General features: G+C 38.5%; 92 protein-coding genes (1 of these 92 only partly in view). 32 read left to right on the top strand and 60 right to left on the bottom strand.

Going from position 1 to position 115,343, the window contains the following annotated elements:
• A protein-coding gene (locus BM141_RS05695; protein WP_091541519.1) for a S41 family peptidase crosses the window boundary here: on the bottom strand, positions 1–1,120 show its 5' end (the start). Its footprint begins 2,102 nt before the window's first position; 1,120 of the gene's 3,222 nt are visible here — the first part of the coding sequence; the start codon lies at positions 1,118–1,120; the stop codon falls past the left edge of the window.
• A gap of 545 nt (positions 1,121–1,665) precedes the next feature.
• Here BM141_RS05695 and BM141_RS05690 point away from each other — a divergent pair.
• From BM141_RS05690 to BM141_RS05675, 4 genes are all read left to right on the top strand, one after another.
• Positions 1,666–2,667, top strand: a complete 1,002-nt coding sequence (locus tag BM141_RS05690) for a DUF3103 family protein (protein ID WP_091541515.1) — start codon at positions 1,666–1,668, stop codon at positions 2,665–2,667.
• 84 nt (positions 2,668–2,751) lie between these two features.
• Entirely contained in the window at positions 2,752–3,321 is a 570-nt protein-coding gene (locus tag BM141_RS05685; protein WP_091541512.1) for a hypothetical protein, read from the top strand.
• Between the two features lie 146 nt (positions 3,322–3,467).
• A complete protein-coding gene (locus BM141_RS05680) occupies positions 3,468–3,695 on the top strand; it encodes a helix-turn-helix domain-containing protein (RefSeq protein ID WP_091541508.1) in 228 nt (75 codons plus the stop codon).
• 346 nt (positions 3,696–4,041) lie between these two features.
• The gene (locus BM141_RS05675) at positions 4,042–4,320 is read left to right on the top strand and encodes a M48 family metalloprotease (RefSeq protein WP_091541505.1); all 279 of its coding nucleotides are present in this window, start codon (positions 4,042–4,044) and stop codon (positions 4,318–4,320) included.
• Here the strand turns inward: BM141_RS05675 and BM141_RS23760 are convergent.
• The 4 genes from BM141_RS23760 to mrdA all read right to left on the bottom strand — a co-directional run bounded on the left by BM141_RS23760 (position 4,298) and on the right by mrdA (position 7,530).
• Positions 4,298–4,630, bottom strand: a complete 333-nt coding sequence (locus BM141_RS23760; RefSeq protein ID WP_394331673.1) for a hypothetical protein — start codon at positions 4,628–4,630, stop codon at positions 4,298–4,300. The genes BM141_RS05675 and BM141_RS23760 overlap by 23 nt on opposite strands.
• Positions 4,631–4,674: 44 nt before the next feature.
• Complete coding sequence (locus tag BM141_RS05665) at positions 4,675–4,971, bottom strand: hypothetical protein (RefSeq protein ID WP_143090816.1); 297 nt, start codon at positions 4,969–4,971, stop codon at positions 4,675–4,677.
• A gap of 68 nt (positions 4,972–5,039) precedes the next feature.
• On the bottom strand, positions 5,040–5,414 hold the full coding sequence (locus tag BM141_RS05660; RefSeq protein ID WP_091541494.1) for a hypothetical protein: 375 nt from the start codon (positions 5,412–5,414) through the stop codon (positions 5,040–5,042).
• Between the two features lie 133 nt (positions 5,415–5,547).
• Positions 5,548–7,530 (bottom strand): penicillin-binding protein 2, encoded by a 1,983-nt coding sequence (gene mrdA, locus BM141_RS05655; RefSeq protein WP_091541489.1) that lies wholly within the window; start codon positions 7,528–7,530, stop codon positions 5,548–5,550.
• A 222-nt stretch (positions 7,531–7,752) separates the two neighbouring features.
• Between mrdA and BM141_RS05650 the strand changes: the two genes are divergently transcribed.
• Together BM141_RS05650 and BM141_RS05645 are read left to right on the top strand one after the other, a co-directional pair.
• Positions 7,753–8,004: a hypothetical protein gene (locus BM141_RS05650; RefSeq protein ID WP_143090815.1), complete on the top strand. Its 252-nt coding sequence runs from the start codon at positions 7,753–7,755 to the stop codon at positions 8,002–8,004.
• Positions 8,005–8,039: 35 nt separating this feature from the next.
• Complete coding sequence (locus tag BM141_RS05645; RefSeq protein ID WP_091541483.1) at positions 8,040–8,612, top strand: hypothetical protein; 573 nt, start codon at positions 8,040–8,042, stop codon at positions 8,610–8,612.
• A gap of 6 nt (positions 8,613–8,618) precedes the next feature.
• On the opposite strand, the gene BM141_RS05640 is transcribed toward BM141_RS05645, so the two are convergent.
• The 3 genes from BM141_RS05640 to BM141_RS05630 all read right to left on the bottom strand — a co-directional run bounded on the left by BM141_RS05640 (position 8,619) and on the right by BM141_RS05630 (position 11,708).
• Positions 8,619–9,728 carry an NAD(P)/FAD-dependent oxidoreductase gene (locus BM141_RS05640; protein ID WP_091541480.1) on the bottom strand — a complete coding sequence of 370 codons (1,110 nt, stop codon included), beginning with the start codon at positions 9,726–9,728 and terminating at the stop codon, positions 8,619–8,621.
• Positions 9,729–9,749: 21 nt separating this feature from the next.
• A complete protein-coding gene (locus BM141_RS05635; protein WP_091541476.1) occupies positions 9,750–10,202 on the bottom strand; it encodes a DUF2214 family protein in 453 nt (150 codons plus the stop codon).
• Positions 10,203–10,376: 174 nt separating this feature from the next.
• A complete protein-coding gene (locus BM141_RS05630; RefSeq protein ID WP_245763994.1) occupies positions 10,377–11,708 on the bottom strand; it encodes a Gfo/Idh/MocA family protein in 1,332 nt (443 codons plus the stop codon).
• A 340-nt stretch (positions 11,709–12,048) separates the two neighbouring features.
• On the opposite strand from BM141_RS05630, the gene BM141_RS05625 reads away from it, so the two are divergent.
• Positions 12,049–12,261: a hypothetical protein gene (locus BM141_RS05625; RefSeq protein ID WP_091541474.1), complete on the top strand. Its 213-nt coding sequence runs from the start codon at positions 12,049–12,051 to the stop codon at positions 12,259–12,261.
• Between the two features lie 90 nt (positions 12,262–12,351).
• Positions 12,352–13,881 (top strand): S8 family serine peptidase, encoded by a 1,530-nt coding sequence (locus tag BM141_RS05620; protein ID WP_091541471.1) that lies wholly within the window; start codon positions 12,352–12,354, stop codon positions 13,879–13,881.
• Positions 13,882–14,058: 177 nt separating this feature from the next.
• Here BM141_RS05620 and BM141_RS05615 read toward each other — a convergent pair whose 3' ends face one another.
• The 3 genes from BM141_RS05615 to BM141_RS05605 form a co-directional block, all read right to left on the bottom strand.
• Complete coding sequence (locus BM141_RS05615; protein WP_143090814.1) at positions 14,059–15,111, bottom strand: DUF4421 family protein; 1,053 nt, start codon at positions 15,109–15,111, stop codon at positions 14,059–14,061.
• Positions 15,112–15,199: 88 nt separating this feature from the next.
• Positions 15,200–15,973 carry a 2OG-Fe(II) oxygenase gene (locus tag BM141_RS05610; protein ID WP_091541467.1) on the bottom strand — a complete coding sequence of 258 codons (774 nt, stop codon included), beginning with the start codon at positions 15,971–15,973 and terminating at the stop codon, positions 15,200–15,202.
• 93 nt (positions 15,974–16,066) lie between these two features.
• Positions 16,067–21,412, bottom strand: coding sequence for a beta strand repeat-containing protein (locus tag BM141_RS05605; protein WP_091541464.1), 5,346 nt, complete (start codon positions 21,410–21,412; stop codon positions 16,067–16,069).
• Positions 21,413–21,685: 273 nt separating this feature from the next.
• Between BM141_RS05605 and mgtA the strand changes: the two genes are divergently transcribed.
• The 4 genes from mgtA (at position 21,686) to gldF (ending at position 27,695) form a co-directional block, all read left to right on the top strand.
• The gene (gene mgtA, locus BM141_RS05600; protein WP_091541462.1) at positions 21,686–24,199 is read left to right on the top strand and encodes a magnesium-translocating P-type ATPase; all 2,514 of its coding nucleotides are present in this window, start codon (positions 21,686–21,688) and stop codon (positions 24,197–24,199) included.
• Positions 24,200–24,295: 96 nt separating this feature from the next.
• Positions 24,296–26,083: a translation elongation factor 4 gene (gene lepA / locus BM141_RS05595; RefSeq protein ID WP_091541458.1), complete on the top strand. Its 1,788-nt coding sequence runs from the start codon at positions 24,296–24,298 to the stop codon at positions 26,081–26,083.
• A gap of 249 nt (positions 26,084–26,332) precedes the next feature.
• Entirely contained in the window at positions 26,333–26,944 is a 612-nt protein-coding gene (locus BM141_RS05590) for a tetratricopeptide repeat protein (RefSeq protein ID WP_143090813.1), read from the top strand.
• A 22-nt stretch (positions 26,945–26,966) separates the two neighbouring features.
• The gene (gene gldF, locus BM141_RS05585; RefSeq protein WP_091541454.1) at positions 26,967–27,695 is read left to right on the top strand and encodes a gliding motility-associated ABC transporter permease subunit GldF; all 729 of its coding nucleotides are present in this window, start codon (positions 26,967–26,969) and stop codon (positions 27,693–27,695) included.
• Between the two features lies 1 nt (position 27,696).
• Here the strand turns inward: gldF and BM141_RS05580 are convergent, their stop codons facing one another.
• Positions 27,697–28,992, bottom strand: coding sequence for an HlyD family secretion protein (locus BM141_RS05580; protein WP_091541451.1), 1,296 nt, complete (start codon positions 28,990–28,992; stop codon positions 27,697–27,699).
• A 204-nt stretch (positions 28,993–29,196) separates the two neighbouring features.
• Here BM141_RS05580 and BM141_RS05575 point away from each other — a divergent pair, with 204 nt between their 5' ends.
• The 3 genes from BM141_RS05575 to BM141_RS05565 all read left to right on the top strand — a co-directional run bounded on the left by BM141_RS05575 (position 29,197) and on the right by BM141_RS05565 (position 34,308).
• The gene (locus tag BM141_RS05575; RefSeq protein WP_091541449.1) at positions 29,197–30,870 is read left to right on the top strand and encodes a hypothetical protein; all 1,674 of its coding nucleotides are present in this window, start codon (positions 29,197–29,199) and stop codon (positions 30,868–30,870) included.
• Positions 30,871–30,971: 101 nt separating this feature from the next.
• Complete coding sequence (locus tag BM141_RS05570; RefSeq protein ID WP_091541446.1) at positions 30,972–32,069, top strand: lysylphosphatidylglycerol synthase transmembrane domain-containing protein; 1,098 nt, start codon at positions 30,972–30,974, stop codon at positions 32,067–32,069.
• A gap of 61 nt (positions 32,070–32,130) precedes the next feature.
• Complete coding sequence (locus BM141_RS05565) at positions 32,131–34,308, top strand: S9 family peptidase (RefSeq protein WP_091541445.1); 2,178 nt, start codon at positions 32,131–32,133, stop codon at positions 34,306–34,308.
• Positions 34,309–34,391: 83 nt separating this feature from the next.
• Here the strand turns inward: BM141_RS05565 and BM141_RS05560 are convergent, their stop codons facing one another.
• From BM141_RS05560 to BM141_RS05510, 11 genes are all read right to left on the bottom strand, one after another.
• Positions 34,392–35,015 (bottom strand): hypothetical protein, encoded by a 624-nt coding sequence (locus BM141_RS05560; protein ID WP_143090812.1) that lies wholly within the window; start codon positions 35,013–35,015, stop codon positions 34,392–34,394.
• Positions 35,016–35,106: 91 nt separating this feature from the next.
• Positions 35,107–36,075, bottom strand: a complete 969-nt coding sequence (gene xerD / locus BM141_RS05555; protein WP_091541436.1) for a site-specific tyrosine recombinase XerD — start codon at positions 36,073–36,075, stop codon at positions 35,107–35,109.
• A gap of 405 nt (positions 36,076–36,480) precedes the next feature.
• Entirely contained in the window at positions 36,481–38,682 is a 2,202-nt protein-coding gene (locus tag BM141_RS05550) for a right-handed parallel beta-helix repeat-containing protein (RefSeq protein ID WP_091541434.1), read from the bottom strand.
• Positions 38,683–38,791: 109 nt separating this feature from the next.
• Positions 38,792–39,142, bottom strand: a complete 351-nt coding sequence (locus BM141_RS05545; RefSeq protein ID WP_143090811.1) for a hypothetical protein — start codon at positions 39,140–39,142, stop codon at positions 38,792–38,794.
• 93 nt (positions 39,143–39,235) lie between these two features.
• On the bottom strand, positions 39,236–39,532 hold the full coding sequence (locus BM141_RS05540) for a DoxX family protein (protein ID WP_317039432.1): 297 nt from the start codon (positions 39,530–39,532) through the stop codon (positions 39,236–39,238).
• Between the two features lie 140 nt (positions 39,533–39,672).
• The gene (locus tag BM141_RS05535) at positions 39,673–40,086 is read right to left on the bottom strand and encodes a DM13 domain-containing protein (protein WP_091541423.1); all 414 of its coding nucleotides are present in this window, start codon (positions 40,084–40,086) and stop codon (positions 39,673–39,675) included.
• A gap of 21 nt (positions 40,087–40,107) precedes the next feature.
• Positions 40,108–40,578 carry a YHS domain-containing (seleno)protein gene (locus BM141_RS05530; protein ID WP_091541420.1) on the bottom strand — a complete coding sequence of 157 codons (471 nt, stop codon included), beginning with the start codon at positions 40,576–40,578 and terminating at the stop codon, positions 40,108–40,110.
• Between the two features lie 518 nt (positions 40,579–41,096).
• Positions 41,097–41,351, bottom strand: coding sequence for a hypothetical protein (locus BM141_RS05525; protein WP_245763993.1), 255 nt, complete (start codon positions 41,349–41,351; stop codon positions 41,097–41,099).
• Positions 41,352–41,436: 85 nt separating this feature from the next.
• Complete coding sequence (locus tag BM141_RS05520) at positions 41,437–42,675, bottom strand: cation:proton antiporter (RefSeq protein WP_091541417.1); 1,239 nt, start codon at positions 42,673–42,675, stop codon at positions 41,437–41,439.
• 118 nt (positions 42,676–42,793) lie between these two features.
• Positions 42,794–43,933: a molybdopterin-synthase adenylyltransferase MoeB gene (gene moeB / locus BM141_RS05515; RefSeq protein ID WP_091541412.1), complete on the bottom strand. Its 1,140-nt coding sequence runs from the start codon at positions 43,931–43,933 to the stop codon at positions 42,794–42,796.
• Between the two features lie 49 nt (positions 43,934–43,982).
• Entirely contained in the window at positions 43,983–44,291 is a 309-nt protein-coding gene (locus BM141_RS05510) for a DUF6787 family protein (protein ID WP_091541408.1), read from the bottom strand.
• 148 nt (positions 44,292–44,439) lie between these two features.
• Between BM141_RS05510 and BM141_RS05505 the strand changes: the two genes are divergently transcribed.
• The 3 genes from BM141_RS05505 (at position 44,440) to BM141_RS05495 (ending at position 47,750) form a co-directional block, all read left to right on the top strand.
• Complete coding sequence (locus BM141_RS05505; protein WP_091541404.1) at positions 44,440–45,726, top strand: sensor histidine kinase; 1,287 nt, start codon at positions 44,440–44,442, stop codon at positions 45,724–45,726.
• A gap of 6 nt (positions 45,727–45,732) precedes the next feature.
• The gene (locus BM141_RS05500; protein ID WP_143090810.1) at positions 45,733–46,920 is read left to right on the top strand and encodes an acyltransferase family protein; all 1,188 of its coding nucleotides are present in this window, start codon (positions 45,733–45,735) and stop codon (positions 46,918–46,920) included.
• A gap of 62 nt (positions 46,921–46,982) precedes the next feature.
• Positions 46,983–47,750, top strand: coding sequence for a hypothetical protein (locus BM141_RS05495; protein ID WP_091541401.1), 768 nt, complete (start codon positions 46,983–46,985; stop codon positions 47,748–47,750).
• A gap of 37 nt (positions 47,751–47,787) precedes the next feature.
• On the opposite strand, the gene BM141_RS05490 is transcribed toward BM141_RS05495, so the two are convergent.
• The 4 genes from BM141_RS05490 to BM141_RS05475 form a co-directional block, all read right to left on the bottom strand.
• Positions 47,788–48,798 carry a hypothetical protein gene (locus tag BM141_RS05490; protein WP_245763992.1) on the bottom strand — a complete coding sequence of 337 codons (1,011 nt, stop codon included), beginning with the start codon at positions 48,796–48,798 and terminating at the stop codon, positions 47,788–47,790.
• A gap of 30 nt (positions 48,799–48,828) precedes the next feature.
• On the bottom strand, positions 48,829–50,169 hold the full coding sequence (locus tag BM141_RS05485; RefSeq protein WP_091541397.1) for a Gfo/Idh/MocA family protein: 1,341 nt from the start codon (positions 50,167–50,169) through the stop codon (positions 48,829–48,831).
• Between the two features lie 122 nt (positions 50,170–50,291).
• Positions 50,292–51,929, bottom strand: a complete 1,638-nt coding sequence (locus BM141_RS05480; protein WP_091541665.1) for a RagB/SusD family nutrient uptake outer membrane protein — start codon at positions 51,927–51,929, stop codon at positions 50,292–50,294.
• Between the two features lie 63 nt (positions 51,930–51,992).
• Complete coding sequence (locus tag BM141_RS05475) at positions 51,993–55,010, bottom strand: SusC/RagA family TonB-linked outer membrane protein (RefSeq protein ID WP_245763991.1); 3,018 nt, start codon at positions 55,008–55,010, stop codon at positions 51,993–51,995.
• Between the two features lie 301 nt (positions 55,011–55,311).
• Here BM141_RS05475 and BM141_RS05470 point away from each other — a divergent pair, with 301 nt between their 5' ends.
• Positions 55,312–56,340, top strand: coding sequence for a LacI family DNA-binding transcriptional regulator (locus BM141_RS05470; protein ID WP_091541389.1), 1,029 nt, complete (start codon positions 55,312–55,314; stop codon positions 56,338–56,340).
• 7 nt (positions 56,341–56,347) lie between these two features.
• Here BM141_RS05470 and BM141_RS05465 read toward each other — a convergent pair whose 3' ends face one another.
• The 3 genes from BM141_RS05465 to BM141_RS05455 form a co-directional block, all read right to left on the bottom strand.
• A complete protein-coding gene (locus BM141_RS05465; RefSeq protein ID WP_091541385.1) occupies positions 56,348–59,404 on the bottom strand; it encodes an FAD-binding and (Fe-S)-binding domain-containing protein in 3,057 nt (1,018 codons plus the stop codon).
• Positions 59,405–59,492: 88 nt separating this feature from the next.
• Complete coding sequence (dut, locus tag BM141_RS05460; RefSeq protein ID WP_091541381.1) at positions 59,493–59,927, bottom strand: dUTP diphosphatase; 435 nt, start codon at positions 59,925–59,927, stop codon at positions 59,493–59,495.
• Positions 59,928–59,988: 61 nt separating this feature from the next.
• Entirely contained in the window at positions 59,989–62,274 is a 2,286-nt protein-coding gene (locus BM141_RS05455; protein ID WP_177217273.1) for a GAF domain-containing SpoIIE family protein phosphatase, read from the bottom strand.
• Here BM141_RS05455 and BM141_RS22795 point away from each other — a divergent pair.
• Positions 62,273–62,452: a hypothetical protein gene (locus BM141_RS22795; protein WP_177217272.1), complete on the top strand. Its 180-nt coding sequence runs from the start codon at positions 62,273–62,275 to the stop codon at positions 62,450–62,452. The two genes, BM141_RS05455 and BM141_RS22795, sit on opposite strands and share 2 nt — an antisense overlap.
• 113 nt (positions 62,453–62,565) lie before the next feature.
• On the opposite strand, the gene BM141_RS05450 is transcribed toward BM141_RS22795, so the two are convergent.
• The 3 genes from BM141_RS05450 to BM141_RS05440 form a co-directional block, all read right to left on the bottom strand.
• Positions 62,566–63,078, bottom strand: a complete 513-nt coding sequence (locus BM141_RS05450) for a gamma carbonic anhydrase family protein (protein WP_091541661.1) — start codon at positions 63,076–63,078, stop codon at positions 62,566–62,568.
• 154 nt (positions 63,079–63,232) lie between these two features.
• A complete protein-coding gene (locus tag BM141_RS05445; RefSeq protein WP_245763990.1) occupies positions 63,233–63,994 on the bottom strand; it encodes an NIPSNAP family protein in 762 nt (253 codons plus the stop codon).
• 100 nt (positions 63,995–64,094) lie between these two features.
• A complete protein-coding gene (locus BM141_RS05440) occupies positions 64,095–64,751 on the bottom strand; it encodes a hypothetical protein (RefSeq protein WP_143090809.1) in 657 nt (218 codons plus the stop codon).
• A gap of 322 nt (positions 64,752–65,073) precedes the next feature.
• Between BM141_RS05440 and BM141_RS05435 the strand changes: the two genes are divergently transcribed.
• Positions 65,074–67,476 (top strand): PAS domain-containing sensor histidine kinase, encoded by a 2,403-nt coding sequence (locus tag BM141_RS05435; protein ID WP_091541372.1) that lies wholly within the window; start codon positions 65,074–65,076, stop codon positions 67,474–67,476.
• Between the two features lie 30 nt (positions 67,477–67,506).
• On the opposite strand, the gene BM141_RS05430 is transcribed toward BM141_RS05435, so the two are convergent.
• The 5 genes from BM141_RS05430 to BM141_RS05410 form a co-directional block, all read right to left on the bottom strand.
• Positions 67,507–68,682: an AIR synthase related protein gene (locus tag BM141_RS05430; RefSeq protein WP_091541368.1), complete on the bottom strand. Its 1,176-nt coding sequence runs from the start codon at positions 68,680–68,682 to the stop codon at positions 67,507–67,509.
• Positions 68,664–69,302 (bottom strand): hypothetical protein, encoded by a 639-nt coding sequence (locus BM141_RS05425; RefSeq protein WP_091541366.1) that lies wholly within the window; start codon positions 69,300–69,302, stop codon positions 68,664–68,666. Before BM141_RS05425 ends, BM141_RS05430 begins: the two co-directional genes overlap by 19 nt.
• Before the next feature lie 43 nt (positions 69,303–69,345).
• Positions 69,346–70,059: a YebC/PmpR family DNA-binding transcriptional regulator gene (locus BM141_RS05420; protein WP_091541363.1), complete on the bottom strand. Its 714-nt coding sequence runs from the start codon at positions 70,057–70,059 to the stop codon at positions 69,346–69,348.
• Positions 70,060–70,172: 113 nt separating this feature from the next.
• Positions 70,173–70,457, bottom strand: a complete 285-nt coding sequence (locus BM141_RS05415) for a muconolactone Delta-isomerase family protein (RefSeq protein ID WP_091541654.1) — start codon at positions 70,455–70,457, stop codon at positions 70,173–70,175.
• A gap of 174 nt (positions 70,458–70,631) precedes the next feature.
• A complete protein-coding gene (locus tag BM141_RS05410; protein ID WP_177217270.1) occupies positions 70,632–71,630 on the bottom strand; it encodes an NYN domain-containing protein in 999 nt (332 codons plus the stop codon).
• Positions 71,631–71,981: 351 nt separating this feature from the next.
• Here BM141_RS05410 and fmt point away from each other — a divergent pair, with 351 nt between their 5' ends.
• A complete protein-coding gene (fmt, locus tag BM141_RS05405) occupies positions 71,982–72,905 on the top strand; it encodes a methionyl-tRNA formyltransferase (protein ID WP_245763989.1) in 924 nt (307 codons plus the stop codon).
• Between the two features lie 98 nt (positions 72,906–73,003).
• Positions 73,004–75,946: a tetratricopeptide repeat protein gene (locus BM141_RS05400; RefSeq protein ID WP_091541360.1), complete on the top strand. Its 2,943-nt coding sequence runs from the start codon at positions 73,004–73,006 to the stop codon at positions 75,944–75,946.
• 9 nt (positions 75,947–75,955) lie between these two features.
• On the opposite strand, the gene BM141_RS05395 is transcribed toward BM141_RS05400, so the two are convergent.
• From BM141_RS05395 to BM141_RS05375, 6 genes are all read right to left on the bottom strand, one after another.
• On the bottom strand, positions 75,956–76,417 hold the full coding sequence (locus BM141_RS05395) for a hypothetical protein (RefSeq protein ID WP_091541356.1): 462 nt from the start codon (positions 76,415–76,417) through the stop codon (positions 75,956–75,958).
• A 3-nt stretch (positions 76,418–76,420) separates the two neighbouring features.
• Positions 76,421–76,627 (bottom strand): hypothetical protein, encoded by a 207-nt coding sequence (locus BM141_RS22540; protein WP_143090808.1) that lies wholly within the window; start codon positions 76,625–76,627, stop codon positions 76,421–76,423.
• 139 nt (positions 76,628–76,766) lie between these two features.
• Complete coding sequence (locus BM141_RS05390) at positions 76,767–81,098, bottom strand: Ser-Thr-rich GPI-anchored membrane family protein (RefSeq protein WP_091541353.1); 4,332 nt, start codon at positions 81,096–81,098, stop codon at positions 76,767–76,769.
• Positions 81,099–81,163: 65 nt separating this feature from the next.
• The gene (locus BM141_RS05385) at positions 81,164–81,703 is read right to left on the bottom strand and encodes a GPI anchored serine-threonine rich family protein (protein ID WP_091541350.1); all 540 of its coding nucleotides are present in this window, start codon (positions 81,701–81,703) and stop codon (positions 81,164–81,166) included.
• Between the two features lie 76 nt (positions 81,704–81,779).
• Positions 81,780–82,739, bottom strand: coding sequence for a transketolase family protein (locus BM141_RS05380; RefSeq protein WP_091541346.1), 960 nt, complete (start codon positions 82,737–82,739; stop codon positions 81,780–81,782).
• A 130-nt stretch (positions 82,740–82,869) separates the two neighbouring features.
• Positions 82,870–83,361: a GNAT family N-acetyltransferase gene (locus BM141_RS05375; protein WP_091541343.1), complete on the bottom strand. Its 492-nt coding sequence runs from the start codon at positions 83,359–83,361 to the stop codon at positions 82,870–82,872.
• A gap of 178 nt (positions 83,362–83,539) precedes the next feature.
• Here BM141_RS05375 and BM141_RS05370 point away from each other — a divergent pair, with 178 nt between their 5' ends.
• Positions 83,540–83,809 carry a DUF433 domain-containing protein gene (locus tag BM141_RS05370; RefSeq protein ID WP_091541340.1) on the top strand — a complete coding sequence of 90 codons (270 nt, stop codon included), beginning with the start codon at positions 83,540–83,542 and terminating at the stop codon, positions 83,807–83,809.
• Positions 83,766–84,092, top strand: a complete 327-nt coding sequence (locus tag BM141_RS05365; RefSeq protein WP_091541336.1) for a DUF5615 family PIN-like protein — start codon at positions 83,766–83,768, stop codon at positions 84,090–84,092. Before BM141_RS05370 ends, BM141_RS05365 begins: the two co-directional genes overlap by 44 nt.
• 98 nt (positions 84,093–84,190) lie before the next feature.
• On the opposite strand, the gene BM141_RS05360 is transcribed toward BM141_RS05365, so the two are convergent.
• Genes BM141_RS05360 through BM141_RS05335 form a run of 6 tightly spaced genes read right to left on the bottom strand, consistent with a single transcriptional unit; the run spans position 84,191 to position 89,418 of the window.
• Entirely contained in the window at positions 84,191–85,075 is an 885-nt protein-coding gene (locus BM141_RS05360; RefSeq protein WP_091541332.1) for a 1-aminocyclopropane-1-carboxylate deaminase/D-cysteine desulfhydrase, read from the bottom strand.
• A gap of 5 nt (positions 85,076–85,080) precedes the next feature.
• Positions 85,081–85,389 carry a DUF4286 family protein gene (locus tag BM141_RS05355; protein WP_091541329.1) on the bottom strand — a complete coding sequence of 103 codons (309 nt, stop codon included), beginning with the start codon at positions 85,387–85,389 and terminating at the stop codon, positions 85,081–85,083.
• Positions 85,386–86,303 carry a metal ABC transporter permease gene (locus BM141_RS05350; RefSeq protein WP_091541325.1) on the bottom strand — a complete coding sequence of 306 codons (918 nt, stop codon included), beginning with the start codon at positions 86,301–86,303 and terminating at the stop codon, positions 85,386–85,388. Before BM141_RS05350 ends, BM141_RS05355 begins: the two co-directional genes overlap by 4 nt.
• Before the next feature lie 44 nt (positions 86,304–86,347).
• Positions 86,348–87,586 (bottom strand): KGGVGR-motif variant AAA ATPase, encoded by a 1,239-nt coding sequence (locus BM141_RS05345; protein ID WP_091541322.1) that lies wholly within the window; start codon positions 87,584–87,586, stop codon positions 86,348–86,350.
• Positions 87,587–87,597: 11 nt separating this feature from the next.
• The gene (locus BM141_RS05340) at positions 87,598–88,374 is read right to left on the bottom strand and encodes a hypothetical protein (RefSeq protein ID WP_091541318.1); all 777 of its coding nucleotides are present in this window, start codon (positions 88,372–88,374) and stop codon (positions 87,598–87,600) included.
• 12 nt (positions 88,375–88,386) lie between these two features.
• On the bottom strand, positions 88,387–89,418 hold the full coding sequence (locus BM141_RS05335; RefSeq protein WP_091541315.1) for a CHAT domain-containing protein: 1,032 nt from the start codon (positions 89,416–89,418) through the stop codon (positions 88,387–88,389).
• 244 nt (positions 89,419–89,662) lie between these two features.
• Here BM141_RS05335 and BM141_RS05330 point away from each other — a divergent pair, with 244 nt between their 5' ends.
• Positions 89,663–90,250 carry a hypothetical protein gene (locus BM141_RS05330; protein WP_091541312.1) on the top strand — a complete coding sequence of 196 codons (588 nt, stop codon included), beginning with the start codon at positions 89,663–89,665 and terminating at the stop codon, positions 90,248–90,250.
• A gap of 66 nt (positions 90,251–90,316) precedes the next feature.
• Here the strand turns inward: BM141_RS05330 and aroA are convergent, their stop codons facing one another.
• Both aroA and BM141_RS05320 read right to left on the bottom strand, forming a co-directional pair.
• The gene (gene aroA / locus BM141_RS05325; RefSeq protein WP_091541309.1) at positions 90,317–91,555 is read right to left on the bottom strand and encodes a 3-phosphoshikimate 1-carboxyvinyltransferase; all 1,239 of its coding nucleotides are present in this window, start codon (positions 91,553–91,555) and stop codon (positions 90,317–90,319) included.
• Positions 91,556–91,645: 90 nt separating this feature from the next.
• On the bottom strand, positions 91,646–93,838 hold the full coding sequence (locus BM141_RS05320; RefSeq protein ID WP_091541306.1) for a penicillin acylase family protein: 2,193 nt from the start codon (positions 93,836–93,838) through the stop codon (positions 91,646–91,648).
• Between the two features lie 147 nt (positions 93,839–93,985).
• Between BM141_RS05320 and BM141_RS05315 the strand changes: the two genes are divergently transcribed.
• Positions 93,986–95,215 (top strand): nucleoside recognition domain-containing protein, encoded by a 1,230-nt coding sequence (locus BM141_RS05315; RefSeq protein WP_091541303.1) that lies wholly within the window; start codon positions 93,986–93,988, stop codon positions 95,213–95,215.
• 3 nt (positions 95,216–95,218) lie between these two features.
• Here the strand turns inward: BM141_RS05315 and BM141_RS05310 are convergent, their stop codons facing one another.
• Both BM141_RS05310 and BM141_RS05305 read right to left on the bottom strand, forming a co-directional pair.
• Positions 95,219–96,631, bottom strand: a complete 1,413-nt coding sequence (locus BM141_RS05310; protein WP_091541299.1) for a DUF4403 family protein — start codon at positions 96,629–96,631, stop codon at positions 95,219–95,221.
• An 86-nt stretch (positions 96,632–96,717) separates the two neighbouring features.
• Positions 96,718–97,353, bottom strand: coding sequence for a gluconate 2-dehydrogenase subunit 3 family protein (locus BM141_RS05305; protein WP_317039431.1), 636 nt, complete (start codon positions 97,351–97,353; stop codon positions 96,718–96,720).
• A 186-nt stretch (positions 97,354–97,539) separates the two neighbouring features.
• Here BM141_RS05305 and gldG point away from each other — a divergent pair, with 186 nt between their 5' ends.
• From gldG to BM141_RS05290, 3 genes are read left to right on the top strand one after another with little or no spacing between them, the layout of a single operon-like run.
• A complete protein-coding gene (gene gldG, locus BM141_RS05300) occupies positions 97,540–99,225 on the top strand; it encodes a gliding motility-associated ABC transporter substrate-binding protein GldG (protein WP_091541296.1) in 1,686 nt (561 codons plus the stop codon).
• Positions 99,226–99,258: 33 nt separating this feature from the next.
• Positions 99,259–101,403: a hypothetical protein gene (locus BM141_RS05295; protein ID WP_091541291.1), complete on the top strand. Its 2,145-nt coding sequence runs from the start codon at positions 99,259–99,261 to the stop codon at positions 101,401–101,403.
• Between the two features lie 33 nt (positions 101,404–101,436).
• The gene (locus tag BM141_RS05290) at positions 101,437–102,261 is read left to right on the top strand and encodes a DUF4846 domain-containing protein (protein WP_091541287.1); all 825 of its coding nucleotides are present in this window, start codon (positions 101,437–101,439) and stop codon (positions 102,259–102,261) included.
• Positions 102,262–102,273: 12 nt separating this feature from the next.
• Here the strand turns inward: BM141_RS05290 and BM141_RS05285 are convergent, their stop codons facing one another.
• The 6 genes from BM141_RS05285 to BM141_RS05260 form a co-directional block, all read right to left on the bottom strand.
• Positions 102,274–103,218 carry a DUF4350 domain-containing protein gene (locus tag BM141_RS05285; RefSeq protein ID WP_143090807.1) on the bottom strand — a complete coding sequence of 315 codons (945 nt, stop codon included), beginning with the start codon at positions 103,216–103,218 and terminating at the stop codon, positions 102,274–102,276.
• Positions 103,219–103,243: 25 nt separating this feature from the next.
• On the bottom strand, positions 103,244–103,591 hold the full coding sequence (panD, locus tag BM141_RS05280) for an aspartate 1-decarboxylase (protein WP_091541280.1): 348 nt from the start codon (positions 103,589–103,591) through the stop codon (positions 103,244–103,246).
• A gap of 11 nt (positions 103,592–103,602) precedes the next feature.
• Positions 103,603–104,457 (bottom strand): pantoate--beta-alanine ligase, encoded by an 855-nt coding sequence (panC, locus tag BM141_RS05275; RefSeq protein WP_091541277.1) that lies wholly within the window; start codon positions 104,455–104,457, stop codon positions 103,603–103,605.
• A gap of 58 nt (positions 104,458–104,515) precedes the next feature.
• Complete coding sequence (pheA, locus tag BM141_RS05270; RefSeq protein ID WP_091541275.1) at positions 104,516–105,595, bottom strand: prephenate dehydratase; 1,080 nt, start codon at positions 105,593–105,595, stop codon at positions 104,516–104,518.
• A gap of 85 nt (positions 105,596–105,680) precedes the next feature.
• Positions 105,681–107,096: a dihydrolipoyl dehydrogenase gene (gene lpdA, locus BM141_RS05265; protein ID WP_091541272.1), complete on the bottom strand. Its 1,416-nt coding sequence runs from the start codon at positions 107,094–107,096 to the stop codon at positions 105,681–105,683.
• 147 nt (positions 107,097–107,243) lie between these two features.
• Positions 107,244–110,129, bottom strand: coding sequence for a triple tyrosine motif-containing protein (locus BM141_RS05260; RefSeq protein WP_143090806.1), 2,886 nt, complete (start codon positions 110,127–110,129; stop codon positions 107,244–107,246).
• A 259-nt stretch (positions 110,130–110,388) separates the two neighbouring features.
• Here BM141_RS05260 and BM141_RS05255 point away from each other — a divergent pair, with 259 nt between their 5' ends.
• Together BM141_RS05255 and rpoB are read left to right on the top strand one after the other, a co-directional pair.
• A complete protein-coding gene (locus BM141_RS05255) occupies positions 110,389–111,015 on the top strand; it encodes a M949_RS01915 family surface polysaccharide biosynthesis protein (RefSeq protein ID WP_091541263.1) in 627 nt (208 codons plus the stop codon).
• Between the two features lie 131 nt (positions 111,016–111,146).
• The gene (rpoB, locus tag BM141_RS05250) at positions 111,147–115,022 is read left to right on the top strand and encodes a DNA-directed RNA polymerase subunit beta (protein WP_091541259.1); all 3,876 of its coding nucleotides are present in this window, start codon (positions 111,147–111,149) and stop codon (positions 115,020–115,022) included.
• Positions 115,023–115,343: the final 321 nt, after the last annotated feature.

The raw sequence follows: 115,343 nt of genomic DNA, 5'->3' as shown, positions 1-115,343 counted from the left end.
CGCTGGCATACATAATGGCATTGCCATCAGGAGAAAAACTCACAAAGCGTTCTTGCTCAGGCGTATTGGTAATGCGTTTGGTTACTCCTCCTTCTACTGAAGAGGCAAAAACCTCCCCCCTGACGATATAGGCTATTTCTTTTCCATTAGGAGAAACGGACATCTCGCTGATATTCCCACTGATAGGGATGATTTGCTGATTGTTTTTTTTCCCTTCGGTACGAATCGTGATATTTACTTTTGTAGGTTTTCCCCCTGCTTTGAGGGTGTAAATTTCTCCATCGTAGGTAAAGCAAAGTGTACCCTCATTAGCTATGCTCAAAAAGCGAACAGGGTGCGGTTTAAAAGAAGTAATTTGCTGTTTTTGAGAAGGATTCTGAATATTCAATGAATGAACATTGAAGTTTCCACTCTCCTCGCTGAGGTAATAAATGCTTTTCCCATCGGGAGAAAAAACGGGGTTGCGGTCTTCTCCTGCAAAAGAAGTCAGCATTTGATGCTTGCCCGTATTTTTGTCAAAAATCCAAATGTCTCGGGCAATAGCAGAGAGGTGATGCTTTCGCCAAGCATTTTCTCCCCCTTTCTTGTCGTGGTAAATGTAAAATTGCCCATTCTTGCTCACCTGTACGTCCTCGGCTGGTACAGTCCAAACCTGTTGCACCCTGCTCCCATTAACAGCTACTTGATAAAGCTCTGGTTGAGAGGCAGTAGGGTACTGACGATGACTAACCGCATCTAATCGCTGTCCTCCCAAAAGTACAAATTTGTCATCAGCACTAAAAGTATAAGGATACTCAGAATTGGAATGATAGGTGAGGCGAGTAGGTTCTCCGCCTAAAGCATCTATCACAAAGACATCAAAATTGCCAAAGCGGTCAGAGGCAAAGGCTATCTTCGTGCCGTCCTTGCTCCAAACAGGCATAAAGTCATGCGCCTCATGAAAAGTCAGTGGCTGTGCTGTTCCCCCTGCCGTAGGCACTACATACAAGTCCCCCTTGAAAGTGAAAGCGATTTTAGTGCCGTCAGGCGAAATAGCCGCATACCTAAACCAATTGGGGTTAGTTTGGGCAAAAAGACAGTGGCAACAAAGCCAAGTAATGAAAAATAACGTTTTTCTCATAAGTTTAAGTTAAAGAATAAGATGAAATTAGAAAAACAAAGTAAGCGAATTATCAGTGAGAAGTAGGGAAGTTTGGTATTTTTTTGTAGGGGGGTAAAAATTAGATTTAAAATTTGTTTTGGGAAAAGATTAAATTGGAAATGTAGTAGGGTAGAAGGAGAAATTAATATCAAATTTTCTAAACAATATTTAACATTTTTTAACTACCGATGCAAGTTTTTTGCATCCTCTTTATTTTCCTTTGCGTGAAATCAGACATATAAGTAATAATTATTGCTTGTTTGCCTAATATAATCATGTAGCTACATTAATACTCATTTGACTTATTTATTAATCTAAAACTTGAAATTTTATGTTGAATGAATTAAAAGGAAAATTTCCAAATTTCCAAATTTCCAAATTTCCAAATTTCCAAATTTTCTGGCAAAGTTTTTTTGCGAAAGTTGCAAATTTTTGTATCAATATTTTGCATTGCTTTTTTCTCTGCGTGTAATAAAGGGGTAAATATTTCTCCTGAAAGTGATAATAGTCTAATAAATACTAATATGAGGCTTGAGTACAAAAGTTTTGATTATGATGAAATTAATCAGAATCTTGAAAAGGTAGCTTTCTCGCTTGCGGCACAAATGAATGACCCTGAGATTCGTAAAATTATTAAAGATGAAGCATTAAAGCAATTTGATGGAGATTATGATATTCTTTACAATCATTTAAAAAACATAAAAACCAAAGATGGAAAATCAATAGGAGAAAAATTGATGCTTAAGAACAAAAATATTCATGCACAAGCTACTAAAATACCTAAATTTCAACTTTCTGTACCTATAAACTGCGAAAGTTGGGATACAGAAAATCATATCCCACTTGTAGTCATCATACCACAAGGAAAAAGTGATAAAGAAATATCACGACTAAAAGCAATTGACTATAAAGGTAATATACATTTTTTAGATGCTAAAAAAGTACCTAATGAGCCTGTAGTTGTATTGAATGAAAGTGAACGTACTGATGAAAACGGAAATTTACTTGAAAACTTAGTTTTATCAACAAATAGGAATCTATCAAACGGACGTTTAGAAAATAGTGCAGAGTATCTTGGCAGAATATATGCACCCAATCCAAGCGCACTTGAGGCATGGTGGGATAGTAATCTGGAAATGAGACTTGTAGTTTCTGTACGTCCTAATGGAGGTACTCCTACAAGTGTGATTGATGCCATATACAACGCATCAAGAACTTGTATCTCAGAACAACACTCTAATGGGCAACATGGTTGTTATTTTGGAAACTTTTTGTTTACATGGCTTCCAAGCTATGGGCAAACAATTACCTATACTTGGATAGAATATGATGGAGGAGGATTAGATACATTAACTTTTTCCGTATCATATGCGCCTCCTAATAGTGGGATTACCTCGACTATATCAAGAACAATAAATAGAAGTACTTGGGACGAACACGCAAATCAAAGTACAGTTTGGAGAGGCGAAGCCTCAAATACAGAATATGGAGGCGGTTCTATCTTTTCTTTTAGAATATTCTTTTAATACTCAAAGTACATATATAGAAAATGTAATCTCTATGTATGTACTTTAACCTCATATCTTGATTACTACTTTTTTTTTAACACCATGAAAAAATTATTTATTTTATATTTGTTGCTATTAAGCAATTTTGCTTTTGCCCAAGAAAAAGTCTTAACGACTGACCTCAAATTAGGGGTAGGGCGTGCTGTCTTAGGAACTGGAGATTACCAGATGTATCGCTTTGAAAGTGAGCTTACTAAAAAGATAACTCAGTGGGTAAGTGCATCTGTAGCCATTTATATAGGAGTAGGCTATGACAATACACTTTTTTTGCGACAGGTCAATGCGGTAGGAACAGATTTGAACGTGTTTTTGTCGCCTTTTGGAAATCATCGTACACACAACTTTAAAATAGGTACAGGGCTAACAGGTATTTATGCCAATATCACCGCCTCACAAGGAAGACGCTCCATCTATGACAGTGATTTAAACACTTTTACTGTTATAGAAAATATCACAACTGAAGTTCGTAGAACTACGGGATTTAGTATCATCGTTGAGCATGAAATCAGCGTAGGAACTCGATATTTATTGGGTATGAAAGCTATTATGCAACCATATAGTAATACAGATATTTTGGTTGGTTTTAATTTAAAGTTTGGAGTAAAATTATAAGTTTTCTCTCACAAGAAACCATCATTTTTTTTATTTATATCAGCAAGCTTTGCTATATTTGTCTTAAATGCTAAAAGGAGAGTAATTCTTTTCATAAAGATTTATTACCCCTTATTAGCATTAGCCTGCTTTAAACTACCAAACCTATGAAAGCTAACGATAAATTAAAAACTTTATCTTATTTGCATTACCTTATCAAGCACAAAAGCACAGGGAGCCCTGAACAATTAGCAGAAAAATTAGGTGTATGTAAACGCACCGCTCAAAACTATATTGAATATTTGAAAGAATTAGGTGCGCCAATTAAATACTGTCATTTTTCCATTTCTTACTGCTATACAGACATGTGGGACATTAGACTGCCTGAAGGCTAATAAAACTCCTTATTCTTTTTATTTTTAATATTGCAAGTTAAAAAACATCTAACAATGAATATGCTTTTAAAAACTATATGACTAAGTTTTTTATTTGCTGCTTTAATCAAGATAATAATTCCATGGAGTATTAATACCATACTTGCAGGCAAAAAACGTAAAGAAGCCATTAACTTATTTCGCTGGAGTGAGTTTTTAAAAGAAATATTATTTTATTGGGTTATATTTTTTGTAGTTTTTTATGTTGGCTCTTTGATATATGAAATTGGTACAGCTGCTGAAATTAAAGCTATAGTTGCAGTTTTATCTCTTTCTTTACTTCCTTCCAGATTTTATCATAAAACCTATGTTCTATCGCTATATCAGTAGTGATTATAAAGTAGATACTGAACTTACTCACTGGCTACGAACCTACTCAGGACTAAATAATATTGAGGCGGGCATCTTGAACAAAGACCTTAAAAATGCTTTTGCTATGGGAATTAAGCCTTTCAAGCAAGTCATAGAGATAGGAAAGCCTTTGATAGAACAGATGAAAGAAGAGGAGCAGAAGACAATCATTCTCCACGAGTTAGGTCATATCAAGTATAATCATTTAAATATTAATGGACAAAAATTAAATTGATAGGTTGATAACAATAAATAGAGTTTTCTAAAAATAGTACTAAACAAAGAAACCCTTTTAAGGAAATAAACCTTTGTTTGCATAAAGATTGCCCTTGTCTGAAGACCGATTCCATATCAAAATATCTTTGGTCAGCATATTTGTTTTGCTTCATTGGCTTATTCTTTCGCTCATTAAGAGCAGTCAAGATAGCAAAAATATACGCAAGGGTAAGCATTGCAAAAATCAACCTAATTTTATTTAAATCCTTGATTCTCAAATCTTCCAAATTGTACTCATTCGTTTTTAAATGTTTGAAAAGTAATTCTATTTTCCATCTTAAACGATATAGATTAGGGATTTGACGTTTATCAACTACATTAGTAATGTAAATACATTCTTCATTGCTTGTATTGTCTTGTTTGTTAGTCTAAACTGTCTTCCTTCACTGTGAACTAAGGCAGAGGCTTTTTTCTTTTTACGCGCTCTTGCTTGCAATTTTTCATAGCTACGCCCTGCTATCAACTGGTTTGTGAACATACCCCGCCTGACCCGACAAATAAAATGAAGCCCTAATTCTTCTATTTCTGCAAACCAAGCTTTGCCTATCAATTCTCGGTCTGCAATAATGATAGTTTTTTGTAAAGGGAAGTAAGCACAAGCTACTTTCAAAAATTTAATTCGTTCTTTTTCAGAAAGCACCCCTTTATGCTCATAAATCTGAAAATAAATAGGAATAGCTACGCTTGATAGTCCACAGCCAAAGTAAGAATGTGTAGTCGGGCGGCGATCCGCTTAAAGCTCCCTATTTCCCACTCTGTAGCGTCCAAATAACAGAAACGGATATTTTTCTGGAGCAAAGAAATCCCATACTGTAATACATAATACCAAAGTTTACTGCTGGAATTAGCTTGTAAAAAGCGACTTAATCTTTTGTAATGACCACCAGATGTAGTTTTGTACTTTTCCGTGATTTTCCCCACCTCATCTCTGAGTGTATAAAGGCTTACTGTTTTACCTTGAATAAGGCAGGCTATGAAAACAAATAAATTTTTAACTACAATAGGGCGAATTTCTTTATATTGTGTACTAAATTTGTTTATATAAGGAGTCATAAAGGTTACTTTTATGTTGTGGAAAACTCAAAAGTCTATCTTTAGCTCCTCATTTTCAAAAACTTGCTACAATTTGTCTATTAATATTAAGCGAATTATCAGTGAGAAGTAGGGAAGTTTGGTATTTTTATAGCTAATGTCCTCCATCTCCTTTGTTAGCCGAGGAGATAACAGGCTCGCTGGATTTGCTTTCTTTTTCTTTGCCTTTGTCTGCATTATTGGTACGACGAGTAGCGGTGGCTGCGGCTTCTTTGCTTGCTTCTATCTTTCTAATTTTATTTTCTATAGGCGTAATAAAATCTTTTTGACTAATCTGCTCTATCAGTTGCTGTCTTGCGGGGTCGTCTATAGAGCCTTTCAAATATTTTTCTATCATCAAACCTGCAATAGGTGCTGCCCATGAGCCACCCCAACCTGCATTTTCTACGTAAACAGCAATCGCGATTTTGGGGTTATCTTTGGGGGCAAAAGCCACAAATACAGAGTGGTCTTCACCATGCGGGTTTTGTGCAGTTCCTGTTTTTCCGCAGACAGTAATGCCTTGTACTTGCGCTCTACGTGCCGTACCTGCCCTTACCACATCAGCCATGGCATTGACTATCAAATTAAAGTACTCTTTTTTGATGCCCGTTTCGTGCTTTTCTCTGAACTTGGGCAAAGCTCCTTGCCCATTGATGTCTTTGATAATGTGTGGGATATAATAATATCCTCTGTTAGCAATAATAGCTGCCATATTTGCCATTTGTAAGGGAGTAACGCCCATTTCCCCTTGCCCGATGCTCAAAGAGTAGATATTCCCAAATTTCCATTTCCTACCTTTAAAACGCTTGTCATAGTAAGCTACGGAAGGCATATTCCCTGCTTTTTCTTCTAATATATCAGAACCTAATTTATGCCCAAAACCAAATTTGGTAACGTAGTCATGCCACTTTGCCAAGCCAATTTTGGTATCTTCGTAGTAGTCCTTAGACTTGTCTTGGATAATAATGCGGTTGAAAACTTTGAGATAAAAGGGATTGCACGAGTACTGAATAGAACTTTTTACATCTAAGGGGGAAGGGTGACCGTGGCACTTTACTACATCTTGGACACAAGCAATGCGGGTAGTAGCAGAGTCTATCACGCCTTCTTGCAAACCTATCAATGCTTGGACGATTTTAAAAATAGACCCCGGTGGATAGAAAGCCATAGCAGGACGGTTATATAGCGGTTTTAGTCTATTACTCGCTAATTTGAAGTACTCCTTTGTAAATTCTTTCTCGCTGCCAATCAGTGCATTAGGGTCATAAGAAGGTGCAGAAACCATAGCTAAAATCTCGCCCGTGGCAGGTTCTATCGCTACGATACTTCCAATCTTATGACTCATGAGTTTTTCGCCAAACTGTTGCAAATCCAAATCAATAGAGGAAATCAGGCTATCGCCTACTTCGGAGTCTATATCATGTCTGCCTTCCTCGAAACGGTCTTTGATAATATGTCTTGCATTGACCATTACATGCTTTATGCCTCTTACGCCTCTTAATTCCTGCTCGTAGCTAAGTTCTATGCCTGTTCTTCCTATCATATCTCCCTGTTTGTAATATTGGGAAGTATCTCTTTTTAGCATAGCCTCGTCTATCTCACTTACATAGCCTAAGGCATTTGCCAAACTCTGATGGGGATATTGCCTCAAAGTACGTACTCTTGCTTCCAAACCTGCAAACTCATCTAATTTATCCGCTATTTTAAGATATTGGCTTTCAGGAAGGTGCTTAATAAAAAGCATGGGGCTGTAATAAGAATAGTCTTTACTTTTCCTTAGTTTTTGGTATCTACTAATGAGTTCTTCCTTGGTCAAATCAAATAATTCGCAAAAGCGAAGAGTATCCTCTATCTTAAAATCTTTGGGAATAATGTAAATGTCATGCACAGGCATATTCGCAACGATTAGCTTGCCTGTACGGTCTTTGATAAGTCCTCTGTCAGGGTGTTCTATGATTTTTCGTATAGCATTACCTGCCGCCTCCAACTTGTAGTTTTCATCAAGAACTTGGAGGAAAAACAATTTAGTTAGGAATACTACAGCTACTAAAACAGTAACTACCTGAATGATATATCGTCTGTAGGAAGAGTCCAAGGTTAAAAGATTTTAAATATCTAACGTACAAGTAAAAAAATTATTTTATTCCTTTTTCGGGCTTGCTTCTTTGTTTTGTGCAAAACTAAAAAAAATACCTATTTGTAAAACAACTTTTTATCAAATTTAACAGCAAATTCATGCCCAAAAAATCAAAATTAGGTGAAAAATATTTAGTACCTTTACCCTAAAATTAATTTTTTATATAAAAATAAGATGATTATGGGCATTCTTATTCCAATTTTAGGCATTATGACGGGGATTATTGCAATTATTTGCGGTACTTACGTGAAAATTCAAAAGATGAAAATAGAGAACTTAGGTGCAGGAGAAAAACAGATGCTCTTGGAAAAAATTAATAAGTTAGAAGCGGAAAATCAAGAACTTAAAGAAAGAGTAGGAAATGTAGAAACAATTGTGGGGGGAATCGATTTGGACTTGTTGAAAATAGGGAGCAGTACCTATACTAAGTAAACTTTTGTTTGGATTATTTTTAGAAAAAAGTACCTATGCACGATATAGAGCCATTTTATCGGTGGGAAAGTATTTACTCTGCTGCTGATGACAAGCGTTCCCCTTTCTATGGAAAGCATTACGACTTTACAGAGTACAAAAATGATATTTATGGATATTATATTCACCCTTACTGGGACGAGATAGGCTCAGAAACACTGTATCTGAAGGTTCTTTACACCGATTACAGGCATAACGTGGCTATCATCGAACTGATGGGTGAGTGGAACGATACCCTGCACAATGACATCATGCACCTCAAACGCAATGTGATAGATTACCTTACCAAGCAAGGAATTAAGTATTTTATCATCATTGGAGAAAATATCCTGAACTTTCACGGCTCTGACGATTGCTACTACGAAGAATGGTTTGACGATGTAGAAGATGGGTGGATTACGGCGATTGGGTTCAGGGATTTTGTCTTGGAGGAGTGGAAAAAATACAACATAGATTATTACATCAACTTTGGAGGGGCTTTGGAAACGGTCAATTGGCGAACTATGCACCCGCTCAAACTTTTCCAAAAAATCAATGATGAAATTTCCAGACGCATTTCGCTTACCTAAAAAACTTTAAAAAACCTCTCCATGCGTTTGTTTTACCAATTGCCTTGCTAAAAAGCTACTATTTTTAAAAAATCTGACCATTGCTTCGGTAAGTAAAGGGCTACCAAAAAAACGTTGCACGGTTCTGCCCAAAGCTAAGCGAAACTTAAAATGTGTATTCCACTCAGATTGATACTTTGCAAACAAAGTAAGTTTATCTACTTGCTTATCAAAGTATTGAATCAATAAGTTTGATAAAATTTTTGCTGAGTGAATCGCCATCGCCATGCCGTTTCCGCAAAGAGGAGCTATCATGCCTGCGGAATCCCCGCACATGAGTAAGTCATTTTCTATCAAAGTTTTAGGAGCAAAGGAAATTTCATTAATTACTTTGGGAGCGTCGTATAAAAATGTGGCTTTTTCTAAGATTTCTTTCAAAAAGTGGTTTTGCTTCAGAATTTTATCCTGCATTTCCTCTATCGTTCCGCACTCCTTCAAGTTCTCTCTCGTAGTCAGGTAGCAAAGGCAATATTTCCCGTTTTCTATTCGCGAGATGCCACAATAACCATCTTTGAAGTTATGCAAGGCAATCCAATCTTCTGGAAAATCGGTCTGAAGGTGGTATTTCACCCCAATATAGGGAGAACGCTGTTTGAAAAAAGCTCTTTCTTTGTCCAAGTTTGCTCGTTTTCCATGAGCGGCAATAAGCATTTTTGCCTTGATTTCACCTTTGGTGCTGGTTTGACAAATAAAAATTTCATTTTCTTTTCTAATATTTAGCACATTGGTTTTCAACAAAAAATGAGTGCCTTTTTGCAATGCCAATTGATACAAGGCTTCATCAAACACATATCGGCTTAGCCCAAAACCGCCCATGTCTAAGCTCATTTTCAATTCACTCCCTCTGGGCGAAGTCAGCCAAAAGTATTTGATGGCTACCGCCCCATAGTCAAAGGGATTAAAACCAATGCTTTGCAAAAAAGGGAGGGTTTCATTGGAAACATACTCCCCGCAAACCCTGTGGAAAGGATACTCGTTTTTTTCTACTAAGCCAACTTTTAAACCTGCTTGGGCAAGTAAATTAGCATTGACTAAACCTGCCAAACCTCCACCTACAATCAGCACATCGTATTCCATAACTATTTTATTTTGAATAATTTAAGGAGTGTAACCTACTCCCTTTGCCATCAAAGAAGCGCAGATAGGAATAAGCAATAAAAGCAAAAGTTCTATCAAAACCAACTGGCGGACAAGTGGGGGAATCGGGATAGGCGTATTAGGCAAAGTCTTTCTCCCATTTTTGATAAAAAATACAGTAGGATAAATGGAAAGTATGCCTATGGTAGAAAACAAGCCTATTTTAATCCAAAAAATCCAATTTTGGCTGTAAAAATCAGCAGGTTTGCCTATCCAAAACCAAAGTGTCAGCCCTGCGGCTAAAAGTGTAATGGCACTTAGCCCATAGAGCGCATCTATTTTCCCTATACGAGCAATCTCTTGGGGCAGCATTTCCTTTTTTAGCAATACCCACTCTGCGGCAAGCGTACCTACAATGGTAAATACGCTGATAAAGTGAATGTAACGGACTGTAATTTCGAGGTATAACTGCATAAAATAACTGAAAAATTAGTTCAATCGGTATATCTTAGAAGTTGTTTGAGTTAATTTTCAATTCAGTTAGAAAAATAGTAGTAGAAATTTCTAAAATAACTTATGGTGAAATAACTCCGCAAGAAGTAGCCTATTTCTCCTTACAGAGTTATTTTAAAAAGGTTAAAAAAACTTCTAAATCACCTTACTTTTACCTGGTACGGCTATTGGATAGAATCCATTTTCATCAGGGAGTACCAAAGGTTTAGCATTCCAAGAGAGTTCTTTGGGCATCAGGCTGATTTCTGATTTCATAGCCTCTTCCCAAACAATAACTTGCCCTGAATAAGTGGCTAATCTTCCCATAATAGCTGTCATAGTACTTTTTGCTCCGTTTTCCGCATCTTGGAACAGGAACTCGCCTTTGGCGATAGCCGCAAAAAGCTCGTCATGTTCTTGTTGGTAAGGGTCAGGGTCGCTTTTGCCTCTGTGTTCCCAAAGTTTATTTCCCTTCAAGTCCATGATAATTGTACCACCGTTGGTAGTAGCTTTACCTTTTGTTCCTTGTAAAAATTCTGATACTCTGGACATTGTACCCGGAATATGTCGGCATTGGCTATTCATAATAGTCCCGTCAGCATACTCGAACTCTACGTAGTGGTGGTCATAAATTTCCCCATGGTCTTTTCCGTTGCGAACTTGCCTTCCCCCCATACCTTGTGCTTTGATAGGGTAAGCATTTTTTGCCCAGTTTACAACATCTATGTTATGAATGTGTTGCTCTACGATGTGGTCGCCACACAGCCAGTTGAAATAGTACCAATTACGCATTTGGTATTCCATTTCGGTTTGTCCCGCTTGTCGTTCTTTTACCCACACGCCATCATTGTTCCAATATACCTGAGCAGAGGTAATTTCCCCTATCATTCCGTCTTGGATACGCTTCATCATTTCGCGATAGTTGGTTTGATAATGCCTTTGCAAGCCGACTACTACGTTTAGTTTTTTCTGCTTGGCTATCTCAGCCATTTCCAATACTTTACGTACTCCCGGCACATCAGTAGCTACGGGTTTCTCCATAAAAACGTGCTTCCCTGCGTTGATAGCCTCCTCAAAATGAGCAGGTCTAAAGCCCGGAGGCGTTGCCAAAATCACCACATCTGCCAAAGGAATTGCCTTTTTGTAAGCATCAAAACCTACAAATTTATTAGCATCGGGGACATCTACTCTGTTCTTATCGCCTCCGAAAGACTTTTGAATATTGGCAAAACTTTCGTCTAAACGGTCTTTGAAGGCATCAGCCATAGCTACTAACTTTACGTTTTGCTTGCTACGCAACGCCTGCACTGCCGCCCCTGTGCCTCTACCACCGCAACCTATCAGGGCTACTTTAATAACATCATTACCAGCCGCATACGCACTTTTTTCTACCCCTAAGGTCAAGATTCCACCTGCTACCAAAGCAGAAGTTTTTACAAAATCCCTGCGCGTATAGTTTTCTACATTCATTTTCAATTTTTCCTTCATATTTTACTAACTTTTAGTTGAGATAAATCTTTGAACTATCTGTATTACGTCAATCGTTTGCAAGATACAATTTTAGGCTTAGAAATAGGAATCAACAAGTTATTTTTTTATGTAAGCTATTCACTACAAGCCGGCATGCCTACCGCACTGAATAAAAGCACGTTTCAATTTGCTCATATAATTGCTTAAATTATTAAGCCTTATGCCTAATTTTGAAAAAGTTAGTGAATAAATTGGATTTTTTTAAATCATTTTTCAATAAATTGCGTTAAATCATTATGACTATTGGACTTACTTTTACAAGTTTTAAAAATTAACTAATATTCATACTTAAAACTATATGGAAATCAAGGGAAAAGTAGTTTATCAAAATATTGCCACTGGTTGTTGGGGAATTATAGATGGAAATAATGGCAAGTGGCGCGTTACCAATATGCCCGCCCAGTTGCAAAAAGAAGGTTTACAAGTCAAAGTTATTGCTGAGAAAGTAGAAGAAGGATTTTCAATTTTTATGTGGGGAAAACCAATAAGAGTGGTGAGTTATGAGTTATGAGTTAATTTTTTTTACCATTTAATAAGAATAGTCATTTTTAATACGTTAGTTATTCAGCTAAGATTCAAAAAATATTAAACATAAAATAACATGATATTTCATTTTATCACTTTCTCCGCTCTTGTTCTTTTCACAGGACTTTGGTTCTTGTTTAAGGAAAGGAACATTTCTACCTCTTTTGTGGGCAAGGGTTTCTGGCTTGCCTTAATTTCTTACCTTATTTCCTTAGTTTTCGGTAAATGGGGGTTACTGTTCGAACTACTTTTCTTAGTACCCTTAGATGTAGCGATTTTTGTGATATTGGTGATTTTGTTCAACAATTTTGTTACTAAATCTAAGGTGTTGTTCACGCTTTTCGGGATTGTACTTTTGATAATTAAGTTTTTTGTCTTTGATATTTCACTTAAAATGTATCATTCTATCAACTCGTCTGTCAAACTTGATTCAGACGGCGAACTACTTATGGATTTAGGAGATGATAGAAAAATTTATGAACTTAAAGCATTTTTTGACGAGTATCAAATTTCCTATCGCAAAGCCTTCCCTCACCTTCGCCATAACGAATATTCTACCTTAGATGATTACTATGTATTGGACGTTCCTGAAAAATATGAAGACAAACTCCAAGAAATTTCACAAAGATTGATGACAAGTGGCTATGCAGATTGGGTAGAGCAGAATGAAGTAATACAAACTTCCCCAATTAAAGGATATGAAGCAAAAAGAAACAACAATGACTATGGTATCAATGACCCCGCTCTTTCAAATCTTTGGAGTTTTAAGGCAATGCAGATGGACGCTCTTTACAAAGTACTGAAAGATAACGATTTAAAGCCAAAGAAGGTAGCAAAAATTGCTATTTTGGATACAGGGGTAGATAGCGAACACGAAGACCTAAATGCCAATTTTGTTTCTACTGATAATAGCTATAATGAGGACGTAGTAGGTCATGGCACGCACTGCGCAGGTATTGCCAACGCTGTTTCTAACAATGCCAAAGGGATAGCTTCTTTCTCCCCTACCAATGAGTTTGTCAAAGTTACAAGTATCAAAGTACTGAATGACTGGGGTGGAGGAACACAAGAAAGCGTAATTGGTGGTATCATAGAGGCGGCTGACAAAGGGGCAGACGTAATTTCTATGTCTTTGGGCGGACCTTCAGACGATAGAAGCCAAAAAGCCTACAATGAAGCTATCAAATACGCAAATAAAGCTGGAGCAGTCGTAGTAGTAGCAGCGGGAAATTCAGATGAGAACGCCATAGAGTTTTCTCCTGCTAATGCTGAAGGGGTGATTGCTGTGTCAGCAGTAGAAGACGGATTGAAAAAAGCAGAATTTTCTAATTATATTACAGACTTGAAAATGGGAATCGCTGCACCCGGAGTAAATATCTACTCTACTTTCCCTAAAAATGAGTACAAGTTTTTGAGTGGAACCTCTATGGCTACGCCTTATGTGGCTGGCTTATTAGGTTTGATGAAGGCTATCTATCCTGACTTAGATACTTCTACTGCTTACCAGATACTCAAAGAAACTGGTATAGCTACGCAAGATACAGAGAAAACAGGAAACTTTATCCAACCTGCTAAGGCTGTAGAAAGAGTTTTGCAGGTAAAGTAGGTAAAATATCACCATATTAGTAAGATAGTTTGTTGGCTGAGGATTTTTATAAAAAGCACACAGACCTCAACAGAGGCAATATTGTAACCTCATGTCGTTACTAAGCCTAAAGTTGTAAATTCTATTAAGATGAACACTCTAAGCATCTTTGACCTTACAAAAAAGGAATCATAGTTGCTATCTATCCAAAATAGGTGTTTTAAACAAAGGCTTGAAGCGAAAACCAATAAACCATCTAAAAAAGTTATAAGTAAGCACTGCTCCTGCTCCTTTGACGGGGCTATTTTCCGTAAAGGAGTAATTGGTGAGGGCAAAGCCTCCATACCATTTTTCCCCATTATATCCTATAATAAAGCGGGCTTCTGTAGAAAGTGATAAGCCTTTGGCTATGAGGTCTTCGCTTTTCACTAAATCATATCGCCTATATTGGTAGGCTATAGAAGGGATAAAACTCAAATGAATAAAAAACTGCTCTCGAATAATAAAATTATGAGCATAACCTATATTTATACCTATCTTTTTAGTAACAGACTTCACTACTTGCGACTCTCGGTTAAAATACCGATTGAGTTTGGTAGGGACTAAAGTAGAATCTGCCTTGATGTGATAAATAAAACTCGATAACCCGGCTATTACCGTGCCTGCACTTTTTAGTTGTCTATCTATCTGCCAAAGTGCCGCCATTTGCGAATATTTGCGGTGATTGAATCCATAATTGAGCGAAAGGTGCAGAGAATAGGTAAAAATATCATTCCGAGAGGTAGGTAGATTGGCTATACTAACTTTATCCAAAGAATCACCTACAAAGTTTACATTCATTCCCTTATACTGTTGGTAAAATGAATTGAACCATATTTTTTGGCGAGTTAGCCCTAAGCGAATCCCAAAATTGTTTTTCCAAAGATAGTTTTGAGCAGGCGAAGTATTCAGGTTTACTCTTTTTACAAACTCTAAGGTAAACCATTTATAGTCAAGCCCTATGCCCCAGCCATAATGATTTTTAGGAGAATAGGTCAAGGTTTGCTTAGAAGAAAGTGGATTGGTAATATTTATAAAAAAATCTCTTTTACTGCCAATAAACGTAATGCACCACTTGTTACGATATTGGCGAATATAGGTTGTGTCGTAGTAAGTAGGTTTCTTTGTTGTAGCAGATTCTTGAGCTTTTAATTCCAAGAAAAAAACTAAAAAAAGCACAAGAAAACCCATGAACTTTATCAATCTAAACAAAAAAGTTTAAGCGTAATACGGATACAAAATCGGGTTTTCATACAACTTACTTGCACGCAACCCAATAAGGTGGACACAAATCTATTATTTATTTTTTAGGTGTTACTCTTTCTACCAAAGCTTTTAATCCCGATTTCAGGTTTTTCAATAGCCCACCTGTGCCTTCTGTATTTACATAAATGGTATTGTGGTCGTTAGCAACCTCATTCTCAGGACGCTCTTTGGTATAATAATAAGCTGCTAAGGATTTTCTACTGATACCTGCTGGTGTATTCAGTGGTTTAGGGTGTCCGTGAAACGAAATCTCATTGGTTTCAAAAATAACACAACGGTTGAAATTTGGGGCTACATAAGCTAACTGTTTTTTGGCTTCCATGTCCCAAAGTTCTAAGTAGCCGTTGTATTCTGTTTTCCAATCTTTGTTCATATAGACCAAGATATTCATACGGCGATGGTACTTAGTTTCGGGGTGATAGTTAAAATCCACGTGAACATCTAAAAATGCGCCATTGATAGATTGGTGCAAACCGCCTCCAAAGAGTTTCTCATCAGGCACTAAGTTTTGAATACCTGTAATGTACTCCACTATTTGCAGAAGTTTCGCTGAATTTAACTCGTTGAATGCTTGCTGTATAACAGAGTTAGTGAACTTAGTCATGCTAAATTTGTTGCGCTGATTGATATAGGTCGTATTATCCCAGCCGTCTTGCTCGGTAGTAGGGTAGTTTTGTAAAATGAGTTCTGCGGCTTCGGGAGTAAAAAAATCCTCGAATACAATATAGTGAAAAGGTTGAGCATTATGCCATTCCTTGTGTAGTTGTTCTTTTTTGCTTTCTAATAATGAATAGTTTATAAAATCCATTGGTTAAAAATTTAGAAATTTGCTTGATAAACCTTTCCCAAAATTAATACCTACTTTTCCAAAAATAGTGAATTTAGTTAAAGTTTTTTAGTCTTACTCCACTATTAGCTTTTTGCTTTGTATGCTACCCGTCGTAATATTCTGAACCACTACCAAATAAATGCCTTTGGCAATCTGCCTATCTGATTGCAAGGATATTTTATCTCCCATATAGACCTGATTTTCTGCAAATATATTTTTTCCATTAGCGTCTATTACTTTGATATGAAGCAAGTTACCTGCTTTTGCTGAGAGCAAAATAGCAATATCTAAGTCGGTGGAAGGATTAGGGAAAATATTAAATATCTCCTCACCGCCACTAAAATACAAGCTAATAATTTTTGAGTAATTGACTTTGCCGTCTAAGTCCACTTGTTTCAATCGGTAATAGTTGATTCCTTTAAAAGGTTCATTGTCTATGAGTTGGTAAAAGTTTTTGTTTTGTGATGTGCCTTTTCCTTGCACTCTGCCAATGCCAAAGAAGTTTTTGCCATTTGTACTTTTTTGTACCTCGAAGTAATCATTACCTCTTTCCCAAACGGTTTCCCAAGTGAGCAAAGCAGCGTTTTCTTGGGCAAGGGCTTGGAAAGAAATCAACTCCACAGGCAGAATTACAGAAGGCGAAATAAGTGTAATATCCGAGAAATTAGTAAATCCACTTCGCCTAATAGGAGTAACAGGCAAACTCCCTCCAAAACTGTACGTTCCCGCTCCTGACGGACTTTTCGCAAAGTTTATGGGCGCGCCTATACAAGTAATATTCACTGGGAAAAGATTGATATTGAAACTCCCGCTACTGGGCTGTATGTTAGGCGTCATTTCCCAAAAGCCGTTGGTACAGAGGCTATTGTAGGTAATACCACCTTCGGTGAGGTTTACGCTTCCCGGCGCATCATTGGGGTTAAAGTAGCCTAAGATATTGGAGGTAGTCCCCAAAGCCATAGTAATATCAATATCAATGAGTTGGTAGCGAGTGCCATCGCCAATAGGGTATTTATAGCTTGCCGTTCCTAAGATAGAACGCCTTAGTCTGCCCCAAACCCAACCGCTATTGTTGTATCCCAAAGGGTTGTAATTGATTACGGAACTTCCTGCATTGGTATTGGTTACATTTACCTCAAAGGTTGTAGGTACTACTCCTGTTTTTAGCCTTCCCGCAGTTAGGTCTAAAAAACCTATATTGCTGATTCGCACACTTTTATTTCCTAAAACTGCCAAGCCGTTGTTAGTACGGTTCATCACCACCTCCTCAAAATCCTCAAATCCGTCAGTGTCTATGTCAGTGAACTTCAATGTACCTGTCAGATTTCCTTTGCCAAAGATATGCAATTTTGAAGTAGTTGAACCTGTGATAGTTCCATTGTTTTCTGTCAAATCTCCTTCTAAGGTGAGTTTATTTCCATTGAGGTTAAGCCAGCCTCCTGAGCCTAAGTTTACCCCTTGAATATCCAAATAGCCCAAGTCGCTGGTAGCATCGCCCACAAAGACATTTTTTGAGCCTACAATGGTGGTATTTCCACTAAAAGCATCGTCTTTGGTGGTGTTATTACTTGCCAAACTTTCATTGGAGTAAATCACTAAGTTATAAAAGTTAGTATGAGCTGTACCTCTAATGTTGCTTACTTTGGAGTCGTCATTTCTTGCATGAATATATTTTTCTAAACACTCTAAATTGAGCGTAGGTCGGTCTTTGTTCATGACTACTGTACTTGTACCTTTTTGGAAATTACCATTGTCAGTAAATCTACCTGCGATGTTAAGCGTTCCTCCATTGGCTATGAAAACCCCGTTGTTTTGAAATTCTCCTTTATGCACCTGATTCATAGCAAGCTCATCGTTATACCAACAGCTATTCATTACTGTACCATTTTGCAGTTCTATTGTTGCTCCATTTTGAATAGTCAAGGTATAAAACAAAGCGGGTTCGTTGGTAGGGTTTTGCGTTCCGCCGTTATATACCCTTACTGTTTTCCCACTTGGAACTATCACGTTGTCAGCGCAGTTAGGGACGATATTTCTCTCAGGCATAGAACCCACTACCAACCAATTGTTAGGGTCGTGCCAATTGTCGTTAGGTGAAGTACCTATGAAAGTCATGGTCTGCTCCAACTCATCTGCTCCCGCATCGGTAGAGCGGCGAAACTCTCCATCTATGTCAAAATCAATTGTCAAAGGGAAGCCTAATTCAGTAGCTATGGGCAGTGCCTTCCCATCAGGACGTTGGTCATTGACCGTCAAGTGCATATCGGCAATACCTACATCTACAAAGGCAATAGGTACACCCGAAGGCGAGGCATCAAAAGAATGTGTATCTATGTTAGGAGTAAAACTTGTCTGCCAGCTGGCGAAGTTTTTGGCTACTCCCCCTGCTTCGCCTAAGTTAGTAGCGGTGGAAGCATAGTAAACATTGTAATCAGGAGAGTAATCGGTGGTAAAAGTAGGGCAAGGAGCTTGGTCAGGAGCAGTAATATCTTGGATACCGATGGCATAGTGTGAACCAGTCCCTCCTGTTCGAGCATTTTGGAAAATGTTGTTATACACTTGCAGAGGAGTAGTAACCAAAGAAGCATCAGGCATAGCGTCCCAAGGATTATTTCCTCTGAAAAAACCAAAAGTCTTGTAAACCCCGCCACTTGCTGCTCCTCCAATATTGACGGAGTTGAAAATGACATATAACCTGTTGGCACTGCTAAAGTTATTCCAAATACCTATGTACATGGCAGGGTCAGGGTTGGAAGTGCCACTTCCTACTACGGGTTGTAAGCCCAAAGAAATACGGTTGTTGTAAATGTATAAGCCTGTACCTATGTTTCTTGCGATGATGCCTGCGGCGATGGGTGCAGTACCTGTCGCTTTGTTAATGATATTATAAATTTTATTGTTATAGATATGTCCATTAACTCCACCTGAAAGAAAAATACCTGTTGCTGTTGAACTTGTATTAGTGGAATTATTTGCGGCGAGCGAATAAATTGTATTATCATTTGCCGTAAAATTTGGATTTGTGGTAGCTACTAAGTATAAACCACTAACGGCACAAGTATTATCACTTACACCTGTCGCTGTGCTTTCACTTGATAATTGATAAATTAGGTTGTTAGAAATTACAGCATTACTATTATTCACTTGCTCAATCCCATTGACGAAAGCAGTTGAATTAGTAGAATGATTCGTTAAATTCACAATTTGATTTCCTTGAATAAATACTATCCCATTGGTAGAGTTGTTAATAATACCACGAATAAAACAGGCAGAGATAGTAGCAGGTACTTGAATACTATTGATTGTAGTCTGAGAGCCTATGACATTGTTATTGATATTAACTATATCTGTCCCTGAGTAAGCTACCCGAATAGCCATTACGTCTATACTTCCGTTAGCTGTATTATTGGCAGTGATTCCTCCTATAGCATTGTTGTTAATAGCTACACCTTGACTCGTTGTCGTCAAATCAATAACTCTAATGCTTATATTTGTACGAGAAGCGGTATTATTGAAAGTAATAGAGCCTGTTGAGTTTTGTATGCCAAATGTATTGTTTAAGATGCTTAGTCTGCCTCCTCCTGTAATACCTACCCAACTTACATCATTGATGTTATCTACTGTTTGGCTTGTCATTGAAAAATTCTGAATTACATTATTTTGTATAGTAGTAATGGCAGAGTTGCTTACAGCTAATCTGATTGCTTGGATTCTAAAATAAACCGTTGTACTACCACCACTATTAAACGTCCAAGGCGTACCACCACAATAGGGCTGACTCCCTCCCAAATAATTACCTGTAATGCTATGCGCTCCGCTATTAATGAAGAAAATCGTTGTATAGCTACTTGGAGAACCAGCAGTGCCTGTAATTAAAGTAGTTTCTTGATAAACGTGATTATTAGATATTGTCCAATTGTCTGCATTACTGATATTGATGGCACTACTCGTTACATTAGCTGTTGTTGTATTTCCAAAAAAGTTATAGATGTAATTGTTATCTATTAGATTATCTTTATTGATGACTGCTCCGCCGTTATTAGAAGAGGTAATACACTGCATTGGTAGATTGCTTGGAGCGTTTTTTATTCTATTGAATTGGATTGTATTGTAGCTATTGCCCTCAGTACCACTGCTACTGCCTTTGAATCCAATAATTCCTGCATTGTTGCTACTTGACTGAGTTGCTCCCTCTATAATGCAGTTCCTGATAATGTTATAAGTAGCTTCGTTCCTAAATGAAAAAACAGCATTGTTAGTAGAGTTTGAATTGTTAGTATTTCTAAAAGTAAGGTATTCAGTACATCTACTCGTGCTATTACTTACACAATTAAAACTTCCATCAAAGATTACATAATCAGCCCCGTTTAGTCTTATCAAGCCATCGTTAGCATTTACATTTCCAGAGATTAGTCTATTATCAGCAGAGTTTGGCACTATCTTCACCTCATTCCCCGATACCATACCACTAATCTGAAGCAAAGGATTTAACCCTGTTTCAGCAATAAGATTTTCTGTAACTTGAAAAGTGTAGCCACCTGTAGGGATACTGCCCAGATTGTTTAGCACATTAAAAATACCGCCAGGGTTAGTTATGCTTGTGAAGTTACCAGTATTTTCCCCTATAGAAAAAGTCCCTGAGGGTAAGCTACCTGTACCATTAAGGCTATTGATGTAGATATTATCTATTCTCAGAGAGGTATTATTGATAGTAGAACGAAAGTTAAATTTGAAGTTAGCCAAATCAACCGTAGGAGTCAGTGCCGCTGCTGCATTGATAAATAAAGTTGTCCCTATGTAAACATCATAAGCATTATTGGCTAAAGTTCGGTTAGTTCCTGTCGGGGCAACATAGGTCAGATTTGCTCCAGACTTATTCATGACAAAAGTAATGGTTTGCTTTCCTGTAAAGTTGCCGCTATTCATTCCTGCGTCAATGTTTCTAAGGGAAAACTGTCCTGCCGTGGCTGTAAAATTAATGCCAAAACGTGCAAAAATAGTCGTATTGGCATCTAAGGGAGTGCCTATATCGTTTAAGCCGTCGCCTACTTTTACTAAGCAGGCGGTTGTCTGCGTCCCTCCTGTAGTCATTGCCTCCATGTTGAACTGTACCATGAGCGTAGTGGGTACGGTAGAAAAACTTACAGAACGAGAAAACCACCCTTCGCCACCTGATGTCCTCGCAAATTCTAATCTTTCTCCTACTATACTTACGGTAGAGCCTGTGGTCGCATTGATGCTTGTAAATTGGGTATTGTTGGGGGTAGTACTTACGTAATCACTGACCGTTGCAGAACTGCTAAAATTTTGCATGAGTAACTGTCCATAGCTTTTATCACTAATGCTAAATAATAGCCCAATAAAAATCAATACGTATATGTTTTTGAAATCTATCTTTTCGTAAAACTTTATATTCATTTTTTTTAAATATTTTCAAAACATGAAACTGTGTAAAAACTCTACCTTTTGCAACTCTGAGTGAATACTACCTTAACGAAAAACAAAGATAATACGTTTTTTTCACATATTATCTTGGATTTATACCAAACACTATTGTACTCGCATTAAATTCCTTCAGTGATTTTATAACCATAAGTTCACAAGATTCACAAGGGTAAATAATAAAACTTGTGGCATTTGTGTTCTTGTGGTAAATAATTATGCTATTTTTATGTTTTATCTTCATCTCTTATGCCAATCAATCATTTACCCTTTTGGAGTTTTTCGTTAGAAGAAGCCTTTACCCAAGTACAAAGTAAAGCTGAGGGACTTAGCTCCGCAGAAGCAAAGAATCGCCTCAGACAGTTTGGGAAAAATAGCATCAAAGAAAGCCAAAGAGCAAGCACTTTTCTGCTCCTCATCAATCAGTTCAAAAGTCCTATTTCCCTGTTGCTAATATTTGCAGCAATTCTGTCTTTTTTACTCAATGACCCAACTGATGCAGTGATTATTTTCATCATTATTTTGTTGAGCGGTTTGTTGAGTTTTTGGCAGGAAAAAAGGGCATCTTCTGCTATGCAAAAGCTACTTTCTGCTGTCAAAGTTACCGCTACGGTTTACCGAGATAAGCAAAAAACTGCCATTCCTCTCGAGGAGGTAGTCAAGGGAGATGTCCTCTGGCTAAGTGCAGGAGATGTTATTCCTGCAGATTGCTTGATTTTAGAATCCAATAACCTGATAGTTAATGAAGTTAGCCTTACAGGAGAGTCTTTTCCCATAGATAAATCTACAGGGAAACTACCAGTGGAAACTCCTTTAGCAAAGCGAACTAACTCACTTTTCATGGGTTCAAACGTCATCAGCGGAAGTGGGAAAGCCTTAGTAGTTAGCACAGGAAAAAATACAGAGTTGGGCAAAATAGCTCACAGTATCAATCTACTGCCTCCTGAAACCGATTTTGAAAAAGGGATTAGGCATTTTGGATTCTTGCTTACGGAAGTTACGCTTATCTTGGTGTTTATCATTTTTGCTCTAAACGTAGCCCTGCAAAAACCCATGCTCGATGCTTTTTTGTTTTCTCTCGCTATTGCCGTTGGGCTTACTCCTCAGTTGCTTCCTGCTATCATCAGCGTCAATCTCTCTAAGGGCGCAAGGCGAATGGCACAGAAAAAAGTAATAGTCAAGCGGCTTTCTGCCATCGAGAATTTTGGAAGCATGAATGTACTTTGCTCTGACAAAACAGGCACACTCACCGAAGGACAAGTAAAAGTAAGTCAATTCGTAGATGTGCATGAGGTTCAAAGTGAAAAAATCCTTCAATATGCCGTTCTCAATGCTTCTCTCCAACAAGGTTTCAAAAATCCCATAGACCAAGCCATTCAAGTATTTAGTTTTCCTAATTTTTCCTCCTATGCTAAGCAAGATGAAATTCCCTACGATTTTATTCGCAAACGTCTTTCGGTCTTGGTTTCAAGCCAAGAGGGCAATATACTAATAAGCAAGGGCGCACTCAAAAATATCCTTTCAGTTTGTTCAAAAATAGAAACTGACGGTGAGCTAAAAGATTTAGGCGATTATCAAAATACTATTCAAGAAAAGTTTGAAAAATTTAGCCATAGTGGGCTGCGGACATTGGGCATAGCCTATAAGAAATTAGAAAAAACGACGATTTCTCCCCAAGATGAAAATGAATTGATTTTCTTGGGATTCATTACCCTTTTAGACCCACCCAAAGAAGACATTACTCAAACAATCAGCGAATTAAAACATTTGGGAATTAGCCTAAAAATGATTACAGGCGATAACCTTTTAGTAGCACAAAGTGTAGCACAAAATATTGGTTTTGAACAAGTAAAGATATTGACAGGTACAGAAATTCGCCAACTCTCAAATGAGGCATTACTTCACAAGGTTAGCGATACTAATGTTTTTGCAGAAATAGAGCCTAACCAAAAAGAAAGCATCGTTTTGGCACTGAAAAAAGCAGGTTTTGTAGTTGGATACATGGGCGATGGGATTAACGATGCTTCTGCGCTCCATGCGGCAGATGTGGGGATTTCAGTAGATACCGCCGTAGATGTTGCCAAAGAGTCGGCAGATATGGTGCTATTGGAAAGCGATTTGAATGTGCTTATCAATGGAGTAAAAGAAGGAAGGAAAACTTTTGCCAATACCATGAAATATGTTTTCATGGCAACAAGTGCCAATTTTGGCAATATGTTCAGCGTAGCAGGGGCTTCGCTATTTCTGCCCTTTCTGCCACTCTTGCCTAAGCAAATCCTTCTGACCAATTTGCTTACCGATATGCCAGAAATGATGATAGCTTCTGACCATGTAGAAAAGGAAATGATAAACAGACCTGCTCAATGGGATTTAAAATTTATTCGCCGATTTATGATTTACTTTGGCTTGCTTAGTTCTGTTTTTGACTATTTGAGTTTTGCTGTGTTACTATTCATTTTCGAGGCAAACGAAAAACTATTCCAAACAGGGTGGTTTGTGGAGTCTATAGCCTCAGCAACTTGCATCGTTTTCGTAGTGCGAACTCGCACTTTTTTCCTTCGTAGCAAGCCGAGTCGTCCTCTGGCTTTGATGATTTTGCTTACGGTTTTAGTTGTTTTCTACCTTCCGTTTAGTCCTCTGGCGAGTTCTTTTGGCTTTGTTGCCCTGCCTACTTCGCTTTATTGGGCAATAGTGCTGATTGTATTAGGGTATTTGGCTTGTGCCGAACTCTTAAAACTGTGGTTTTATAGGAAATTGTTATAAGCAATAGTCTAAACATTTTCTTTATACAATTTATTTTGTAATTTTGCAAGTTAAAAGACAAATTCATTCATACCTATTATAGGTAAGTAATTATATATGAAAAACATACGCAATTTTTGTATCATTGCACACATAGACCACGGCAAAAGTACCCTTGCCGATAGGTTATTGGAATATACTAATACCATTTCCAAAAGAGAAATGCAAGACCAGCTATTGGACAACATGGACTTGGAACGCGAACGAGGCATTACTATCAAAAGCCATGCTATCCAAATGACTTACAACTATAATGGTGAAGAATATATTTTAAACCTGATAGATACACCGGGACACGTGGACTTTGCCTACGAAGTATCTCGTTCCATTGCCGCTTGCGAAGGGGCTTTGCTTTTGGTAGATGCAGCTCAGGGAGTAGAGGCACAGACTATTTCCAATCTCTACATGGCGATTGGGCAAGACTTGGAGATTATCCCTGTCATGAATAAAATAGACCTTCCCGGTGCCATGCCAGAGGAAGTGAAAGACCAAATAGTAGAACTTATTGGTTGCAAAAGAGAAGACATTATTCCCGCAAGTGGGAAAGAAGGCATAGGCATCAAGGAAATTTTAGATGCCGTAGTAGAGCGAATCCCTGCCCCAGATGGCGACCCTGATGCTCCCCTGCAAGCCCTGATTTTTGATTCTGTATTTAACTCTTACAGAGGTATAGAGGTGTATTTCAGAGTAATGAATGGCAAAATTCGCAAGAATGACAAGGTAAAATTCGTAGCTACGGATAAAACCTACTTTGCTGATGAAGTAGGAACTTTGAAGTTTGAGCAAGTGCCTAAAATGGAGATTGGGTGCGGCGATGTAGGCTATTTGATTTCAGGGATTAAAAATGCCAAAGAGGTCAAGGTAGGGGATACGATTACCCACGTAGAAAGACCTTGTGCAGAAGCTATCAAAGGTTTTGAGGACGTAAAACCTATGGTCTTTGCAGGGATTTACCCTGTGGAAACCAGCGAGTTTGAGGAGCTAAGAGCCTCTATGGAAAAACTCCAACTCAATGATGCTTCTTTGGTTTGGGAGCCTGAAACTTCTGCCGCTTTGGGCTTTGGCTTCCGTTGTGGTTTCTTGGGAATGTTGCACATGGAAATAGTGCAGGAACGCCTCGAGAGAGAGTTTGATATGACAGTCATCACGACCGTTCCCTCTGTGCAGTTCGATGTCTATTTGACTAACAAAGAAGTAGTCAAAGTAAGTGCTCCTTCAGAGATGCCCGACGCAAGTTATATAGACCACATAGAAGAACCCTATGTAAAAGCCCAAATCATTAGCAAATCGGACTATATAGGGGCTATCATGAAACTTTGTATGGACAAAAGAGGAATTTTGAAAAATCAATCTTATATCACCGCCGACAGAGTAGAGTTGATTTTTGAAATGCCTTTATCAGAAATTGTCTTTGATTTTTTTGATAAACTGAAAAGTATCTCGAGAGGCTATGCTTCCCTTGACTACGAGCTGATAGGAATGAAAGAAAGCAAAATGGTGAAGTTGGACATCATGCTCAACGGGGACAGGGTAGATGCCCTCTCTGCCATAGTGCACAAAGATAAGGCATACGAATGGGGCAAAAGGCTTTGCGAAAAACTCAAAGAACTCGTACCAAGGCAGCAGTTCGAAATCGCTATCCAAGCGGCAATAGGCGGAAAAATCATTGCCCGCGAAACTATCAGTGCCATGCGTAAAAACGTATTGGCAAAGTGCTACGGTGGGGATATTTCTCGTAAGCGCAAACTCTTAGAAAAGCAGAAAAAAGGGAAAAAGCGTATGCGTCAAATCGGTAGCGTAGAAGTTCCCCAAGAGGCGTTTATGGCGGTGCTAAAGATAGATTAGTGGAAAGCCAAATTTTTGAAAAGTTTGATACTTTATGAAAAAACTTGCAAACCTCTTACTTACCAACCTATATCCTTATTGGTCAAAAAAAAACAAGATTATTAGTTATTGGTAGCCATTAAGGTTATTTTAAAAAAGCAAGTGTAAAGTTTTCAAATCGGAAGTATATGATTTTCATAGGATATAAAAACAGAAGGAGATTTGCAGAAAAGTGCAGTCAATACTAACGCATACAAACAAAATTACGCCATGTCATCAGAAGCATTTTATCAACAAGGACTGAATTATTTGCATCAAAGAAAGTATGAGTTAGCTTTGCAAAGTTTTGAAAAGGCACTGAAAGAACAAACCTACAACGCTACTATCATCAGCGATAAGGCGGTAACACTCTTTCACTTAAACAGGAAATTGGAGGCGTTGGAACTGCTCGACCAAGCGCAAAACTTAGAACCTAACAATCCCTATCGCTACTCAAGTCGCGCCTTTATCAAAGAGGCTTTGGGAGATTTGGCGGGGGCTATCGAGGATTACCAGAAAGCTATAGCCCTTGACCCAGAGGACATGGTGGCTTATAACAATCTCGGTCTTTTAGAGGAAAAATTGGGGTATAAGCAAGCCGCAGAGCAAAAATTTAAGCAGGCAGATGACTTAGTTGAAAAATATGGTTTTGCCTTTGGATTAGAAGAAAAACAAGAAGAAAAAACGCAAAAAATAGAAAATCAAGGAGTTGAAAAAGCAAAAGCAAAGAAAGCTTCTAACAAGTTTAGTCTTTCGTATTTCCTGAGTATTTCCAAACAAGTTTTTTCTTCCAAAGAAGTTTTCCAAGAATTTGTTAGCTTTGTATTGAAAAAGAAAAAGTAGAGTTTCCAAATTATTCTAATCTATGCTTGCTATTCTTGCCAAAGAACTCAATAGCTTTTTTAGCTCCTTGGTGGGCTACATTGTCCTTATTATTTTCCTAACAGGAATAGGTTTATTCATGTGGGTTTTCCCTGAAACAGAAGTGCTTAACTACGGTTTTGCTACTATGGAAACCCTGTTTTCTGTGACTCCTTTTGTATATTTATTTCTCATTCCTGCCATTACGATGCGAACTTTTGCCGAAGAACGCAAATCTGGGACTATGGAACTATTGCTTACTCGTCCTCTGACCGACCTGCAACTCATCGTAGGCAAATACTTGGCAAGTTTGGTATTGGTGCTTTTTTCTCTACTGCCTACGCTGATTTACTATTACACCATTGTCGAGTTAGGTTCTCCACAAGGCAACATAGATACTGCCGCAGTGATTGGCTCTTATATCGGACTCATTTTGTTAGGAGGCGTTTTTACTGCTATTGGCGTTTTTGCTTCTATTCTTACAGACAACCAAGTAGTTGCTTTTATCTTAGCAGTATTTTTTTGCTTTATTCTCTATACAGGTATATCTTCTTTGGCGAGCCTGAGTTTTTGGGGAAGTGGGGCTTACTTCATCAGTCAGTTAGGCATAGACTATCACTACATTTCTGTAAGTAGGGGGCTGATAGATTCTCGCGATTTAGCTTATTTTTTGAGCCTAATTGTACTCTTTTTATATGCTACGTATTTGGTGCTAAGAAGTCGCAAGTGGTAAACTATCCACTGTATTCACCTTCTATGAGGTATCTGAATTGATAAAAAATCCTTTCTATGAGCCGCAAATCCTCTGTGATGATGCGCACCTCACCTTGCATATCTTGGGTAAAATCCAAGACTTTGCCATAGCTTGTTTTTAACCCTTGCGGTAGGGAGAGTTTGACCATGTATTTGCCCTCTCTGGCAAATTCGGACTTAGAGGTAACTATGGCATTGACTACGCCAAACTCTTTGAAAGGATAACCGTCTAAGCGAATACGGGCTTCTTGCCCTACTTTTATTTTCCCAAAATTATCAGAGTTTACATAAGCGTAAGCAAAAAGCTCTTGATTGTCAGGCTTAATGTATAAAATTTCTGCCCCTTCATTTACGTATTGCTTTTCTGCCCAAAACTTAAAAAAGGAAACTTGCCCATCTACGGGTGCTTTGATAAGGTAATGCTCTTCCCAACTTGCCAAGTCTGCCTCTAAGTTCAAGGCTAATTTTTTCAAATCGTCAAGTTTATCATTATCGCTTTGCTCTTGGTGCTGGGAAAGTTCTAAAATTTGTTTCTCTAACTCTTGAATTTTAATTTGCGTATTAATGATTTGAATTTCAATATTTTCTAAGTCATATTTTTCTTTCAGGTACTGCTTTTCATTGTTATCAAACTCCAACTGCGAAATGACCTCTTTTTTAAGAAAAAGTTTATCGTTTTCGTATTTATTGGCAGTGAGTTTAAAAGCGGCTTGCATGATTTTTTTCTGCTCTATGAGGCGCGACTTCAAAACTTCGTGGGAGTTAATCTGCTCGTTGAGGCGGGCAATCTTGCTCACATCAAAATCTTTGACTACAAAAAACTTGTACTCTCGCATGGCTTTGAGCAAGCTGGCGTAGCTATTCTGTGCCATGCCCAAATTCACCTTGTCTGGCAAGGGAGAGGTCAAAATATTAGTTTTAATTAGCTGATTATGAAACCTTTTGAACCATTCTTGGACTTTGAGCATGTCCTCGTAGTCCGCAGGATTTTCCAATAAAACCAAATGCTCACCTGCTTTGACTACTTGGTTTTCTCTCACAAAAAGTTTTTCTATCTTTCCATTGTACTTAGCAATGATATTGGCAGGAAGATGCTGAGTAGTAATATTGACTTTTGACTGGATAGTGTCAGGATATTTGACTAAAAAAGAGATAATTAGCAGAATCGCAACCGCCGCAAAGACGACCGTCATGCCCCAACGGATAATCCACGAGGGCATACGCGTCAGCACCTCTTGTGCTTCCTCACTGCGAAATTCTAAGTCTTTGATTTCCAAAGTTTAAAAATAAAAATTTGATTTAAAAAATACTTTTTCTAAAACTTTCTATCTTCTGAGAAATTGGAAGTTTTACCTGTTTGATATTTTTAGCTGTGAATTTATAGGGTTTGGGTGTATAAATCACTGAGTTCAGCGAAATTTTTGGAGGAATCAGAAAAAATTTACTTAAAATGCCTATTTTTAGAGCCAAATTTGTCTAACATGGCTAAGAAACAAAATAAACAAACACTGCAAATAAAAACTGAAAATAAGAAGCAAGCGATTGCTCAACCGTCTTCTATTCACTCCTCTCCTATTTTTGCCTTCTCTGCCCAACAGATGTTAGGGATTACTTTGGCTTTGGCGGGGCTTTATTTCTTGTACTCTCGCAGTGCAGATGGCTTTTATCAGCAAGACGAAGCGGCACATTTTGTTTCTATGAAAGGGTTTTGGCACAACCCTAATTCTGTATTGAGTAACTGGGCAAAACCCGGATACAAGCTATTGTATGCCTTGCCTTCGCTCTTAGGGAGTGATTTTGTCATGCTTATCAACTGTCTGGTTGCCGCCTTTACTTGCTTTTTTGCTTACCAAATCGCTAAATTATTAGGTAGCAAGATAGCGATTTTGGCATTTGTACTTACAGCTACTCAGCCGCTTTGGATTAACTTGGCTTTTAGAAATTATTCCGAATTGATTACTGCTTTGTTACTTTCCATCACTATCTATTTTCATTACAAAGAAAAACATATTTTTGCTTCTTTATCAGCAAGTTATATCGCTTTTATTAGGCAGGAATTTTATCCTATTTTGGGGCTTTATTTCCTTTATTTAGTAGTAAATAAGCGATTTATCCCTGCACTTTTGTTAGGTGTGTTCCCTTTGGTGCATCAGGTTTGGGGCATGGCAGTAACAGGCGACCCACTCTATTTGCTAAATCAAATTCTTGGCACAAGCGAGCAGATTGCAGGGCAGTACCCTCGGAAAGGATTTATGCACTATTTCAAAATGTCTATTACTATTTTTGGAAGTGTAGCCGTTACGCTTGGGGTGGCTTATCTCTGGACTTGGTTATTTGAACGGGTAAGTAATTGGAGAAGTAAAACAGGCTTTTACGCAGGGCTAAAAGACAAAGCAAACCTAATCTTGGCAGTGAGTGTACTTTATTTTCTAATGAATTGTATTTTTAATTCCCAAACTTTACAGATTGGTCCCGCTACGGGCGGAAATTTGCGTTATTTGCTAATCATTTCGCCTTTGGTAGCCATTTTGGGAACTTTGCAAGTAGAAAAATTCAAGCTAAGTCTTTATAAACCTCAGATTTTGATTTTGATGAGCGTGTTTACCTTATTGGTAGCTATCTTTATGACTCACCCGCATAACTTTGTGATTTTCAATGAAGAAGAAAGAGATTGGATTCCTTTGATAGGGGTAATTGCAAGTCTGTTTCTGATGATTTTGCCTTTGAAGTTGAAACAAGACCTGATTGGGCTAAGTGTAGTCGCTTTTTTTATTGTCTTGGTTACAGTGCGTCCTATTAAACTTTCTGAAGAGGACAAGGCTTGTAAAAATTTGGCAAAGTGGTACGAGCAGTACGAACTCGCTAAGGGAGAGCCACCTCAGCTATTTGTGCATCATGAAATGTTTTACTATTATTTAGGGCGAACCCCTTACGATTTCCAAACCAAACCTAAAGCCATAGAAGAAAAGTTTTTGAAAGATGCCCCCAAAGGCAGTGTGATTATCTGGGATTCTCATTACTCGTATCGCCCTAAGATGCGTGCAGAGAGCCTGATGTATAATTATTTTACAGAAAAGCCCAATCAGTACGAAACCCTCAATCAGATTGTTGCCGCTGACCAAAGTTTTGGTATTTTGGTTTTTGAAAAGAAATGATTGAATAAGAATCTTGCCTTGTGAAGTATTTATTGGTAAATTTGTCGTTTTCAAGATAAAATTATCTAAGAATGGAACGTTAGATACTAAAAACCGTTTAAATGGAAGCACATCAGTCGGAAAAAGAACAAAAAAAGGTACTCCAAACCCTAAGCCCCACCAGAGTAATTATTCCTATTTTGATAGGTTTGTCTTATGTGGTATATGATTTCTCTACCAACATGGACGCAAGCGAACTCATTACCCGCTTTAGCCAAGCAAGTGCCTTTTGGATTGCGATGGCAGTAGTGGTGTTGGTAGTGAGAGATGCAGGCTATATATATCGTATTCGACATGTTACCCAAAAAGCACTCAGTTGGTCATCAAGCATTTATGTTATTTTACTTTGGGAATTTTCTTCTGCGGTAACACCCTCCGCCATTGGGGGAACGGCAGTAGCAGTATTCATACTCAATAGAGAAGGCATTTCCTTTGGCAAATCCTTGGCGTATGTCATGGTAACAGCGTTATTGGATAATTCCTTTTTTTTGATAGCTGCTCCTTTAGCTCTGTTACTGACCGACGGCACAGTGTTTCCCAACGAGAGTCAGTTTGGAGATTTTGGCTTTCTTTCTATGGGGCTGAAGGTTACTTTTTGGGCAAGTTATTTTCTAATTTTTGTTTATAATGTCTTTTTTGCCATAGGATTGTTAGTCAAACCAGAAGCCTTTAAGTGGTTTTTGATAAAAGTAACTTCCATTCCTTTCCTGAAAAGGTGGCAAAAAGCAGCAGCAGAAAGCGGAGATGAGGTCATTATCGCCTCTGCCGAACTCAAGGGAGTAGGTGGTGGCTATTGGTGGAAGGCAGGGCTTTCTACGCTCTTTGTATGGGCGGCGCGTTATCTAATGGTGAACTGCTTATTAGAAGCCTTTACAGATATTTCTGTATCAGGGCATTGGCTCATTTTTGCTCGCCATATCCTCATGTGGATAATCATGCTTATTTCACCTACGCCCGGGGCGGCAGGCTTAGCAGAATTGGTTTTTGGACGCTTTTTCTATGAATTTATTGGCTCATTTAGCAATGCTGTTGCGCAGTTTTGGAGATTGTTTACTTACTATCCCTATCTTTTAGTCGGTGCTATCGTGTTGCCAAGGTGGCTAATAAAAACAGGCTTGCGACAAAAAAAGCAAATACATAAAGAAACTTCTTCAAATTAGATAAATACTCTCTGCCCTTGTGAATAAGGTTTAGAAAATATCATTTAAAATACATATAAATATGAAAAGACGATTCTTACTCATACAGCTACTTTGCTTATTGCTATTAGCGGACCACCTATTTGCACAAAAAAAAATTACCCTTTCTGATATTTTTGAGCGAGGGACTTTTAGGGCACAGTCCGTAGCAGGGGTAAATTGGATGAATGATGGTAAATTTTACTCTGCCCAAGAGGGGAATGACATAGTTAAATACGATGTTACTACGGGACAGAAAGTAGCTACGATTGTAAGCGGGGCAGACCTTGCTCCTGCTATTGATTTTATCGCATACGAGTTCAGTGCTGACGAAAAGCAAATCCTATTCATGACGAGTTTTGAGTCTATCTACAGACGCTCTTTCAAGGCAAATTATTATGTTTATGATTTGGCTACCAAACAGTTAAAGCAACTTTCCAAAGGAGGCAAGCAGTCTTATGCTACTTTTTCTCCTGATGGCTCAAAGGTAGCTTTCTGCCGAGATAACAACCTCTTTTTTGTTGATTTGCAAAGCAATAAAGAAACGCAAATCACTACTGACGGCAAGTGGAATTTTATAATCAACGGTAGTGCAGATTGGGTGTATGAGGAAGAATTTAGCTTTGCTAAAGCCTTTTTTTGGTCGCCCGACGGTCAAAAAATTGCTTTTTATACCTTTGATGAGAGCAAAGTCAAAGAGTACAATATGCAAATGTGGAAGAACGGAAAACTCTATCCAGAAGACTACAAATTCAAATACCCCAAGGCAGGAGAGGCTAATTCAGAAATCACTATTTCCATTTATGACCTCAAAAGCGAAAAATCTGTCAAGGTCGACATTGGGACGGAAAAAGATATTTACATTCCAAGAATCAAGTGGACAAATGACAGCAATGTATTGGCAGTGTTGAGAATGAACCGCTTACAAAATAAAATGGAAATACTACACACCGATGCCGGTACAGGCGCAACCAAAGCTATCCTTACCGAAGAAAGCCCACAATACTTAGAAGCAGACTTTTTTGATGATGTAGTTTACCTCAAAGATGGCAAGCATTTTATTTATTCTTCTGAAAAAGACGGTTTTAAGCACTTATACTTGTACGAACTTACAGGGAAATTGGTAAGGCAAATCACTACGGGCAAGTGGGAAGTAGTAAACTTCTTGGGCATAGATGAAAAGCCCAAAGTGCCTGTGCTTTACTACACTTCTACGGAGATTTCTCCCTTAGAAAGACATTTTTATAGCATTGATATTCAAGGTAAAAACAAGAAAAAATTAAGTACAGAAAAGGGAACGAATACGCCTAACCTTAGCCGTGATTTCAAATACTATATGCTTTATCACAGCAACGCTCAAAGTCCACTGCGCATTACCCTCTGGGAAACCAGCAAAAATACCCTCATCAAAGAACTCAAAAATAACAGCCATCTCTTGGAAAAATACAAAGAATATGGTATCAGCACCAAAGAGTTTTTCCAATTCAAAACCCCTGACGGAACAGAACTGAACGGTTATATGCTCAAACCCTCCAATTTTGATGCGAGCAGAAAATATCCTGTATTAATGTTTGTTTACGGGGGACCAGGTTCGCAACAAGTAGCAGACAATTGGAGTGCAGTCAGTTGGTTCAATTTGCTCAATCAAGAAGGCTACATTGTAGCTTGTGTGGACAATAGAGGCACAGGCTTCAGAGGGGCTGATTTCAAAAAAGTAACCTATGCTAACTTAGGCAAGTATGAAGTTCAAGACCAAATAGATGCCGCAAAGTATTTAGGCTCACTGCCTTACATAGACAAAGACCGCATTGGTATTTACGGACATAGCTACGGTGGCTATATGAGTACCCTTTGCTTACTATTAGGGGCAGATGTTTTCAAAGCCGCCATAGCAGGTGCGCCCGTAACTAATTGGAGGTACTACGATACCATTTATACGGAGCGATACCTAAAACGCCCTCAAGACAACCCTGACGGCTACGACCAGTATTCACCTGTGTATCATGCAAGTAAACTCAAAGGGGCGTACCTCATCATGCATGGAACAGGCGACGATAACGTTCACTTCCAAAATGCAGTAGCTCTCCAAGAGGCACTCATTAGGTCAGGTAAGCAGTTTCAGTCTTTTTACTATCCTGACCGCAATCACGGCATAGGAGGGAACAATGCTACCATGCACCGCCACCAATTGATGACTGATTTTATTTTAAAAAATCTCTAATAAACGCTATAAAAAAGCCCTCATTTTTAGCTATGAGGGCTTTTTTATATTTCAGCTTTCAAGTACCTTTTGAAAAGCTGTTTCTACATTTTCAAACTTTCCATCATTTGCTTAGCGATAGGCGACCAGTATTTCTGTAAATGAGCAGGAGCAGAGAAGTTAAAAATATATACTTCCTCATCTACTATGGTATATTGGATATAAGTATAAACTCTTTTAGCTCTTTGAATAGGGCTATTGGCATCTGTTTTGGTTTCCCCAACAAATTCAAAAACGATAAATTTTCGCTTATTAATTTCTTTGATACCCTCTTGAATCATGTGGATACTTTCTGTAGGTTTACCGCTGGAGGTAGTAGGCTTATTGTCCTGCGTTTTAGAGGAGGCATTGCCATCTACGCTTGTATAAAGATTTTGGATAGAGGCTTTGTAAAACTTTTGCAAAAGAGCCAAGTCTTCATATTTCCAAGTGGTCGCTGCTACATTAAAACCGAAGTCCACCGTAGCATCTTGGTTGGTAAACATCGCCACAGGTTTGCGGTAAGTGAAATATTTAGAAGCCATCTCAGCATCAGTCATAGGGCGAAAATCCTCTGGCATTAGTGCGGTAATGTTACGAGCCAGCGTTTTACGCACCATCTTAGGAGTATCACTGACAAATGATGACAATATCAGCACAATAAGAGATAAAAAACTTATTCTCAACATATTATAAAAAAATAAATTAGTCTAAGAAATCATGTAATACACTTTACTACTCCTTTATTTCAAATAATACGCCAAAGTCAATCGTGTAAATTCACCCTTCTTTGCTTTTGCGCTTGGCTCTTGGGTGATGCTCTTGGATAATTTGGCGGAGGTATTCGCGGTCTAAGTGCGTGTAAATGCCCGTAGTAACTATGGACTCATGCCCAAGCATCTCCTGAACAGCACGCAAGTCTGCTCCTCCTTCTATGAGGTGAGTAGCAAAGGAATGGCGAAAAGTATGTGGGCTTACTGTTTTTTTGACCCCTGCTTCCTCTGCTATGGCTTTGACTATGTTAAAAATGGTCATACGCGTATAGGCTGTACCTCGTTTATTAAGGAAAACGATATTTTCCTGCCCTGACTTGGGCTTGATGTGGCAGCGAATCTGCTCTATATAAATCTGCAAAAACTTAGTAGCATCTTTGCCCAAAGGGATTAAACGCTCTTTGCTTCCTTTGCCAAAAACTTTCAGAAAACCTACCTCAAAAAACAAATCGGTCAGTCGCAAGTTTATTAGTTCGCTTACCCTCAACCCACAACTATACAAAGTTTCTAAAATGGCTCTATTTCTCATTCCTTCGTTAGTAGAAAGATTTATGCTGTTAAGCATCTTTTCTATCTCCCAAAAATCCAAGACATCGGGAAGTGTTTGTTTGAGTTGAGGTCTAACGATGTGGTCAGTAGGATTATCACTTATTGCATTTTCCTCTTCCAAAAACTTATAAAAAGAGCGAATACCTGCTAAAATGCGTGCTTGCGAATTGTCAGCGACAGAAAAACTGTGTAGATGCTTAACAAACTGTCCTAAATGGTCTGGGGTGATAGCAGTTGGTGCTATATCAGGAAGTTGTGAAAAAGCAAACTGAGAGAGTTTTTGAATATCTCGGAGATAAGCCTCAATGGAGTTTTCAGACATTGCTTTTTCTAAGCGTAAGTAATTTTCAAACTGCTTAATGTAGCGATGCCAGCTTTGTTGTACTTTTTTAGTATCTATGGACTTTGGTTCTTGAGTATATTCCATTTATGCAGCATAAAAGGTTTGCTTTTACAAAGATAATACATAAAAATTTAATTTCAAATAATTTATTAAATGAAAAATCAATAAATTATATTTTCTATTAGCAAATTTAAAATCTTAAACGTTGTTTGAGTTAATATTTAATTCCGTTAGGAATGGTATGCTGGTAGAAATTCTTAAAATAATTAGGCTAAAATAACTCCGTCAGAGTGGCATATTTCACTCCTACGTTTTTTTTATCTCAAAAATCTATTTCCTACCAATATTCTACTCCTATGGAGTTAATTCAAACAGTTTCCAAAAATTAAATAAATTTTTGGAAAAGCTATATTTCCCTTTGCAATGACCAAAGAAAAAACTGTTAGAAAAAATAAGAAGGCTATTTTAATTTGCACAACTACTTGAAAATCAAAATTTATTTATACTCAACATCAGCGTAGCGAAGCCTGTTTTCTCAAAATGCTCGATGCGAATTTTATGTTTTCCATTGAGTTGGACGGTAGCTAAGTAGTGCTGTGCCTCATCGTACTGTCCCAAGCGTTGTTGCCAAGCATCTATCACCAATTTGTCATCTACGTACACCCGCACCCCGTCATCGGCAGTTACCCCAATTTCAAACTCCCCTGTAACCTCCACTTCTCCCTCTGCCGTAGTTACAAAATAGTCAGCAGGCAGGTTTTCTCCAATGCTTCTCCACCATCTATATTCCAATCTATCTGTTTTTTCTTCTTTCAAAGGCTTGTTTTTCAATATGTTGCTTAACTCTTGCGGCTGATGTGCTAAGTCTATTTTTTCCTCATAACCAAAAAACTTCACCTGCCAAACAATAGGGAGAAAATATTTTTTGAAAACAAATGTGTAAGGCTGTCCTTTGGGGGTAATTTCTCCAAAGGGAGAAACTACCTCACTGCCAATGTATTCCGCTTCTATCTCTATGTCTGTTTCCATTTCATTTTTTACCATTTCCGCAGTAAAGCTACTTGGCATCGTGCCACTGACTGCCGAGATTTTTTGCAAGCCCTTGAAATTCTTGATTTTCCAATTTCCCTCTTTGCCAAAAACTTCAAAGTGTAACCTCCCCGTGCTGTCTTGCTTTCTCAACCACAACATAGGGTACTGAAAATTGTAAGCTCCGTATTCGGTCATCATGATGTATTTTCTGCCTCTTGGGTGATTATCTGGAAGCATGGGATTAGAACGGTCAGTGGGGACACTGACAGTTATATTAGGAGCAAACTTTTTCCATTTTTCACTCGCCTCAGCCAAGACTACGCTTGAATCGTTCATTTCAAAGGTCAAGTGCTGCACCAAATCATCTTTTTTAAGAATATCTCCTGCATTTTTAATCAAATTGTTCTTAATAGTCAGGTTTTCGCTTCCAAAGATTTGAAAAGGAGTTCTTACGCTTACAAACTGATTTTCAAAGATTTGATAATCCATACTCCTGACATCTCTGTTTTGAGCGTAGCCCCAGTCTTTGGGTTGTTCTTTCCTGCTCCACAAGTGTATGCCTATTGCCTCATTTTCAAAAAGATTATAGGCAATTTCATTTTTTTGTCCATGTTCAATCGCAATGGATTTTTGGTTGTTTTTAAAAGTATTGCCCAGCATCAAAGTTTCGTAGCTATACCCTCCCCAGATACCATGATTACATTCTTCTATCCTATTGTTAATGATTTTGTTACGACTAAAAGTAACTTCTACGCCGTTGGTAGGCGCATGGGAAAAATCATTACCGTAGAGCAAGTTATCGTTACAACCGCCTTCGCCAGTGTCCATCGTGCTTTGCCCTGCCCAGAGGAAAAATCCATCGCCAGAGTGTGTTACTGAGTTATAAGCAAAGGTATTTTCATTGCTTTGTTCATAAACCAAAATCCCTGCGGAGTCCTGCCCTCTCTGATAAACCTCATGGCTATACCCTCTTACGTTCCAATCTAACTTATTGTATAGGATTTGATTGCGACTGGAACGGTACATTCCTATCCCAATGCCAGAGTTAAAAGAAAAATTGTTGTTGTAAAAAAGTCCATCATGGCAGTTAGTCATCATCAAGGCATTTTGCCCATTGGTAATGGTGCAGTTATCTATCTGGGCTTTGTTGCAATTTTTCAGATAGATACCAGCCCCATATCGCAACCATTCATCTTTTTCGTTTTGGTGATAACTCATCCAATCGGCTACGTCTTCTCTTTCTTGGTTGCTAAACAAACGAGGGCGATAGTTATAGCTGAAATCGCAATGGCTAATAGTCAAACCTTCTACATCTATTGCCATCAAAGCTACCTTAAAGCCTTTGACAGTCAAGTTTTTAATCATGATGTTTTTGCCTTTGACCAAAATACCTAAGCCATAAAACTTCTCGGGAGAGGTCAAAGGTATATCATTGGACCCTTGCAAGGTAGCTCCTTGAAAATCAACTACTAAGTTTTCTCCCTCAATGGTAATCACGCTTTCTTGGAGGGAATTCTTGCCGTTGAGTTGGTAAATATCTCTTTTAATCACGCTGTTTTGCGAGATAATCAGGCTATTTTTTAAACCCACTTCCTTTTGGCAAGATGAGAGAAAAATCAAATATAAAAAAATGATAATCAGCAGTTTTTTGTATTTCATTGGCTAATATAATTTTGTCCTTAAAAGTACAAAAAATAAAAGTAAAATCGCATTGACACGATTTTACTTTGACAAAGCCAATTTATTTCACCGAATTAAGGGTAGGATTTTATCTATTTCTAAGTTTCATCAACAAATAGAGCGGGAACATTACTGCCAATATCCAGACAGCCGCATTTCCGTAATAATAATAAGCAATAGCCGCACCTAAGACCGACATGACGAAAAAAGGTTGAGAAATGTCGGCTCTTTGCCGTGTAGTTCTGCTGTTTTTGCGAAAACTACCGCGTATGCGACCCACATAATGTTCTCCGTTCAAAGTGCCATTTTGCTCTGCTTCTAATTCTCTTTTTGCTTGTGCGATTTTTTGGTTTATCTCATCTTTGATAGGGTCGTAGTAACGAGGGATATACTCGAATCGCTTATGCTTTGGCAACTTGACTATTGACGGTATTTTCATACTATTTATTCTACTTCTGAGTACTTTCTTTTTCTTTCACATTCCAAAGTAAAGAAAAATTCTTCATATATCCTAATGTAAAGAAAGTAGAAATTACTTACTAAGAAATTTATTTAAAATAGGGATTTGCTTTTTTCTCAAAAAGACTACCACCGCACATGCAACAAAAACAATGATAGCCAAGAAAAATAACTGTCCTCCATCTCCCTGAACCTCAATGCCTAACTTGGTAAGATGAGAGAAAATAGCCCCAGCCATGACCCCCATAGCGAGCAGTCCGCCTGCCCATGCTACTTGGGGTATGAGCAGGAGTACTGCGGCAATTAACTCGGCTATTCCGCTACCTATGCGTCCCTCTGGTTCTATGCCTAAGGTGGAGAAGATGTACACGGACTCCGAAGCGGCAGTAAACTTGAAAAAGAGGGTTTGTAATAAGATGATAGCGGCTATGACTTGGGCTACTCAAGCAACTATATTTTGTTTTTTGTCCATAAACTAATATTGATTAAAAAAATGAAGAATAGCAGTATTTATTTTTCTAACTTAGCATTACCAAAAAGTACAGAAAATCGCTTGCACCAAATCAGGACATGATTTCTCTGTTCAATATTGATATTACTATCAAGTTCGTAGCTAAAATTACCGCTACTTGCCTTGAGCGTACCAATTTCTACAAAGTCCGTAGGGCTGGTACTTGTGGCTAAGTAAACCCTCAAATCGGGACCGGGGTCAGTTCTGAAGTTTTCAAAAACAAGTAACCTCTTGTTTTCTTGCCTAATTACCTTAGCTATGCCAGAAGTAGGGTGAACTGCATTTTGGAAACTCCCTTTGAAAACAATAGTAGCATTAGATTTATCTAACATTTCGTCCAACAGTGTTTCCTTTGTCTTACACGCATTGAGCAAAAGTATCAGTAGCAAAAATATTATTCTTAGTTTTTTCATAAGTATTTAGTAATTAGGTAGTTAAAATATTTTACTCCAATTTTCATCTGCTTTCTTGCCAAGATTGATTTCGTCTTTGTTCCACTCCTTTAATGTATTGTTAAAAAACTTATTATAGAATAGAAAAAGTTTTCCATTAGTAATCTTGTAGGTCTCAGGGTCTATGCTTACTTTTTCTCCTTTTGCTCCCATCGCATAGGCACACCAGCCTCCGTAAGCAGGCTCGTATTTGTCAGGATTTGATTTAAACTTATCTGCATTAGCTTGATTTACAAAATAATAAGCTACTCCTTTGTGAGTATGTTTAATACTTGTATTACCTTTGGTAGGTTTTCCATCAAAATAAGATACAGGGTCATATCCTTGCAGGGCGATTCCTTTTTCTAAGTTGAAGTGGGACTTTCGCTTTGCTAACTCATCTTGAGCCAAAGTCATCTTGCTTTGCGTCAAGAGAAAAATAATTACAGTAAATAAAAAGACTTGTTTTAGCATTGACTTTACCTGTTCGTTTAAATTATACACAGTGAAAACTTAATTTGGAAATCTATGAGTTTCTTAATCTCACAGTATCAAATACGCTACAAAGCAAGTGCATAATTAGGGAAACAAGTGTCAGCAAAATGACAAAACCTTTGATTTAGATTATTATACTCAAAATAAAATGATTTTTCAATCCCTTTCTTTTGCTGAGAAAGGAACTTTGGTTCTCTGACACTTTTTGTATGGTCAGCCAATGAACAATACTACATCTAACTTTAAGCCCGTAGGGCTGTCATCTTGGTAGAAAAAAGTAAGCCTAACATTCAGCAACGCCATAGGCGTGAAATATGCCACCGCTACGCGGTTTTATGTGGGTATATGTATTATTTTCTACAAAAATAGCACACCTACGGTGTTGGTCTGAAAGTCCAATGCTTACCTAAGTTTTACACAGGAAGTGTCAGAGAACAGGGACTTTGGAGTAAAGAAAATTTCAAAAACACTTTTGATGGAGTATAACATTACTATCCTTAGTTCCCTATGTTAGAGGTTTCTTCAAAAGTAATCTTAATGCGTGGCAAATCCACGTACCAGTCTGCATGAGGTGACCATTCTGCACACTCAGGGCATTGGGTCTGCCGATGCACAAAACTACACTGTGGACATTGACCGTAGGTATCAAAAGTATTCCATACACACCCACAGTGACAGCTCCAATACTTTCCCCCGTCAGGCTCCCATTCGCATTTAGGGCATCTTATTTTTTCACCGTTATTCTTCATCATCAGAAAAATCAGGTTTATTGTACTAAAAACTCATTTTTTTAAATTTATAATTGAGGTATGATTTGCTCTTTTACACACAAATCTCTCATATATTCAGTTTTTTTATCAATCGTTCTATGGTCAAACCTTGAAAAATAATAGAAAACAAAACCACTACATAAGTGGCTACGATTAAGAAACTGCCCTCTGGCACTTTATTGTATGCCAATAGTGCCAAAGCTACAGAAATACCGCCCCGTAACCCGCCCCAAGTAAGTAAAATTAGTGTTTTTCCATTGTTTTTTTCTTTAGGATTAAAAATATATAAGGGAATCCCCACAGCTACCACTCTCGCAAAAAGCACTACAAAAACTGCTGCTAAGCCAGCGACTACATAGCTAATCTCGAAGGGAATCAACAAAAATTCCAAGCCTATCAACACAAAAAGTAAAGCATTAAGAATCTCATCGATAAGTTCCCAAAACTTATCTACATATTCCTCTGTTACGTCTGACATTGCACTCATTCTTCCTTTATTTCCTATGAAAAGTCCTGCTACTACCATTGCCAAAGGTCCTGAAAAATGAATCTCTTGGGCAAGCGAGTAGCCGCCCATGACTAAGGCTAAAGTAATCAATACTTCTGTTTGGTAATGGTCTATGCTTTTAAGCAACCAATACCCTATGTATCCCAATGCGAAACCAAGCAAAAGCCCCCCACCTACTTCCTCTAAAATAAGTAGGGCTATTTGTGAAGTTTGTATTTCTTGTCCTTTACTTTGTATGATTTGTAAGATGGTCAGAAAAGCAACTACTCCAGTGCCATCGTTAAAAAGAGATTCGCCCACTATTTCTGTTTCTACTTTTTTAGGTACATTGGCTTTGGTTAAAATTCCTAATACCGCAATAGGGTCAGTAGGGGAAATCAAAGCACCAAAAAGCAAGCAAGTAATAAAACTGACTTGTAAGCCGAAAAGTGGGAAAATATAATAGATAAGTCCACCAATGAGAAAAGTAGAAATAAGCACCCCTAAGGTTGCATAAGAAGCAATTTGCTTTTTCAGAGAAAAAAGCATCGGTAACTTTACGTGCAAAGAGCCTGCAAAAAGCAAAAAACACAAAATAGTATCTAAGAGAAAAGCAGAAAAGTCTATTTCCCGTAATACGACTTCTACTTTTTGCTCTACCGTAGGAATGAATATATTAATAATAAGAATAATTACGCTCATAAGTAGCCCTAAGACCATTAAGCCAATAGCAGTAGGAAGGCGCAGGTAACGATGATTAAAATAGGCAAAAATGGCTGATATTGAGATAAGAATAGAAAAAAAGCCAAATATTTCCATTTTGTATGGGTTTTAGATGATGTATGAAAAAAGTAAATTATGAAAACAAAAATAGAATAAAAAATAAGTTTTGCACCAAGACTAACATAAAAATTCATAGACAATTTTTTATCCTTGTTTAGTAGGTAGGCATAGCGAGGTCTATTTCACTTGCCCATTGGTGAATCCCTCCCGCAAGATTGTAGAGGTGGCGATGTTGTATTTTTTTTTCTAAGTATTTGATAACGTTGGCACTACGCATTCCATGATGGCAGTAAACCACTACCTTTTTGTTTTGAGGAATCAAATCTACGTGTTCAGAAATACTACTCATAGGAATCTGTACAGCCTCCTCCAAATGGCAAATTTCGTATTCATGCGCTTCCCTTACGTCTAAAAGAAAAATATCCTCTCCCCTATCCAACGCCTCTTTCAACTCTTGGACAGTGATGCTTTTCAAAGACAAATGAATAGCATCAGAAGAAGTTACTTCAGTAGAGTAACTATTGCAAAACACATCATAATCAATAAGTTCTGTTATACTGTTTTTGTCAAATCGCTGTTTAATCTTGATAGTACGAGAGGTAGCATCAAGCATATTTATCATGAGCAACTTTCCATCTAATACCTCTCCTACACCCAAGATAATTTTCAATACTTCATTGGCTTGGTAGAGTCCTATCATACCCGCTAACAAACCAAAGACACCTGCGGTAGCACAGTTAGGGGCTTCCTCAGCAGAAGGAGGCTTAGGGAATAGGCAGCGATAAGTAGGCGAGGCATCGTGCAAATTAAACACACTTACCTGACCTTCAAACTGATAGATAGCTCCATAGACAAAAGGCTTTTTGAGCAGTATGCACGCATCATTGACCAAGTAGCGCGTAGGAAAATTATCAGAGCAGTCTGCCACAATATCGTAGTTTTCAATGATTTGCAAGGCATTTTGACTATTGAGTTGCATCTGAAAAATATCAAACTGTACGTGAGGATTTCGCTGTTGGAGTAGTTCTGCACTTGTAGGGGCTTTGGGCTTTCCTTCGTCTTGAGTACGATAAATCACTTGACGTTGGAGGTTTGTTACATCAACGCTATCGCTATCTACTATGCCTATCCTACCTACTCCCGCAGCAGTGAGGTATTCTAACAGGGGACAGCCCAGCCCTCCTGCCCCTATGACCAATACTCGGGCATTTTTTAAGCTGTTTTGCCCAGCAACGCCTACTTTAGGGAGGATAATTTGGCGATGGTATCGCCGAAGTTCTTGTATAGAAAGCATAGATTTTTGGTTTAATATTCTTTTACTTACCCGTAAAAAGCCTCAAATATTACTTTATGCCAAAAAGACGACGGAAAAACTTTTTTTCAAAGTTCCAGAAAAAGGTAAACTGTCCAAAAATAAACCCATAAATGAGTAATAAAACATTGTAAATCGGCAAGATAGTAAGACACCAAACCACAGCTCGCACCCACCAAGCCATGTCGCTGGTAATACCTAAAAGAGCGAAAATAGGTCTTTTTACAAACATAGCAGTAGTGCCTGTAAGAGCAAATACAATCAGTACGATAATTACTTGTTTAAGGTCTTTGAGTTGCCAGCGTTCTTGCAAGCGGTGTAAGAAGTTTGTTTTTTTCATTTGAAAGCAACAGTATAAAATTAAATATATTTTTACTTCTCGGCAAAAATACAAAAATATAGCGAAGATGAATAAATTTGCATAATTAGCTGTTTTCTCATAGGATTACGGTTATTATCTATTTAGATTGCAGAGGAGTTTTTAATCAATGACACACAATACATTCAGATTAATCATCATATTAGCTGTGATTTCTATTGGAGGCATTGTCATTACCCAAGTATATTGGGTAAGAAAGGCTTTTGACCTGAAAGAAAAGCAGTTTAACCAAGCAGTGCATATTGCTTTGCAAGATGTAGCAGAAAAAATATCGGCTTATAACAAAACTTCCCTACCAAGTGCCAATGTCGTTACCCAAGTCTCTTCGGACTATTACGTTGTTCACATCAACGATGTTATAGATGCTAATTTGTTAGAATATTATTTAAAAACAGAATTTACTAAGCACCAGATTGAAGCGGACTTTGAGTACGGTATTTATGACTGCAATACAGATAAAATGGTGTATGGCAATTACTTGACTACCACCAATAAAATCCTTGATGAAAAACTCAAAACAGAACTACCCAAATGGGACAAATTTACCTACTACTTTGGAGTTCGCTTTCCTAATCGGAATACTTACTTGGCTTCTGAAATGGAAATTTGGATTTTCTCTTCTTTTATCTTGTTGGTAGTTGTTATTTTTTTTGGTTATACACTTTTTGCCATCTTTAAGCAAAAACGCTTAGCAGAGATTCAAAAAGACTTCATCAATAATATGACGCATGAGTTCAAAACACCCATCGCAACTATTTCTATCTCGGCTGATGTACTAAGTAACCCTCACATAGTCCACTCACCTGAACGACTAAGCAACTATGTGAGCATCATCAAAAATGAAAACAACCGACTTAAAAGTCAAGTAGAGAGAGTGTTGCAGTTAGCTAAATTAGAAAAAAAAGAGCTTGAACTCAAAAAGGAAAAAATCGATTTGCATGAGTTTATCAAAGAAACTACCGCAAGTTTCGCTTTAAAAATCAAAGAAGGGAAAATCGGTAACAAAGCAGGAGAATTGATTTATGACTTACAAGCTACTCATTATCAAATACAAGCAGATAAGGTTCATTTGACTAATCTTCTATACAACTTATTGGACAATGGAGTAAAATATTGTAATAAAGCACCTCATATAGAGATAGTTACCAAAAATAAAGCCAATAAGTTGTTACTTTCGGTCAAAGACAATGGCATAGGTATAGATAAAAAATATCAGAAACGCATTTTTGAGAAGTTTTTTAGAGTCCCCACAGGTAACTTACACGATGTCAAAGGTTTTGGCTTAGGCTTGAACTATGTAAAAAGTGTAGTCCAAGCCCACAAGTGGAAGATGAGCTTGGAAAGTAGCCTTGGGCAAGGGTGCAAGTTTACCATTGAAATCCCCACATTAAACTAAGTAAATATGGAAAAAAAACTAAGTGAACCTGTAAGATTAACTTCGGCAGATGCGTATCGCGGCTTTGTAATGCTACTGATGATGGCAGAAGTCCTGCATTTTCACCAAGTAGCTAAAAATCTCCCTGAAAGTGCCTTTTGGGCATTTTTAGACTTTCACCAAAGCCATGTGGAGTGGGTAGGCTGCTCCTTGCATGACTTGATTCAGCCTTCTTTTTCTTTTTTAGTAGGGGTAGTGCTGCCTTACTCTATCGCCAATCGCCTTGCCAAAGGAAGTTCTTTCAGGCAACTTCTGCTCCATGCTCTTTGGCGTTCCCTAATACTTATTTTCTTAGGTATTTTTCTGCGTTCTCAGTATGGTAAAATGACCTATTTCACTTTTGAGGACACACTTACTCAAATAGGTTTAGGTTATACTTTTTTGTTTATACTTGGCTTTCAATCTATGAAAGTTCAAATCGTAGCACTTGTTCTTATCTTAGTGGGTTATTTCACTGCCTTTGCCCTTTTTCCTTTGCCTGATGCAGATTTTGACTATACTCAAGTAGGTGTTCCACAAAATTGGGAGCATCACTTGTCGGGTTTTGCGGCACATTGGAATAAAAACTCTAACTTAGCGTGGTGGTTTGATACTTGGTTTTTAAATCTTTTTCCCCGAGAAAGTCCATTCCTATACAATGGAGGTGGCTATGCTACGCTAAGTTTTATCCCTACTCTTGGGACGATGCTTTTAGGCTTGTTAGCAGGTAATATTCTGAAAAGCAAGCAATTCACCAAAGACAAGCTCAAAATATTTCTACTTTTGGGGATAGGTGGACTTGTCTTGGGTTGGCTTATTGATGCTTTGGGGATATGCCCCAATGTTAAAAGAATTTGGACTCCTACTTGGGTAATTTTTAGCGGAGGGTGGTGTTTTTTGTTACTTTCTTTTTTCTACTTTGTGATAGAAATTTTGGGAAAAAAACGTTGGGCTTTCCCACTTTTAGTCATAGGTACGAACTCCATAGCCGCTTACGTAATAGCTGAAACTATGATAGGGTACATCAGAAAAATGCTATTGATTCATTTTGGCGAAAATTTCCCGCGTATCTTAGGAGATGCATACGCCCCTCTGGTGCTGGGAAGTGCGATTTTATTGGTAGAATGGCTTTTCTTACTATGGCTTTATCGCAAAAAGATATTTATCAAGATTTGAGGTTTGAATAAGGAGAAAAATGCTAATTTTATGGTACTTATACTTCATCAATCATAGGTATTATGGAAATCCAATCATTTGAAATACACTTTGAAACCTCAGACAATACGCCTCCACCGTATAGCTATGCCTATATACTGAAAGGAGAAATCAAGGAAAACTTGCATTTGCACTACCAAATCCAATACACACACCGCGAAGATTTGTCTTTGGAGGAGATTGTGGGAGAGGGCTTTTCTCCTAATGATGACTTGGAATTAGACGGTGCAGTAAGCAAAGATTGGGCAGAACAGGTACATTTATTACTTAGTAAAACCAAACCAAGCAAATACATAGAGTCTGATCATTTGAATTTTTTTGAAATCATTTTAAAAAATAAAGATAGCAAAGAGGAAAAAATTTTCCCTCATAACCAAGAGGAATGGGAGTACCTCTGCGAAGAGCTTAGCCAAGCACTCTTAGAAGAAAGACAAGTGGAACGACCGCTGCAAATACATTTTAAAAAAATTAGCCCTTTGGAAAGTATTGATTACTATTTGATGATTGAATTTAGCAAGCGTCAAGTACTTTTGAAGTGCAAGCCTAAAAAAGGGAAAGGCAAGGAAATTAGTATGACTTGGGGAGAAGGTAAAAAGTTTTTAGAACTAATCTTCAAACCTGATTACCTCATGGAAGACGCACAGGTACACGAACCTACTAAGCATGGTTTTTATATTAATTTGGGAGATGCCCTTTGGTATGAGGGTGGTAAAACCGTCTTGAACCGCTCCAACAAAAATGATTTACTTGCTAAAATAGAAAAAAAACTTGTTGAGCTAAGCAAAGGCTAAGAGGCGGCACATTTATTTTAGTTACAACAACTTTTTACTACTCACAGACTACATAAAAAACCAAATCTCGCCAAGTATCTACATCGGGATAGCCATTAGTGGAAGGTGAAATAGCCGTTCTCTTTTTGAAGTTTTTGGGAAAATGTGCCGCTTGGTATGCTTTCCTATTCGCAGAGTGAGTAAAATTTTTGCTTACATTGGCTGGTACAGGCGGAAAAATACCATTGCCGTCTCTGCGAATCCCATGTCCAAATGGATAGGAACCAAAATACTCATTTGCTAAGGCAAATCCTACTTCTTTGCCCTTTTTATCTATCATAATCAAAAAAGCATAGTTTTTATTAGGCTCAAGCCTAATTCTTGGCTCGCTGGGAAGTGTAAAAGTTAGATAATGTCCTTTTAGCTTTGCATCATTAGGAGCAATAGTATCACCTTTGGTAAATCCAAAGTCAGACTTAGAAGGAAACCTGCCCCCTGAGAAAATAGCCACAGTCTGATAGGTTTCTCCTTCTAAATAGTCATCTCTCATAGATAGTATTTCTTTGCCATTTCTGTCGTGTGGAAAACCATGAAAAGCCTCCATAGTGGAGTCTGAACCATTATTGTTTACCCTTGCTGCGCCTGTTACTTCCATGATTTGGATAGAAAGAGGTTGTCCATACATGTTACTACGAACTACATTTGTACCAAAGCCAAGCTGTACGGTAATTGCCTTCAAGTATTTTTTATCTGTTTGTGTATAAGTAAAAGTTTGTCCTAAATCGCGGTCGCGCTTGATATAGGGTACTTCTTTACCCTCCTTGTCAAAATAGCCCCAAGATTCATGCTTATAAGGAGTTTCTCCTGACCACTTGTAAATATTTTCGTCATCATGCGCAATAGAAGTATTGCCTTGCCCTTTATCGTACTTATCATAAAAAAGCACAACATTTTGCACGGGAGGTCTTTGGTCTAAACTAACTTTTAATCCCTTGTAGTATTGAGGGTAAGCAGTTGCACAATGTAAACAAAGATAAATAAAAAGTAAGTTCTTATTTTTTTTCGTCATTACTTCATAGATTCAGATAGATAAAAAAATTTATAGTTTCATTTCCCAGCCTTTTTCGTAATCTCTTTTCCAAAGTTTCATGGCTTTTTTGTCTTTCAGGATATGCCCGTTGGTAGGGTCGCAATAAAGCGTTCTACCTACTCGGAAGGCAATATTGGCTAACTGTGGCAAGAGGGTGGACTTATGTCCTTCGGAAATAGGGCAGGTTAATTTTTCCTTTCCTCTGATAGCTTCCACAAAATTTTTTAGATGCAAGCTATCTAAAAGTTCTCCCATACCCATAGTATTGGTAGCCTGTGCTTCTTGTAACTCGGTTTTTACCTCTTTGACAAGTTTATTGTCTAAATCATATACTTTGTAAGCATCGCCTCCCGGAATAACTATTGTGCCTTTTTCACCATAAAAAATTACGCCTCGCCCTGCACCTTCGACAGGGTAGCCGTTGCAACTTCTACTTTCCCAAGTAATGGCGGTGTTATTGGCAAAGTTAAAAGTAGCGGTTTGGGTATCTGGTGTTTCCCAATCGTCATTGTAGGCAAATCTACCTCCTGCGGATATGACTTGGGTAGGGAAATCTACGCCCAAACCCCAACGCATTACGTCCAATTCATGTGTGCCATTGTTTAGGGCTTCGCCTGTTCCCCAATGCCAAAACCAATGCCAATTGTAGTGAATAAGGTTATCTTTGAACTCTCTGCGAGGAGCGGGACCTTGCCATAGCTCAAAATCAATATGGCTTGGAACAGCAGTTACTTTGCCTACTCCTATAGGTTTTCGAGCATTGGCATACCAGCCTTTTGCAAAGTAAGGTCTGCCAATGATGCCTTCTTTGAGTTCTTGCATGGCTTGTATTACTTTTGGGAAAGACCTACGCTGACTCCCCATCTGAATAAGTTTGTTGTACTTGGCACTTGCCTCTACTAAAATTTCGCCTTCTGCGGGATTGTGCGAACAGGGTTTTTCTAAGTACACGTGCTTACCTGCTTTGACAGCCATGAGAGCCGCAGGAGCGTGCCAATGGTCAGGAGTAGCAACCATAATGGCATCTAAGTCTTTTTCTTCCAACATCTTGCGAACATCTGTATAGCCTTTGGGACGCTTGCCTGAAACTTTCTCAATGTCTGCAATGGTTTTCTCCAAAACTTTACTATCTACATCACAAACATAGGCTATCTCAACATTGGGCAGTTTGGCAAACATACGTGCCACAAAAAAGCCACGACTGTTTGTTCCCATGGCTCCTATAATTACTTTTTCATTAGGAGAGCCTTTGAAAATAGGCATAGCAGAAAGAGAGGGAGCGAGCAATGCCCCTGTACCAACTAAAGAGGTGGTTCTAATAAAATCACGGCGATTCATAGTTTCTGACATCGTTTTCTTATTTTAGAAGATTAAAGTACAAAAATTCTTATCTTAGTTTTGAAAGAAAAGTCGGTAGGAATTGCTACCGACCTTTGCTACCATTTATTCAATTAAAAAGTAGATTGAAGATTTTAGTATCCCGGATTTTGGGGAAAACTCGCTGCTCCACCGTCAGTCAAGTCAATCTGTGTTTGCGGAATAGGTCGCCTTACGTGGAAATCTTTGATACCTGGTGCCGCTTGTGGATTGTGCTTTCTCACTCTTTCTAAAAGTTTGCCTGTTCTTACCAAGTCAAACCAACGAAGCTGCTCGCCCATGAGTTCTCTTTCTCTTTCATCTAAAAGGAAATCTATATCTATTTGAGAGGGCGTTACTTCCATTGCTTTCTCTTTTCCAGGGTAAGCAGCTCGCCTGCGAACAGCATTGACAAAGTTTGCTGCTTCTGCCATATTTCCCACATACATAGCCGCTTCCGAAGCTATCAGGTATGTTTCTGCTAAGCGGAAGGCTAAGAAATCCCTTGACCCCTCAAAAGTAGTACGGTCAGGACGCAAGGGGTCTAAAAATTTAGTAAGTGTAGGATATAATTTTTCAGTATATCTGCTCGGAGTAATGACTAAGTAAGGACGCTTTAGGATTTCCTCTCTTGTCAGTTCTCTGCTTGGCAAGTGAATAGCTGTATCACCCGCATTGAGCGTTACGCTTCTTCCTTCTATGGTATAAGTTCCCGGTCTATTACAGAAAAATGTCATTTTAAAGTTTTTCTCGTAGCGGCTATCTATGCTTCTATCCCACAGGCTAAGCCCAAAAGTAGTAGGCATAAATCGTTTGAAAGGACGACCATTAGCTACATCTCTTTGCATTCCGGGCTGGACATCGTATTCCATCAAAAAGAAAACGTGGGCATTGTTTCCTGTACTATTCGTAATAGGGTCAGAGGTATATTGAACAGACCAAATTACCTCATCGTTGATTTCTCCAGCCCCTTGCTCGAATACTTTAGCATAGTCAGGTAGTAGTTTGAAAGCATAATTATTAATGACACTTTTGGCATACTGGAGGGCTTTAGCGTAATCGTCTGGGGCTTTGGCTTCTGAAGTAGCTTTTGTCAGATAGACCCTTGCCAATAGATGCTCTGCGGCAGGTTTTGTGGCTCGTCCCCAATCTGTTTTCTTTACGTCAGGCTCTAACTTGGGAATAGCAGACTCCAAGTCTTTGGTGATGGCATCATAGACTTGTTTGATAGAAGCACGGCTCGCTTTGTTGGTAACGGAGCGTACTTCTTCCAAAGACAAATGCACCCCTCCAAAAAGTTGTAACAAAATAAAATAATGATGCGCTCTAATAAATTTGGCTTCCGCTACTCTGCGTTCTTTGGTGGCTTGGTCTATATTAGGTATTTGGTCGGCTCGCCCTATGACTGCATTTGCTGTGTTGATAGCTCGGTAAAAGTCTGACCATACTTCGTTGATGATGCCCGTCCTTGCGTCTAACTGAGCTGTGTAGTCATTGACAAATTTCCAGCTGCCATCAGAACCTCTCGTATAAGTATCTGTACCAAAAACAGTCAAAGACATTCCTCTTTCGGTAGCATAAAAGCTACGGAAAGATGAGTAAGCAGCTTTGAGTGCGTCCTCAAAACCTGCTCTTGTGCTAAGGTATCCGTCTCCAATATTGGACACCATTCTTTCTTCTAAATATTTTTTCCCGCAAGAAGATACTACAAAAAGGGAAAAAAGGAAAAAGCTATATATTTTTAAATGTTTCATAATCAAAATAATTTTAAAGTACATTCGTATCAATTTGTGTAATTTATGGCTACTAAATCATGACTAAAACCTCACATTTACTCCAAAGATAATCAAGCGAGAACTTGGTGTATCACCTGCTAACTCTGCGGCGTTTTCTCTGTTATTACTTCTTATGCCTGCAGCTTCGGGGTCTATGCCTTTATACTTCTGACGATAAGGGGCAAAAATGAAGGGTTGTTGCGCACTTGCATAAATCCTTAGCCCTTCTATTTTGAGTTTAGAAAGTACAGAAGACTTAAAATTATAGCCTATGGCAATGTTGCGAATTTTTAAAAATGAGCCATCAAAATAGGATAAAGTCGATCCATAAATAGGAAACTCTTGATTCTGGTTAGGTCTTGGATTGGCATTGGTGGGATTCTCGGGTGTCCAATAGTCCACATTGAGGTTATTGTAACGACCAAAAAGCGTGTTATTGCTGTCGTGGAATCTACTGCGAATCATGCCTCCTACCCTAGCAAAAGCAAAAATAGACAAATCAAAACCTTTGTATTCAAAGCGGTTAGTCATGCCTCCGCTCCACTTAGGTACATCAGAGCCTAAAATAATTCTATCATCAGAGTTGATTCTTCCATCGTTGTTTTGGTCTTTTACCTTAATCTGCCCCGGCACTTGGGAATATTTTTTGGCTTCATCAACTTCATTCAACTGCCAGATACCGATTTTTTCATAATCAAAAAATACAGTTACGGGTTGCCCAATAAACCACAAGTTGCCTACATCGCTTTTCTTGTCGCCGTACAAATCTATGATAGCCTCCCTGTTAGCAAAAATATTGAAGTCTGTAGTCCACTGGAAGCCCCCATCTGTATCTATATTGACGGTAGAAAGTGTAAGCTCTACGCCTTTGTTGCGTGTTGCTCCGATGTTTTGGGTAACACTTGAGAAACCGCTTGTAATAGGTAGCTGTCTTGCTAAAAGTAAGTCGGTAGTATTGGTAATGTAGTATTCAAGTGAGCCAGAAATACGGTCGTTGAACAAGCCAAAATCCAAGCCTATGTTTAGGGTAGCCGAAGTTTCCCAACGCAAATCACTATTAGGAATAGCATTAGGACGATAGCCAAATGCACCAGCATTACCAAAAGCGTAAACCGTTCTTGCCAGCCCTCCTTGGGTCTGATAAGGATTAATCGCCTGATTTCCTGTTCTGCCGTAGCTCGCTCTTAATTTTAAGTTGGAAATAGTGCTACTTCCTTTTAAGAAGGCTTCATTTGAGAGATTCCAACCTACGGCTACCGAGGGAAAAAGGCTATATTTTTTTCCTTCGGCTAATCGGGACGAGCCATCTACCCTTGCTGTAAAAGTAAGTAAGTACTTATCATTATAGCTATAATTTACTCTACCCATGTAAGACTGCAACGCCCACTCTGTCAGGTTACTACCTACACCTTCTATGATAGAAGCTGCTCCTGTGTTATAAAACTCTTGTGTTTCGGCAGGAATACCTTGTACCCTTGTGTCATAGTATTCGCTTCTATTTTTCTGAACAGAGTGAAGGGCAGTAACATTGAGGTTATGTATTTCTTTGAAAGTCTTTTGATAGGTTAGGATATTTTCTAAGGTATAATTAAAATTGGAAAACTGCTGAGTGCGTCCCGTAGGAAATCCACCTCTGCGGGCATTAGTTTGGCTACCTGTAAACTGCCCATAGCGGCGGAACTGCAAATCCGGACCGAAGTTCATTCGGTAGGTTAAACCATTCGCAATTTTTACCTCGCCGTAAATACTGTTAAAAATACGCGTGCGTATATTTTCATCTATGATAGCACCGGGTACTATCTCTGCCAAAGGATTAGTTCGTAGCCCGTCGGTAGTAGGAAGGAAAATCAGATTACCGTTTTGGTCAAAAGGTACGCCAAGTGGATTTTCTGCCAAAGCCCCGCTAATAGGATTAAAGTTTTCTCCATTTCTGATGTTATAAGAAAATAAGGTAGAAGTGCCTATTTTGATATTTTTTGTTAGCTGGTGGTCTATGTTTACCCGAAAAGTATAGCGTTTGAAATCTTGATTATAAACAATGCCTTTCTCATCAAAATAGTTGGCAGTAATGGCAAATTGTGTTTTTTCTGCTCCTCCTGTAACGCTTAGTTGATGACTTTGCTGAACGCCGTCGCGCATGAGGTAAGACTGATAGTCGGTGCTTCTACCCAATGCAATAGACTCTAACTCTACCGCTTCAAAAAGTCTTTTATCTGCCTCAGCACTCACTCCCGCAGGGTAAGCTCCTGTTGCTCTGCGAGATTCTCTTTTATACTCTGCAAACTGCGCCCCATTCATGACATCTACTTTTCCAAGAGCCTGAGAAACACCTATATAGCCATCATACGTAATGTTACTTTTGCCTGCTTTACCGCGTTGGGTAGTAATGATAATTACACCATTTGCTCCCCTTGAACCATAGATTGCCGTAGCTGAGGCATCTTTTAATATCTCCAAAGAAGCAATATCTTGTGGGTTGATGTCGCCTATCCCGCCTTCTATAGGGATTCCATCTACTACGTACAGAGGGTCATTGCCTGCTGAAAACGAGCGTCTTCCGCGTATTCTAACCGAAGGTTCAGACCCAGGACGGTTATTGGTATTAACAATATCTACCCCTGCGGCGCGTCCTTGCAAGGCTTGCTGAACGCTTCGTACAGGTATCTCCGCTATTTCCTTAGAAGAAACCGAAGAGATAGCCCCTGTCAGTTGGCTCTTGCTTTGCGTACCATAACCTACTACAATGATGTCTTGTAAGGTTTTCGTATCTGCTTGGAGAGTAACATTTATCTCCGATTGATTCCCTACGGGGATTTCTTGGGAGATAAAGCCCACATAAGAAACGACTAAAACGGCATTGTCAGAGGGAACACTGATGGCAAACTTGCCTTCTGCATCAGTAATAGAACCCGTTTGCGTACCTTTTACCAATACATTTACCCCGGGTATGGGTAATCCATCCTCAGAAGAGGTAATCTTACCTTTTACTTGCCTTCCTTGTGCAAAAAGTAAAGCAATAGGGAGTATAGTCATCAGACTGAATAATAGTAATTTTTTCATTTTCATTGTTTACTGCATTTATTAGATAACCATTATTTAGTTCTTCTCATTAGCTAATTGATTAGGAAGAGTTTGTTGAGATAGTTATATATCTCCTACTAAAATATGTAAATATTAGTTAATTTTTTGTATTTTTATAGTAGTTTATTTACGAAAACGTTATAGTAAGATTATCTATAATTTTATTATCATTTTCTTAAACTATTTTTTAACTTTACTTTAATGACATGATAAAACACTAAACTATCACCAAATAGGTAATAATGAGCAAGATGCTTTTCACTTTTATCCTGATTAATCAATGACCAAGATAAATCTTAAAATATTAGCCCATGAGTTAGGCGTTTCTGTTTCTACTGTTTCCAAAGCCTTGCAGGATAGCTACGAAATAAGCCAAGAAACTAAAGACAAGGTACGTAGCTTGGCAAGAAAACTTAACTTTCAGCCTAATCCGTATGCGAGTAGCTTACGCCGACACCAGACCCGCACTATCGCAGTGATTGTACCCGAGATTGCTAATAACTTTTTTGCTTTGGCAATCAATGGCATAGAATCTATTGCCCAAGAAAAAGGCTATCATGTGCTTATTTATCTCACACACGATAGCTATGAAAAAGAAAAGAGTATATGCGAACACTTGCAAAGTGGAAGGATAGATGGGGTACTCATGTCAGTAACTACGGAAACCCAAGAATATGAGCATATCGCCAAGCTCATGGACAAAGGAATTTTGTTAGTTTTTTTTGACAGGGTAAGGCACGAAATAGAAACTGCCAAAGTTACCACCGATGATTTTGTAAGTGGATTGAGTGCTACCGAACATTTGATACAAAATGGAGCGAAAAGAATTGCTTATTTGTCGCTTTCTCCTAATCTATCCATTGACTATAAACGCAAAGCAGGCTACTTGGAAGGTTTACATAAATACAATATTTCCCAAGCGCCAGAACTGATAGTAGAGTGTACCAATAACGATGAGGAAGCCTACCAAAGAATAAAAGCCTTGCTTACTTCTCCGCATAGACCTGATGGAGTTTTTGCTTCCGTAGAAAAGTTAGCAACTATCGCGTATGCTGTCTGCCAAGAGCTATCATTGCAAATCCCCCAAGATGTGAAGCTAATATGCTTTTCTAACTTGAAAATTGCTGCTTTGCTTAGCCCATCACTTTCTACTATTACGCAACCTGCTTTCGAGATAGGGAAAGAAGCCGCAAGCATTTTGTTTCAACATTTAGACCGCAAAAGGGCAAGTATTCCTAATGAAAATATTGTGCTGAAATCTATACTCGTGCCAAGAGCCTCTTCGCAAGGGGAAACTTTAATGATTTAGATTACTTTTATTTGACTGCCTCCCAAAGTATCTCTACCAAGTGCTGAGCCTTTCTGTCTGTACCGTCTTTGATTTGGTGGCGACAGCTCGTTCCATTGGCAGCAATGATTACATCTTCGGGCTGCTGGCGAATCGTAGGAAATAGGACTAACTCTCCTATTTTCATAGAAATTTCATAGTGTTCTGCTTCGTAGCCAAAACTCCCCGCCATACCACAGCAACCCGAAGGAATAAGGTGAACAGTGTAATTAGCTGGTAATGAAAGTACCTTTTTGGTAGGCGTAAGCGAAGCCAAAGACTTTTGGTGGCAATGTCCATGCAATTTGATAAGTTTTTTCTCTTCAGTAAACTGCTCTTTTCTGATGTTGCCTTTGTCTATTTCCTTTGCTAAAAACTCATCTATCAAAAGAGCATTTTTTGCTAATTTCTTAGCGTCCTCTTTTTGATAGTCATGCACTAAATCAAGGTATTCATCTCTGAAAGTCAAAATAGCAGAAGGTTCTAAACCTATCAAAGGTGTTTCCGCTGAAACCAAGTTTTTCAGTAAGTCCACATTGCGGATAGCGATATTTTTGGCTTCATTTAGCAAACCTTTGGACAAATAAGTTCTACCACTTTCCAAGTGTAAGGGAATCTCGACTTCATAACCCAGCTTTACCAATAACTGAATGGCTTTTTTGCCCATGCTTACGTCATTATAGTTGGTAAATTCATCACAAAAAAGGTAAACCTTTTTTGAGTTTTGAGTTTTATTTTTTAACTCATAACTCCTAACTCCTAACTTATAACTTTTTTTATACCAAGACTTCAGCGTTTCCTTTTCTAATAAAGGAATAGACCTTTTTGGGGCAAAACCTGTAAAACTTTTAAAAAGCGAAGAGGTAAAGGAATTACTCACTACAAAGTTGTAAATACTTGGAAATAAAGCAGCTAAGGAAGTAAGTTTGGTAAAGTTGCCAATAAGTTGGGTTCGGAAAGGCACGCCATTTATTTGGTAATATTGATGCGTAAACTCTGCTTTGAGTTTTCCTACATCTACGTTACTTGGACACTCTGACTTACAGCCCTTGCAAGAAAGGCACAAGTCCATGACTTCTTTGACTTCTTGGCTGTTAAATCGGGCTTGAAGTTCAGACCTGTCTTCAGACCTGCCGGGTCTTAAAGACCTGACAGGTTTAAGGTCAAATTTTCCAGAAAGTGCCTCTCTCAAAATATTTGCTCTGGCTCTGGTAGTGTCTTTTTCGTTGCGAGTTGCCATATAGCTGGGACACATCGTGCCTCCTGTGAGTTCAGTTTTTCGGCAGTCGCCACTTCCGTTGCACTGCTCTGCTGCTCGCAGAATCCCCAAAGTTGAAGAAAAGTCCAGAACAGTTTTAAAGTCTGGGGTTTCCTGATTGGGCTGGTAGCGAAGGCTGGTATTCATAGGAGGCGTATCTACTATCTTATTGGGATTGAAGATATTATCTGGGTCAAAAGCTCGTTTGATTTCTCTGCACAATTCATAATTTTTTTCCCCAATCATGAGCTTAATATATTCGCCTCTCAGTCTTCCGTCTCCATGCTCCCCACTCAAAGAACCTTTGTATTTTTTTACCAAGTGAGCGATTTCATCAGCAATCGTTTTAAAAAGGCGGTTGCCTTCTTCTGTTTTCAAGTTGATGATAGGACGCAAGTGCAGTTCTCCTGAACCTGCATGGGCATAATGCACACAATACAAGTCGTATTTTTTCAAAATTTGATTAAATTCTGCAATGTATTTGGGTAAGTCATTGACATCTACCGCAGTATCTTCTATGACTGCCACAGGTTTGGCATCTCCCACCATATTGGAAAGCAAGCCCAAACCTGCTTTTCGCAAGTTCCATACTTTTTTGATGTCCTCACCAAGTACCAGAGGGAAATGATAGCCAAAGCCCTTCGCTTTCATCTCATTTTCAATTTGTTGGGCTATTCTAATGACTTCTTCCTGCGTATCTTTGGAAATCTCTACTGCCAAGATTGCTTTGGGTTTTCCTTGCACGAAAAAGCTATTTTGCTTTTGCTCTATGTTGTTTTCTACACATTCCAATACATAGTGGTCTATCAACTCACTGGCAGAAGGTTTGTATTTCATCGCAATCAGATTAGCTCTCAAACTCTCGTCAAGGCTATTGAAATGCACGCAAAGTAAGCCTTTTTCCTTAGGTGGCAAAGGCACAACATTCAACTTAATCTCTGTGATAAACATGAGTGTACCCTCTGAACCTGCAATAAGTTTACACAAGTTGAAAGGTACACCATTTTTTGTAAAAGGTTCGCTATCCAACAAAACGTCAAGGGCATATCCTGTATTTCGGCGTTCTATGCTTGGCTTGGGAAATTCATTGCGGATTTCTGCTTGGTTTTCTGGATTGGAGAGAATTTCGTAAATTTTTTGGTAGATGTGCTGTTCAAGCCCCACCCCAGCCCTCCCTTTCTGGGAGGGGGTTTGCTCCTCTCTCGCTTGGTTGGTGTTCCCCTCTCCTTTGGGGAGGGGTAAGGGGTGGGGCAGATTACTAAACACCACCTCGCTCCCATCGCTCAAAAAGCCCCGAACTTCTAACAAGTGCTCTCTTGTACTACCATACACTACTGAATTTGACCCACATGAGTTATTACCGACCATGCCACCAATCATTGCCCGATTGGCAGTAGAGGTTTCGGGTCCAAAGAAAAGTCCATAGTTTTTGAGGAACATATTTAGTTCGTCCCTAATAACTCCCGGTTGCACCCTTACCCACTTTTCTTCTGTGTTGATTTCCAATATTTTAGTAAAATGCTTGGAAACATCAACTACGATTCCATTGCCTACTACTTGCCCTGCCAAGGAAGTTCCTGCGGTTCTTGGAATGAGGGAGGTTTTGTTTTCTTTGGCAAAAAGAATCAGCTTTTTAATGTCTGCTTCTGATTTGGGGATAGCCACAGCTAAGGGCATTTCTCTGTAAGCAGAAGCATCAGTAGCGTAAAGGGTACGCATGGTGGTATCATAGTAAAAATCTCCCTGTAAAGATTGGGCGAGGGTTTGGAGTTTGTCAATAGTTATCATGTTTAGCTTAAAGAGATTTGGAGTTTTCTTGCAAAAATAAAGAAATTTGAGGAAAGAATGTTTTGCCTTTATTTAATTTTCTTTCTCTTCACTTCACTCCTGTACTTCCATATCCTCCTGTACCGCGTTCTGTTTCAGTAAGTTCGCTTACACTTTCCCAAGTAATTCTTTCATACTTCGATACAATCATTTGAGCTATACGCAGACCATTTTCTATGGTAAAGTCTTGGTCGGAAAGATTGACTAAGAGAACTTTGATTTCACCGCGATAGTCAGCATCTATGGTACCGGGAGCATTGACTATGGAGATGCCATTTTTAAAAGCCAGCCCACTTCTTGGGCGAATTTGTGCTTCGTAGCCGGGAGGCAACTCTATGTATAAACCTGTGGGAATCAATGCCCTTTGCAAAGGTTTTAGGGTAATAGGTTCAGAAATAAAAGCCATTAAATCTAATCCTGCGGAATGTACCGTTTGGTATTGGGGTAATGGATTATTGGATTGATTGATTACTTTGACAGTCATCAGTTTATTTTTAGTTATAAGTTATTGATTTTGTGTAGTTTATATTTTTATTTTTGACTTCTCAGCCTATCATTTTAAAGCCTACTACCAAAATATCATCTACTTGGTCGTAGGTATCTCCAACCCACTCTTTGAGCGTAATATCCAAGATTTCTTTTTGTTTTCGCATTTGTTGATGTTCCAAAGTAATAGATAAAAATAGTTCTTTCAATCGTTTTTTCATAAATTTTTTTCCTTCTTCTCCCCCAAACTGGTCAGGGTAGCCGTCAGAAAACATATAGAAAAAAGAAGGACTTTGATTGGGAGAGGCATAACTTACTGTATGTTTGGTGTATTTTCGCTCTAATCCTCTGATGATACCTCCTACAGGCATTTTATCTCCTTCTATTTCATAAATTTCACCGTCTTGGATATAGACTAAAGGATTTTTTGCTCCTGCAAATTCTATGACTTTCTGCTGTTTATCCACCACACAAATAGCCAAGTCCATGCCGTCGCGATTTTCTTTGTTGTCTTGCTTAAATTCTTTTTTAATATTTTGATGTAAATGATAGAGGATTTTATCAGGTGAAGTAACTCCTTGTAAATAAACAATTTGATTTAAGTAGGCACAACCTGCCATAGACATAAACGCTCCCGGTACCCCGTGTCCTGTGCAGTCTGCCGCTACAATTATAGTACGATGTCCCATATTAGCAAACCAATAAAAATCTCCACTTACTATATCTCTGGGTTTGAACAAGATAAAATAATCATTTACGCTCTGATTTAGCTGCTCGGCATGGGGCAGTACGGCGTGTTGGATACGTTTGGCATAGTTCAAACTGTTGGTAATATTGCGGTTTTTCTTTTCTATCTCTTTGTGCTGAACCTCTATTTGGTAATAAGTATTAGAGTTTTCTAAGGCATTAGAAATATAAATTGCCATGTTTCGCAAGATATTGAGGTGGTAATCTTCATAAGCATTTTTTTCAAAAGCATGAATTGCTATTACACCTATGAGCTTGTCCATAGTGGCTAAGGGTAAATAAATCAGTGATTCAGGGATTTGTTTGCCCAGCGTCTGAAGATACTTGTGTATGCGAAGTTCTTGGGGAAAATCATCTATTAAAATTTCATCTTGGAGGGTAGTACACCTGACAGCTAAATGATTTTCTTGGAATATTTTGACTATTAGGGAAGGAGTAATTTCTTCGTTTTCAATAAAATTTCTAAACCTAATTTGCTCTGCATGAGCCTCATAAATGCCTATACCAAAAGCATCTACGGGCATAAAGGTCTTTACACTTTTATAAACTGTTTGAATGGTAGTTTCCAAATCCAAGTTAGCAGTGATGTGCTGACCAATCTTGCTCAATAATTTAATATTCTCGTAGGCATGTTCGGTTTCTTCTTTTTGTTGTATGACTTCTGCGGTACGCTCTTGTACCTTCTCCAGCATGAAGTTTAGGTCTTTGGATAACATTCCTATCTCATCGCCAGTATCAATCTGCTCTATTTGGCTTCCTTGCTCAAAATTGTCCTCAATGACCCTATGAATAGAGCGAGAAAGTTTGATAATAGGTTGGGCAAGTTTTCTGACCACAAAATATACGGCAATGATATTGAGTAAAACGCTTAGCAAGATAATAGAAAATAAACCTATTTTTACTCCCATGTTTGCAGCGGCAGCCTCTCTGGCAATTTTCTTATTAATCTGCTGAATATGAGAGCTTATACTATTAGAAATCATGGTCAGCTCTCTACGCAAGCCGCTATTGTTGTGAAAACCTATTTTCTCATCAGTGCGGACTAATTCTATGAAAGTATTAAAGTAGTTTTGCAGGGTTTCCTCAGCAATCAAGGTTTCTTTGGTAACAGGTAGGTTAGCAATTTCATTTTGCAAGGCAATGATAAATTGGCGAACTTTGTGGGCATAGACCGTTTCTTTGCGAATAATATAGTCCTTTTCATAGCGTCTAATCGTTAAGACCTTTACTGGGTCTGCATGATAGATTTTATCTTCTAATTTATGAATCAGGTTTCGCATTTTGCCCTCTAAGCCGTAGTCTTTAAAACCTCTAACTTTGATGTAAAAAACCAAACTATCAAAAGTATTTTCGTATTTATCTAAGGAAAGGTAAATGCTATCTATTTGATTGACGATGTCTGATGAAACAAGCTTGATATCTCTTTTAAGTTCCTCCAACTCTTTTTTGAGCCTATCTATCATTTCTTTGTGCTGATTGATATAAATGCTTTCATTCCTCTCATAAAACTCAGGGTTGATGGCTTCGTAGCTAATAAAGTCTTTTTCCAGAGAGTTTATCTCTTTGACGCTCATGTTAATCTTTGAGAGCGTTATCATGATTTTATCTATTTGGCTTTCTGTTTTATCAAACCACAATGTAAGTGCTATGAGGGCAAGTGTAAGCACAAAAAATAACGTAAAAGCTAAAAGTATTCTAAACTTTAAGGTACGTCTATTGGATAGTGTGTTTGATATGTCCGACTTCATGCGAAAGTGGCTTAGCCTCAAAAACTAATTTGACTTAATATGTAAAAAGGTATGTAGTACGGGGGGAAATCCAAGATTTGAACAAAAATAGAAAAAATTTTACAATAAGACTATTTATTGGTAAGAAAAATTTAGCCTGATTTACTCTTGAAACCATTTAGCATACATGATGTAGTTTCCTGCGATACGGGAAAGCATCTCTCTAAGTTTGTCATCTATGGGCTTGACTTTTTTTGCAGGAACTCCTGCATAGAGCCACTCTGCCTCGACTATAGTACCTTCTAATACTACTGCTCCTGCTGCTATGACAGCTCTTGTTTGTACTACAGCATTGTCCATTACGATTGCCCCCATGCCCACTAAGACCTCATCTTCTAAGGTACAACCATGTACGATGGCATTATGCCCAATGGAAACCTTATTACCAATGACTGTCTTGGCTTTTTGATAAGTGCAATGAATCACTGCTCCGTCTTGGATATTGACTTGATGACCAATAGTAATGCTATTGACATCGCCCCTGACTACTGCGTTGAACCAAACGCTACAATCATCACCCATGACTACCTCGCCTACTACGGTTGCATTCTCAGCTAAATAACAATTTTTGCCAAACACTGGGCTAATACCATTAACTGCTTTAATAATTGCCATAATTTGTACCGTTTCCTCATTTGATTGCCAAATATCATATTTGGAAGGTATTTTACCAAGTTTATCGGCAAGTTTTCTGAGAAATAAAAACAGTAGCTTTAATTTCACTCAACGTTTAGTAGTATTTTTTCCACTAATGACATACCTAATTGGCCTATTTTATCGGTGAAAAATCCGTAGGAATCATGTACTCCGAGATTACGCTGACAGTCAGCGAACCGCCTGCCTTTTCCTCTGAGGCTTTTCTGACTTGTATCCACTCAGGGTCTTGACGAAATCCGTCAAAGGCTTTTAGTCCCGCTTCTTTGCTGGGGTGGGCAAGGATATACATGAGCATCACATCGCTTCCCTGTTCTTTTTCTGTAAAAGTCCAATACCAAAGATTGGTCATGCCGTATTTTTCAAACAGCTTACAAGTATGGTTGCGAAAGCGTGCTAACAAATTTTCTAAGTTATTAGGGGTAGCCTTATAAGTTCTTAACTCAAAAACTCTTCCTTTTTGCCCTTTCTTTTTTATCTTGGTAGGTGAAAAATCTGTAGTTTTCAGGAAAAGAGCCTCTATTTTGCTAATGAGTTTTCCATCTTTCTCAGATTCCTGTTGCACTTGTTTCCATTGAGGGTCTGCAATAAAGTTTTTCCATGCTTGTTCCCTGATTTCTCTATTAGGATACGACAGTACATAGACTAATTTGTTGTCTTTGTTGTCAATAGGTAGCCAATAGCCTTCGTTGGTCATGCCGTGTTTTTTGAATAGCTTGGTGGTATGGTTGCGAAAGCGCGCCAACAGATTTTCCAATTTCCCCTGCTCGGCATAGTAAACGCGCATTTCGTACAGCCTATCATCTTTTTTAAAATTACTTCCTGAGCATAGCAGCAGTATGGATATGTAGGCTATGGCTAATTTTTTCATTTTCATTGTTTTATTTGTTTTGAGATTTTCCAATTACATAATTTTCAAGTTGAACTATGCTTATTATCACCAACTTACCAATTTGGATTAAGTAGTTTATATAAAATTAGATTTGTTGATAAAGAATTTCCATTTCTTGTTTAAAAAATAAAAGAACAGCAAAAAGTTCAAAAATATCTTCTGAGGTAATCACATAAGGGTTACTTGTCGCATATTTCTTACCCTCTAAGATAACAATAAACCAGTTTCGACCATTAACATAAATACCATAAATAGGTTTATCATCTTGGTTAAGTTTTTGAGAGGCAACCATAGCAATCAATAGCTGCCCAAGCGGGTCATTGTCCCTATTCTTTTCTGGTTTATATTCATGTAAAAAAAAGTGTGGTTTTTGTGGAATTTGCTTTCCTTTAGCAATCATAAACTCTACGTTGCCACTGGCGGTTTTTGTATCATTATCATATTTAATAGAAAGTGGTCTTTGAGTAAATACCTTATAGTATTGGCTCACAAAATTCACTACTCTGAAAAATGGACTGATAAACATAAACTTATATTCATCTTCGTTCCAAGACTCAATATATTCAAGTGCCAACCTTCTTAGGCTTTCTATTTCTGCTATTCCTGGATAATCCTTAGCAAGTTCAAAAGTTTTGAATCTATCAAAAAGTTCATGCTCAAAATAACGGGACAGTCCAAAAGTCTGCTCTACTTCCTCATACTGCCAGTCTTTAAAGGGTTTATTTGTGCTTTTTCTTGCCATGTTTCTACTGTCTTTTACTATCAAAGCAAAGATACATTTTTTTTGGAAAATTTCCACAATAGGTTCATATATGCAAGAATTATACTCTTAACTTTTTCAGAACACCGAAGGTGTGCTATGTTTGTAGTAACAAGAGTGGATTGCCTTGATGAACTCCAAAGGAGTGAAATTTTACTTGTAGAAAGTTTATATTTTTAATCTATAACAAACAGTATAAATCTTGTATGTAATTATCTATAATAAAATACAGATTTGGAGTAATGCATCTGCTTGAAAATCTAAAAATTTATGTACTTTTGGAAAAGCTATATTACCCTTTGCAATGATAAAAGAAAAAGAACTGTTAGAAGAAATAAGAAGGTTAAAAATCGAGAATGAACTACTCAGATTTCAGCTAAAGTCCCAAAGTGCCACTCAAAGTGCCGCTAAGAGTAACTCTTTTCATAGTTTTGAACAACTCACTTCTTATACCATCAATCATACTAACGATATGATTTGCTGGATTAATGAAAAAGCAGAGGTCATCTATGCCAACGAAGCCCTTTGCAAGCAGTTAGGCTACTCAAAAATGGGAGCTTTAGACTTTAAAATCAGTGATTTAGACCGAACCTACATATCTGAAACATGGAAAGATTTTTGGCAAAAACTAAAAAAGCAAACTTCTATTACCTATGAATCTGCTATCAAGACCAAAGCAGGCGAACTATTACCTACGGAAGTTACTGCTAATTTCATCATTTTTGAAAATACTGAATACAACTGTACCTATATCAAAATCATTACTGAACGCAAGCAAGCACAGGAAAAAATCAGGCTCCAAGAATACAAAGAGAAAGCCCTCCTCAAAGCCATTCCTGACCATATTATTTTGATGAACAATAAAGGCTTATACATAGATTTCAGAAAAGGGAAGGGCGACCTTCTTTATACTACCTTAGAAGAAGACATAGTAGGTCGCTCTATTTACGAATCCAGTATGCCAAAAGATGTAGCCGACCTCATTGTTTTTCATGTAAACAAGGCTATTGAAACTGACGAAGTCCAAAGTATAGAGTATAGTTTTGATTTTCCTAATGGAACAAAGTACTTTTTTGAATCAAGAGCGGTTCGTTATACCGACAGTTTGGTTGTCCGAATCGTCAGGGATATTACTGAGCGAAAAAAAGCAGAAGAAAGAATTAGAATGGAGGAGGCAAGGAAAAACGCCTTGCTCAATGGTATCCCAGATGTCATTTTTATTATGGACGCTAAGGGTGATTATATAGATATGCGCGGCGGAAGCGGTTTTGGTTTTTTATCAGAAAGTCAAATCATTGGGAAAAATATCCTTGAAATGATGCCCTTAGAAACAGGGAAGTTGATTCTGGAAACTAATCAGAAAGCTATAGAAACAGGAGAAATACAAACTATAGAGTACGAGCTTACTTACCAAGACTCCAGTAGGCATTTTTTTGAGTCCAGGGCTATCAAATACGGTAATGCCCATGTATTGAGGATTGTCAGGGAAATTACTGAAAAAAAACTTAATGATGAACAGGTCAGGCTTAGAGAGCAACACAAGGCTGCCTTGCTCAAAGCTATCCCAGATATGATATTTGTGATGAATGACAAAGGTGATTATTTGGATTATAAAGGTGGGCGAGGCAGAGTATTCATCAATCCTAATACAGTCATCGGTACAAATATTCTCGACTCAGGTATCCCCAAAGAGGTAGCTGAGCAGATATTAGAAGCGAATCAAAAAGCTATAGCCACTGACGAAGTGCAAACCATAGAATACCACTTGCTATTCCCCGATGGCATTACTCGTTACTATGAATCTCGCTCAGTAAAATACAGCGAAAACCAAATATTGCGAATTGTCAGAGAAATTACAGAAAGTAAAGTAGCAGAAATAGAGAAAAATAATCTGCTACAAGAAACGCAAATACTGAATGAGGAACTCCGAGCAAGCGAGGAGGAGATTCGCCAAACTTTAGAACACACCATTGAACTCAAAGAAGAAATAGAAAAAAGAGAACGCAATCTCATACAAGTAAACGAAGATTTGATACTGCAAAACAAGCAGTTAAGCCATTATAGGCATATTGTTTCGCACAATCTACGCGCTCCCGTAGCCAATATCTTAGGGCTTATCCAAGTTTTTCAAATGGGCTTGTTTTCCCAAGAAGAAATGCCACTTATGTTAGAAAAATTACAAAAAGCAGTAAACAAGTTAGATGAAACCCTGTACGACCTTAACGAGGTGCTTTCGCAAACCCAACTCTCCCAAGAAAGTAAGCAAGTGATTGATTTAGCCAAAGAAGTAGCCCTTGTAGAGGAAACTATGAAATCTCAAATCTATTACAGCAATGCCAAAATAACAACTGATTTTTCACAAGTCCCCCAGATTTATGCTTTAGAAAGTGCCGTCAGGAGCATATTCCAAAGCCTCATTAGCAATGCAATTAAATTTTGCAAAGAAGGAGAAAGCCCTATTATTGAAATAAAAAGTGAATTGGTCGACAATTATGTTTGTATTTCTTTTAAAGATAACGGCTTAGGCATAGACCTGAAAAAATATGGAGATAGCTTATTTGGCTTATACAAACGCTTCCACCCACATATCGAGGGCAAAGGTACAGGGCTGTACTTAGTTAAGGCACAGACAGAAATGCTCGGAGGTAAAGTAGAAGTAGAAAGCCAAGTAGGAAAAGGCTCTACTTTTAAAGTATATCTAAAATAGCTTACTTATTACCAGCGAATTACCTGAGTTTCAATACTCAAATTCTCCAGACTCGCTCTTGATAGTGAGTTTTTTATGAGTTGATTTTTCTACCCAGCCGATTACTTGGGCTTCTATTTGGAAAGACTCTGCAATTTGGATAATTTCAAGTGCATATTTTTCAGGAATATAAATTTCCATGCGATGCCCCATATTAAAAACTTTATACATTTCCTTCCAATCTGTTCCACTTTCGCTTTGGATAAGTTCAAAAAGAGGAGGACAAGGGAAAAGATTATCTTTGACAATGTGTAGATTTTCAACAAAATGCAACACTTTAGTTTGCCCTCCACCGCTACAATGTACTAAACCATGAATATGCGGTCTATGACTTTCAAAAATTTGCTTCATCACAGGGGCATAAGTACGCGTAGGTGAAAGCACCAGTTTACCAATATCAATAGGGAGATTTTTGTATTTTTCCGTGAGGTTTCTTTTTCCTGAATAAACCAAGTGAGCAGGCACAGCTGGGTCAAAACTTTCAGGGTATTTTTGGGCTAATACTTTGCTGAATACATCATGGCGGGCCGAGGTAAGTCCATTGCTTCCCATGCCTCCATTGTATTCGGCTTCGTAGCTTGCCCGCCCATAGGAAGCAAGTCCTACGATGACATCTCCAGCTTGAATTTTATCATTAGAAATAACCTCTGAGCGTTTCAAACGTGCTGTTACTGTGCTATCTACGGTTACAGTGCGTACCAAGTCGCCTACATCTGCGGTTTCGCCTCCAGTGCTATAAATTCCTATGCCATAAGAACGCAACATCTCCAATACTTCCTCCGTGCCATTGATGATAGCAGAGATAACTTCCCCTGGAATCAGGTTTTTATTGCGGTTGATGATAGAAGAAAGTAAAATATTGTCCATAACCCCCACACAAAGCAAGTCATCGAGGTTCATCACAATAGCATCTTGGGCTATGCCTTTCCAAACGGACATATCTCCTGTTTCCTTCCAATAGAGGTAAGCCAAAGAGGATTTTGTCCCTGCACCGTCAGCGTGCATGATGCAACAATACTCACTATCGCCAGTCAATAAGTCAGGCACAATCTTACAAAAGGCTTTGGGAAACAAGCCTTTGTCTAAGTTTTTGATAGCATTATGCACCTCTTCTTTGGAGGCAGAAACCCCTCTTTGAGTATAGCGTTCTATGTGAGTGCTTGGCATTTTTGCAAAAAAATCTGTTTGGAAGCTTTTAAAATTTTAAAAATATCAAAAATATCGTCTTGGGTCGCATTATGCCCTGTAGTAATGGCATATTTTTTATCCTCTAAGACCATGAAAAACCAATTCCGTCCAACAACATATACTCCATATATTGGGCTACCCGTCTGATTGAGCGTTTGCGCTGTTAGCATTGCGGCAAGGCACTGTGCCGCAGGGTCTGGACTGCTATTATCAACTTCTTTTTTATATTCATGCAAGCAAAAAAACGGTGAGCCTACCTCTTGATAACCCGTAGCGACCATTAAGTCAGGCACTCCACTGATTTCCTCGCCGTCCACTATTCCGCTCAAAACTCTATCTGCAAAAGCAGAAAAATATTCAGTTTCAAAATTTACAAAAGTAATAAGCGTACCTATAAATTTGATTTTGAGTTCTTCCTCATTCCAAAAATCTACTCTTTTAGCGAGTAAATCTCTTAAGTAGGTCAAGTTTGCTACTTCTAAATCAGTCAATTCTACGGGCATAGCCAACCAACTCTCCAGTACCTCAAGCTGGCTGACTTGCCTCAAGCCAAATCTTTTCCCCAGTTTTTCCCTTGTCCAATCACTGAATTTACTCATGTTATTTTTGATTTTGAGGTAAATTTAGCAATAAAAAATGAAATTATGCCATGTTATGATAAACTGCTTGTACGTCATCTTCTTCCTCAAACTTGTCAATCAAATCCAAAATTTCTTCTGCCTGCTCGTCGGTAAGGCTATCCACGGTAGAAGTAGGGATACGTGCTAACTTAGCATTAATAACGTTAATTTTTCTATCTTCTAAGGCTTTTTGCATTGTCCCAAAGTCAGTGAAAGAAGTTTGAATGACCAAATTCCCTTCTTCGTTATCATAAATCTCTTCCAAACCAAAATCAATAAGCTCGAGCTCGAGGTCATCTTTATTCACTCCTTCGGGAGCAACAGTAAAAATACCTTTGCGTTGAAAAATAAAGTCTAAAGAGCCAGATTTTCCCAAAGAGCCATTGGAACGGTTAAAGTGCATACGTACCATAGCAACAGTACGCGTAGGGTTATCAGTGGCACACTCTACTAAGATAGCTACGCCATAAGGTCCGTAGCCTTCATAGACTACTTCCTCAAAATCTCCCTCTTCCTTCGATGATGCCTTCTTAATAGCATTTTCTATGCGGTCTTTGGGCATATTGGCTTGGCGTGCATTTTGGATAATCATACGCAGGCGAGCGTTAATTTCGGGGTCTGCACCGCCTTGCTTTACGGCAATAGAGATTTCGCGACCGTACTTGGTAAATGTCTTAGACATCATGTCCCACCTTTTTTCTTTGCGTGAGCGGCGGGCTTCAAATGCTCTTCCCATCTTATGCTTTCAGTTAAATTACAGATGAATGATGATAATTTTTATGCAAAATTAATATTTGATATGAATAAGTGAAAACATTTAGATAGTTTTACCAAAATCTCTACAAGTAATCAGTTCAGTGAAATAGCAGGGAAACGAAAGGCTATGGCTTGGTGAAACATCAAGGAGTGGATTTGAAAACGCATGAATTTGAGCATGGGGAAGCTCGCAAGTACGTCCATCACCTCTGTTTCTGTATTTGCATTGACCATTACCCAAAGTTTGAGTCTATCTTCGGAAAGTGTATAGCTTGTAATGATTCCTTCGCTCATGAGCTTATTTATCTTGGCTCTTTGCTCAGGAATCAGTGCAAAAAACTCCTCTGTTGGGTACTCTGGTAGGTTTATATCGACCATAAATTGACTCATCGTGCTATATTTTATTACCTATTATCAATATCAACAATACTTAATAAATATACAAATAAAATCTCTAATTACCAAATAAGTCTTTCAATCTACTAATTAACAAAACAAACCAACTCAGAAAAAGTTGGTCTGCTACAAAAAATATTTCGTCTATCAGTCCCTCTACTCAGAGGCATAGCTCCCCCCATTGCCGAAAGGATTGGCTTTGGCTTTCATCTCGTAATAAGTAGTGCGGGCATATTCATTGGTACCACTATTATCGGTTTGTTGCGTCCTTATTTTTTTTACGTTACGTGCTACTTCTCCCCCTTCGCGATTTCTGCCTATTGTGTACTCTACCGAGTCGCCGTCTGCTAACTCATTGAAGTCGCCCTCTACTACGTCAGAGTAATGAAAAAATAAATTGTCAGGGCGGGCAAAAATAAAGCCATAGCCATTTTTCACACTTACTATGGTGCTTTGGCGAATCTTATTGTCTGATTCCTTATTGTCCACGTACTTAGGAGCTTCTTGGACAAAAATATTATTAATAATCGGGTCATTTCTTTTTGCACGATTCTCTATGATTTCGTGCATAGGTACTGCATAAGTAACCTCCTCAAGTAGGTCTTGGGAAGTACGCGTAACCATCTCTTTTCCTGCGTCAGTGCGATACTCGAAATCCCAACTCAAAACCATTACCCGCGTTCCCAGCGTATTTAACTTACGAACCAAAGGCACATAGTCCCCGTCGGAAGCTATCAAAACTACTACATTGTATTTTTTGTATAAAGCCAACTCAAAAGCCTCCAAAGCAAGCCAAACATCTATTCCTTTTTCTTCTAATTTCCCTCCACGCGTTTTTAGAGGAAGGTAATGCGTAATTACCCCTTCATTCATCAGCACATCATCAAACAATCTATCAGATAATAGTTTATTGGGGCTACTTGCTTCTGAAATGGTTAATCTTCCTCTAAAATAATGTGAATCAACGATTTGACAATATCTAATATCATTTCCTTCTTCTTGTGCTACTTTACTTCTAATAAAATCATGTAAACCTCCTATGCTAATGCGTGCTTTTCGTGCGTGTTCGTAGTTATAATAATTGCTTACGTGTAAAAAGTAATTCCCGTCATAAAATACTCCTATTCTTGTTAATCTTTTGTCTGCTTCTATCATGTTCTTGTAATGAATTAAAAATGTGTTATTTATATTTACTATTGCCTATTGTATGTCAATGTCATAGGATTTGCCTTCTGCCTATCCTGCTTTTATTCTAAAATCTGCTTTCACAAAACTATGCAAGTATTTTGAATAAGGAAAATTATTGGAAGGTTTTGTAAGTAAAGCATAAACTGAGAAAAGATGTAAAATAAAGGCTTCTTTACAGTAGATAAATAAAGAGAACTGTAAATAAAAATGCTAAAAATAAAAGCAAGGGTTTCTGATAAGTTATTACAGAGTAAAAATTACCAATCAAAAAAGTAGAACCCTCCAAATCTTACTTAAATTTGTATAAAAAACCGACCAATGAAGAACCTGCGTATTATTTTCATGGGAACGCCAGAGTTTGCTGTGCCTTCCTTAGAAATTTTGATAAAAAACAACTACAATATAGTTGCTGTCGTTACTGCCACAGACAAAGAAGGTAAAAGAGGCTCTGCTTTAGTGCCTTCTGCGGTCAAGCAATATGCTTTACAGTACAATATCCCTGTTTTGCAACCTGAGAAATTGAAAAACCCAGATTTTTTAGCAGAACTTGCATCTTACCAAGCAGATTTACAGATAGTGGTTGCCTTCCGAATGTTGCCAGAGGCTGTCTGGACTATGCCTCCTTTGGGAACTTTTAACTTGCATGGCTCGCTCTTACCGCAGTATCGCGGTGCTGCCCCCATCAATTGGGCTATCATCAATGGAGAGAAAGAAACAGGAGTAACTACTTTTTTCTTACAACATGAAATAGATACAGGAGATTTGATTTTACAAGAGAAAGAGCCTATTTATGAGGAAGATACGGTAGGAATATTGTACGAGAGGCTCATGCACAAAGGGGCAAACCTAGTCTTAAAAACCGTACAACTGATAGAAAGAGGTGAAGTAAAACCAAGCCCACAACCGCTCATTCCTGCTGAAGAATTGAAAACCGCACCTAAGATTTTTAAGGAAACTTGCCAAATTAACTTTCATCAAACCGCAAGGCAGGTATATAATTTTGTGAGAGGACTTTCGCCCATTCCTACGGCATGGACGGAGATTAGTGGCAACATTTACAAAATTTATAAAGTCAAACCTGTGGAAAGTGAACCTTTTGGCGAAGTAGGAACTTTTAGAACAGATAATAAAACCTTTTTACATATTGCTACCCTTGATGGCTTCGTGAGTGTAGAAGAAATACAAGCAGAAGGCAGAAAACAAATGGACATCAAGAGTTTTTTACAGGGAAAAAAACTATAAAAAATGCAAGCGTTTATCAAAAAAATCATACTTTTGCAGTAAGGCATACAGCAACTTTGACGACCCTTTAACAACCTAAAATTTACCCTTTGAACACAATGCGATTTATCAGGATACTACTATTGCTACTGATAGTAAATACTTGTGTAGTTTTTGCCCAAAACCCTATTAGCCAACAAAACGGCGTTAGTAGTGAAAAAGATTACTATACCGCTGTAGAGCTATTTGAAAAAGAAAAATATGCCGCTGCCAAACTACTATTTGAGCAGTATGTAGCCAAAGACCTTGACGATGAGAATAGTATCAAAGCCCAGAACTACTTGGTCTTATGCGCTTTATATTTGAAAAATCCTGATTTTGATTACTATGTAAATCAACTCGTTAGCAAGTATCCCTATCATCACTTCACACTAAATACCTATGCCCAATTAGGCACGCAGTTTTTTCAACAAGGCGACTATGTCCAAGCGGCAAAGTACTTGAAAAAATTGGATTTAGAAAAGCCCAATTTGGGCAATGTGCATCTTGCTTATCAGTTGGCATACAGCTACTTTGTAAACAAAGATTATCAAAACGCAAATAAAATCTTACAAAAAATTAAAGGAGGCGAGCATAATTATGCCTATTTAGCAAGTTATTACGCAGGTTATATTGCTTATATGAAAGGGGACTATGCCAGTGCTACCGCAGACATCTCCAAATCTATGCAAGATGAAAAAATCAAACATGAGGCTGAACTCCTGCTGGTTTCTATTTATTACCATCAAAAGCGTTATGCAGAAGTCATTAACCAAATTTTAAAAAGCAAGCAAGCAGACCAGCCTGCTTATGACTTGCTTTTAGCCGATAGTTATTTGACACAAGGCGACTCTGCCATCGCCGTTCAATACTTTGAAAAGTATATCAAAAGAAGCAAAGTGCAAACAGACAGGGTTTTGTTTTACAAAATGGGTATAGCGTATAGCTCTTCTTATGTCAATAAGCTCTCTCTTTCTACGTATTATTTGAGCAAGGTTGCCGACGAAACTGATTCTTTGGCTCAGATTGGTGCTTATCAGTTAGGCATCGTGTATATCCGTCAGAGGGAAAAAATTGCAGCTATTCATGCTTTTGATAAGTGTAGAAAATTAAGATTCAACAAAGAACTGCAAAAATCTGCTTCTTTTTATTACATTAGGCTCAACTTCGAGATTGATGATAGTAAGAATGCAACAGAAGGTTGTCAATTTTTTGAAAAGAACTTTCTTAATGATACCGTTTTCATAGGAGAAATCAATCGCATGAGAAGTGAAGCCTACCTCAACAGTGGTAACTACCAATCTGCTTTGCAGTACATAGAAAAAATGTCTTCTAAAGACCTTAAAGCCCAAATTTCTTACCAACGCATTGCTTATAATTACGCCGTTGAACTTTTCAATAACGGCGAATTTCGCTCTGCAAAAAGCGCACTGAGAAAGTCTTTAACTTTCCCTCACAATTCAGAACTGACTAATGCAGCATATTTTTATCTTGGAGAAATCTCTTTACATCTAAAACAACTTGACTCTGCGCTCATTTTTTATCAAAAAATACATACTAACTCGCTATACATCGCAGATAGTTATCTTGGCTTGGGTTATGCCTATTTCCAAATGGAAAATTATACTTTGTCTATCCAATATTTTGAAAAATACGTCAATTCGGGTAAAGAAACTTATCTAAAAGAGGCATATAGCAAACAGGCAGATGCTTATTTTAAAATCAAAAACTTCACACAAGCCCTCAATGCGTATGAGTTGGCTTTAAAACACGGAAGTACAGATTTTGCACATAACTATTATCACCGCTCTTTGTGCCTGATAGAGCTTCGCAAATTTAGAGAGGCAGAGGATTTACTGGGGCTTTTAGAGGAGGCTCATCATGCTGACGACCGCTACACAGACTGGATTAAGTACCAAAAAGCCCATATTTTTTATGAAAGCAAGCGTCAGGATTTGTGCAGAAATATGTTATCTCAAATCATAGACAATCCGACAGATAGCCCTGTACAGTCTTTAGCTTTGCTAAAAAGAGGGGATATTTACTCAGATGGGGCAGTATATAATAGGGCAGTAAACGACTACAAAACAATCATAGAAAAATTCCCCAATTCGGAAGTAGCCCAGCAAGCCTTGCAGAGGTTGCAGGATTTAAACATGAGAGGCATCTATATTCCTAATCTTGACCGTTTGATGAGCAGGCTCATTCGCCCTCAGGCATCTATGTCGCAAACACAAAGCCTTGAATTAAAAAATGCTCAAACTCATTTTGAGAACGGAGATTATGCAAAAGCTATTTTGACCTTGACGAGGTATTTACAAAATGTTCTCCCCTCAGAAAATACAAGCGAAGCAGAGTATTTATTAGGTCAATCTTACAATGCCATAGGGGATACAGAACGAGCAGGTACGTACTTTGAACGCTCTAAACTGAAGAAGGGCTTACTCAAATCCGCTCAGATAGATTTTCAAATAGGTTTTTTTCAGAGTGCTATCTTAAAATTTGAAAAAGTGCTAAAAAGCTATGCAGAAGAAAATGAGCAGATAGAAGCTAAAATAGGCTTGATAAAGGCTTATTTTGTCTTGAAAAATTATGAGAAAGTCATGTATTATTTGACTGAATTGAAAAATTCTTATGCCCCTCATACTCACCCTGTGGAGCATCTCTACTTTGGCAAACTCTATTTTTCGCAAGGGCAACTTGACGAAGCCAAAACTGCCTTTGAAAAGGTCATTCATGCAACTAATAATGTCTATGCCGCAGAAGCTCAATACTTCATCGGGCTGATTTACAAGGAACAGGGAGATTATTTGTCCTCCAATGAAGAACTATATAAAGTAAAAGCGAAATATCAAAACTATGCTACATGGGTATATGAAGCCCTTTTTGCTATTGCTGACAATTATATTTCTTTGGATAATCTTTTCCAAGCCAAGGCTACTGTGCAATGGATTATTGACAATAGCCAAGACGCTAAGATAATTTACCGCGCCAAAGAAAAACTAATGGAATGGGAGAGATAAAAATTATGCTTATTCACAATTATTTAAACTCTCTCTAAGTTTTCTGATTTCAGTAAGCAAGTTGGTTATTTGAGGAACATCTTTACCATACTCAAATGTTACTTTTTTGGCTTGCTCTTGGTAAATAATTTCTATCCATTCCGCCCCACCGTCAGCACAATCAGGGCAACCTATAGTTTCTGGAAGGGCTTTAAATGTATTAAAATCAACTGCTTTTGCAAGTTTTTGCCATTCTTGGGTAGCGATAGTCCTCTGGCAGGTCTGATTGGCTATGTTAGCCCTCCAAGCCTTGCGTTCCATCACAATCTGCGTAGGATTGATTACTACTTCGGTGATGCAAAGCCCCGCACACATTCCAAAAGAAGAACCCGTTTTGATAACAAGGTTATTTTGGGAAGTAATGTCTGCATTTTTTTCACAAGAAAAAGCACTCAGCAGGATAAAAAGATAAAGAAAAATAAATTTTTTCATGGTTCAGTTCAAGTTTTTATCTATGACGCTTTTTGGACTTATTGCGTTGCAGAAGGTAGCAAAAAAATGAAACTTAGGGTTCTCTGACACTTTTTGTGGAGTTAGCCAATGGGAAAATACTACGTGTAAATTTAAGCCCGTAGGGCTGTCATCTTTGTAGGAAAGAGCAAGCCCAACGTACAACAACGCTGTAGGCGTGAAATATACCACTGCTACGCGGTTTTATGTGGGTATATTTATTATTTTCTACAAAGATAACACATCTACGGTGTTAGTCAATGGCAGACTAAGTCCATTAATTACATAGTTTTACACAGAAAGAGTCATAGAACCACAAAATTCGGCTTCACTATTCAATGATAATACTTCTGTGGAGTACTTGGCTGATTCCTTTATCAGTATTAGTAATCTGAAGACGAACAACGTACAATCCCTTGCTCAAAGGAGTAGCTTGAGCATCTCTGCCCTCCCAAGTAAGGTTATGAAAACCTGCCTGATAGGACTGATTAGCTAAGGTAGCTACCTCCTGACCTAAGGCATTGTAAACTTTGATACTCACATGACTATCTGCCAAGCTCAACGGAAGTGTAAAGTTAAATTGGGTTTGGCTACTGAATGGATTAGGGAAATTGGTAAATATCACTTTGTCAGCATTCAAGTTTTCTTGGATAAATTGTTGGTCGCCATAGAATACTTTAAATCTATACTTGTCGACTGTCCGAGCAAAAGCATATTCACTGACCTCTTTCATGTCCACCATTCGCTGTAGCTCTTGGTCAAATAGGATAAGTTGCTTTTCATTTCCAAAGTAGGAATTGTCCCAAGATAAGGTGGTTAGTTTTTCGTTTTCGTTGGATTCTACGGTAAACTCCCAAATAAAATTGTCAGTAGTAGGAACGATGTCTTTGGTAAACTTAGGATAAAAGTAAGCAGGTCGGTTGAAATTCACCTCTACATACTTTCCAAATCTCGGCAAAGTCATATCATCAAACTCATCTTTTAAGATTTCTGCCTTAGGATTCATTCCCAAACCTGCAAATTCATTGCTTGTTTTTCCTATTTTTGCCGTGAGGCGAACTTCCCAATGAGGAGCGGTAATAGGATTGGTCAGGAGTTCTTTTTCTTCTATACGTCCACCAGAGTTGATAGAAGCATTTTTTAAGGTAGGGAAGCGCAAAGTCCCCCCTGTAGCAGAAAACACAAAGCCTCCGCGATAGCGTCTAAGGACATCAGTATTTTTAAAGCCTTTTTCATAGACTTTCAAACTGCCAAGACTTCCTGCGTTCTGATTTGCAGCTAAAATATCAGACCAAGACAGATTGTAGTTATAAGGATTGCCTATCTGATTCCAACCTGGATTCAAGTTGATAGAGAAAGGGTTAGCAGAGCTTACTCTCACTGTCGTTCCTTCGCCTGTATCTACATTTTCAATAGGTTTTTCTTTGATAATGAGCCAATAACCTTTTCCTGGGTCTAATTGGGTAAGCGGTTTTTCTTGTTTATTCACTTCATAAAGCTCCCCGCTTTGATAGTGCAACAATCTCCATGCTTGGTCGTCATAGGTACCTAAATCATCTTCTAAAATACCTCTCACACTTTTATCGTTCAGTTCCAGCGGGATTGCTATGATTTGATAGCTTTCTACATTCTCTCCAAAAATAAGGTCGGGAATGAGTTGGTTATTGTAGCGAATATGAGCCAGTCTTGGATTATTTCTTCCGTTAGCGGGGCTGGTAGTGGTATTCCCGACTCTATCAGTTGCTTGAATGTAATACTCTACGCCTATATCTCCTCGGAAAATATTGTAGGGAATAGAGGCAGCATATCTCCCATTCTCAAATCTGGCATTCACCGTAGTCCAACCGCCTTGAGTCGTATTAGGGGCATTACTGATACTACGATAAATACAATTAACAGTCAATCCGTCCGTACCCAAATTGTCTGTAACATTAAACGAAGGGTCTATCGAGGTAATATCACCCCTACTTGCATCAAAAAGGGCAGGAAATATCTCATCTGAAATTACAGGAGGAATATTATCTCTGATGATACTGAAATTGGAAGCACTCGTTCCAAAAACATTGGGTACATTGGCTACACTTACTCTAATGCGGTAGTTGCTGCCTACTGGCACATTAGTACCAATATTCCAAGAGAAAGTTCCGTTGTTTTCCACCGAAGAAGCAATGACGCGATTAAAAATATCACCAATGTATAAGTCAATCTTTACCAACTCTTCCGCAGGGAGATTGCTTGTCCACTGTATTTGGTGCCGTAACTCTTGAATCAATGATTCTCCTCCTCTTGGAAAGTTTACTGTAATCGTGGGTCTTAAAATTCTAACTAAGGGACTTTCCGAAACAAGTGTAGGGTTTTCCATACTGCTTACTCTTATCCTATAATCAGTACCCTCAGGCAGTTCAGGCAGGGTGAAGTTAGTCGTGTTGGCAAGTAGATTAACAGCAATATTTTGCACTACAGTACTGCCCCTAAGTAAATCTACCCTGACAGGTCTTTGCGTATTATTTGTCCAGTCTATCCTATAAGTAAAGCCGTTGCTATACCAAGTTTGTGCCGCTATGGGAACTGTAACTTGCAATCTGCCCTGCAAAATCGTAAAGTTGCCTGCACTGTTGGTAATTAAGTTAGTATTAGTGAGGCTGGTGATGCGTATGGAGTAAATATTTCCCTCTGGTAAGTCATTAGGTACAGTCCATTCAAACCTCCCTCCTGTGGCTTCTTGGGCAAGGGTGCGAATAAAAGTAAAATTATTGTTGTAAAGGTCTATCTTTACCCCTCCCTGCACGTTAGAAAGCCAAATGATAGGATAGGTAAATCCTCTGACCAACTGCTCACCTCCATTAGGAGAGCTAATTTGGAAAGAAGGAGCTACAATAGAAAATAGAGGAGAGTTTTCACTAATAGCATTATCCGCAGTCCGAATACGAATACGGAAAAAATTACCCGTTTCTATAGGAATATCGTTTACAGTAGCTGGCACTGTCCAAGTAAATCTACCATTGTTAGGGGTATTATTGGTAAGTGTGGTAAAGAAAACCCCATTTCTTAGCAGCTCTATGATGACGTTCCCGCCAAAATTAGTAGTCCAAGTAATATTTACTTCCGTACCTATGACAGCATTTAAACCTGCAGTGGGGTTGGTGATGCGTATAGAATCTGCATCGGCAATCGTAAAGTTAGCTTGGCTTTGCCCTATTACATTAGTAAGCGAAAGACTTGAAACTCTTATCCTGTAATCATTGGCAGAAGGGATATTGGTAGGAACTTCCCAAGTAAACTTCCTGTTTGCATTGGGTGTACTGTTCGAAATAGTTTGGGTCAATACATTGTTTTTCAACAAATCTATTCTTACGTTTCCAGCTACGCCGCTTTGCCAAGTAATGTCATACGTTTTCTTTTTCTGCCATGTTTCTCCACCTTGAGGGGCAGTAACAGTAATAGTGGGTGGAGATAGAATCGCAAAAGGTTCGCTGCTCCCCTGCTGATTGGCATCTGCCAAGCTAATAACGCGTACAGTATAGCCGTCATTATTACTCAAATCGCTTGGCACAGAAAAGTCAATGCTACTCTGTGTATTTGAGGGAATATTATTGCCTATGATTCTCACTACTGCTCCTGCCAATATCAGTTCTACTCTCAAAAGAGCAAGCACATTGGTTGTCCACCTTACTTGATAAGTACTTCCTGTATTCCACACTTGCCCTCTGGTAGGCGAAGTAACCCTTACAAAAACTCCTATGGCAAAAGTATCATCACTCTCGTCTATTACATTGGCATTGGAAACCAAAGAAATACGAATTTTGTAGTTGCCTCCATCTGCCACATTAGGCACCGTCCAATTAGCCGTGCCTGTGTTGGGCGTACTTGCAAGAATTGTTTGCACTACATTCCCATTACTTACTAAGTCTATCTTCACATTCTCAGCGGCAGTAATGTTAGAACTTGTTGTCCAAGTGATAGTTTGCGAACTTCCTTTGGCATAAGACTGCCCGCCATTGGGCGAGGTAAGCCTAATACTTTGCTCTATGACAAATAAATTACTTTCTGCAAAAACAAAAGGGTCTGCAATGCTGGTAATCCTAATCTGATAATTATTGCCTACTGAAATCATAAGAGGAACTGTCCATGTAAATAGATTTCCCGTAGTTGCATTGGAAATAGTAGTTAGGACTGTACCATTTTGCAATAAATCAATCTTGAAGTTATCGGTAAAAGTAGCCAACCAAGTAATATTGAAGTTTGCGCCTCTGGTCAGTACGCTGGTGTTGTTAGGAGTGTTTATTCTAATGACTCGACCTCCCAAAATAGAAAAATTCGCATCGCTAAGGTCGTTTACTGCCGAGTTGTTGGTACGGCTTACCCTAATTCTGTAATCGTTCCTCTCGGGTAATGTATTAGGGACATTCCATGTAAAAGTGTTGGCACTTACATTGTTGGCAATGATGCTATAAGGTGTATTCCCTATAAGAAGTTCTATAGTAAATACATCTTGGGCGGGGGTAGTTGGTGTGAAATTCCAAGAAATATTGTAAGGAGAACCTACACTCAAACTTTCTCCCCCATTTGGTGAGATAATAGTAATAGGGGCTTGGGCAACTACCTGATGAGCAAATAAAGACAGCAATAAAATGATGTAATGAGTAAAGAATATCTTTTTCATAATGCAGCTATGGAGGTTATTTTCAACATTTTTTGATGACAAAATGATTAAAGTAAGGTAGTTTACTACCCGCCCTCATCTGGATTGGGAGGGTCAGGCAGACGAGAAGTCTTAGGACGACCTAAAATCAACACTACTGCACCTATGATGGCTACTATGCCCAATGAACCCGCAATAATCACCCACTTAGGGAGTTTTTTGCTTTTCTGAATAGAAAAAAACTCACTTTTAGCAACATTTTCTTTGTCTTTTACATCAAAAATCATGATTTGGTAATCATCTCCTAAGGCAATGTCAGCAGGAATCTGCCAAGTGAAAACATTATTTGCACCCGCCACGCTCAAAGCAGAGAACTCTATCGTTCTTTCCAATTTTTCTGCTTTATACAGGTCTATCTGCACATTTCCGCCTGTCTTAGCTTCCCATGTAATCTTATAGCTTTGTTCCAAACGCAAAACTTCTCCTTTGGTAGGGGTAAGAATTTTCAAGTTTGCTTCATAGGGAAAAGAAACAGGAGTACTCATACCTATAGGATGGCTACTTACCCAATCCTGCGTATGAATTGCTAAGATGAGCCATGTAAAACAAAATAAGTAATATTTCATAAAAACGTCTTTGGTTAATTAGCTTTGTTTGACTTTCTAAGTACGTCTAACTATAAGCGTGGCGTTGCAATAGATTTTATTTATTTTTTCTCTGAAGAACTCTATGCACTGCTTCTACTATGTGTTTAGCTTTCAATCCATACTTTTCCATGAGTTCCTCAGGGGTACCGCTTTCTCCAAAAGTATCTTTTACGCCTACCATTTCCAAAGGTCTTGGCAAGTTCCTAGACAGCACCTGTGCAATGCTATCTCCCAAACCTCCATTAAGTTGGTGTTCTTCTGCACTTACCGCATAGCCTGTTTTTAGCACAGAATCCAAAATCGCTTTTTCATCTAAAGGCTTGATAGTATGAATATTGATAATTTCTGCGTCTATGCCCTGCTCGGCTAATATTTCCCCTGCAAGGATAGATTCCCAAACCAAATGCCCTGTGCAGAAGATGCTTACGTCTTTACCTTCGTTCAGATTTACTGCCTTGCCTATTTCAAATACTTGGTCGGCTGGGGTAAAAATAGGGACTACAGGTCTGCCAAAACGTAGGTAAACAGGTCCCTCGTAGTCAGCAATCGCTATAGTCGCCGCCTTAGTTTGGTTGAAATCGCAAGTATTAATGACCGTCATATTGGGCAACATTTTCATCATGCCTAAGTCTTCTAAAATTTGGTGAGTAGCACCGTCCTCTCCCAAAGTTACGCCTGCATGAGAAGCACAAATTTTCACATTTTTACCTGAGTAGGCAATAGATTGGCGAATCTGGTCGTAAACCCTGCCCGTAGAAAAATTGGCAAAAGTGCCTGTATAAGGAATTTTCCCTCCTATCGTCATGCCCGCCGCTATGCCCATCATATTTGCCTCAGCGATACCTACTTGGAAAAATCTTTCAGGAAATTCCTTTTTGAAATCGCCCATCTTTAGCGAGCCAGTGAGGTCAGCACAAAGTGCCACTACATTAGGATTTTTTCTTCCTACTTCCAATAAGCCAACGCCAAAGCCAGAGCGAGTATCTTTTTTTTCTGTGAAAGTGTACTTTTTCATTGATTAGTGAATGTTTTGTGAAAGATAATTTGTTTGTCTAAATGTCTAATTCGGTTTTCCGTACAAAATTAGGTATTAATATCGGTGCTTTGCTAAAATTTAGTTTAAAATCTTAAAATTTTCCTCATGCCTAAAAATTTCCATACTGCCAAGTCTGGAGTTTTTCAGGGTAAATCGTGCAGTTAATCCACTCAGGTTCTAAGACTGCTCCGCATTTTTTGTAAAAATTAATCGCTGGCGTATTCCAATCCAATACCTGCCAAATGACCACAGCCATATTGGTTTCCACTGCTCTTTTGATGACTACATCTAAGAGTAGCTTTCCCAAGCCTTTTTGGCGATGCGATTCGGTAACTATCAAATCCTCTAACCAAAGGCATTTCCCCCGCCAAGTAGAATAGCGCACGTAAGTCAAAGCCATGCCTACAATTTCAGGCTTTTCTGTCGTAGTTTCTACCACAAAAAACTCAAATACAGGATTTTGCCCAAATCCGTCCTCGAGCATTTTTTCTGGAGTATTGCTTACATTGTGTTCTCCTTTTTCATAAATCGCTAATTCCATGATGAGTTGGAAGGCGGCGGTGAGGTCTTTTGGCTCTCCCCTACGAATCGTGTATTCCATATTTGTTCAAGTAAATGGTTTGCTAAAAATTTTGAGGTGTAAAAATACAACTTTTCTCCAGTTAGACAAGATTTGCAATTTTTGATTTACCCAAAGATAAATTAGGAATTATCAAAAAAAGTAAATTGTTCTATAAGATAAGTTTACGATTTTTTTTATATTTTTGGACAAAAAAATAATGCTTATGCAAGAGCAAGTGATTAGTATTAACCCCAATGTAATGAGTGGTGTGCCTGTATTTGCAGGAACAAGAGTGCCAATATATAGTTTATTTGACTATGTGCTTACAGGAGAAACTATTGATGCTTTTATTAATGATTTCCCTACAGTGAGTAAAGAGCAAGCAATGAAAGTCATTACTATGGCACAGGAAATCTTGTTAGCTAATTCTAAATTTATTTTACGTGAAAACTTTACTTTTAGACGAGAATATTCCCAGACCACTTAAAAGAGAACTTACTGCTTATCAAGTCTATACAATTCAAGAATTAGGTTGGAGTGGTATAGAGGATAGGCAATTGGTAAATGATGCTGTTGCTCAAAACTTTGATATTCTCATCACCGCAGATAAAAACTTGGAATATCAACAGAAAATTAGTAATTTACCCATGGCTCTAATAGTAATATATCCTAAACTACTGAAGTGGGAATATATAAAACCACTCGTTCCTCAATTAATTCTTACGATTGATAGTGCAGAGAAGGGCAGTGTATATCATGTTTATTCTTGAAAAACCTCTTATTAAAAAAATAATATTGTGCCGATTGCTTGACCTTCGATTGTCTTACAAAATTTAAGACTCAATGATAGGATTATAAACTCATGTTCCTAACTATACACTCCTCCCGAGTGAATCGCTAAAACAGTGCTATTTTTTTGGAAAAAGCCTTTACTGATGAGGTCGAAAATGCCATAAAATAGCTTTCCTGTATAAATTGGCTCTATGGAGATTGGGTATTTTTGAGAAAAATCTTTGACAAAATCTTGTAAGACAGTAGTAACTTTTGCATAACCTCCAAAGTGATAGTCGTTGTTTACGTGCCAATTGAGGTAGAGTTTATCTACTATGAGTTGTTGTTTGATGGCTTCTTGGAGCAGGTTTTCAACGTCTTTTTGCAAAAAATCTCCTTTTAAAACGGCAAAACCTATTTTCTGAACATCGTCAGACGCTCCCGCTACCAAACCTGCTAAAGTCCCCCCTGTACCACAAGCACAACAAACGTAATTATATGCAACATCGACATTTTTTAGTATTTCCTCTGTCCCTTTGACTGCCCAAGGGTTGGTGCCACCCTCAGGGACAAGATAAAAATCTCCAAATTTTTCTTTGAGGTGATTGATGATTTGCGCTTCATTTTTTTTTCTGTAAGTGGCTCTGTCTAAGTAGCTAATCTCCATGCCACAACTGACAGCATGGCTTAACACAGGATTTAAAGGCAAATGTTCCTCTCCTCTGATAATACCAATGCTTTGGAAGCCTAATAAATACCCTGCCGAAGCAGTAGCATAAATATGATTGGAAAATGCTCCACCAAAGGTAAGTATTTTTGTAAATCCTTGTTTACGAGCATTTTCTAAGTTGTATTTGAGCTTGTACCACTTATTACCTTTGATGAGTGGGTGTATGAGGTCTTCCCTTTTTACTAAAAGCCTAACTTGATGTTTTTCAAGTAATTCATCTTTTATTTCTTGTATAGGGGCAGGAGTAAACATGAACTTTATGAAACTTCCTCCAACAAAGACCTAAATGCGTAGTATTTGCCTGCAAAGTTTTTCTCCACCTCTGCCCTCAAGGCACTTGCGTATTTGGCTTCGTATTCTTGGAATTTTTCCATGTTTTCGCAAAAATACTGCACCGCATAGTTTGTACCTGTATTGTCCTGAGCGGCAGTAAGCAATTTGAAAAAGCGGAAGTGAGAAAAAATACCCGTCTGCATTACATCGGGAATATGCACCTCTTGCATCCACCTAAGCCAACGGTCATGTGCATCGTCCTCTATATTAATGGTTACGTTGTATAAAATCATAAGTTACTTTTAGTTTGTGGAGGTGAATTTACCAAATTTTGTGTTGAATCTAAGGAAAATCTCTCAAAAATGTGGGACTTTTTCCATTTTACCCATGCAAAAGTAAGTAAAAATAGCAAACCTGCCACGCTTGCCATCGCTCCTGCAATAGAGCCATCTAACCAAACTGCCACATAGTACCCTATCAAGGCGGTGAGCGTACCTATCAAGGCAGCAAGTAAAAGCATTTTTTTCAGGTCAGTAGTCAAAAGATAAGCAGTCGCAGGCGGTACTATCAAAAAGCCTACGACCAAAATAGCCCCTACCGCTTCAAAAGAAGCTACGGTAGTGAGGGAAACTGCACCCATGAGTAGGTAGTGCCAAAGACTTACATTGATACCACAAGCGGCAGCAAAGGCAGGGTCAAAAGTAGTAATTATTAACTCCTTGTAAAAGAAAAAGATAAATCCCAAAACTAAGAGCAACACCATGCCCATAATCCAGACCACTCTGGGTCCTAAGTTGGTATTTTCCCCTACTATCCATACGTCTATGGGCGTATAGGCGATTTCGCCATAAAGTACACAGTCTTGGTCTAAGTCAATCTGCCCTGCATAGGCAGAAATCAAAATTACTCCTAAGGCAAACAGCGTAGTAAAAGTTACCCCTATCGAGGCATCGGTTTGTAGTTTTATTCTTTGGTGAAAAAACTCTATGAGAAAAGTAGTAAAAAGTCCTAAAGCACCCGCCCCGATGAGCATAGTAAAGGTTTCTCGCGTGCCTGTAAGTAAAAAAGCAAAGACTATCCCGGGCAAGATGCTGTGAGAAATCGCATCACTGACCATTGCCATTTTCCTCAAAATGAGGAAACAGCCAAGCAAGCTACAGCAAATAGCCACCAAAGAGCCACTCAGTATTATCCAGAAATCGACCATAAAGTAAAAAATAGCTTTGGCAAAGTTAGGAAAACAAATCTAAATTATGCGTTTGCACTAAAAGAGGATTTTTGACTGAGCGGAGTAGCCAACGAGAGATTGCTGATAAACACTCTCAGCCTCTCGATAAAATCGCTTGACTTTTCTCCTTGAGTAATAAATTCCCTTTTTAAGGCATGATATTGTAGGTCTTTAATGCCTTTTCTGTCCAACTCCTCGAAAAGTTGAATAAAGTTTCCGCTTTCCAATAACTCTAAAAGCATAATTATATCATAATTCCCATCGCCATTCTGTTTACTATCTTTTTCATTAAAAACCCTAATAAACTCTGCAATAAACAAATAACTTTCTCCTAATCCTCTTATCATACCTTGCCTTTCAGAAAAAAGGACATTCTCCCCAATCGCTATAAATTTATTGTACCCTAACAAACTGTCACTAAAATACGAGGATGCTCTCAAACGGATTTCATCGCTTATTTTTTGATTATCATTAAATTGATTACGTAGATTTTCTATCAAAAAACTATATTTCTCTTGGTAAGCATAGAAAAAAGGCTCAAAATCAGGGGACTCTACTTCTACTCTTGACAACACAGGTAAAACAATGCCCTTGCGAAACTTTCCACTTGTTACATAAGGAGAATTGACTATATTTTTGGCAACTTGCAAGCAACCTTCTAAATTTTGGTGAGTAGGAGCGATAACTAAAACATTCACTTCAGGTAGTTGGATATTGCAAATATTGGAGTAGTCGCTTAGTCCTGTACGGCTGTCTATGAATATGTAGTCATAATCCAAGTTTTTCAACTCTTTTTTGATGTACTCCATGTATCGCTTACCGTCCAAAGTTTCGTAAAACTCATACCAATCAAAGTCTATGACGTTTCGCTTGTATTCCTCAGCTTCGATGTATCTCCCTGCGGGAATGAGGTCAATTTTGCCTGTCCTCAATTCTTGCTTTTCATTTGGAGGGAGTAAGGAAGCATCTACCATACTTATAATATTTTCCTGAGTAAACTTAGGGAAGTCTTCTATTGTCAAATGTTGCAGGTTTTCTGCACTACGAACTACTTTGCAGTAATCTTGGAAAACTTCTAAAAGTCCTTTGCCTGTAATGTCCTCATTACTTTTTTTAAAATAAAAATGCACACCAGGCGCCTCTAAGTCCCAATCTATCAGCAAAATTTTCTTATCTTTTTGATAGCACAGATAAGCGGCAAGATTTGCCATGAGTTGGGTACGCCCTACGCCGCCTTTATATGAATAAAAAGTAACTATCATGGATTGAAAATTTAAGTATTCAAAGAAAGCGGAATTTCGCCCTCGAAATGGTCTTGCAAGGCAGGAATCACACACGTCAAATCAAACTGCAGCCTTGCAATACTCGTCAATCGCCTAAAAAATGTGTTTTTGTCCGCTACTTCTAAATCGATGTAAAAATAACCATTATCTTGTCGTTGTTTCAAAAAAACCTCAGCATATTTATAATGAAAGTTATACAAGGAGCTGAAGACCTTTTTACCATTTTTAAGCATAATTTCCCTGTGCTTAGCGGTATGTGTTTGACAAATAGGCACTAAGCACCCTCCAATATCTTTATCATTAAAAATCTTTGCTAATGCTGTATTTCCTGAGAAACGCAGTGCTAAACTGTCTGCGATTAGCACAATGTTTTTTTTCATATTTTTAAGGCTATCTATAAAAATGCTGTCTATCTCCTCATCTTGAAAATCGAGAATAAAGGCATTGAGGCGATAGCCTGACTTGTCTTGGTAATCTTTTAATAGTTTTAAAATCGTATCCTCTTGGCTGTAAGGCTTCCAATTTTCATGCTTTGCATCATAATGCCCCTTCAAAAGGGCGAAGTCTATGTCTTTGACTTCATCTTCGATATTTTTGGCAGAAGTAGTAATGATGAGCAAGTGCAAAGGTTTGGTGCTTGAGTTGATGACATTTCGTAAAGATTGCTCTAACTGTGGTAAATCTATTTGATTAACAGAGATTTGACTAAGGTTACACCCTTGTATGACTATGTTGGCATTGCCTATGACTTCGCTTGTATTGGGCATTTTCTATCACAATTAAAATTTGACCAAACTCATATACACCTTCACTCTATCAATAAAATCACTTAATTCTACCCCTTTCAAACCCGCACTAAATTCTTTCTTAAAGCGGTTATACTGAAAATCTTTGATTCCTTTTTTATCCAACTCCTCAAAAACCTTTGCTATGTCGCCTTGCTCTATCAAATCCATGATGGCATTTTTATCTATACTATTATCTATTTGATTATTAACAATTTGAGGATTATTGTTTGTGATATTCACGTTAATATGGGAATTTTCCAGCCCTTGAATAACCAAGTTTTTATTACCTGTAACATTGCTTTCATTTTTCTTTTCTGGGTTCATAGTACTTTCCACTTTTTTCAGTTTCCAAGTTAATAAACTTTTGTCTTTGTAATACATCTCCCAAGGAATTTTGTTAGGTAGAGGTTCTTTTAAATCCTTGCGGTACAAGCCACGCATATTTCCTGAGCCGTTTCTCATGGTAATTTCATTTACTGCTTCGTTCCAAGCTCTTTCTATGTCCATCTCCTCTCCGATTCCTTTGTAAAATCGGCTTGCTAAGTGAGTAGCTACTTCATCACTGATTTCGCTGACAGTACCTATGACTACAGGAATGCCTGCTTCTGAAAGTTCTTTGGCTTGCTGTTTAGTAGTGCAACCGTTGAAAAATACCAATCGTAAGCCCTTTTGTTGGGCGAGAAAAGCCACTATACCTACTCCATGAGCAGTTTGATTTACACCTTCCAGGTCTTTTACCTCTGAGGGGTGTAGCGAAGACTCCAAAAGCAATTGATAGCCATCAGCGTGTCCTCCAAAATGAAAAATCGCAATCCTATCCCTGTAGCGTAGGTCTTGGAAAACGTCCAAGACTTGCTCTATACTGGCATTAGCCCTTTCTACTACCTCACAAAGTCCTTGCTTATCAGCCTCTTGGAGTGCTTTGCGGATTTCGTTGTGTTCCATAGGGATATTTCTTAGATACCTTGTGCTATCTACTTTGTCATTGGCAAAGGCAAGAAAAATAACAGGTTTACTGAGCATAAGAAACTCATAATTTTTTATCTGATAATGTGCAAGTTAGAAAATTTTATCATCAAGTTCTTAAAGGAGTACAGAAAAATTTTTTTCTGTAGTTTTATTTGCTAAAGCCCCTTGCCTCAACGTATCGGTATGACTTTGACATAGCAAGCAAACTCATTTTGCTAAAGTATTGTATTCATAAGCATCACAACAACGAGAAAGAGATTTCGTTATTAGATTGTAAACATCTAAACCTAAAAATAATATGAATAGAAAACTTTATATTATCGCAATGCTAATTTTAGCTAATACTTTGATAAGTAGGCAAATATCTCATGCACAAGTATATGAAATATACAAAGAATCGACGCTTCCTTCTCGCGAGCCATTTGTATTGCAAAGTCCTGATAATAAGTATAGAATAGAAGGAATAGACTTTATACGACCCGGCGGATTTACACCTTACTCTTCCAAAGTTTTTATAGAAGTCTATGACAATGCAGACAACAAGAAAATCAACACACTGAAAATAAAAGGATACGATACAGTAAAACAAATTGCCTTTTCAAAAAATGGGAAATATCTTTTCTTTCTGCTAACAGGTGGAGCAACCACTGGAGAGTTTTTTATAGTAAATTTTAAAGAATTATCTATGGGAAGAAGAAAAAATAATGCAAGACGTTGGTCAGTATATCCTTATGACCAGAAATTTACCTTAGTAGATGATGAGGAAAAGATAGTGGTAGGATTTCAAGGCAGAGGATATCAAATGGTCGAGCTAAGCAAATTCAAAGATGAACTATATTTTAGCGTAGGAGACGCAGGTATGAGTATAAAATTATTTGGATATTAGATTTCTCTTCTGACTTGTTTAGTTCCGCATTTAGAGAACAGATTTTAGAGAAACGAAAGAATCTCCCTATGCAAATACCTCAAAACCTGCTTTCTCTAAATCCTCCCAAAATCTTGGATAGGATTTTTCTACTACTTCTGGCTTTTCTATGCTTATCTCAAAAAGTAAAGCCAAAGGAGCAAACGCCATTGCCATGCGGTGGTCTTTGTAGGTTCTAATCATTGCTGAGGGGGCTTGCATAGCTTGAGGGCTGATATGCAACTCTGCATCATTAACATCTTTTGCCTCTATGCCAAACTTTGCCAATTCATCTCTGACAGCTATCAGCCTATCAGTTTCTTTGATTTTCAGACTTTCCAAGCCTGTCAATTTCATATTGACTCCTTTTGCTGCACCTAAGACCGCAATAGTTTGGGCTAAATCTGGGCAGTGCGTAAAGTCCCACTCAAAATCTTTCACCGTTTTTGTTTTCCTTAGCCATACGCCATCTTCCTCAAAAACAGAACTTACGCCCAAGTGTTCCATGATTTTTACGATTTCTGCATCTCCTTGCAAAGAGTCTTTTTTCAACCCCAATAATTTGACTTCTGCTTCGTGTGCCAAACTTACGATGCTGTACCAATAGCTCGATGCCGACCAATCGGACTCTACGCTATAAGACGAAGCATGATATTGCTGTGGAGCGACATAAATACTATTCCCATTCCACTCATGCTGTACGCCAAAGTTTTGCATGAGTTGTAAGGTCATCTGGATATACGGCAGAGAGGCTACTTTCCCAACTAAGTTGATTTTCAGACCATTGGGTAGAGCAGGCGCAGCCATTAGCAGTGCGGAGATATATTGGCTACTGATGTCCCCGCGCATATACAATTCATTTTTGACAGGTCTAAATTTTTTGATATGGATAGGAGGATAGCCCTCATTTTTCATGTATTCAATGTCTGCTCCCAGTTCTCGCAAGGCTTCTACCAATACTTGAATCGGTCTTTCACACATTCTTTGACTTCCTGTCAAAATAGTTTCTCTATTGATTACAGTGCAGTATGCCGTTAAGAAACGCATGGTCGTTCCTGCATCTATCACATCTAACATTAGGTCATCAGAAGCTAACAACCTAAGCATTGTTTGGGTATCTCTGGCTTCTGATAGATTGTTAAGCTGGCACGGTTGTTTACACAAAGCATTGATAATCAAAACCCTATTGCTTTCACTTTTAGAAGAAGGGAGCAGAATAGAAGTATGAATTTGTTTGCTTGGATGAAAAATCCTTACTGCTTCTGCACTCAAAATATTGTTTGACATCGTTTAGCGTTAAAATGGAAAAATAACTAAATTTTACTTGCAAAAGTAAAGGAAAACTTAAATTAAAAAAAGGAATACTTAAAAAGTCTATTATTCTCCGGGGTGATAAGTCCTCTCTGCATTTTTCAAAATATCCTCTTTGTAAAACCATACTTCTTTGAATTTGCCTTGTGCGTACATTTGAGCTTGGTCAAAAAAGTGCTTGGATTGGGGATTGCCGCTTTGCCCACCTGCCAAAAGTGATTTTGCTTTGATTTTTTCACCAAACTCGACTGCACAAACAAAGCTATTTCCGTTTACTCCATATCTTTTATTTGTACCTGAAAAATAGCGACTTGTATAGGAGGGCAACATTCCCCAAACTGAGGAGGCAAAAGGCACAGGTAGGCTTGGCTTGTTGTCATCATATTTTTGCTCAATATCAGCGGAAACTCTTTGAAAGCGGTTTACCTCACCCCAAGCAACTTGCCAACGTCCAAACTTTTTTTCTAAATCTTTTAAAACTTCTAATAAAGGCAAAAGCATTTCTTTGGGTGAGGCATTTTTAGCAAAATATTGTGTTTTAGCTACTTGGTCAGCATCTTCGTTCCCTTCAATTTTTATCCTTAGAATGGCTGGAAGTAGTTTCTGTCCCCACTCTATTGCCAAAGTTGTTGCTATTGATTTTTCCTTGCTATGGAAGTCCCAATTTTTCAAGACCATGACAGCCCCAACTAAGTAAGCATATAAGGAATCATTAGGGTTTATATTTTTTTCAAAAGACTCGACCAGTGCGGGTACTAAGACCTCAAAAGCAGCAAGATATGTGTCATATCCTGCTGCTATTACCTTGTCTATGTTATACTTAGTAGGTTTGCTCAATACTTTTACTGCATTGATTCCCCTGAAGTTTTCCCCATCGGGAGCCATGTATTTGGGATAGTTTTCTCTTTTAGGACTGTAAGCACCCGAAGCGGTAAAAGGGGTAGAGTTGCAGTTTTGTATCCAACCATTAGTAGGATTGTAAATATGTACCGATTCTTCTACCTTGTGCAAGCCCTTCCATTCTGTGGCGCTCGTGCTGCCGTCCACAGGTTTTGACCAATCGTATTTGGCATCTCTGACAGGCAGAAAATTGCCATGCCAATAGGCAATATTCCCTTCTGCATCAGCATAAACCGTATTGTTAGAAGTATTGGCTAATAAAGCCATTGTTTTTTTAAACTCAGCAAAACTTTTGGCTTTGGTGCGTTGCCAGCTTTGTACTAATCCATTGAAAGAGCGATTGTTGGCTTTCAAACTCAAATATTGTCCTTCTCTTTTTGCCATGACTGCTCCATGATGCGTAAATAGTGCATTGATAGTTTTTGTCAAAATTTTATCGCCTTGGCGATAGCGCAAGGTAATTTTTTTCTCTTTGACAGGCTTTTTCGCTCCATTGTACTCATAAAACCATTTATTTTCTTGTTGATACATTTTCTCGATGTAGGCGTCAGAAACATCGGCACTGCTGGAGGTATGCATCCAACCGCATTTTTCGTTAAATCCTTGGTAAACAAAAAACTGTCCCCAAGTAACTGCACCATAAGCATTTAGCCCTTCCTCGCTAACGACATGGACTTCAGGACGAAAATAAAAAGTAACATGGGGGTTGATATACAAAATTGCCTTGCCTGACTCCGTAACAGAGGGAGCAAAGGCAAAACCATTTGAGCCTGTGAGTATCTCCTCGTCTTTTTCTTTGGGCAGCAAAAAACCTGTGGCAGGTTCTCCTGAGTAAAAACTTTTCAACTCATTGACAGTAATGCCTGCCGTACTAATCGCTCCAATGCTTCCGTCAGTCCAGAGTAAGGGATACCAAGGCTGGAATCTTTTGAGCAAAGCGGGCTTGATTTGTGGATTTTTATACAAAAAAAAGTTGATGCCATCAGCGTAGGCATTGAGCAAGGATTTGAGCCATTTGGGAGATTTTTTGTAGTCTGCTATGGCTTCGGTAGAGTCTATGACCAAGCGAATGAGCAAGTCGTTATAGAGTTCTGCTTCCCCTTTGACCTCGGCGGTGCGTCCTAACTTTTCTATGTAGTTCATTTCTACTCTTGGGAAGTCATCTTCGCACTGGGCGTAGAGCAAACCAAAAACGGCATCAGCATCAGTCTTGCCGTAGATGTGGGGGATTCCCCAAGTGTCCCTGATAATAGTAACTTGTTGGGCTTGTTTTTCCCAGCGGCTAATTTCCTCTTGGGTAAAGTTTTGGGAAAAAAGTGCAATAGGAAGGAATAAAAAGATTAGTAGTAATGATTTCATATTTTCATAAGTCTAAATTTCAAATTGCTTTGTACCAAAAGTAAACTTCTCCCTACAAATATTCAAAAAGCAAAAGTAAATTTGTTGGATTTGTTGGTTTTTGTTCTCTATTTTTAGTCTTTTATTCATCAAAACAACCTAATACGTATGGTGCTAAATTATATATGGGTGGCTTTTTTCCTTATCGCTTTTGTCATTGCCCTTGTCAAATTGATTTTTTTTGGAGATACAGAAATGTTCCCTAAACTGATTGCAAGCACTTTTGACATGGCAAAAACAGGCTTTGAGATTTCCCTTGGGCTAACAGGGGTTATGACGCTTTGGCTCGGACTAATGAAAATTGGGGAGAAGGGAGGAGCAGTAAACTTATTGGCTCGCTTGGTCAGTCCATTTTTCCATAGACTTTTTCCTGAATTGCCTAAAAATCACCCTGTAATAGGTTCTATCCTGATGAATTTCTCAGCTAATATGCTTGGGCTGGACAATGCGGCTACACCCTTAGGATTAAAAGCCATGAAAGAGATGCAAGAACTTAACCCTCAAAAGGATACTGCCTCAAATGCTCAAATCATGTTTTTAGTTTTGAATACTTCGGGCTTGACGATTATTCCTCTGAGCATCATGGTCTATCGGGCGCAAATGGGGGCAAAAGACCCATCGGATATTTTTATTCCTATTCTGTTAGCTACTTTTTTCTCTACTTTTATTGGCTTGATTAGTGTAGCTATTTATCAGAAAATCAATTTATTTGATAAAGTAATTATTGCCTACTTGGGAGGTTTGCTCTTATTTGTCTTGGGTGTAATTTGGTACTTTTCTTCCTTAGACCAAGCACAAATCAGCACGATTTCCTCTGTGGCGAGCAACCTGATTTTGTTTTCTGTCATTATTTTGTTCATCTCTTTGGCACTCTTTGGCAAAGTCAATGTGTATGAAGCTTTTATAGAAGGAGCCAAAGAGGGCTTCCAAACTGCTATTACCATTATTCCTTATTTGGTCGCCATCTTAGTAGCGATTGGGGTATTTCGCACTTCTGGCGCAATGGACTTCTTAGTAGATGGTATCAAATTGGCAGTGAGCAGCTTAGGAGTAAACACTGATTTTGTTGCAGGATTGCCTACGGCTTTGATGAAACCTCTGAGCGGAAGTGGAGCAAGGGGCATGATGCTCGATGCCATGAAACAATACGGTGCGGACTCTTTTGTAGGGCGGCTGGTAAGTATCATTCAAGGTTCTACAGAAACTACTTTTTACGTATTGGCGGTTTACTTTGGCTCGGTAAATATCAAAAATACAAGATATGCCGTCAATTGTGGACTGCTGGCTGACTTGGCGGGTGTCATAGCGGCGATTTGGCTGACGTATTTGTTTTTTTGAAAATTACAAATGCTTCAATTTCAACTGCAAATTAGTTTTCATGTTTATCATAATAGCAATGCCGTCTTCGTGTATAGCGATTTGCTTGGGTTTCAGTTGCATATTTTCTAATTGAAGTTCTATTTTTTTCCCTACTTTGCCTTTGGCTATGCCTTCATAAATAAGCGAAGGGATTTTTTCTACTTGTTTTTTCAAAGGAAAATGTAGCTTTTCTTGGATAAGGCTTTTAAAAGTATCGTGCAGTAGCCAATCTGCCGTTTGTAAAAGTGCTTCCTCTGTATGTATATCAAAATCAAAGTCTTGAATATGAATAGTTTGCTCCTCGTCATCTGTATAGCTTGGTTTACCTTTGAGAAAAACAGTGCCGTTGGCATCGCCTTTTACGTCCACCCGCAATACGATAAAGCTACCATTGCCAAAGATGCGTATATTTTTAATTTTTAATGTATGCCCTTCTATGTTCAACTCTTTCTCTGCCAACTCCTTAGTCAATATTTCATTGATGTCTGCGTAGTGAATGTGATTGACGGCATTCAAATCGCAATGATTAGGAATTTCGTTGGCTCGCTGGAGAGGAGGCAGTTTCTCTATGATTTCGTAAGTAGGGTGGTCGCCAAAAATAGTTTCTACCATTGCCCCAATTTTACCGTCAATAAGAATGTGATACCCATCGCTACGTATGTGGCTTGCAGTGAACTCCATAGGTTGTGCTTTAATCCAAACTTTTTTATGCTGTCGATTAATGAGAATAGGTTTTTGCAATTCCGTCCATATGTGCAGGATTTCTTTGTCCAAATGCAGTTGGTCATGTGCCAAGTTATCAATCATTTGTTCTATGTGTGGGGCTTCTTGTAAAAGAATTTTCTCTATCAATTTTGTCAAATCAAAATTGATAGAAAGTAGGCTCAGTTTGGGTTTTTCTATCCATTCTATGCCTTGGAAAGTAGTCTTGCTTTGCAATTTCCAATCTTGCCCAATATCTACTTTACTTTTGAACTTAGCGATGAGGGAGAAAGTAAGTGCCTGACTTTTTTGCAGTTGTTTGCCTAAGATTTTGGTTTCAAAACGTTTGTCAGCATAGATTTTCAAAGGAGCAGAATAAGATAGTTCATTGCCTTGCATCTGCAAATTTATCTTACCCATTCTTACAATTTTGAGTTTCAAATTGTCGCGATTATTGTTTTCATAGCTTTCATCATTGACAATTACCTCTTTGAGAGAGGAATTGACTTTTTCCCTCAATGTGCCTATTTCCAATGCAATAGGTGTAGCAATGTAAGACATTTCTGCTTGGATAGGTGGGTCAAAGGGCAGTTTTTCAGGCTCGTCGGGTTTGAGTTGGGAACAGCTTGGAATGAGAAATATACCCAAAATTAGGCAATACTTCGCTTGGTAAAATGAGAGATTGAGTTTCATAGGCAAGGATTTTCTTTTAAAGATAACGAAAATCAATCTCAATTAGCGTGAAAAATGAAAAAATTAAGGAGAGAAAGGCAATTCGCTTATAATTCATAGCTTACGCCTAACTTGTCTAAAAATTCTTTAGGGGCACCCGTCCAGACGTTAGCCACATTGCCCATGAAGCCTATGTCTTTCATGCCTATTTTACTTGACCAAAAGCCTGAGGCTACTAAGCCGCGAAAATGCGTAAAAAAAGCTACGCCTTGGCTCATCTCTGGCTTGGCTACCTCGGGGTAGGCAATCTCATCTAACATCTCAAACTGTTGATTTTCAGCACAATCAATAAAGTTCTTTTGGAATCTCTTATGGCATTGTATGTCCAGCCATTTCAAGCCCCCTCTTACGGTGAGTTGCTGTTGGGGTTGGTCTATCATCATAAACTCTATGAACTCTGGCACGCCAGCCTCAGAGGCACTCCCCGACCTTTCGTCTTTGGGAATAATGATGTCTGCCAATACTTTCACTGTCTTGCGCTCATGCTCTGTAAAAAATTTTTGTTGCATGAGTTTTTGGTCGCGCTCATTTAATCCTGTATTTTGTGCAGCGTGAGAATGGTCATGCCCCCCTACCTGTGCATTTTCTTCTGCTTTCTTGTCATCGCACCCTACGAGAACACCTGCGCCTAAGCCACTGACAGCCAAAGCCTTTAACGAATCGCGTCTTGATATTTTTGCCATAGAGTAAAGTAATTATGATTGCTTAGAGTAATTTTTGTTCTTTTACTCAAAGGTATAAAACTTTTTAAAATACTGTGCATTGGGGAAAGATAAAATATTTTTAAGTTGGAGTTTTATATCAAACTAATGCTTGTGTTTCTTAACTTTGTGCATATATTTTTACTTATGCTTAATCTATAGTACTCCATGCAGACTAAAAAGTGGGAAGATATTTTACAATTTATTGCTTTGTTTCTATTCATTGTCTTGCTCAATATCTATGCAAGCAGGTATTTTTTTCGCCTTGACCTCACCGAAGAAAAAAGATTTACCATTTCAACACCTACTAAAAAACTGCTCAGCGAATTAGACGACCAAGTATTTGTAGAAGTGTATTTGGACGGCGAACTCAATGCGGGTTTTAAAAGACTGCAAAACTCTATCAGAGAAAACTTAGACGAGTTTGTGATTTACAGCAACAATAAAATCCAATACAAGTTTGTCAATCCCGACCAAGCAAGTAGCGAGCAAGACCGCAGGGCTTTCTACCAACAACTTATGGGCAAGGGCATACAACCCACTAACCTTTTTGAAACGGTCAATGGGAAAAAAGTAGAAAAAATCATTTTCCCTTCTGCTTTGATTTCTTATAAAAGCAAAGAAACCCCCGTACTACTCTTGAAAGGAAATACTGCCGCTACGCCTATGGAGCAGTTGAACCAGTCCATAGAAAACGTAGAATACGAACTCATCAATGCTATTAAAAAGCTGACTATCAAGCAAAAGCCAAGTATTGCTATTATAGAAGGGCATGACGAGCTTCGCCCTATAGATATGGCAGACTTGACTACTTCCTTAGATGAGTTTTATGTAGTGGATAGGCTCAATTTAGCAGAAAATAACTTAGACGGCTATGATGCGGTCATGATTGCACAGCCCAAAAAACGCTTTTCTGAATTAGAAAAATACAAGTTAGACCAATACATCATGAAGGGTGGAAAGGCATTGTTTTTCATAGATGCTATACAGATGAATTTGGACAGTATCTCCAAAGGGGGAGCGTATGCTTTTGGCTATGACTTGAATCTCAACGATATGCTTTTCAAATATGGCATCAGGATTAACCTAAACCTCGTCCAAGATACGGAAATGGGCAGGATTCTGGTCAATGTAGGGCAGTTTGGCGACAAGCCCAATTTGCGAGGAGTGCCTTGGCCTTATTATGTGATTATCAATCGCTTTAAGCGAATGCCCATTACTAAAAATCTCAATGGCATTTATTCTCGTTTTCTTAGTACGATAGATACCATTAAAACACCCAATGTGGTAAAAACGCCTTTACTTTTGACTAATCAATACTCACGCATACGAAATATGCCCAATGTGGTAAGTTTAGAAGAATTGAAAACTGACTTGAAACCTGAACTTTTTACCCAATCTCATCTGCCTATATGCTACTTATTGGAGGGTAGGTTCACCTCTTTGTATAAAAATCGTTTTGCTCCTGATAGCGCAGAAAACAAGACGGTAAAGCAAGAAAGTGAGCCGACAAAAATTATCGTATTTTCTGACGGAGATATTCCCCGCAATGAGATAGATAGGCGCAACGGGCAGCCCTTGCCGCTCGGCTACGACCCGCTTTCTCAGCAAACTTTTTCTAACAAAGACTTTGTAATGAATGCTTTGGCATATTTGATAGATGAAAAAGGAGTGATAGATTCTCGTAACAAAGAGATTACTCTTAGACCTTTGGACAAATTCAGGATTCAGGAAGAGAAGTTTTTTTGGCAAATGCTTAACTTAGTTCTACCCATAGTCGTCATCATCGGCTTTGGAATATTGAGATTTTGGTGGAGAAAAAAGAAATATGAAGTGAAGGAAGAAGTAGAGTAGATAGGATTTTATTAGCACGTAATTCTATAAGAAATGAAAAAACTGTTTTTCTTTTTCATGCTGATTTGTTTGTCAAATCTATCTTTTTCACAAATAAAAAGCTCTTTTGCTTTCAAAGAAATGGTGGTGAGGATAGATACTTCCGTCTATACTTGGTCAGAGAATACTATCAACTTTCAATCCGCCAAGCATTTATACTTTCAATATGAAAAAAGTGAATCCATTGCTGAGGTAGAATTATATCCTTATCATTCCCAAATCATCAAGAAAATCTATCTTTTACCTTCCGCAGACTACGAACTTTTAGACTCTATGGTCAAAATAGGAGATATTGCTCAAAAAGAGGAGTATTACCGCTTCAAAGTTCGTTTTATTAACTTAGACCAAAGTAATTTTTTACTTTTTAGCTTTCTTATTGAAAATGAAGGGGATAGAGGATTGCATAAGGAAAATGTGCAACAGATTCGCTTATTACCTTTCACCAATATCCGAGCAAAATTGAATATCAAAGATGATGAACTATTCATAGGTGAAGAAAAAGTATATGAAATAGAGGTCAATAAACCTCAACTCATTATTGCTAATAATACTTGGACTGAAAACGAGCCAATTAATTACAAAGTCAGCGAACGCAATGGCAAAATTTTTTTACATCTTTTTCCTAACGAAGAGAAAGACCATTTACTCCGATTAAGTCTATCCACTAATAAGGCTTCCTTAGAAAATGGAAAAATTGGCTTTTCTATTCCACTCATAGACAATGTATTCAAAGTCAAGCAAGGACGTTTGGCTTTTCTGGAAGTAGATAAAAAGGACATTACCTTAGAGGATAACCTACAGACAGGCATAGAAATTCAAATAGAACATCATCATAAATTGCAGATGCGAAGGACTTACCGTATTGAAAAACAGGAAGAAGCAGGAGGCTACTTGGTTGGAGAACTTTTTACTAAAAGTAAACTAAGCACCAATAAGGTCTTGGCTGTCTTGCGTTTGTATGCCCTGCATCGTACTACTGATGGTTATTTGTATCTCAAAGAAGGAGATAAAGCCCTCTTTATCACTAACTTTGATATTATCCCCAAAATGCGTATAGATAAAGTCAGCATGATGAAAGAAGGAGGGGACTGGTCGGGAGATTTGTCAGCGTTTGCAGGGGAGAACATAGAAATTCGCATAGAGGGAGAATCCCTTAACAAAGCCAATTTTCGTTTTGACGGCTTGTCAGAAATCAGGACTGACTCCGTAGTCAAAACAGAACGAGTACAAATTTTTAAGTTAAGAATCCCACTGAATATAGCCAAACGCAGAGTGGTGATTTATAACAACAACCAACCGACTTCTTACGCTCTGACTATCAGGGAATACCAAAAACCACATGAGTTTAATTTTATAGACATAGACTTTGGCGATGGGGCAGTAGAGCTGTCCAAAATTCATCAGCCTATCTTGTATTACAAAACTGTTCCCAGCATCGTTTTTTCTTTCCACCCTGAATTGATAGACAAAGACAACAGAATTTTTGGAAAGCAAATCATTAGCATTGATATAAAAATTACTAACGCCAATCGCCAACTTATTGAGCTTACCTCTATTCCGCGAATCGTTGTATGCCCTGCGGATAACTCACCACGCTACGCTTTTTATGACAAAAAAGACTGCAATATCAATGACATCAATCTCAATAACCATATCAGTCGGAAAACCCATGAATTGGAAGATTGGAGTCGTATAGAACTGACTATCAAGCATAAAACAGACGAGCATGGAGGAAGCGGATTTACGCATAGAATAGAAATCATCTTGGCTAAACATTCCAATTTTGACATAGACGTTTCTTTCCCAGCAGGTCTGCTAACTAAAAAAATTGGAGATGATAACTTCGGACCTTTGGGGGGGATAAGCATAGCAGCGATTGCCCAATTCAAATTTTACCGACCTAATAAAATTGCCCAACTCAGACCTTATCGCATAGGGGTTGGGGCATTGGCTTTAGATGCGTTCAATCTGAGAGATAACAATACTAATCGCGATTTGAGTTTAGTGGTCATTGGCTCTGTATATCCTACAAGGCGAGATGCCAAGCTAAGTTTTCCTCTATTTTTAGGTTTTGGCTACTTAATAAAGCAAGAGAGGTGGTTTTACCTGTTAGGACCGGGTATTCGCGTAAGTTTATGATGAGCAAATACAACTATCAAAACACTTTGCCTTATGAAAAATATCACCTGTTTCACTATATTTGCCTTGTTTTTTTCTCTTTCTTTGGCACAGGACAGCTACATCGCAAAAGAAGGGAAAACGATTCAGGAGCGTTTTTTACTTCCTACGGGCTTTCAGCGCAGCAAGGTAGCAGAAAATTCCTTTGGAGCATATTTGCGTAATTTGCCTTTGAAGCCTCATGGCACTATGGTTAAGTTTTACAACGGGAGCATTAAAAACAAAGAAGGAGTTTATTGTGGAGTAATCGATATGGAAATAGGCACGAAAGACCTCCAACAGTGCGCCGATGCTATCATTCGGCTTAGAGCTGAGTATTTATTTAAAAATCAGCAATTTAGCAAAATTCACTTTAATTTTACCAGTGGTGATGGAGCAGACTATACCAAGTACGCAGAAGGCTACAGGGCTGTCATCAAAGGAAACAAGGTCAGTTGGGTAAAGTCAGCGCAAAAAGACACTTCATATACCAACTTTCGCAGGTATTTAGATTTGGTATTTACTTATGCGGGTACTTGGTCGCTGGATGGGGAAATGCAAGCAGTCAAAAACATCAGCCAACTGCAAATCGGCGATGTTTTCATCAAGGGAGGTAGTCCCGGACATGCGGTCATCGTATTGGATATAGCAGAAAACCCACAAACCCAAGAAAAAATCTTCCTTCTTGCTCAAAGCTATATGCCTGCCCAAGATATTCAAGTACTTATCAATCCCAATGATGAAAAGTTAAGCCCTTGGTATAATATTCATTTTGCTAATGAATTAGTTACGCCAGAATGGACTTTCGAGAAAAAGCATTTGAAAAGGTTTGTAGATTAAGAATTTTTTATGCTATTTTTCTCTTTTTGCCAACCAAATAGTCGCATTCATTATCAGGTTTTTATGGCTTCCCTGCTCCTCTTCCCAGCCTTGCCAAAGTTTATCTTTGATGTCGCCTGTGCCGTCATCTGCGGGAGAGCTATCTCCCAAAGCCACGATGCGACCGCTTCCATAAGTAGCATAGGTAAAAAGTACCCCACTACTACTCCCTTTCTTAGAGCTATTTTGATAGATTACCCCTTTGGCTACTTTATTATCTCGGATTTTGATACTTGCCCCATTACTAAATTTGAGGCTGCGTACTTTCCCTGCTGCTCCATGAGTAAAGGCTTGTTCATCGGCAATATTAGTAGCTACCTCTTTGATATTGTCTAAGGCAAATTCTATCCCAAAAGGGTAATTGTAATTTTTAAAAAACTCATTCCAAACACAAGGCGAATCACAACCGTCGTTGTTCCTATCAGAATCAGCATGGTCAGCAATGATAAACAAACCTCCTCCATTTTTTACAAAATTAATCAATGCTTCCTGCTCGCTTTTAGAAAATCTAATATTAGGCTCGCAAACGACAAATACTTGATAATTAGCTAAATCTTGTGGATTTTTCTTGCTGTTGTAAGTAATGCTTGCATAAGCAGGTAGGGTTTCTACCTCATAACCACGCTTGACCAACTCTATTCCCCAAGCAGAAAGTCCCCCTTTCCAAAAATTTTCAGGCGTATTAGGCTTTACTTGCGAGGCAGGAGGCGTAGGAAATCGCTGAGGGTTAGACTGTTTGCGTTTCCCACCCAAGTCCAAGTCAAACTGGTCAGAGTCTATCACCCAGTCTGCATTTCCCGCAGTTTGTGCTTTGGTAGCATCAAATAAAATTTTGATTTTTTGTGCATTAGCATTAAAAGAAAAAATAAACAAAACTGCCAAGCGGCTAATAAAAAACATTCTAAAAAATAGGCTCATTGAAAATAGGCTTATTTGCTAAGTTTTATATGACTTTGTTATTCTCATCGGGAAAAATCACCCAAGGTTTGAAGGTCTTGGCTTGTTCAAAATCCATCATGGCATACGACATAATGATGATGATATCCCCCACTTGCACCTTGCGCGCTGCAGCACCATTGAGGCAGACTTGACCGCTACCTCTTTCTCCTTCAATGATATAGGTTTCAAATCGTTCGCCATTGTTGTTATTAACGATTTGCACTTTTTCTCCTGCTATCATATTTGCGGCATCTAATAAGTCCTTATCTATGGTGATGCTCCCCACATAGTTGAGTTCGGCTTGTGTTACTTTGGCTCTATGAATTTTTGATTTTAAAATATTAATCCACATTTAATTAAAGGTTAAGGAATTAAAATATTGTCTATCAAGCGAATATCGCCCAATTTTACTGCGGTACAAACAGCAATAGGTTTTCCAAATTCTTCCACTTTCATACTTGGCGGAAGTGGTACCAGATTTTCCGCACCTACAATTTCCAAATATTCAACTTCGAATACGCTAAAATCGTTCAAAAGTTGTAAGGCTGTCTTTTTGGCAGTCTCGACTGAAGCATGACTTTTCAACGCATTCTCCGCCAATTTCAAGGCTTCATAAATTTTTGGGGCGACTTGTCTTTCTGCCTCGTTCAAACGGCGATTGCGCGAAGACATTGCCAAACCGTCTTTTTCTCTGATGATTGGGCAAGATTTGAGCTGTATATTAAAATTTAGTTGTTGAACTAATTGTGTGATTATCAAAAATTGTTGTAGGTCTTTCTGTCCAAAATAGGCTCTTTGAGGCAGAATGATGTTAAAAAGTTTGGCTACTACTACGCCTACTCCCTTAAAATGTCCAGGACGATGCGTTCCTTCCAACGTTCTTTCCAAATCTCCAAAATCTATCCCTAAACTGAGTGGCTGCGGATACATCTCGGTTTCCTCTGGAGCGAAAACATAATCACAGCCTACTTTCTCGAGCATTTCCAAATCTTGTGCTAATACTCTTGGATATTTGAGCAAATCTTCTGGATTGTTAAACTGCGTTGGATTGACAAAAATACTGCAAACAGTCAAGTCATTCTCCTGCTTAGAAGCCCGAATCAGCGAGAGATGCCCTTCGTGCAACGCACCCATGGTAGGCACTAATCCAATACTTTTTTCAGGATAGTGCGCTTGTAAAGCTGACCTGATTTGTGGAATAGTTGTACAAACAAGCATAAAAAAGAAAACTAACTTTCATCAGAAATTAATTGTTGAGCAAAGTTAGTTCTTTCCCTTAGCACAGTTTCACATAACTTCCTAAAACTTTTACAAATTCCTTATTTTTCTCCAAAATAGGTTGCACTTTCTCGTCTTGGCAGTGTCCATCAAACTCTATAAGAAACCAATAGCTAAACTTTGCTGCCTCTTTTGAGGGGTGGCTTTCTATTTTGGTCAAGTTGATTTCCGCCTTGCCAAAATCCTCCAGCAGTCTTGCCAAACTTCCCGCTTCGGTATCATGAGGAATTTGAGCAATGAGAGAGGTTTTACAACCACTACTTAGCTGATTTTCAAAATCTTTACTAATAATGAGGAAGCGAGTGCGATTGAAGTTGCTATCTTCTATATTTTCAAAGAGTAAAGGTAAATGATATATTTTTGCCGCAACTTGGGAACATATAGCCGCCGCACCTGCCTCTTGGGAGGCTAACTTTGCCGCTTGGGAGGTGGACTCCACAGGGATAAACTGTACGTCATCTCTGCTGAAATATTCATCTATGAACTTTTGGCACTGGCGAAAGGCAATGTCTTTGGAATAAATTTTCTTGATGCGGTGTAGTCGGTCTTCCATAGAAGCAAAAGTGAAGTGAATATTCATAGGAATTTCAGCGACTATCTTCACATCAGAGGTCTTGAGCATATCTATTGTTTCCTTGACTGAGCCTTCTTGGTTATTTTCCATAGGAACAACTCCAAACCTGACCCTTTTTGTAGAAACGCTCTCAAACACGGACTTGATAGTAGCCAATGCCACATAATCACTTAGCGAGCCAAAGCGACTCTCGGCGGCTTGGTGGGAAAAACTCCCCTCAGGACCCAGATAGGCAATGCGTTCAGGAAGTTCGTAGTTACGGCTGACGGCAAAAATCTCTAAAAAAATAGCCTCTATCGCTGGTGCGGTCATTAAGCCCTTATTTAAGTTGTTCAGACGGTCAAGAATAGATTTTTCTCGCTCAGGTCTGTAAATAATGGCATTGTTGATGCGCTTGAGCTTTCCGACTTCTTTGATAACCTCCATGCGCTGGTTGAGCAGTTCAAGTAATTGATTATCAATATTATCAATTCGATTGCGGAGTTCGTTGAGTTGTTCGTTCATGGAAAAATACGCACATTTCAAATGATACTAAAAAAATTTACTTAGAACCTGTCAGGTTTTCAAGACCTGACAGATTTGGGAATACTTACATATTCAAAGCCCTACCACCTGTAGCTGCCAAGCAAGCCTCTTTGAGGGCTTCCATAAAGGTTGGGTGAGCATGGCTAATGCGTGAAATATCTTCTGCGGAGGCTCTGTACTCCATAGCGACTACTGCCTCGCCTATCATGTCTGCCGCCCTTGGTCCGATGATATGTACGCCCAGTATTTCGTCTGTGGTAGCATCTGCCAAGACTTTTACTAAGCCGTCTAAGTCCATGCTTGCTCTTGCACGCCCCAGAGCCTTGAAAGGGAAAGTTCCTGTTTTATATTTTCTACCATTGGCTTTCAATTCTTCTTCTGTATAGCCTACAGCGGCTACTTCAGGCCAAGTATAAACTACATTGGGAATAAGTAAATAGTTGATATGAGGCTTTTGCCCAGCAATCTGCTCGGCGACTATTACCCCCTCTTCTTCTGCTTTGTGTGCTAACATCGCCCCCCTGACTACGTCCCCAATCGCATAAATCCCTTTGACATTAGTTTCCAAGTGGTCATTTACTTCTATCCTGCCTTTATTGTCCACTTTTATACCCACTTTTTCCAAGCCCAACCCTTCGGTATAAGGTCGTCTTCCGATAGAAAGTAAGCAATAATCCCCTTCAAAATTGACCGTTTCGCCTTTGTCGTTCTCTGCCGTTACCGTTACTGTATTCCCTTTGACGCTCGCCCCTGTAACCTTGTGTTTGAAATAAAAATCGAAGCCCAATTTGGCTAAGACCTTTTGCAACTCCTTGCCCATAGTTCTGTCCATAGTAGGAATCAAAGAGTCCAAAAATTCAATCACGGTAACTTTTGCTCCCATACGACCATAGACCGAGCCTATCTCCATACCGATTACTCCGCCTCCAATAATAATGAGGTGCTTAGGCACTTCTTGGAGTTCTAAGGCTTCGGTAGAGGTAATGATGCGCTTTTTATCATACGGCACGGAAGGCAGTATAATAGGTTTTGAGCCTGTAGCAATAATAGTTTTGTCTGTCTGAATTTGCTTAGTTTCTCCTCCTTCGGCTTGGTTTTTAGTTGGCGTAATCTGAATGGTATTTTTATCTACAAAGCTCCCAAGACCGTAGTAAACATCTATTTTATTTTTTTTCATTAAGTAAACAATGCCATCACAAGTTTGCTTGACTACCTCACGCTTGCGTTGAATCATTTGTGGAAGGTTTACTTTGAGGTCTTTCAGTTCTATACCATGAATCTTAAAGGTATGAGCAGCATTGTGGTAATGCTCGGAAGAGTCCAATAGTGCCTTAGAAGGAATACAACCCACATTCAAACAAGTGCCTCCTAAGGTATTATATTTTTCTATGATAGCAGTTTTCAATCCAAGTTGGGCGCAGCGGATAGCAGCAATATAGCCGCCCGGTCCTGACCCTATGACTGTTACATCGTATTTCATAATGGCTATGGTGTTATTTTTACAAGTCTAATACTTGCGTAAAACTAATACTAATGATTGTAAAAAAAGCAATCCATAAGGAAATATTTTGGTATCTATACTTTTTGAGTATAGCAATAAATCAACTTGGATAGAGCTAAAAAATAACTAAGCGGTTTGTATATTCCCTGACTCGGCAATATCACTTTTGGCGATAGTCTTGATTTTCTTTTTCTTGAATTGGGCGGTAATCATCTTCATCAATACCCATTCTAAGGGTAGCAAAGTTAAAGCTAAGGAAACTTCCACAATAAAATCTTTGACAGGAGAGCCATTTATATCTATGTAGCCCTGAAGAATGGTTTGCAAAAACTCTATACAAACGACTAAGGTAAGCATAGTAACTACTCTTTTCCCAATAGCCCAAAGGCGATTTTCATGCTTAAAGTAGCGATTAATGAGACTGGCGGCAATGAGTAAAATAATTAATATACTTACTTCTATAGCATTGAACCAGAACGTTTGCCAATAAGGGAGGTTTACTGTAAAGACAAAGGGTGCGGTTTCCACAATATTGCCAAATACATTGCGACTACGCACCTTCAGAGTATATTTGCCACTTCCTAACACTGGGAAAGCAAAGTTGCCGTTCGGTGTCCAGTCTGACCATTTTTTCATATTCCCTTCTAAGATATACTGATATTCTACCATTCCTCCTTTGAGGTATTCAGGAGTAGTAAGCGAAAAAGTGAGGGCATTGTTGTTGTAATCTACTTGAAAGCTATTTTGTAAATTAATCAAACTCCCCTGCTTGTTTTTGATAAAGTTGATAAGCAAGCCGTAGTCCTGAGCAAATTGGAAATCTATAGTGGCATCAAACTTAAACAAACCATTATTGCGAGTAATGAGCCAAAAGTGCATACCATCTTTGTCGGGAATGATGTTTTCAATATTTTCTAATAACTTAAAAAGGGTCAAATTTTCTTTTTGGAACTGAATGTCGCCAAATACATTCCAATTATTTTTATATTTTGTCCATAAGATTTTCTCATCATAGCTAATAAACTCAGCTTTGGGGTTGATTTGCCTTATCATAATGCTATCTCTTACTATTTCACTTTTTTGTTCATTGAAATAATAAGCTGCTGAGGAAAGAATAAAATACATTCTATTGTAGGCTTTCAAAGGAATGATTTGGTCATTATACTCATTTTCTACTGGGAACGAATTTACTTTAGGTTTCTTTCTCTTTAGTTCCACTTTGTAAATAAAATCGCTACCGCACACCCAGAGATTTCCTTTGCTGTCCTCAGTAATTCTGTCTATCTCGTCGTTAAACTTGACCAAGTTGCGTACTTTTTTATCAATCATGTTGAGCATAACCAGCCTGCCCTCGTCAGTAGTAGCATAGATGACTTTCTTTTTTGCTGCTTTGACGGCATACAGTATAGGCTCACTACTAAGGGTAATGGCTTTTTTATTCTTAGTTTTTGTAGCTACTTTGGATTCTACTTTGCGTACTACTTTTCGCCTTTTGGCTTTGGGTTTTTCTTCTACTTCCTCTTTTTTGTCCCCAATTAGAAATAAACCTGCACTTCCACTTGCCAAAAGGGTGTTACCTATGATAATAAATCTATCGCACTTACCCTCTATGCCTTCTACTCGCTTAAACAAGTATCTAATAGACTTAATATCAATAAATTTCTTTTCTATTATTCTCCTACGATAGCTGACTTTAGGTTTCTCTCTTACTTTTACATTTGGATTGACAACTTCGGTTTCTTCTATTTTGGTAGTAGGAAGCGAAATATCTATGGTTTCGTTGGAAGTAGAACTTTCATTGCTAACTGGTTTATTTACAGTTACTTGAGAAGAAGTATTAGTAATGCTCGTATTTGCTAAATTGATGTTAGATGTATTCTTACTCTTGTTAGTTTTTACTAAAACTGATACTTTTTCTGTGGTTTCATTGTATTTTTTGATTTCGTCCAAATAAAATACTCCCGTACTCGTAGCTACGTATAACACGTCTTGAAAAGGTTGAACCGCCAAGATATGCCCCTCTAAACCACCAAATTGGGAAAAATCACGAATAGGCAAGCCATAATCTAACCTTGACAAACCGTAGCGGTGGGCTATCCATATTCCTTTGCTTTTGTCTTTGGCAATCGCTAAAATATCCTCATCGGGCAATCCACTTTGATAATTTACAAATTGGACTACTTTGCCCTGTTGATAATTGACCACTACACAACCACCACGCATAGTAGAAAATATCATTAAGCTATCATTTAGTACCAAAGCATCTGAAACTTGGCTTTTTTCCAAATATTCTAACTCATCTACTCCAAAAGGCATCAAGGTATTCCCATAGAAACGATAGAGTTTACCCGCCAAGGTAATCAGTACAATACCCTGCTCTTCAGGCAATTCTCTTGCGGCAATGGTTTTATCTTTATTGGGTAACTGCACGTAAAGCTGCCTAAATTGGCTGCCATCAAAAAGATAAATACCTTTATCAGCCACTTCTACATAAAGTTTATTCTCGGCAGTAAAAAAAGAAGTAATTGGCTTCTTATCTATTTTTTTCCACTTATTTACAATCTTTTTTGTCGGAATATCATACTGTATCAAATTACCATTCCCATAGAAATAAACACTGTTTTCCCAAACAATCGTCTTATCAAAATCCGTATTTGTATAGGTAGTGTCTTTAATAGATTGGTAAATCTCTCTCCCAGTAGAAAGACGACTAATGTAGCCAAAATCATTTTTTGCCCCTACATATACTATATTGGTATTCTTATCTAAATCAAGGGAATAGACCGAAGCCAGAGAGAAAATAATGTCCCAGTTCGCTCCGTCAAACCGCAGTATGCCTTTGCGATTAGCAGCATAAATCACCCCCAAATTGTCCTGTAAAATTGCACGATTTTGGTTATCAATGTTATCAATATTATGTTGGAAATGACTGAGATAAAAGTTTCCTGACTGTGCCAATAAGGTCGAATAAACCGAGAACAGCACTATGACTAATAATCCAATTCTTTTCACTATACAAAAGTTTAAAATTGTACTAAACTAAGAATAAATAAGATTAATAAGGGAAACTTTTTGGGAAACAGCTTACTCATTTACAGTAGCTTACACAAACATAACGCAATATAAGGAAAATAGTTGGTATATGTCAAAAATATTATATTGTTTGTATGTAAGAATCGTCAAGAAATGAAAAGATTTATAAAAATAATGCTGTTTTTCTTGGAGAAAAATAGTAATTTTCACGATTACTTGACATTAAATTGATATACCTATGAAAAAATTATTCCCTGTTTTATGTGTGCTTATGCTAATTTTGACAATCTCACATTGTTTTGCTCAAATCAAAACGCAGGAAGCCAAACTTACCGATTTACCTGCCAATGCCTACAAAGGTAAAGTAGTCAAATCGCTCAGTTGGACAGATAAAAATGGGGATAATATGCTCGTACTAACAGAAATTGCTCCTTTTTTAAGCCAAAAACGTAAGGGAGAAGATGATTACTACGATGCGGAGTTGTATGCTTATCTCTATGTGAAAAAAGGAGGAACTTATCAGCTTCTGTGGAAAGTTACAGATTTTGTTCGTCAGTGTATCTTGGATATTACTACTACTTTTCTAACAGATGCTTTGTCTGTAACTGACTTAGATGGAAATGGCATCGCAGAAACTTGGTTGATGTACCGCTTAGCTTGTAGGGGCGACGTAAGCCCGAGTACAATGAAACTTATTATGTATGAAGGCGATAAAAAATATGCTGTTCGTGGCACCTGCAAAATAGTCATGGGAGACGAATCGTATGGGGGAGAGATGAACATGGACGCAAACTTTAAAAATGGACTCCAAGTTTTCAGAGAATATGCCCAAAAAAAGTGGAAAGGATTTGAAAAAGAATTTTAAAAAATATTTTAAAAATTTAACAGCTCAAAAAGTTTTGAAATTCCATAAATAATCTCTAATTTTGCGATTTGATTTGGGCATGTACCCTATCAAATATATTGCCAGAATTTAACTAAATAAATATCAATAACTTGGAACCAAAATTAGTCGACGGAAGATACTCCTTTGCTTCCATTAAGCACACGATTCCCTATCCAGATTTCTTAGATGTGCAAGTTCAGTCTTTTAGGGACTTTTTCCAATTAGATACACCTGCGGAGAAAAGGAAAGACGAAGGTTTGTTCAAAGTATTTGCGGAGAACTTTCCTATTTCTGACTCGAGAGAAAACTTTGTTTTGGAATTTATCGACTACATGATAGACCCTCCCAAGTACACTATGGACGAGTGTATAGATAGAGGGCTAACTTATTCTGTTCCTCTAAAGGCAAAGTTACGCCTCTCTTGCAATGATGAAGATAACGAAGACTTCGAAACCATTGAGCAGGAGGTATTCTTAGGAAATATCCCATACATGACTACGCGCGGTTCTTTTGTTATCAACGGTGCAGAAAGGGTAGTCGTTTCCCAGCTACACCGTTCACCGGGCGTATTCTTTGCTCAAAGCAAGCATACTAACGGTACAAAGCTGTATTCTGCTCGTATTATCCCTTTCAAAGGTTCTTGGATAGAGTTTGCTACTGACGTAAACAACGTGATGTATGCTTACATAGACCGTAAAAAGAAGTTCCCAGTTACTACCCTGTTAAGAGCAATAGGCTATGGCTCTGACAAAGAAATTTTGGATATTTTCCAACTATCAGAAGAAATAGAGGCTACCCGAAGCAACCTCAAAAATGTAGCTATTGGCAGAAAATTAGCCGCAAGAGTATTGAGAACTTGGATGGAAGATTTTGTAGATGAGGATACCGGTGAGGTAGTAACAATTCCAAGAAATGAAATCATGTTGGAACGCGACCACATCATCGAAGAAGAGGACATAGACACCATCATAGAGGCAGGTGTAGATACTATTATCCTTCATAGAGAAGACATCAATATTACCGATTACGCTATTATCTACAATACGTTACAAAAAGACAATTCCAACTCTGAAAAAGAAGCTGTAGAGCAGATTTACAGGCAGTTGCGTAATACAGAAGCCCCAGATGAGCAAACAGCCCGCGAAATTATCCAAAGTTTGTTCTTTAGCGACAAACGTTATGATTTGGGCGAGGTAGGACGCTACAGAATCAACAAAAAGTTGAGTCTTAGTATTCCTATGGAAGTAAGGGTATTGACTAAGGAAGACATTATAGAAATTATTAAGTATTTGATTACCCTTATCAACTCCAGAGCGGTAGTTGATGACATAGACCACTTGAGCAACCGTAGGGTACGCACCGTAGGGGAGCAGTTGTACGGTCAGTTTGCCGTAGGTCTGGCGCGTATGGCACGTACTATCAAAGAAAGAATGAATGTGCGCGACAATGAGGACTTTAAGCCTGTGGACTTGATTAATGCCCGTACTCTTTCTTCGGTCATTAACTCTTTCTTTGGTACAAATCAGCTTTCTCAATTCATGGACCAAACCAATCCTTTGGCGGAGATTACGCACAAGCGCAGAATGTCAGCTTTAGGTCCTGGTGGCTTGTCCAGAGAGCGTGCAGGCTTTGAAGTAAGGGACGTTCACTATACCCACTACGGTCGTCTTTGTACGATTGAAACCCCAGAAGGTCCCAACATTGGTTTAATCTCCTCACTTTGCGTTCATGCCAAAGTAAATGGAATGGGTTTCATAGAAACTCCATACAGAGTAATTAAAAACGGTAAGGTAGCTTTAGATGAGGAAGTTACTTATTTGACAGCCGAAGAAGAAGACGGACACCACATCGCTCAGGCAAATGCGATGATAGACGATGAGGGCAACTTTACGGTAGATAAAGTCAAAGCAAGATATGAAGGCGACTTCCCAATTGTAGAGCCAACTACTTTGTCTTATATAGATGTTGCGCCTAATCAGATTGTTTCTGTTGCTGCTTCCTTGATTCCTTTCTTAGAGCATGATGACGCAAACCGCGCCCTGATGGGGTCCAATATGCAACGTCAAGCTGTGCCTCTGCTAAGACCAGAAGCCCCAATAGTAGGAACAGGGCTGGAAAGAAGGGTGGCTATGGACTCGCGTACTTTGATAGCCGCTGAGGAAGACGGAGTAGTGCATTATGTAGATGCAGAAAAAATCGTTATAAAATACGATTTGTCTGATGACCAAAAATTGGTTGGATTCGAAGACGAATTATTCACTTACCACCTCACCAAGTTCCGCCGTACCAACCAAGATACTTGCGTCAATTTGAAGCCAATAGTCCGCAAGGGGCAGAAAATAAGGAAGGGGCAGGTTCTTTGTGAAGGCTATGCTACACAAAACGGCGAACTGGCACTGGGTAGAAATATGCTGGTAGCTTTCATGCCTTGGCAAGGGTATAACTTCGAAGATGCCATAGTTATTTCTGAAAAAGTAGTCAAAGAAGATATTTTTACCTCTATCCACATAGAAGAATTTGAATTAGAGGTAAGAGATACCAAGCGAGGTGAGGAGGAGCTTACCGCAGAAATCCCTAACGTGAGTGAGGAAGCCGTAAGAAACTTAGATGAGCATGGCATCATTAGGGTCGGGGCAGAAGTAAGAGAAGGAGATATTTTGATAGGTAAGATTACCCCAAAAGGAGAAACAGACCCTACTCCAGAAGAAAAACTCCTAAGAGCTATCTTTGGGGACAAAGCAGGAGATGTAAAAGATGCTTCTATGAAAGCACCTCCTTCTTTGCGTGGGGTGGTGATAGATACCAAACTCTTCTCACGTCCAAAGAAAGACAAAGAACTCAGAATCAAGGCAAAAAGAGAAGTAGAACAGCTAAAACAACGCTATGCTAAAAATCTTAACGCTTTGAGAGAAAAAATGATAGATAAACTCTCCATCCTCCTTGATGGCAAAACAAGCAAGGGAGTGAAGCATAAGTTTGGCGATGAACTAATCTCGAAAGGAGTAAAGTTCAACCGACAAAACATAGAAACTAACCTTTTCCCTGCTAAAAATCCTTACAGAGATGAGAGTAGTTACAATGTACCAGAAGAAGTAAACCTAATCGCTGATGTAAACTTAGATAACTGGACAGATGACGAGAAAACAAACCGCTTGCTGGTGGAAATGGTAAAAAATTACATCAACAAACGCAATGAGCTTAGCGGCTTCTTCAAGAGAGATAGATTTGCTCTCGAGGTAGGTGATGAACTTCCCGCAGGCATCGTGCAGTTAGCCAAAGTATATATCGCAAAGAAACGCAAGCTAAAAGTAGGGGATAAAATGGCTGGTCGCCACGGAAACAAGGGGGTAGTAGCAAGGATAGTCAGAGAAGAAGACATGCCTTTCTTGGCAGATGGAACGCCTGTGGACATAGTGCTGAACCCGCTTGGTGTACCTTCGCGTATGAACTTAGGACAGATTTATGAAACGGTACTTGGCTGGGCAGGGCTAAAAATGCGTAAGAAATATGCTACGCCTATCTTTGACGGAGCTACGGAAGAAGATGTAGCAAGAGAGTTAGCAGAAGCAGGATTGCCAGAGTGGGGACGTACAGACCTCTACGACGGATTGACGGGGGATAAGTTTGAAAATAAAGTTACCGTCGGGGTAATCTACATGCTCAAATTAGGACACTTAGTAGATGACAAGATGCACGCCCGCTCTATCGGACCTTACTCACTTATTACTCAGCAACCTCTGGGTGGTAAGGCGCAGTTTGGTGGTCAGCGTTTTGGCGAAATGGAAGTGTGGGCATTAGAGGCATTCGGCGCAGCAAATATTCTCCAAGAAATCCTCACCGTGAAGTCTGATGACGTAGTAGGGAGAGCCAAAGCCTACGAGTGCATCGTCAAAGGTGAGAATATGCCTAAACCCAATATCCCAGAATCCTTCAATGTATTGATTCACGAGTTACGCGGGTTGGCACTGGAAGTAACTATGGATTAAAGCGGAACATAACTTGATTATCAAAAAGTCTGGCAAAGAGTTTCCTTGTCAGGCTTTTTTTGTACTTGCTGATACAAAAAAGTGCTTTCCCATGCGATTGTAATACTTCGGTGGTGCTTTCAAATGTATGATAATTTTATGTGTTTAAAAAATCCGTTCTCATCGGTACAATCTGTGTCATCAGTGTTCCAAAATAGAACACCGATAATACGGATTGGGCTGATAAACACAGATTTTTATTCAAAAAAACACTTTTCTCATCAAATTGATAACGGTAGATAAAATACCATCATACAATTGGAATCATCACCCTTTTCTGAA

Origin of the sequence: Thermoflexibacter ruber, from assembly GCF_900113045.1 — a bacterium.
GTDB lineage: Bacteria > Bacteroidota > Bacteroidia > Cytophagales > Thermoflexibacteraceae > Thermoflexibacter > Thermoflexibacter ruber.
The sequence above is the reverse complement of the archived record's forward strand: the minus strand, read 5'-3'. Positions and strand labels throughout refer to the sequence as shown.

Coding starts and splice junctions, on each gene's coding strand:
- lpdA (WP_091541272.1), bottom strand. CDS start 107,096: ATGAAATACGATGTAACAGTCATAGGGTCAGGACCGGGCGGCTATATT.
- BM141_RS05305 (WP_317039431.1), bottom strand. CDS start 97,353: ATGGCAAAAATATCAAGACGCGATTCGTTAAAGGCTTTGGCTGTCAGT.
- BM141_RS05425 (WP_091541366.1), bottom strand. CDS start 69,302: ATGAGTAAATTCAGTGATTGGACAAGGGAAAAACTGGGGAAAAGATTT.
- BM141_RS05485 (WP_091541397.1), bottom strand. CDS start 50,169: ATGTCAGAAACTATGAATCGCCGTGATTTTATTAGAACCACCTCTTTA.
- BM141_RS05680 (WP_091541508.1), top strand. CDS start 3,468: ATGAAAGCTAACGATAAATTAAAAACTTTATCTTATTTGCATTACCTT.
- BM141_RS05560 (WP_143090812.1), bottom strand. CDS start 35,015: ATGTTGAGAATAAGTTTTTTATCTCTTATTGTGCTGATATTGTCATCA.
- panC (WP_091541277.1), bottom strand. CDS start 104,457: ATGCTTGTTTGTACAACTATTCCACAAATCAGGTCAGCTTTACAAGCG.
- BM141_RS05350 (WP_091541325.1), bottom strand. CDS start 86,303: ATGGTCGATTTCTGGATAATACTGAGTGGCTCTTTGGTGGCTATTTGC.
- BM141_RS05660 (WP_091541494.1), bottom strand. CDS start 5,414: ATGACTCCTTATATAAACAAATTTAGTACACAATATAAAGAAATTCGC.
- BM141_RS05590 (WP_143090813.1), top strand. CDS start 26,333: ATGTCATCAGAAGCATTTTATCAACAAGGACTGAATTATTTGCATCAA.
- BM141_RS05470 (WP_091541389.1), top strand. CDS start 55,312: ATGACCAAGATAAATCTTAAAATATTAGCCCATGAGTTAGGCGTTTCT.
- gldF (WP_091541454.1), top strand. CDS start 26,967: ATGCTTGCTATTCTTGCCAAAGAACTCAATAGCTTTTTTAGCTCCTTG.
- BM141_RS05410 (WP_177217270.1), bottom strand. CDS start 71,630: ATGATAGAAGCAGACAAAAGATTAACAAGAATAGGAGTATTTTATGAC.
- BM141_RS05535 (WP_091541423.1), bottom strand. CDS start 40,086: ATGAAAAAACTAAGAATAATATTTTTGCTACTGATACTTTTGCTCAAT.
- BM141_RS05440 (WP_143090809.1), bottom strand. CDS start 64,751: ATGGCAAGAAAAAGCACAAATAAACCCTTTAAAGACTGGCAGTATGAG.
- BM141_RS05430 (WP_091541368.1), bottom strand. CDS start 68,682: ATGCCAAGCACTCACATAGAACGCTATACTCAAAGAGGGGTTTCTGCC.
- mgtA (WP_091541462.1), top strand. CDS start 21,686: ATGCCAATCAATCATTTACCCTTTTGGAGTTTTTCGTTAGAAGAAGCC.
- BM141_RS05395 (WP_091541356.1), bottom strand. CDS start 76,417: ATGAAAAAATTTATTTTTCTTTATCTTTTTATCCTGCTGAGTGCTTTT.
- BM141_RS05495 (WP_091541401.1), top strand. CDS start 46,983: ATGGAAATCCAATCATTTGAAATACACTTTGAAACCTCAGACAATACG.
- BM141_RS05445 (WP_245763990.1), bottom strand. CDS start 63,994: ATGAAAATGAAAAAATTAGCCATAGCCTACATATCCATACTGCTGCTA.
- BM141_RS05620 (WP_091541471.1), top strand. CDS start 12,352: ATGATATTTCATTTTATCACTTTCTCCGCTCTTGTTCTTTTCACAGGA.
- BM141_RS05355 (WP_091541329.1), bottom strand. CDS start 85,389: ATGATTTTATACAACGTAACCATTAATATAGAGGACGATGCACATGAC.
- BM141_RS05295 (WP_091541291.1), top strand. CDS start 99,259: ATGAAAAAACTGTTTTTCTTTTTCATGCTGATTTGTTTGTCAAATCTA.
- fmt (WP_245763989.1), top strand. CDS start 71,982: ATGAAGAACCTGCGTATTATTTTCATGGGAACGCCAGAGTTTGCTGTG.
- BM141_RS05625 (WP_091541474.1), top strand. CDS start 12,049: ATGGAAATCAAGGGAAAAGTAGTTTATCAAAATATTGCCACTGGTTGT.
- BM141_RS05335 (WP_091541315.1), bottom strand. CDS start 89,418: ATGCTCAGTAAACCTGTTATTTTTCTTGCCTTTGCCAATGACAAAGTA.
- BM141_RS05360 (WP_091541332.1), bottom strand. CDS start 85,075: ATGTTTACTCCTGCCCCTATACAAGAAATAAAAGATGAATTACTTGAA.
- dut (WP_091541381.1), bottom strand. CDS start 59,927: ATGACTGTCAAAGTAATCAATCAATCCAATAATCCATTACCCCAATAC.
- panD (WP_091541280.1), bottom strand. CDS start 103,591: ATGTGGATTAATATTTTAAAATCAAAAATTCATAGAGCCAAAGTAACA.
- gldG (WP_091541296.1), top strand. CDS start 97,540: ATGCAGACTAAAAAGTGGGAAGATATTTTACAATTTATTGCTTTGTTT.
- BM141_RS05330 (WP_091541312.1), top strand. CDS start 89,663: ATGAATAGAAAACTTTATATTATCGCAATGCTAATTTTAGCTAATACT.
- BM141_RS05375 (WP_091541343.1), bottom strand. CDS start 83,361: ATGGAATACACGATTCGTAGGGGAGAGCCAAAAGACCTCACCGCCGCC.
- BM141_RS05390 (WP_091541353.1), bottom strand. CDS start 81,098: ATGAAAAAGATATTCTTTACTCATTACATCATTTTATTGCTGTCTTTA.
- BM141_RS05385 (WP_091541350.1), bottom strand. CDS start 81,703: ATGAAATATTACTTATTTTGTTTTACATGGCTCATCTTAGCAATTCAT.
- BM141_RS05510 (WP_091541408.1), bottom strand. CDS start 44,291: ATGAAAAAAACAAACTTCTTACACCGCTTGCAAGAACGCTGGCAACTC.
- BM141_RS22795 (WP_177217272.1), top strand. CDS start 62,273: ATGATTTTATCTATTTGGCTTTCTGTTTTATCAAACCACAATGTAAGT.
- BM141_RS05545 (WP_143090811.1), bottom strand. CDS start 39,142: ATGAAAATACCGTCAATAGTCAAGTTGCCAAAGCATAAGCGATTCGAG.
- BM141_RS05370 (WP_091541340.1), top strand. CDS start 83,540: ATGCTTATGCAAGAGCAAGTGATTAGTATTAACCCCAATGTAATGAGT.
- BM141_RS05475 (WP_245763991.1), bottom strand. CDS start 55,010: ATGAAAAAATTACTATTATTCAGTCTGATGACTATACTCCCTATTGCT.
- BM141_RS05255 (WP_091541263.1), top strand. CDS start 110,389: ATGAAAAAATTATTCCCTGTTTTATGTGTGCTTATGCTAATTTTGACA.
- BM141_RS05415 (WP_091541654.1), bottom strand. CDS start 70,457: ATGGTCGATATAAACCTACCAGAGTACCCAACAGAGGAGTTTTTTGCA.
- BM141_RS05605 (WP_091541464.1), bottom strand. CDS start 21,412: ATGAATATAAAGTTTTACGAAAAGATAGATTTCAAAAACATATACGTA.
- BM141_RS05500 (WP_143090810.1), top strand. CDS start 45,733: ATGGAAAAAAAACTAAGTGAACCTGTAAGATTAACTTCGGCAGATGCG.
- BM141_RS05650 (WP_143090815.1), top strand. CDS start 7,753: ATGGGCATTCTTATTCCAATTTTAGGCATTATGACGGGGATTATTGCA.
- BM141_RS05345 (WP_091541322.1), bottom strand. CDS start 87,586: ATGATAGTTACTTTTTATTCATATAAAGGCGGCGTAGGGCGTACCCAA.
- BM141_RS05685 (WP_091541512.1), top strand. CDS start 2,752: ATGAAAAAATTATTTATTTTATATTTGTTGCTATTAAGCAATTTTGCT.
- BM141_RS05630 (WP_245763994.1), bottom strand. CDS start 11,708: ATGAAGGAAAAATTGAAAATGAATGTAGAAAACTATACGCGCAGGGAT.
- moeB (WP_091541412.1), bottom strand. CDS start 43,933: ATGCTTTCTATACAAGAACTTCGGCGATACCATCGCCAAATTATCCTC.
- BM141_RS05320 (WP_091541306.1), bottom strand. CDS start 93,838: ATGAAATCATTACTACTAATCTTTTTATTCCTTCCTATTGCACTTTTT.
- BM141_RS05530 (WP_091541420.1), bottom strand. CDS start 40,578: ATGCTAAAACAAGTCTTTTTATTTACTGTAATTATTTTTCTCTTGACG.
- BM141_RS05490 (WP_245763992.1), bottom strand. CDS start 48,798: ATGACGAAAAAAAATAAGAACTTACTTTTTATTTATCTTTGTTTACAT.
- BM141_RS05610 (WP_091541467.1), bottom strand. CDS start 15,973: ATGGATTTTATAAACTATTCATTATTAGAAAGCAAAAAAGAACAACTA.
- lepA (WP_091541458.1), top strand. CDS start 24,296: ATGAAAAACATACGCAATTTTTGTATCATTGCACACATAGACCACGGC.
- BM141_RS05480 (WP_091541665.1), bottom strand. CDS start 51,929: ATGAAACATTTAAAAATATATAGCTTTTTCCTTTTTTCCCTTTTTGTA.
- BM141_RS05465 (WP_091541385.1), bottom strand. CDS start 59,404: ATGATAACTATTGACAAACTCCAAACCCTCGCCCAATCTTTACAGGGA.
- pheA (WP_091541275.1), bottom strand. CDS start 105,595: ATGAACGAACAACTCAACGAACTCCGCAATCGAATTGATAATATTGAT.
- BM141_RS05570 (WP_091541446.1), top strand. CDS start 30,972: ATGGAAGCACATCAGTCGGAAAAAGAACAAAAAAAGGTACTCCAAACC.
- BM141_RS05435 (WP_091541372.1), top strand. CDS start 65,074: ATGATAAAAGAAAAAGAACTGTTAGAAGAAATAAGAAGGTTAAAAATC.
- BM141_RS05505 (WP_091541404.1), top strand. CDS start 44,440: ATGACACACAATACATTCAGATTAATCATCATATTAGCTGTGATTTCT.
- BM141_RS05340 (WP_091541318.1), bottom strand. CDS start 88,374: ATGCCCAATACAAGCGAAGTCATAGGCAATGCCAACATAGTCATACAA.
- BM141_RS05525 (WP_245763993.1), bottom strand. CDS start 41,351: ATGATGAAGAATAACGGTGAAAAAATAAGATGCCCTAAATGCGAATGG.
- BM141_RS05645 (WP_091541483.1), top strand. CDS start 8,040: ATGCACGATATAGAGCCATTTTATCGGTGGGAAAGTATTTACTCTGCT.
- BM141_RS05690 (WP_091541515.1), top strand. CDS start 1,666: ATGAGGCTTGAGTACAAAAGTTTTGATTATGATGAAATTAATCAGAAT.
- BM141_RS05315 (WP_091541303.1), top strand. CDS start 93,986: ATGGTGCTAAATTATATATGGGTGGCTTTTTTCCTTATCGCTTTTGTC.
- BM141_RS05400 (WP_091541360.1), top strand. CDS start 73,004: ATGCGATTTATCAGGATACTACTATTGCTACTGATAGTAAATACTTGT.
- xerD (WP_091541436.1), bottom strand. CDS start 36,075: ATGGAATATACTCAAGAACCAAAGTCCATAGATACTAAAAAAGTACAA.
- BM141_RS05675 (WP_091541505.1), top strand. CDS start 4,042: ATGTTCTATCGCTATATCAGTAGTGATTATAAAGTAGATACTGAACTT.
- BM141_RS05450 (WP_091541661.1), bottom strand. CDS start 63,078: ATGGCAATTATTAAAGCAGTTAATGGTATTAGCCCAGTGTTTGGCAAA.
- BM141_RS05640 (WP_091541480.1), bottom strand. CDS start 9,728: ATGGAATACGATGTGCTGATTGTAGGTGGAGGTTTGGCAGGTTTAGTC.
- aroA (WP_091541309.1), bottom strand. CDS start 91,555: ATGTCAAACAATATTTTGAGTGCAGAAGCAGTAAGGATTTTTCATCCA.
- BM141_RS05380 (WP_091541346.1), bottom strand. CDS start 82,739: ATGAAAAAGTACACTTTCACAGAAAAAAAAGATACTCGCTCTGGCTTT.
- BM141_RS05310 (WP_091541299.1), bottom strand. CDS start 96,631: ATGAAACTCAATCTCTCATTTTACCAAGCGAAGTATTGCCTAATTTTG.
- BM141_RS05420 (WP_091541363.1), bottom strand. CDS start 70,059: ATGGGAAGAGCATTTGAAGCCCGCCGCTCACGCAAAGAAAAAAGGTGG.
- BM141_RS05285 (WP_143090807.1), bottom strand. CDS start 103,218: ATGAGCCTATTTTTTAGAATGTTTTTTATTAGCCGCTTGGCAGTTTTG.
- BM141_RS05550 (WP_091541434.1), bottom strand. CDS start 38,682: ATGAAATACAAAAAACTGCTGATTATCATTTTTTTATATTTGATTTTT.
- BM141_RS05635 (WP_091541476.1), bottom strand. CDS start 10,202: ATGCAGTTATACCTCGAAATTACAGTCCGTTACATTCACTTTATCAGC.
- BM141_RS05520 (WP_091541417.1), bottom strand. CDS start 42,675: ATGGAAATATTTGGCTTTTTTTCTATTCTTATCTCAATATCAGCCATT.
- BM141_RS05455 (WP_177217273.1), bottom strand. CDS start 62,274: ATGATAACGCTCTCAAAGATTAACATGAGCGTCAAAGAGATAAACTCT.
- BM141_RS05575 (WP_091541449.1), top strand. CDS start 29,197: ATGGCTAAGAAACAAAATAAACAAACACTGCAAATAAAAACTGAAAAT.
- BM141_RS05290 (WP_091541287.1), top strand. CDS start 101,437: ATGAAAAATATCACCTGTTTCACTATATTTGCCTTGTTTTTTTCTCTT.
- BM141_RS05565 (WP_091541445.1), top strand. CDS start 32,131: ATGAAAAGACGATTCTTACTCATACAGCTACTTTGCTTATTGCTATTA.